The organism is Citrobacter enshiensis (genome assembly GCF_029338175.1).
GTDB lineage: Bacteria > Pseudomonadota > Gammaproteobacteria > Enterobacterales > Enterobacteriaceae > Citrobacter_D > Citrobacter_D enshiensis.
The window spans coordinates 172,268-287,610 of the sequence record NZ_CP119862.1; the positions used below are offsets into that span (position 1 = coordinate 172,268).

The 115,343-nt window shown below is 54.2% G+C and carries 101 protein-coding genes (1 of these 101 cut by a window edge); 58 read left to right on the forward strand and 43 right to left on the reverse strand.

What is annotated here, in order from left to right:
- The 4 genes from dppC to P2W74_RS00825 all read left to right on the forward strand — a co-directional run.
- A protein-coding gene (gene dppC, locus P2W74_RS00810) for a dipeptide ABC transporter permease DppC (protein ID WP_276293531.1) crosses the window boundary here: on the forward strand, positions 1-709 show its 3' portion. It extends 194 nt beyond the left edge of the window; the window shows 709 of its 903 coding nt (coding positions 195-903); its start codon lies off the left edge, out of view; its stop codon occupies positions 707-709.
- A 10-nt stretch (positions 710-719) separates the two neighbouring features.
- The gene (dppD, locus tag P2W74_RS00815; RefSeq protein WP_276293532.1) at positions 720-1,703 is read left to right on the forward strand and encodes a dipeptide ABC transporter ATP-binding protein; all 984 of its coding nucleotides are present in this window, start codon (positions 720-722) and stop codon (positions 1,701-1,703) included.
- Positions 1,700-2,704 (forward strand): dipeptide ABC transporter ATP-binding subunit DppF, encoded by a 1,005-nt coding sequence (gene dppF / locus P2W74_RS00820; RefSeq protein ID WP_276293533.1) that lies wholly within the window; start codon positions 1,700-1,702, stop codon positions 2,702-2,704. The genes dppD and dppF overlap by 4 nt, the downstream gene beginning before the upstream one ends.
- Positions 2,705-2,884: 180 nt before the next feature.
- Positions 2,885-4,099: a sigma-54 interaction domain-containing protein gene (locus tag P2W74_RS00825; RefSeq protein ID WP_276293534.1), complete on the forward strand. Its 1,215-nt coding sequence runs from the start codon at positions 2,885-2,887 to the stop codon at positions 4,097-4,099.
- A gap of 28 nt (positions 4,100-4,127) precedes the next feature.
- On the opposite strand, the gene P2W74_RS00830 is transcribed toward P2W74_RS00825, so the two are convergent.
- Positions 4,128-5,426 carry an aromatic amino acid transport family protein gene (locus tag P2W74_RS00830; RefSeq protein ID WP_276293535.1) on the reverse strand — a complete coding sequence of 433 codons (1,299 nt, stop codon included), beginning with the start codon at positions 5,424-5,426 and terminating at the stop codon, positions 4,128-4,130.
- Between the two features lie 129 nt (positions 5,427-5,555).
- A complete protein-coding gene (gene megL, locus P2W74_RS00835) occupies positions 5,556-6,752 on the reverse strand; it encodes a methionine gamma-lyase (RefSeq protein WP_276293536.1) in 1,197 nt (398 codons plus the stop codon).
- 436 nt (positions 6,753-7,188) lie between these two features.
- Here megL and P2W74_RS00840 point away from each other — a divergent pair, with 436 nt between their 5' ends.
- Positions 7,189-7,296 carry a type I toxin-antitoxin system toxin Ldr family protein gene (locus P2W74_RS00840; protein ID WP_192614163.1) on the forward strand — a complete coding sequence of 36 codons (108 nt, stop codon included), beginning with the start codon at positions 7,189-7,191 and terminating at the stop codon, positions 7,294-7,296.
- Between the two features lie 83 nt (positions 7,297-7,379).
- Here P2W74_RS00840 and bcsG read toward each other — a convergent pair whose 3' ends face one another.
- The 3 genes from bcsG to bcsE are packed head-to-tail and all read right to left on the reverse strand — an operon-like array spanning position 7,380 to position 10,803.
- Entirely contained in the window at positions 7,380-9,059 is a 1,680-nt protein-coding gene (gene bcsG / locus P2W74_RS00845; RefSeq protein ID WP_276293537.1) for a cellulose biosynthesis protein BcsG, read from the reverse strand.
- Positions 9,056-9,247 (reverse strand): cellulose biosynthesis protein BcsF, encoded by a 192-nt coding sequence (gene bcsF / locus P2W74_RS00850; protein WP_276293538.1) that lies wholly within the window; start codon positions 9,245-9,247, stop codon positions 9,056-9,058. Before bcsF ends, bcsG begins: the two co-directional genes overlap by 4 nt.
- Positions 9,244-10,803: a cellulose biosynthesis c-di-GMP-binding protein BcsE gene (gene bcsE / locus P2W74_RS00855; protein ID WP_276293539.1), complete on the reverse strand. Its 1,560-nt coding sequence runs from the start codon at positions 10,801-10,803 to the stop codon at positions 9,244-9,246. The genes bcsF and bcsE overlap by 4 nt, the downstream gene beginning before the upstream one ends.
- A 291-nt stretch (positions 10,804-11,094) precedes the next feature.
- On the opposite strand from bcsE, the gene bcsR reads away from it, so the two are divergent.
- The 9 genes from bcsR to P2W74_RS00900 all read left to right on the forward strand — a co-directional run bounded on the left by bcsR (position 11,095) and on the right by P2W74_RS00900 (position 26,852).
- Complete coding sequence (gene bcsR / locus P2W74_RS00860) at positions 11,095-11,283, forward strand: cellulose biosynthesis protein BcsR (RefSeq protein WP_162382606.1); 189 nt, start codon at positions 11,095-11,097, stop codon at positions 11,281-11,283.
- An 11-nt stretch (positions 11,284-11,294) separates the two neighbouring features.
- Positions 11,295-12,047, forward strand: coding sequence for a cellulose biosynthesis protein BcsQ (bcsQ, locus tag P2W74_RS00865; RefSeq protein WP_276293540.1), 753 nt, complete (start codon positions 11,295-11,297; stop codon positions 12,045-12,047).
- On the forward strand, positions 12,044-14,662 hold the full coding sequence (gene bcsA, locus P2W74_RS00870; RefSeq protein WP_276293541.1) for a UDP-forming cellulose synthase catalytic subunit: 2,619 nt from the start codon (positions 12,044-12,046) through the stop codon (positions 14,660-14,662). Before bcsQ ends, bcsA begins: the two co-directional genes overlap by 4 nt.
- A 10-nt stretch (positions 14,663-14,672) precedes the next feature.
- Positions 14,673-17,024 (forward strand): cellulose biosynthesis cyclic di-GMP-binding regulatory protein BcsB, encoded by a 2,352-nt coding sequence (gene bcsB / locus P2W74_RS00875; RefSeq protein ID WP_276293542.1) that lies wholly within the window; start codon positions 14,673-14,675, stop codon positions 17,022-17,024.
- Positions 17,025-17,030: 6 nt separating this feature from the next.
- The gene (gene bcsZ / locus P2W74_RS00880) at positions 17,031-18,137 is read left to right on the forward strand and encodes a cellulose synthase complex periplasmic endoglucanase BcsZ (protein ID WP_276293543.1); all 1,107 of its coding nucleotides are present in this window, start codon (positions 17,031-17,033) and stop codon (positions 18,135-18,137) included.
- Positions 18,119-21,601, forward strand: a complete 3,483-nt coding sequence (gene bcsC / locus P2W74_RS00885) for a cellulose synthase complex outer membrane protein BcsC (RefSeq protein ID WP_276293544.1) — start codon at positions 18,119-18,121, stop codon at positions 21,599-21,601. The genes bcsZ and bcsC overlap by 19 nt, the downstream gene beginning before the upstream one ends.
- Before the next feature lie 81 nt (positions 21,602-21,682).
- Positions 21,683-23,689, forward strand: a complete 2,007-nt coding sequence (hmsP, locus tag P2W74_RS00890) for a biofilm formation regulator HmsP (RefSeq protein WP_276293545.1) — start codon at positions 21,683-21,685, stop codon at positions 23,687-23,689.
- A 157-nt stretch (positions 23,690-23,846) separates the two neighbouring features.
- Complete coding sequence (locus tag P2W74_RS00895) at positions 23,847-25,133, forward strand: dicarboxylate/amino acid:cation symporter (protein WP_276293546.1); 1,287 nt, start codon at positions 23,847-23,849, stop codon at positions 25,131-25,133.
- 222 nt (positions 25,134-25,355) lie between these two features.
- A complete protein-coding gene (locus P2W74_RS00900; protein ID WP_276293547.1) occupies positions 25,356-26,852 on the forward strand; it encodes a M16 family metallopeptidase in 1,497 nt (498 codons plus the stop codon).
- 113 nt (positions 26,853-26,965) lie between these two features.
- Here the strand turns inward: P2W74_RS00900 and kdgK are convergent, their stop codons facing one another.
- Positions 26,966-27,895, reverse strand: coding sequence for a 2-dehydro-3-deoxygluconokinase (gene kdgK / locus P2W74_RS00905; protein WP_276293548.1), 930 nt, complete (start codon positions 27,893-27,895; stop codon positions 26,966-26,968).
- Positions 27,896-28,127: 232 nt separating this feature from the next.
- On the opposite strand from kdgK, the gene pdeH reads away from it, so the two are divergent.
- Together pdeH and P2W74_RS00915 are read left to right on the forward strand one after the other, a co-directional pair.
- Positions 28,128-28,895: a cyclic-guanylate-specific phosphodiesterase gene (pdeH, locus tag P2W74_RS00910; RefSeq protein WP_276293549.1), complete on the forward strand. Its 768-nt coding sequence runs from the start codon at positions 28,128-28,130 to the stop codon at positions 28,893-28,895.
- A gap of 121 nt (positions 28,896-29,016) precedes the next feature.
- Positions 29,017-31,065: an AsmA family protein gene (locus tag P2W74_RS00915; protein ID WP_276293550.1), complete on the forward strand. Its 2,049-nt coding sequence runs from the start codon at positions 29,017-29,019 to the stop codon at positions 31,063-31,065.
- A gap of 42 nt (positions 31,066-31,107) precedes the next feature.
- Here P2W74_RS00915 and P2W74_RS00920 read toward each other — a convergent pair whose 3' ends face one another.
- From P2W74_RS00920 to P2W74_RS00930, 3 genes are all read right to left on the reverse strand, one after another.
- The gene (locus tag P2W74_RS00920) at positions 31,108-32,430 is read right to left on the reverse strand and encodes an MFS transporter (protein WP_276293551.1); all 1,323 of its coding nucleotides are present in this window, start codon (positions 32,428-32,430) and stop codon (positions 31,108-31,110) included.
- A 273-nt stretch (positions 32,431-32,703) separates the two neighbouring features.
- Positions 32,704-33,732, reverse strand: a complete 1,029-nt coding sequence (gene yhjD / locus P2W74_RS00925) for an inner membrane protein YhjD (protein ID WP_276293552.1) — start codon at positions 33,730-33,732, stop codon at positions 32,704-32,706.
- Positions 33,733-33,812: 80 nt separating this feature from the next.
- Entirely contained in the window at positions 33,813-34,712 is a 900-nt protein-coding gene (locus P2W74_RS00930) for a LysR family transcriptional regulator (protein WP_276293553.1), read from the reverse strand.
- Between the two features lie 119 nt (positions 34,713-34,831).
- Between P2W74_RS00930 and P2W74_RS00935 the strand changes: the two genes are divergently transcribed.
- Complete coding sequence (locus tag P2W74_RS00935; protein WP_192614181.1) at positions 34,832-35,590, forward strand: SDR family NAD(P)-dependent oxidoreductase; 759 nt, start codon at positions 34,832-34,834, stop codon at positions 35,588-35,590.
- 63 nt (positions 35,591-35,653) lie between these two features.
- On the opposite strand, the gene P2W74_RS00940 is transcribed toward P2W74_RS00935, so the two are convergent.
- A complete protein-coding gene (locus P2W74_RS00940; RefSeq protein ID WP_276293555.1) occupies positions 35,654-36,181 on the reverse strand; it encodes a GNAT family N-acetyltransferase in 528 nt (175 codons plus the stop codon).
- 260 nt (positions 36,182-36,441) lie between these two features.
- On the opposite strand from P2W74_RS00940, the gene P2W74_RS00945 reads away from it, so the two are divergent.
- Complete coding sequence (locus tag P2W74_RS00945; RefSeq protein ID WP_276293556.1) at positions 36,442-38,028, forward strand: STY4199 family HEPN domain-containing protein; 1,587 nt, start codon at positions 36,442-36,444, stop codon at positions 38,026-38,028.
- A gap of 8 nt (positions 38,029-38,036) precedes the next feature.
- On the opposite strand, the gene P2W74_RS00950 is transcribed toward P2W74_RS00945, so the two are convergent.
- The 3 genes from P2W74_RS00950 to P2W74_RS00960 all read right to left on the reverse strand — a co-directional run bounded on the left by P2W74_RS00950 (position 38,037) and on the right by P2W74_RS00960 (position 42,230).
- Positions 38,037-39,686, reverse strand: a complete 1,650-nt coding sequence (locus tag P2W74_RS00950; RefSeq protein ID WP_276293557.1) for an alpha,alpha-trehalase — start codon at positions 39,684-39,686, stop codon at positions 38,037-38,039.
- A 277-nt stretch (positions 39,687-39,963) separates the two neighbouring features.
- Positions 39,964-41,316, reverse strand: a complete 1,353-nt coding sequence (gene gorA, locus P2W74_RS00955) for a glutathione-disulfide reductase (RefSeq protein WP_203359660.1) — start codon at positions 41,314-41,316, stop codon at positions 39,964-39,966.
- Between the two features lie 71 nt (positions 41,317-41,387).
- Positions 41,388-42,230 carry a 23S rRNA (adenine(2030)-N(6))-methyltransferase RlmJ gene (locus P2W74_RS00960; RefSeq protein ID WP_276293558.1) on the reverse strand — a complete coding sequence of 281 codons (843 nt, stop codon included), beginning with the start codon at positions 42,228-42,230 and terminating at the stop codon, positions 41,388-41,390.
- Between the two features lie 292 nt (positions 42,231-42,522).
- Between P2W74_RS00960 and prlC the strand changes: the two genes are divergently transcribed.
- Both prlC and rsmJ read left to right on the forward strand, forming a co-directional pair.
- Positions 42,523-44,565, forward strand: a complete 2,043-nt coding sequence (prlC, locus tag P2W74_RS00965; RefSeq protein WP_276293559.1) for an oligopeptidase A — start codon at positions 42,523-42,525, stop codon at positions 44,563-44,565.
- Positions 44,566-44,699: 134 nt separating this feature from the next.
- The gene (gene rsmJ, locus P2W74_RS00970; protein WP_203359663.1) at positions 44,700-45,452 is read left to right on the forward strand and encodes a 16S rRNA (guanine(1516)-N(2))-methyltransferase RsmJ; all 753 of its coding nucleotides are present in this window, start codon (positions 44,700-44,702) and stop codon (positions 45,450-45,452) included.
- Positions 45,453-45,607: 155 nt separating this feature from the next.
- Here the strand turns inward: rsmJ and P2W74_RS00975 are convergent, their stop codons facing one another.
- Complete coding sequence (locus tag P2W74_RS00975) at positions 45,608-46,810, reverse strand: NAD(P)/FAD-dependent oxidoreductase (protein ID WP_276293560.1); 1,203 nt, start codon at positions 46,808-46,810, stop codon at positions 45,608-45,610.
- Positions 46,811-47,029: 219 nt separating this feature from the next.
- Between P2W74_RS00975 and P2W74_RS00980 the strand changes: the two genes are divergently transcribed.
- The gene (locus P2W74_RS00980) at positions 47,030-47,533 is read left to right on the forward strand and encodes an RrF2 family transcriptional regulator (protein ID WP_276293561.1); all 504 of its coding nucleotides are present in this window, start codon (positions 47,030-47,032) and stop codon (positions 47,531-47,533) included.
- A gap of 35 nt (positions 47,534-47,568) precedes the next feature.
- Here P2W74_RS00980 and dtpB read toward each other — a convergent pair whose 3' ends face one another.
- Together dtpB and uspA are read right to left on the reverse strand one after the other, a co-directional pair.
- Positions 47,569-49,041 carry a dipeptide/tripeptide permease DtpB gene (gene dtpB, locus P2W74_RS00985; protein WP_276293562.1) on the reverse strand — a complete coding sequence of 491 codons (1,473 nt, stop codon included), beginning with the start codon at positions 49,039-49,041 and terminating at the stop codon, positions 47,569-47,571.
- A gap of 282 nt (positions 49,042-49,323) precedes the next feature.
- On the reverse strand, positions 49,324-49,758 hold the full coding sequence (uspA, locus tag P2W74_RS00990) for a universal stress protein UspA (protein ID WP_125400568.1): 435 nt from the start codon (positions 49,756-49,758) through the stop codon (positions 49,324-49,326).
- A gap of 391 nt (positions 49,759-50,149) precedes the next feature.
- Here uspA and uspB point away from each other — a divergent pair, with 391 nt between their 5' ends.
- Positions 50,150-50,485 (forward strand): universal stress protein UspB, encoded by a 336-nt coding sequence (uspB, locus tag P2W74_RS00995; protein WP_162383686.1) that lies wholly within the window; start codon positions 50,150-50,152, stop codon positions 50,483-50,485.
- A gap of 76 nt (positions 50,486-50,561) precedes the next feature.
- On the opposite strand, the gene pitA is transcribed toward uspB, so the two are convergent.
- A complete protein-coding gene (gene pitA / locus P2W74_RS01000) occupies positions 50,562-52,058 on the reverse strand; it encodes an inorganic phosphate transporter PitA (protein ID WP_276293563.1) in 1,497 nt (498 codons plus the stop codon).
- A 230-nt stretch (positions 52,059-52,288) separates the two neighbouring features.
- Here pitA and P2W74_RS01005 point away from each other — a divergent pair, with 230 nt between their 5' ends.
- Both P2W74_RS01005 and P2W74_RS01010 read left to right on the forward strand, forming a co-directional pair.
- A complete protein-coding gene (locus P2W74_RS01005; RefSeq protein WP_276293564.1) occupies positions 52,289-53,485 on the forward strand; it encodes a BaiN/RdsA family NAD(P)/FAD-dependent oxidoreductase in 1,197 nt (398 codons plus the stop codon).
- A gap of 139 nt (positions 53,486-53,624) precedes the next feature.
- Entirely contained in the window at positions 53,625-54,296 is a 672-nt protein-coding gene (locus tag P2W74_RS01010) for a FadR/GntR family transcriptional regulator (protein ID WP_276293565.1), read from the forward strand.
- A gap of 11 nt (positions 54,297-54,307) precedes the next feature.
- Here P2W74_RS01010 and P2W74_RS01015 read toward each other — a convergent pair whose 3' ends face one another.
- The 4 genes from P2W74_RS01015 to P2W74_RS01030 form a co-directional block, all read right to left on the reverse strand.
- Positions 54,308-55,780: a fructuronate reductase gene (locus P2W74_RS01015; protein WP_276293566.1), complete on the reverse strand. Its 1,473-nt coding sequence runs from the start codon at positions 55,778-55,780 to the stop codon at positions 54,308-54,310.
- A gap of 106 nt (positions 55,781-55,886) precedes the next feature.
- A complete protein-coding gene (gene uxuA / locus P2W74_RS01020; protein ID WP_276293567.1) occupies positions 55,887-57,071 on the reverse strand; it encodes a mannonate dehydratase in 1,185 nt (394 codons plus the stop codon).
- Between the two features lie 20 nt (positions 57,072-57,091).
- The gene (locus tag P2W74_RS01025) at positions 57,092-58,117 is read right to left on the reverse strand and encodes an alcohol dehydrogenase catalytic domain-containing protein (protein ID WP_276293568.1); all 1,026 of its coding nucleotides are present in this window, start codon (positions 58,115-58,117) and stop codon (positions 57,092-57,094) included.
- A complete protein-coding gene (locus P2W74_RS01030) occupies positions 58,089-59,378 on the reverse strand; it encodes an MFS transporter (protein ID WP_276293569.1) in 1,290 nt (429 codons plus the stop codon). The genes P2W74_RS01025 and P2W74_RS01030 overlap by 29 nt, the downstream gene beginning before the upstream one ends.
- A 740-nt stretch (positions 59,379-60,118) precedes the next feature.
- Between P2W74_RS01030 and P2W74_RS01035 the strand changes: the two genes are divergently transcribed.
- Genes P2W74_RS01035 through P2W74_RS01065 form a run of 7 tightly spaced genes read left to right on the forward strand, consistent with a single transcriptional unit; the run spans position 60,119 to position 68,294 of the window.
- Positions 60,119-61,417, forward strand: coding sequence for an MFS transporter (locus tag P2W74_RS01035; protein ID WP_276293570.1), 1,299 nt, complete (start codon positions 60,119-60,121; stop codon positions 61,415-61,417).
- Entirely contained in the window at positions 61,414-62,958 is a 1,545-nt protein-coding gene (locus tag P2W74_RS01040; protein WP_276293571.1) for an FGGY family carbohydrate kinase, read from the forward strand. Before P2W74_RS01035 ends, P2W74_RS01040 begins: the two co-directional genes overlap by 4 nt.
- Complete coding sequence (locus tag P2W74_RS01045; RefSeq protein WP_276293572.1) at positions 62,955-64,634, forward strand: glycerol-3-phosphate dehydrogenase/oxidase; 1,680 nt, start codon at positions 62,955-62,957, stop codon at positions 64,632-64,634. Before P2W74_RS01040 ends, P2W74_RS01045 begins: the two co-directional genes overlap by 4 nt.
- A complete protein-coding gene (locus tag P2W74_RS01050) occupies positions 64,631-66,187 on the forward strand; it encodes an FAD-binding oxidoreductase (RefSeq protein ID WP_276293573.1) in 1,557 nt (518 codons plus the stop codon). Before P2W74_RS01045 ends, P2W74_RS01050 begins: the two co-directional genes overlap by 4 nt.
- Complete coding sequence (locus tag P2W74_RS01055; protein WP_276293574.1) at positions 66,187-66,762, forward strand: glycerol-3-phosphate responsive antiterminator; 576 nt, start codon at positions 66,187-66,189, stop codon at positions 66,760-66,762. The genes P2W74_RS01050 and P2W74_RS01055 overlap by 1 nt, the downstream gene beginning before the upstream one ends.
- Positions 66,763-66,779: 17 nt before the next feature.
- On the forward strand, positions 66,780-67,094 hold the full coding sequence (locus P2W74_RS01060) for a putative quinol monooxygenase (protein WP_276293575.1): 315 nt from the start codon (positions 66,780-66,782) through the stop codon (positions 67,092-67,094).
- 33 nt (positions 67,095-67,127) lie between these two features.
- Positions 67,128-68,294, forward strand: a complete 1,167-nt coding sequence (locus P2W74_RS01065; protein ID WP_276293576.1) for an iron-containing alcohol dehydrogenase — start codon at positions 67,128-67,130, stop codon at positions 68,292-68,294.
- 40 nt (positions 68,295-68,334) lie between these two features.
- Here P2W74_RS01065 and nikR read toward each other — a convergent pair whose 3' ends face one another.
- The 8 genes from nikR to P2W74_RS01105 all read right to left on the reverse strand — a co-directional run bounded on the left by nikR (position 68,335) and on the right by P2W74_RS01105 (position 75,528).
- Positions 68,335-68,736, reverse strand: a complete 402-nt coding sequence (gene nikR, locus P2W74_RS01070) for a nickel-responsive transcriptional regulator NikR (RefSeq protein WP_276293577.1) — start codon at positions 68,734-68,736, stop codon at positions 68,335-68,337.
- A 15-nt stretch (positions 68,737-68,751) separates the two neighbouring features.
- Positions 68,752-69,549, reverse strand: a complete 798-nt coding sequence (gene nikE, locus P2W74_RS01075; RefSeq protein ID WP_276293578.1) for a nickel import ATP-binding protein NikE — start codon at positions 69,547-69,549, stop codon at positions 68,752-68,754.
- Positions 69,546-70,310 carry a nickel import ATP-binding protein NikD gene (gene nikD, locus P2W74_RS01080; RefSeq protein ID WP_276293579.1) on the reverse strand — a complete coding sequence of 255 codons (765 nt, stop codon included), beginning with the start codon at positions 70,308-70,310 and terminating at the stop codon, positions 69,546-69,548. The genes nikE and nikD overlap by 4 nt, the downstream gene beginning before the upstream one ends.
- Complete coding sequence (gene nikC, locus P2W74_RS01085) at positions 70,310-71,143, reverse strand: nickel ABC transporter permease subunit NikC (protein ID WP_276293580.1); 834 nt, start codon at positions 71,141-71,143, stop codon at positions 70,310-70,312. Before nikC ends, nikD begins: the two co-directional genes overlap by 1 nt.
- Positions 71,140-72,084, reverse strand: coding sequence for a nickel ABC transporter permease subunit NikB (gene nikB, locus P2W74_RS01090; RefSeq protein ID WP_276293581.1), 945 nt, complete (start codon positions 72,082-72,084; stop codon positions 71,140-71,142). The genes nikC and nikB overlap by 4 nt, the downstream gene beginning before the upstream one ends.
- A complete protein-coding gene (gene nikA, locus P2W74_RS01095; RefSeq protein ID WP_276295277.1) occupies positions 72,084-73,658 on the reverse strand; it encodes a nickel ABC transporter substrate-binding protein in 1,575 nt (524 codons plus the stop codon). The genes nikB and nikA overlap by 1 nt, the downstream gene beginning before the upstream one ends.
- A 178-nt stretch (positions 73,659-73,836) precedes the next feature.
- Positions 73,837-74,424 (reverse strand): 4'-phosphopantetheinyl transferase AcpT, encoded by a 588-nt coding sequence (acpT, locus tag P2W74_RS01100; protein ID WP_276293582.1) that lies wholly within the window; start codon positions 74,422-74,424, stop codon positions 73,837-73,839.
- A 54-nt stretch (positions 74,425-74,478) separates the two neighbouring features.
- Entirely contained in the window at positions 74,479-75,528 is a 1,050-nt protein-coding gene (locus tag P2W74_RS01105; RefSeq protein ID WP_276293583.1) for an AI-2E family transporter, read from the reverse strand.
- Positions 75,529-75,619: 91 nt separating this feature from the next.
- On the opposite strand from P2W74_RS01105, the gene P2W74_RS01110 reads away from it, so the two are divergent.
- Positions 75,620-76,879: an MFS transporter gene (locus tag P2W74_RS01110; protein WP_276293584.1), complete on the forward strand. Its 1,260-nt coding sequence runs from the start codon at positions 75,620-75,622 to the stop codon at positions 76,877-76,879.
- A 3-nt stretch (positions 76,880-76,882) separates the two neighbouring features.
- Here P2W74_RS01110 and P2W74_RS01115 read toward each other — a convergent pair whose 3' ends face one another.
- Both P2W74_RS01115 and P2W74_RS01120 read right to left on the reverse strand, forming a co-directional pair.
- Positions 76,883-77,440 carry a DcrB family lipoprotein gene (locus P2W74_RS01115; RefSeq protein WP_276293585.1) on the reverse strand — a complete coding sequence of 186 codons (558 nt, stop codon included), beginning with the start codon at positions 77,438-77,440 and terminating at the stop codon, positions 76,883-76,885.
- A gap of 72 nt (positions 77,441-77,512) precedes the next feature.
- On the reverse strand, positions 77,513-78,178 hold the full coding sequence (locus P2W74_RS01120; RefSeq protein WP_276293586.1) for a 7-cyano-7-deazaguanine/7-aminomethyl-7-deazaguanine transporter: 666 nt from the start codon (positions 78,176-78,178) through the stop codon (positions 77,513-77,515).
- 167 nt (positions 78,179-78,345) lie between these two features.
- Here P2W74_RS01120 and tusA point away from each other — a divergent pair, with 167 nt between their 5' ends.
- On the forward strand, positions 78,346-78,591 hold the full coding sequence (gene tusA, locus P2W74_RS01125) for a sulfurtransferase TusA (RefSeq protein WP_276293587.1): 246 nt from the start codon (positions 78,346-78,348) through the stop codon (positions 78,589-78,591).
- Between the two features lie 34 nt (positions 78,592-78,625).
- The gene (locus P2W74_RS01130) at positions 78,626-79,081 is read left to right on the forward strand and encodes a carboxypeptidase-like regulatory domain-containing protein (protein ID WP_276293588.1); all 456 of its coding nucleotides are present in this window, start codon (positions 78,626-78,628) and stop codon (positions 79,079-79,081) included.
- A gap of 95 nt (positions 79,082-79,176) precedes the next feature.
- On the opposite strand, the gene zntA is transcribed toward P2W74_RS01130, so the two are convergent.
- Both zntA and P2W74_RS01140 read right to left on the reverse strand, forming a co-directional pair.
- A complete protein-coding gene (zntA, locus tag P2W74_RS01135) occupies positions 79,177-81,375 on the reverse strand; it encodes a Zn(II)/Cd(II)/Pb(II) translocating P-type ATPase ZntA (RefSeq protein ID WP_276293589.1) in 2,199 nt (732 codons plus the stop codon).
- A 76-nt stretch (positions 81,376-81,451) separates the two neighbouring features.
- The gene (locus tag P2W74_RS01140) at positions 81,452-82,078 is read right to left on the reverse strand and encodes a lysoplasmalogenase (RefSeq protein WP_203359686.1); all 627 of its coding nucleotides are present in this window, start codon (positions 82,076-82,078) and stop codon (positions 81,452-81,454) included.
- A 141-nt stretch (positions 82,079-82,219) separates the two neighbouring features.
- On the opposite strand from P2W74_RS01140, the gene P2W74_RS01145 reads away from it, so the two are divergent.
- Positions 82,220-82,588 (forward strand): DUF2500 domain-containing protein, encoded by a 369-nt coding sequence (locus P2W74_RS01145; RefSeq protein WP_276293590.1) that lies wholly within the window; start codon positions 82,220-82,222, stop codon positions 82,586-82,588.
- Between the two features lie 24 nt (positions 82,589-82,612).
- Here the strand turns inward: P2W74_RS01145 and P2W74_RS01150 are convergent, their stop codons facing one another.
- Positions 82,613-82,888, reverse strand: coding sequence for a DUF1145 family protein (locus tag P2W74_RS01150; protein ID WP_276293591.1), 276 nt, complete (start codon positions 82,886-82,888; stop codon positions 82,613-82,615).
- The gene (rsmD, locus tag P2W74_RS01155) at positions 82,878-83,474 is read right to left on the reverse strand and encodes a 16S rRNA (guanine(966)-N(2))-methyltransferase (protein WP_276293592.1); all 597 of its coding nucleotides are present in this window, start codon (positions 83,472-83,474) and stop codon (positions 82,878-82,880) included. Before rsmD ends, P2W74_RS01150 begins: the two co-directional genes overlap by 11 nt.
- 150 nt (positions 83,475-83,624) lie before the next feature.
- Here rsmD and ftsY point away from each other — a divergent pair, with 150 nt between their 5' ends.
- The 6 genes from ftsY (at position 83,625) to livJ (ending at position 90,746) form a co-directional block, all read left to right on the forward strand.
- Positions 83,625-85,211 carry a signal recognition particle-docking protein FtsY gene (gene ftsY, locus P2W74_RS01160; RefSeq protein WP_276293593.1) on the forward strand — a complete coding sequence of 529 codons (1,587 nt, stop codon included), beginning with the start codon at positions 83,625-83,627 and terminating at the stop codon, positions 85,209-85,211.
- 2 nt (positions 85,212-85,213) lie between these two features.
- Positions 85,214-85,882: a cell division ATP-binding protein FtsE gene (gene ftsE, locus P2W74_RS01165; protein WP_192614228.1), complete on the forward strand. Its 669-nt coding sequence runs from the start codon at positions 85,214-85,216 to the stop codon at positions 85,880-85,882.
- Positions 85,875-86,933, forward strand: a complete 1,059-nt coding sequence (gene ftsX, locus P2W74_RS01170; RefSeq protein WP_276293594.1) for a permease-like cell division protein FtsX — start codon at positions 85,875-85,877, stop codon at positions 86,931-86,933. The genes ftsE and ftsX overlap by 8 nt, the downstream gene beginning before the upstream one ends.
- A gap of 252 nt (positions 86,934-87,185) precedes the next feature.
- Positions 87,186-88,040, forward strand: coding sequence for an RNA polymerase sigma factor RpoH (gene rpoH, locus P2W74_RS01175; RefSeq protein WP_045448525.1), 855 nt, complete (start codon positions 87,186-87,188; stop codon positions 88,038-88,040).
- A 130-nt stretch (positions 88,041-88,170) separates the two neighbouring features.
- Positions 88,171-89,436, forward strand: coding sequence for a 4-aminobutyrate--2-oxoglutarate transaminase (locus P2W74_RS01180; protein WP_276293595.1), 1,266 nt, complete (start codon positions 88,171-88,173; stop codon positions 89,434-89,436).
- A gap of 206 nt (positions 89,437-89,642) precedes the next feature.
- Positions 89,643-90,746, forward strand: coding sequence for a branched chain amino acid ABC transporter substrate-binding protein LivJ (gene livJ / locus P2W74_RS01185; RefSeq protein ID WP_276293596.1), 1,104 nt, complete (start codon positions 89,643-89,645; stop codon positions 90,744-90,746).
- A 108-nt stretch (positions 90,747-90,854) separates the two neighbouring features.
- Here livJ and P2W74_RS01190 read toward each other — a convergent pair whose 3' ends face one another.
- From P2W74_RS01190 to panM, 3 genes are all read right to left on the reverse strand, one after another.
- A complete protein-coding gene (locus tag P2W74_RS01190) occupies positions 90,855-91,271 on the reverse strand; it encodes a WapI family immunity protein (protein ID WP_276293597.1) in 417 nt (138 codons plus the stop codon).
- Positions 91,272-91,276: 5 nt separating this feature from the next.
- Positions 91,277-91,987, reverse strand: coding sequence for a hypothetical protein (locus P2W74_RS01195; protein ID WP_276293598.1), 711 nt, complete (start codon positions 91,985-91,987; stop codon positions 91,277-91,279).
- Between the two features lie 215 nt (positions 91,988-92,202).
- Positions 92,203-92,586: an aspartate 1-decarboxylase autocleavage activator PanM gene (gene panM / locus P2W74_RS01200; protein WP_276295278.1), complete on the reverse strand. Its 384-nt coding sequence runs from the start codon at positions 92,584-92,586 to the stop codon at positions 92,203-92,205.
- 422 nt (positions 92,587-93,008) lie between these two features.
- On the opposite strand from panM, the gene livK reads away from it, so the two are divergent.
- The 10 genes from livK to ugpQ all read left to right on the forward strand — a co-directional run bounded on the left by livK (position 93,009) and on the right by ugpQ (position 103,060).
- Positions 93,009-94,118 carry a high-affinity branched-chain amino acid ABC transporter substrate-binding protein LivK gene (livK, locus tag P2W74_RS01205; RefSeq protein WP_192614233.1) on the forward strand — a complete coding sequence of 370 codons (1,110 nt, stop codon included), beginning with the start codon at positions 93,009-93,011 and terminating at the stop codon, positions 94,116-94,118.
- A 47-nt stretch (positions 94,119-94,165) separates the two neighbouring features.
- A complete protein-coding gene (gene livH / locus P2W74_RS01210; RefSeq protein WP_192614234.1) occupies positions 94,166-95,092 on the forward strand; it encodes a high-affinity branched-chain amino acid ABC transporter permease LivH in 927 nt (308 codons plus the stop codon).
- Entirely contained in the window at positions 95,089-96,366 is a 1,278-nt protein-coding gene (livM, locus tag P2W74_RS01215; RefSeq protein WP_276293599.1) for a branched chain amino acid ABC transporter permease LivM, read from the forward strand. The genes livH and livM overlap by 4 nt, the downstream gene beginning before the upstream one ends.
- Complete coding sequence (livG, locus tag P2W74_RS01220) at positions 96,363-97,130, forward strand: high-affinity branched-chain amino acid ABC transporter ATP-binding protein LivG (RefSeq protein WP_276293600.1); 768 nt, start codon at positions 96,363-96,365, stop codon at positions 97,128-97,130. Before livM ends, livG begins: the two co-directional genes overlap by 4 nt.
- Position 97,131: 1 nt before the next feature.
- Positions 97,132-97,845: a high-affinity branched-chain amino acid ABC transporter ATP-binding protein LivF gene (livF, locus tag P2W74_RS01225; protein ID WP_192614237.1), complete on the forward strand. Its 714-nt coding sequence runs from the start codon at positions 97,132-97,134 to the stop codon at positions 97,843-97,845.
- A 248-nt stretch (positions 97,846-98,093) separates the two neighbouring features.
- Complete coding sequence (gene ugpB / locus P2W74_RS01230; RefSeq protein ID WP_276293601.1) at positions 98,094-99,410, forward strand: sn-glycerol-3-phosphate ABC transporter substrate-binding protein UgpB; 1,317 nt, start codon at positions 98,094-98,096, stop codon at positions 99,408-99,410.
- Between the two features lie 102 nt (positions 99,411-99,512).
- A complete protein-coding gene (gene ugpA, locus P2W74_RS01235; protein ID WP_203359696.1) occupies positions 99,513-100,400 on the forward strand; it encodes a sn-glycerol-3-phosphate ABC transporter permease UgpA in 888 nt (295 codons plus the stop codon).
- Positions 100,397-101,242 (forward strand): sn-glycerol-3-phosphate ABC transporter permease UgpE, encoded by an 846-nt coding sequence (gene ugpE, locus P2W74_RS01240; RefSeq protein ID WP_162380668.1) that lies wholly within the window; start codon positions 100,397-100,399, stop codon positions 101,240-101,242. The genes ugpA and ugpE overlap by 4 nt, the downstream gene beginning before the upstream one ends.
- A 1-nt stretch (position 101,243) precedes the next feature.
- Complete coding sequence (locus P2W74_RS01245) at positions 101,244-102,314, forward strand: sn-glycerol-3-phosphate import ATP-binding protein UgpC (RefSeq protein WP_276293602.1); 1,071 nt, start codon at positions 101,244-101,246, stop codon at positions 102,312-102,314.
- Complete coding sequence (gene ugpQ, locus P2W74_RS01250) at positions 102,311-103,060, forward strand: glycerophosphodiester phosphodiesterase (RefSeq protein ID WP_276293603.1); 750 nt, start codon at positions 102,311-102,313, stop codon at positions 103,058-103,060. The genes P2W74_RS01245 and ugpQ overlap by 4 nt, the downstream gene beginning before the upstream one ends.
- Here ugpQ and P2W74_RS01255 read toward each other — a convergent pair.
- On the reverse strand, positions 103,041-103,421 hold the full coding sequence (locus P2W74_RS01255) for a DUF2756 family protein (protein WP_276295279.1): 381 nt from the start codon (positions 103,419-103,421) through the stop codon (positions 103,041-103,043). The two genes, ugpQ and P2W74_RS01255, sit on opposite strands and share 20 nt — an antisense overlap.
- 121 nt (positions 103,422-103,542) lie before the next feature.
- On the opposite strand from P2W74_RS01255, the gene ggt reads away from it, so the two are divergent.
- A complete protein-coding gene (gene ggt / locus P2W74_RS01260) occupies positions 103,543-105,288 on the forward strand; it encodes a gamma-glutamyltransferase (protein WP_276293604.1) in 1,746 nt (581 codons plus the stop codon).
- 48 nt (positions 105,289-105,336) lie between these two features.
- Here ggt and P2W74_RS01265 read toward each other — a convergent pair whose 3' ends face one another.
- Positions 105,337-106,221 (reverse strand): hypothetical protein, encoded by an 885-nt coding sequence (locus P2W74_RS01265; protein WP_276293605.1) that lies wholly within the window; start codon positions 106,219-106,221, stop codon positions 105,337-105,339.
- 50 nt (positions 106,222-106,271) lie between these two features.
- Positions 106,272-106,760, reverse strand: coding sequence for an N-acetyltransferase (gene yhhY, locus P2W74_RS01270; RefSeq protein WP_276293606.1), 489 nt, complete (start codon positions 106,758-106,760; stop codon positions 106,272-106,274).
- A gap of 507 nt (positions 106,761-107,267) precedes the next feature.
- Between yhhY and P2W74_RS01275 the strand changes: the two genes are divergently transcribed.
- The 5 genes from P2W74_RS01275 to gntU all read left to right on the forward strand — a co-directional run bounded on the left by P2W74_RS01275 (position 107,268) and on the right by gntU (position 112,271).
- Positions 107,268-108,305, forward strand: coding sequence for an oxidoreductase (locus tag P2W74_RS01275; protein WP_276293607.1), 1,038 nt, complete (start codon positions 107,268-107,270; stop codon positions 108,303-108,305).
- A 123-nt stretch (positions 108,306-108,428) separates the two neighbouring features.
- Complete coding sequence (yhhW, locus tag P2W74_RS01280; RefSeq protein WP_276293608.1) at positions 108,429-109,130, forward strand: quercetin 2,3-dioxygenase; 702 nt, start codon at positions 108,429-108,431, stop codon at positions 109,128-109,130.
- Positions 109,131-109,265: 135 nt separating this feature from the next.
- The gene (gntR, locus tag P2W74_RS01285) at positions 109,266-110,261 is read left to right on the forward strand and encodes a gluconate operon transcriptional repressor GntR (protein WP_276293609.1); all 996 of its coding nucleotides are present in this window, start codon (positions 109,266-109,268) and stop codon (positions 110,259-110,261) included.
- A 139-nt stretch (positions 110,262-110,400) separates the two neighbouring features.
- Positions 110,401-110,931 carry a gluconokinase gene (gene gntK / locus P2W74_RS01290; protein WP_276293610.1) on the forward strand — a complete coding sequence of 177 codons (531 nt, stop codon included), beginning with the start codon at positions 110,401-110,403 and terminating at the stop codon, positions 110,929-110,931.
- Positions 110,931-112,271, forward strand: coding sequence for a gluconate transporter (gene gntU, locus P2W74_RS01295; protein ID WP_192614253.1), 1,341 nt, complete (start codon positions 110,931-110,933; stop codon positions 112,269-112,271). Before gntK ends, gntU begins: the two co-directional genes overlap by 1 nt.
- Before the next feature lie 94 nt (positions 112,272-112,365).
- Here the strand turns inward: gntU and P2W74_RS01300 are convergent, their stop codons facing one another.
- Together P2W74_RS01300 and yhgN are read right to left on the reverse strand one after the other, a co-directional pair.
- Positions 112,366-112,812, reverse strand: coding sequence for a hypothetical protein (locus tag P2W74_RS01300; protein ID WP_276293611.1), 447 nt, complete (start codon positions 112,810-112,812; stop codon positions 112,366-112,368).
- Positions 112,813-113,263: 451 nt separating this feature from the next.
- Entirely contained in the window at positions 113,264-113,857 is a 594-nt protein-coding gene (yhgN, locus tag P2W74_RS01305) for an NAAT family transporter YhgN (RefSeq protein WP_192614255.1), read from the reverse strand.
- A 191-nt stretch (positions 113,858-114,048) separates the two neighbouring features.
- Between yhgN and asd the strand changes: the two genes are divergently transcribed.
- Positions 114,049-115,155 carry an aspartate-semialdehyde dehydrogenase gene (asd, locus tag P2W74_RS01310; protein ID WP_276293612.1) on the forward strand — a complete coding sequence of 369 codons (1,107 nt, stop codon included), beginning with the start codon at positions 114,049-114,051 and terminating at the stop codon, positions 115,153-115,155.
- The last annotated feature ends 188 nt before the right edge of the window (positions 115,156-115,343 follow it).

A 115,343-nucleotide genomic window follows, 5' to 3' on the forward strand; every position in this document is an offset into this window, starting at 1 on the left:
GCTGGCGCCGCCTGCATGGCAGGAAGGCGGCACGATGGCGCACCTGCTGGGGACCGACGATGTGGGCCGTGATGTGCTGTCGCGTCTGATGTACGGCGCGCGTTTATCGCTGCTGGTCGGCTGTCTGGTGGTGGTGTTGTCGCTGATCATGGGTGTCGTGCTGGGACTGGTGGCGGGTTACTTCGGCGGTATCGTTGATAACATCATTATGCGCGTGGTCGACATCATGCTGGCCTTGCCAAGCCTGCTGCTGGCGTTGGTATTGGTGGCGATTTTTGGTCCCTCAATTGGTAACGCCGCACTGGCGCTGACGTTCGTGGCGCTGCCGCACTACGTTCGTTTAACGCGTGCCGCGGTGCTGGTCGAGGTGAGCCGCGATTACGTCACCGCTTCCCGCGTAGCGGGCGCTGGCGCGATGCGTCAGATGTTCGTCAATATTTTCCCTAACTGCCTTGCGCCGCTGATCGTTCAGGCGTCGCTCGGTTTTTCTAACGCCATTCTCGATATGGCCGCCCTTGGCTTCCTGGGTATGGGCGCGCAGCCGCCGACGCCGGAGTGGGGCACCATGCTCTCCGACGTGTTGCAGTTCGCGCAAAGTGCCTGGTGGGTCGTGACCTTCCCGGGTCTGGCGATCCTGCTGACGGTGCTGGCATTTAACCTGATGGGTGACGGTCTGCGTGACGCGCTCGATCCCAAACTGAAGCAGTAAGAGGTTCGAGATGGCGTTATTAAATGTAGACAAATTATCGGTGCACTTCGGAGACGTTGGCACTGAGTTTCGCGCCGTAGACCGTATCAGCTATAGCGTAAATCAGGGCGAAGTGGTCGGCATTGTGGGCGAATCCGGCTCGGGTAAATCGGTCAGCTCGCTGGCGATCATGGGACTGATTGATTATCCCGGTCGGGTGATGGCGGAAAAGCTGGAGTTTAATGGCCAGGATCTGAAGCGTATCTCTGAGAAAGAGCGCCGCAATCTGGTCGGCGCCGAAGTGGCGATGATTTTCCAGGACCCGATGACCAGCCTTAACCCTTGTTATACCGTGGGTTTCCAGATTATGGAGGCCATCAAGGTGCATCAGGGTGGCAACAAGAAAACCCGTATTCAGCGGGCCATTGACCTGCTGACGCTGGTGGGTATTCCCGATCCGGCCTCGCGTCTGGATGTCTATCCGCATCAGTTGTCTGGTGGGATGAGCCAGCGTGTGATGATTGCGATGGCCATCGCCTGTCGGCCGAAGCTGCTGATTGCCGATGAACCGACCACCGCGCTGGATGTGACTATCCAGGCGCAAATCATCGAACTGCTGCTGGAACTGCAGCAGAAAGAGAACATGGCGTTGGTATTGATTACCCATGACCTCGCGCTGGTGGCGGAGGCTGCGCACAAAATCATTGTGATGTATGCCGGTCAGGTGGTGGAAACGGGCAATGCGCATGATATCTTCCGCGCCCCGCGACATCCGTATACTCAGGCGCTGTTACGCGCGTTGCCTGAATTTGCGCAGGACAAGGCGCGGCTGGCCTCGCTGCCGGGCGTGGTGCCGGGGAAATATGACCGCCCGAACGGCTGTCTGCTGAATCCTCGCTGCCCGTATGCGACGGACAAATGCCGTAGCGAAGAGCCGGAACTGATGCAACTGGGTGAAGGTCGCCAGTCGAAATGCCACTACCCACTCGATGATGCCGGGAGGCCAACACTATGAGTACGCACGAGGCCACCTCGCAACACCCGCTGTTGCAGGCTATCGATCTGAAGAAATACTATCCGGTGAAAAAGGGGCTGTTTGCTCCTGAACGGCTGGTAAAAGCGCTGGATGGCGTTTCGTTTACGCTGGAGCGCGGTAAAACCCTGGCGGTGGTGGGAGAGTCTGGCTGTGGTAAATCCACGCTCGGCCGCCTGTTGACGATGATTGAAACCCCGACCGGTGGTGAGCTGTATTATCAGGGGCAGGATCTGCTTAAGCACGATCCGCAGGCGCAGAAACTGCGTCGGCAGAAAATCCAGATCGTGTTCCAGAACCCGTACGGTTCTCTGAACCCGCGTAAAAAGGTGGGACAGATTCTGGAAGAGCCGCTGCTCATCAATACCAGCTTAAACAAAGAGCAACGTCGTGAAAAAGCGCTGGCGATGATGGCGAAAGTCGGTCTAAAAACCGAACATTATGATCGCTATCCGCACATGTTCTCCGGTGGCCAGCGGCAGCGTATCGCCATCGCACGTGGACTGATGCTCGATCCGGATGTGGTGATTGCCGATGAACCGGTCTCCGCGCTGGACGTTTCCGTGCGCGCGCAGGTACTGAATCTGATGATGGATTTGCAGCAGGATTTGGGGCTCTCTTACGTCTTTATTTCGCACGACCTGTCGGTGGTGGAACACATTGCCGATGAAGTGATGGTGATGTATTTAGGTCGCTGCGTGGAGAAAGGGACGAAAGATCAGATCTTCAGCAATCCACGCCATCCGTACACGCAGGCTCTGCTTTCAGCAACGCCGCGTCTGAACCCGGACGATCGCCGCGAGCGCATCAAACTGACCGGCGAACTGCCAAGCCCGCTGAATCCGCCGCCGGGGTGTGCCTTCAATGCTCGCTGTCGTCGTCGCTTCGGTCCCTGCACCCAGTTGCAGCCGCAGCTTAAAGACTACCGTGGTCAACTGGTGGCCTGCTTCGCTGTTGATCAGGATGAAAATCCGCAGCAATAACTGCCGGGTATCCCCTAATAACCGGAGCCTTGTGCTCCGGTTTTTTTATATTTAATTTTTGAGTCCACAATGTGAGTCCATAGGCAGAAGATAATTCCGCGTAGGTTAGAATGTATGCAGATTTCGTAATGTCACAGAATTATCGGTTAAATCGCAGTTGCTGAATGAAATGGAGCAAACGTGGTCACGATACGTTGGGATATCAGAACAATCGATCGCCTGTCCATGGTTGAGGATGTCCTCAAGGAGTTCTCCTGCTGCGACATTAATATTATCTCGATGAAAGTAACGCCCGGCAGGATCCTGATTAAATCCTGGTGTCGCCACTTGCAGGATATTTCCAGCGTGCAGAAACGGTTATGCCAGCGCGCAGATATTATCAATGTTACCTACCTTTCCGAAGATATGACTGAGCGATCGTCGTCGGAACTGGCACGCCCGCGTTATTTCTCCGATATCATTTGCAGCAGCCCGAGCATGCAGTCGCTGATCGAAAAAGCGATAAAAATTGCCGACAGCAAATATACGGTGTTGATCCGTGGTGAAACCGGAACCGGTAAGGAACTGCTGGCGCGCGCTATTCATAATTCCGGGCAACGTCGTTTTTATCCTTTTATCCCCGTGAACTGTTCCACACTTCCTGAAACGCTGATGGAGAGTGAATTTTTCGGTTATGAGAAAGGGGCGTTCAGCGGTGCAGACAGCAAAGGGAAAAAAGGGCTTTTCGAGATGGCGGACCACGGTACGCTTTTTCTGGATGAGTTCGGTGAAATGCCGCTGAATCTACAGGTTAAATTACTGCGTGTGTTGCAGGATGGCGGTATTCGCCGGGTTGGCGGCGCGCACATTATCCCGGTTAATGCACGTATTATTGTCGCCACCAACGCCAACCTGGAAGAGATGGTTGAACTGCGTCAACTGCGCGCCGATCTTTACTATCGTATTAATGTCCTTTCGCTCACTATCCCTCCGCTGCGCGAGCGCCCGGAAGATATTACCTTGCTGATCCGCCACTTTGTAAATAAATACGCCAGGGAATTTCAGCGGCGGCTTATTCTGGACAGAGCGTGTTTTTCGTTTTTACTCCGTCATCGCTGGCCGGGTAATGTCAGAGAGCTGGAAAACGCCATCATCCGGCTGATGCTAATGTCTGAGTGTGATGTGATTACGATGGATGATTTACGCCTGGTGAGCCTGCCGGTTGAAGAATGCTCAAATATCAAGCGGGAGACAACATTCCCGTTTAAAGAGCAGGTTCAGCATGCGGAGCGCAAAATTATTGAGCAGATGGTCGGTGAGAACGTCTCGTCACGGGATATTGCAAAAGCGCTTGGCGTTTCGCATACCACTGTGCTGAATAAGATCCGTAGTTATCAACTCGAGGGTGTAAATTAAGCGCCGTCACTGACGGCGCTTAACCGAATTATTCAATCAGCTTCAATAGCGGTGAAAAGCACAGCAGGATCCCGTACAGCAAAATCAGCCAGGTTCGCAGGCCGCGCAGTTTTTCCAGTTGTTTGACTTTATAGATCAGGAAGAAAGGAATGATACAGGAAACAATACCATAGAGCGGGCTACCCAACTGGAAGAATACAAGTACCGAGACGCGGAACGAGACCCAAATAACCAGTGTGATGACAATAAAAGTACAAATACCCAAGGTGAGCGTCAGTGGGCTAATTTTCTCAACGTTAATTACGCGACTCAGTAAATTAAGAATAATGCCTTTCATCGCTTCATGAAAGCCGAGATAAATACCAAAAAAGGCCGTCAGCACTGCGAAGATATTTAATATCGTAGAGGTGATATGAATAATTTTCCCCGGAATCACCTGCGCCGCCAGTGCCAGTGCGGAGATATTTTGTTCAAAAGCGGAAACGGCTTCTTCGTGGCTAATCGAAAACGTAAACGAGAAGGAGAAGAATAAAATAACCGCAATCAGAGTGATGTAGCTAATACGGTGCGTACGGATCGCCATTCGGGTTGCCATAACCCTGTCGGCCTCGCGTTTGCGGTAGGCGATATTCATAGGGTTTAGCACCTGAATAAATACCGCAGAGAAAAAGCAAAAAGGAACCGTCAGCAAAACGTCGCGGAAGAAGACCGACGCCTGTGGAAATGCCGTTATGTTACTGAAATTCCAGTGTGGAACCATGGCGAAACCAAACACGACAATGATGCCGACTTTCACCACCACCATCGGTCCTGAGATTTTAAACAGTAATTTTTCACCGCCGGAGGCAATGGCGACAAGGAGAGCAAAGATCGCCACTTTGTAGAGGATGGATTGCGAGAGGTCTGCCTCTGTCAGACCAAATGTTTTAATATATGATGCGCTGTCAAATACAACGGATAACGAGTAGATAAAAATACCGTGGATAATCATCAGGAAGTAAATTACCCCCAAAAATACTCCCCAGTTTTTACCCAGATAGTGGCTGATAATATCGGTATAATCGTTACAGGTTTCACTTTCAGATAATGTCTTTAAATAAATATCCTGCACAATATAGGTTGCAGGATAGGCAATAATAAAGGCGACAATAAATACCCATATTCCAGTCAAACCGATTTGCACGGGCATCAGGACTGTTCCTGCGCCAATGGCCATACCGATGCATAATAACACCCAGCCAAAATCATATTTTGTAAACGGTAATTTTTTTGAGGATGGCGTAATGGTTGCTTTATTGTTACTTAATTGTAGTGTGTTGTCCTGCATAGAGCCCCCTGCCCAAAATACACATCATCCTCCGGGGTGCGTCATGGCGAAGGATGAGGCGTATAGCCAGGCTGTTTGTGCCTTGATTTCATCCCCCTGGACCGGTGATGTCGGTCCAGGGCGTCATGGTCAGAACGTTGCCTTTCTGATGGCGTTTTCAAGGTCGTTAATAATATCTTCTGGATCTTCAAGACCCACAGAAAGACGGATAAGTCCGTCGGTAATACCTGCTTTTAGCCGCTCCTCTGGTGCAACAGGCGAATGTGTCATAGACGCAGGATGCTGAATGAGGGTTTCGGTATCACCGAGACTGACCGCGAGGAGGCACAATTCTACAGAATTGATCATTCGTCTGCCAGCCTCGATTCCGCCTGCAATTTCAAAGCTAATAATGCCGCCCGGCAGGCTCATTTGCCGCTTGCCAAGTTCGTACTGCGGGTGCGATGGCAACCCGGGATAGTAAACGCGAGTGATTGCCGGGTGATTTTCCAGAAAACGGGCAATTTTTAGCGCGTTTTCGCAGTGGCGTTCCATGCGGATGCCCAGCGTTTTAATCCCGCGTAGCGTGAGCCAGGCGTTGAAGGGACTCATACAGCCGCCGGTGATGTCTTTAAGACCGACAAAACGGGCCTGGTCGATAAATGCCTGGCCACCGACGATAACGCCGCCAATGACATCGCCATGGCCGTTAATGTATTTCGTGACGCTGTGCACCACGATGTCCGCGCCCAGTTGCAGCGGTTTCTGGCAATACGGCGACATGAAGGTATTGTCCACGACCAGCAGCGCGCCATGCTGATGCACAATCCCGGCGACCGTTTCAATGTCGACCAGTGAGAGTGTCGGGTTCGCAGGCGTTTCGATATAGACAACCCGGGTTTCCGGGCGTATCGCTGCACGAATTTCGTCGGGATTGGCGGCGTCGACAAAACTCACATTGATGCCGAACTTCGGCATGCTGTGCGACAGGAAGGCATGGGTGCAGCCATAAATCGCGCTGGCGGAAACGATATGGTCGCCTTGTTGGCACAGTGTAAGCAGCGTGGTGGTGATCGCCGAAATACCAGAGGCCGTTGCCAGCGCCGCTTCGCCCCTTTCGAGTACCGCCAGCTTTTTCTCCAGCGCATCGGTTGTGGGGTTGCCAAGGCGGGTGTAAATGTACCCGGACTCTTCGAGGGCAAAGCGGGCGGCGCCTTGTTCGGCGCTGTCAAAAACAAATGTTGAGGTCTGGAAAATAGGTGTACTGAGCGCACCAGTGGAAGGATCGGGTTGTTGCCCCGCGTGAACGATCTGGGTGTTGAATCCGTAAGTACGACAGTCAGTCATGATATCTCCTTTGATTCGAAACAGAACAGCTCATACTCATATAGCAATCGCTGTGCCATGAAAGGAGTTCTTTAATATCAGTATATTAGGAAATTTTTTGTCGGGGCGGGTGTCAGGAAAGTTGCCAACTGGCAAGAATCTTTCCAGCGGTGGAGTGGCCGATCGTCATGAAAATCCTGTAAATGCGAGGCGTCACGCAGTGTGGGGGAGTGCGGGATGATAAGGAGTGGGGGTTGCCGTAGAATCCGCGATAAGCCGGGTTTACCCGGTGAGGCGCAATGTTGCGGGGGCTTGATCCCCGGCGGCATCGGTTGCTGGAAAGAGAAAACCCCCGCACGTTGTTCGGTATAAACCTGGCAACAAAACGGGGGCTAACTTGACTCCAGACAAGTTGAGAATAGCCGCGAACAGTTGCCATTGCAACACAGGCGGTTTTATGACGCTCATGCAACTTGGCACGGCCTTCTGGCACGATCTGGCGGCTCCGATCATCGCTGGCATTATTGTCAGCCTGATCGTGAACTGGCTACGTCACCGGAAGTAATGTGCCTTGTGGGCGTCTGCCTGCCGTGATGGCAACATGCGCCCGAACCAGGCCGCAGGGGAGACTCTGCGGCCTTTTTCGGTTTACTGTGGATAAGGTACCCAGTCGCCGCCGTTGAGGCGTACGTACGGTTTACCCTGATACTGAATCACCACTGCATTGGCGTTCTCGGAGACTGGCGCAGTCTGCGGCAGTCCACCCGTCAGCTGGTTCCAGTTAACGTTGTCTTCCGTAAACAGCTTCCCGTCAAGAGTGCGCACCACCAGTTCGGAGATAGCCAGGTAGCTGCTCGGCTGGTTTATATCGATCGGCGCACCCTGGTGAGGGGCTTTCATCCCGAAGAATTTCACCGCAGCCGGTACGTTGGTAATGGAAGGGCTGGGGATGTCACGCAGGCCGGAGACCTGCATTCTGTCGCCCTTCAGCGCACCGCCGTGTTCCGGCACCATCACTACCATCACTTTACGGCCAGATTTTTCCAGCTCTGTGAAGAAGGCATCCAGCTCATCAAACATTTTTTGGGCGCGAACTTTGTAATCCGCCGTTTTGCTGACGCCAGGGAAGTGGTTCCCGTCGTGCAGCGGCAGGGTGTTGTAGAAGGTCGCGCTTCGTGAGTTTTGATCTTTCTCGGTGGTTTCCAGCCAACGATCGAGAACTGCGGTATCGTCATAAACCGGGGAGCCATCAAAGCCCAGCAGCGTGACCGGCAGACCTTTCTGGTCCATAAGTTCACTCTGCATACCGCCATTCTCACGAACTTCTTTCAGGAAGCCGCCAAACTCGCCGTTATGCCCCATCATCAGGTGTTGTGTGAAACCCAGCTTCGACAAATTATCGAACAGGTAGCAGTCATTACCCGCGGGTTGATACAAGTTCGTATGCGATGGCTGACCGCAGCTGGCGCGCAGCAGGCGAATCGCCGCCGGGCCGCTATAGGAGGTCGCGGAGTTAAAGTGTTTAAACAGGATGTCGAAATGCGCCCACAGCGGATGCGACGCCAGGCCAGCGGCTTCAACATCAGACCAGGAGAGCGAACAGATGTTGATCACCAACAGTTCGAACGGTTGAGCATCTGCAGGAAGTGAGCCAGGGAACGGCGTTTTCCGCTTCGCTTCGGCATTGTAGAAGGTATTCAGCCAGGCACTCAGATTCGCGGTGGTTGGCGGTGCCGTCTGAGCCGGAATATCACCCACGACTGGCGTATCGCCTGCGGTTGCTACGGTCGCTGCCGCAGAGCCGCCGGTGGTCGTGACCGTACTGGTGGGTTGACCTGCCGGCCACAGAGAGAAATTGGGTCCCGCCAGCGTCAGCACGTTCAGCCAAACGAGGATCGCGACGACGAAAACCGTCACCCGAACCCACTGCGACAGGAACAGCCAGGCAACCAGCAGAACGAATATCGCGCCAATCATCTGCCAGTTGATAAAACGGGTCACCAGATCGAGCACATAGCCGGCGCTAAATCCGGCAACCTGCGAACCCTGGCTCATGATGCTTTCCGGACCCGGCAGCCAGGTATCATGCCAGAAAAGCGCAAAACCAATCGGAATCGCAATCCAGTGGCGAAGGCGATGCAAACTGTGCTTTGGTATTGGCATGAGCAAAAAGGCCATGAATACCAGGTTCAGTAAGGGGTGGAAATTAAGATAGCCGGCCCAAAGCAGACCGAATTTCACCAGAAAGTAAAAATTCCAGCCAGAAAGCCCACGCCAGTATTGCCATAACGGCGAAGGCATTGATGAGGATTGAGTATACTGAGTCATTTGTTGTCTACCTTGACTTTTGAAGCGCGGCGCAAGGTTCCGGCTGGTTTTACATAGCGAGGTTTGGCAAATAAAAGCCGGGCAGTGTCCCGGATACGGCGAAGCGAATGGCGTGCCAGATAGCCCAGCGGGAAGAAAATCAGTGCGCTGAAGACAATGATTTGAATGATATCATTGATATTCATCATGATGTTCGCTCCACGGTATCATCCTGCAGTCGCAATGGTTTCGGAATACGGCGCCAGACTCGCCCATCGTGTTCAGCATTCAGAACGGGGTTCGGTCCTTGTGTCAGCGGTAGCGGTTTGCCCCACATCTCTGGCGACAGTAAGCGCATTTGCACCAGTTCGGCGCTGATCAGGCTGTCTTCAAACCAGACCATACGGTTGGAGAAAATATCGCCTGTCGGCAGCGGGAAAATATGGTTCAACGCGGTGTCCAGATCGTTAACCCGGCAGAACGACAGAAACAGCACCAGACGATTGCCGCCAATGGTCATGATGTCGCCGGTACGGTTGGGACGGCATAATGTGAGCGCCTGCTCGACACGGATGCCGGGTACCGGTCGCAACGCCACCATGACGCCTTTCCCATCTGCGGGAAGCAGCGTATTGGCCATCATGTTATGCACCGCTTCGCAGAAGACATCCCATTTTTGAAAACCACGCAGTTTCAGCGGTTGCGTCATTGAGAGAAGCGTGGTGATGTCTTCAGGTACATAACGGCTAAATTGTTGCCCCTGAACGCTTTCAATTAACGTCAGGCAGCGGGAGAGCGGCGCGTTCCATGGAACGACCATGTTGGCGCCGCAGCCTAATAACAGACGTTCATCGGTGGCGCGCAAACTGGCGGTGTTTTCCCGCACAATGATTTTCAGCGCGCTGCCTCGCTGGCGACGCAGGGTATGGATGCTGCGCGCCATCGGTTCGATCTGGTTATTCTGGGCCAGAGAGAAAATGATCGTCGCCGCCTGAGCGGTACGCGCTTCGTTGAATAAGGTTTCGTTATTGTCGAAAAGCATCCAGTGCTCAGAGAGCGGAGGGGCGCCTTCGAGTACGACAACGTTGCTGAGGATCCGTTTTTCGTCGCTACGAGGCTGGATCTCCGCTTCTTCCTGCTGAGCGAGTTCCCAGCGATTATCCTGATGGCGCAAGGTGAGCTGCTGACGTGCGCTGACCCCTTTTTCATTGCACCAGAAGGCGATGTCGAACAGATGCTGATCGCCCTGAAAACGCAAACTGGCGAGACCGAAAAGTGTGCGATATTCTCCCATCAACAATGATGACTGTTTGTCATTGTTGTTCCCAGGGTTAATGACCAGCAGTGAACAGCGATGGAGTTGGGTCCATTTATTCATTTTTGCCAGCCACTGACGCAGTCGCTCGGAAGATATATTTTGCCACGCATTATTTGCGCAAATAAGGATAAAAAGATAATGAGTGGGCTGGAGGGAGCAAAGCAAATCGCGGGGCAGGGAGTATAGTCCTTTTTCAGAGTTCGGCATGGAAAATAACTGAATTTTTTCCGGGCCGTGAGCCTCATCTAATTTGACCGATTTTTCCAGATCGTTCCCCATGCAAATGACCGCGACTTTCGCGTTGCCCGTTTGAGATGCAATCGTTTGATTTACCATGCTGAGGGCGTCTTCATTGCGATCAGCGTTAAGCCACCAGACACCGCCGGTTGGCATATGACGCAGTTCATCCCATAATGATGAGATACCGATAGAAAATACGGGGTCCACAGTGTCCCTCTTGTCACTATTTTATCTGCTTATCAGTTTACTAGCGAAAGCACAGAAATAAACCTAACATTGAAATTAAAACGTATCAGATTTAGCATGTAAAACCATCCGTCAGGCAGGAAGCCTTGCGACATCAGTCTCTGAGTTTTCATTATCATTATAAATTGCGCAATAGATAGTTCAAAAAATGAACAATTCTTTGTGCTGAGAAGATTAACGATGAGAAGGGACGGAATGCTGCCAGAAAAATGTCTGAAGCGTGGCGAGTATATTCAAAAGGGATAAATCAGAATGTATAACAATGAACCAGGTACTCAGTCTGATTCAGCTTTGGGCTATACCTTCCAAAATGATTTTCTGGCCTTAAGTCAGGCATTTTCGCTGCCTGAAATAGATTACACCGATATTTCCCAACGCGAGCAGCTCTCTGCGGCGATTAAACGCTGGCCGTTGCTGGCTGAATTTGCGCAACAACAATAAGGGAGCCGTGGATGGCTATTCTGGGATTGCAGGGCGTGCGCGGTGGAGTGGGTACCACGTCGATCACTTCGGCACTCGCCTGGGCGTTGCAGATATTAGGGGAAAACGTACTTGTCGTGGATGCCAGTCCCGATAATTTGTTGCGCCTGTCATTCAACGTGGATTTTGTTCATCGCGAAGGGTGGGCGAGGGCGATACTGGATAACCGCGACTGGCGTGATGCCGGAATGCGCTACACCTCGCAACTTGATCTGTTGCCATTTGGTCAACTGAGTGCGCAAGAGCGTGAAAACCCTCAGGAGTGGCAGGATCGCCTGGGCGGTATTTTCGAGGGGATCTCCGCGCTGAAAGAGAGCGGACGTTATTCATGGATCCTGCTGGATCTTCCCTCTGACGCCTCACCAATCACCCGCCAGTGGGTGAATCTTTGCGATCACACGCTGGCCGTGGTGAAAGCAGACACGAACTGCCATATCCGTCTTCACCAGCAGGCGCTGCCCACTGGCGCACATATTCTGATTAATGACTTACGCATCGGCAGCCAGTTACAGGATGACCTGTACCAGATTTGGCTGCAAAGTCAGCGCCGCCTGCTGCCGATGATCATTCATCGGGATGAAGCGATGGCGGAGTGCATGGCGTCGAAGCAGCCGCTGGGAGAATATCGCAGTGATTCGCTGGCGGCAGAAGAGATCCTGACGCTGGCAAACTGGTGTCTGTTGCATTATGCCGATCATAAAACGTCTGTCGGGAGCCCATCATGAGTCTCCTGTCCCGGTGGTTGCTTATTCCGCCGGTTAGCGCGCGCCTGAGCGAGCGTTATCAGGGGTATCGTCGTCATGGCGCTTCGTGTTTCAGCGCGGCGATGGGCTGTTTTTGGGTGATTCTGGCATGGGTGTTCTTCCCGCTTGAACATCCGCGCTGGCAGCGTATTCGCGGCCAACATAAAGCGCTGTATCCGCATATTAACGCCGCCCGCCCGCGCCCGCTGGATCCTGCTCGCTACGCCATTCAAACGCTCTGGTTGATGGCAACCTCACAGCGAAAAGAAAATAAAGAACCGCGCTGGCGGTCCTTTGCCCGTTTGCAGGGCGTGCGTGGCCGCTATCATCAATGGATGGACGCGTTGCCTGAGCGCGTGAGTCAACGCACTCACCACCTGGACTCGCAAAAAGAGTTGGGGCATCTCAGTACTGGGGCGCGTCGACTCATTCTCGGCGTTATCGTGACGTTTTCGCTGATTTTAGCGGTGATTTGTATTACCCAGCCGTTTAACCCGCTGTCACAATTTATCTTCCTGATTCTGCTGTGGGGCGTGGCGTTGTGGGTACGCCGACTACCGGGACGTTTCTCCGCCCTGATGCTGATAGTGCTGTCGCTGACGGTGTCTTGCCGTTATATCTGGTGGCGCTACACCTCGACGCTAAACTGGGATGACCCGGTGAGTCTGGTTTGCGGTCTCGTTTTACTGTTTGCCGAAACCTATGCCTGGATCGTACTGGTGCTGGGTTACTTCCAGGTGATTTGGCCGCTTAATCGTCAACCTGTCCCGCTGCCAAAAGATATGGCGCAATGGCCGACCGTCGATATTTTTGTGCCCACGTACAACGAAGATCTCAGCGTCGTGAAAAACACCATTTATGCGTCGTTGGGTATCGACTGGCCAAAAGACAAGGTGACAATCTGGATTCTGGATGATGGCGGGCGAGAAGAGTTCCGCCAGTTTGCTCAGACCGTCGGGGTGCAATACATCGCCCGTACCACCCATGAACACGCGAAAGCCGGGAACATTAACAACGCGCTGAAGTATGCGAAGGGCGAGTTTGTGTCGATCTTTGACTGCGACCACGTGCCGACGCGCTCGTTCCTGCAAATGACGATGGGCTGGTTCCTCAAAGAAAAACAGCTCGCAATGATGCAGACGCCGCACCATTTCTTCTCGCCGGACCCGTTTGAACGCAACCTGGGGCGTTTTCGCAAAACGCCGAACGAAGGGACGCTGTTCTATGGGCTGGTGCAGGATGGCAACGATATGTGGGATGCCACTTTCTTCTGCGGTTCGTGTGCGGTGATCCGGCGTAAACCGTTAGATGAGATTGGCGGCATCGCCGTAGAAACCGTGACCGAAGACGCCCATACCTCGCTGCGCTTACACCGCCGTGGTTACACCTCCGCCTATATGCGTATTCCGCAGGCGGCAGGGTTGGCGACAGAAAGTCTGTCAGCGCATATCGGGCAGCGTATTCGCTGGGCGCGTGGGATGGTGCAAATCTTCCGTCTGGACAATCCGCTCACCGGCAAAGGCTTAAAACTGGCGCAGAGGTTGTGCTACGTGAACGCCATGTTCCACTTTTTGTCCGGTATTCCCCGGCTGATCTTCCTCACGGCGCCGCTGGCCTTCTTGCTGTTACACGCCTATATCATCTATGCCCCTGCGCTGATGATTGCGTTGTTCGTGTTACCGCACATGATCCACGCCAGCCTGACCAACTCGAAGATTCAGGGGAAATACCGCCACTCGTTCTGGAGTGAAATCTACGAAACGGTGCTGGCCTGGTATATCGCCCCGCCGACGATGGTGGCGCTGATCAACCCGCACAAAGGGAAGTTTAACGTGACGGCAAAAGGCGGGTTGGTCGAAGAAGAGTACGTGGACTGGGTCATTTCCCGGCCTTATATCTTCCTGGTCTTGCTCAACCTGTTGGGCGTGGCGGTGGGCGTCTGGCGTTACTACTACGGCCCTGAAAACGAAATACTCACCGTGATCGTCAGCCTGGTATGGGTTTTCTACAACCTGATTATTCTCGGTGGCGCGGTGGCCGTCTCCGTGGAGAGCAAACAGGTCAGACGGGCGCATCGTGTTGAGATCTCAATGCCTGCCGCTATTGCCCGTGAAGATGGTCATCTGTTCTCGTGCACCGTGCATGACTTCTCCGACGGCGGTCTGGGGATCAAGATCAACGGACAGGCGCAGGTGCTGGAAGGGCAGAAGGTGAATTTGTTGCTCAAACGCGGCCAGCAGGAATATGTCTTCCCGACGCAAGTCGTGCGCGTGCTGGGTAATGAAGTGGGGCTGCAACTGATGCCATTGACCACGAAACAACATATTGATTTTGTACAGTGCACGTTCGCCCGGGCAGATACCTGGGCGCTTTGGCAGGACAGCTTCCCGGAAGATAAACCTCTGGAAAGTCTGCTGGATATTCTGAAGCTGGGCTTCCGTGGTTATCGGCATCTCGCCGAGTTTGCCCCGTCTTCCGTCAAAGTAATTTTCCGGTCTCTGACGACGCTGGTTTCCTGGATTGTGTCGTTTATTCCACGTCGCCCGGAGCGGGGCGTGGCGGTGCAACAGCCGGATCAGGTTATGGCTCAACAATGATGATAACGCGATGAAAAGAAAACTTTCCTGGATTTGTGCAGTGGCAATAGGGATGAGCGCTTTCCCTGCTTTCATGACGCAGGCAACGCCTGCAATGCAACCACTGGTAAATGCTGAGCCAGCAGAGGCGCCAGCTGTGCCTGCGCCGGCAGATGAAAATCAGCCCGTCGGACAGGTGATGCCGGGTGTGGCGGGGGCAAACGCGCCGATTGTCGCGCAGAATGCGCCTTCCCGCGATGTGAAGCTCACCTTTGCGCAAATTGCGCCGCCGCCGGGCAGCATGGTTCTGCGTGGCGTCAATCCGAACGGCGGTATTGAGTTCGGTATGCGCAGCGATGAAGTGGTCTCGAAAGCGGTGTTGAACCTCGAGTACACCCCTTCGCCGTCGCTGTTGCCGATACAGTCGCAGCTAAAGGTTTACCTGAATGATGAATTGATGGGCGTATTGCCTGTCACCAAAGAGCAACTGGGCAAAAAAACGCTGGCCCAGATGCCGATCAACCCTTTGTTTATTACCGACTTTAACCGGGTGCGCCTGGAGTTTGTTGGGCACTACCGCGATGTCTGTGAAAACCCGGCCAGCAGCACATTGTGGCTGGATGTCGGCCGCAGTAGCGTACTGGACCTGACCTACCAGACACTGCCGGTAAACAACGATCTCTCGCACTTCCCGATCCCGTTCTTTGACCCGCGAGATAATCGTCCTGTTACCTTGCCGATGGTGTTCGCACAATCACCGGATAAGGCGCTGCAACAGGCGGCGTCGATCGTCTCCTCCTGGTTTGGTTCGCGTGCGGGCTGGCGCGGTCAGCACTTCCCGGTGATGTATAACAAATTGCCGGATCGTAATGCGATTGTGTTTGCCACTAACGACAAACGCCCAGACTTCCTGCGCGATCATCCGGCGGTGAACGCGCCGGTGATCGAGATGATTAACCATCCGGATAACCCGTATGTGAAACTGCTGGTGGTCTTTGGCCGTGATGACAAAGACCTGTTGCAGGCAGCGAAGGGGATTGCGCAGGGGAATATTCTGTTCCGTGGCAATAGCGTGGTGGTGAATGAAGTGAAACCGCTGCTGGCCCGTCAGCCCTATGACGCGCCGAACTGGGTGCGTACTGACCGCGCGGTGACCTTTGGCGAGCTGAAAACCTATGAAGAGCAGTTACAGTCAACAGGGCTGGAGCCTGCGCCGATCAACGTGTCGCTGAACCTGCCGCCGGATCTTTATTTGTTACGCAGTACCGGTATTGATATGAACCTCAACTACCGTTACACCACGCCGCCGCAGAAAGACAGTTCGCGGATGGATATCAGCCTGAATAACCAGTTCCTGCAAGCGTTTAGCCTGAACAGCGCGCAGGAAAGCAATCGCCTGTTGCTGCGTCTGCCTGTCCTGCAAGGGCTTCTGGACGGCAAAACAGATGTCGCGATCCCGGCGTTGAAACTGGGCGCGATGAACCAGCTGCGCTTTGACTTCCAGTATATGAACCCGATGCCGGGGGGATCGGTTGATAATTGCATCACTTTCCAACCGGTACAGAACCATGTCGTGATCAGCGACGATTCCACTATCGACTTCTCGAAGTATTACCACTTTATCGCGATGCCGGACCTGCGTGCTTTCGCGAATGCGGGTTTCCCGTTCAGCCGTATGGCTGACCTGTCCGAAACCATCATGGTCATGCCGAAAACCCCGAACGAAGCGCAGATGGAAACGCTGCTGGATGTGACCGGGACGATAGGGGCGCAAACCGGCTTCCCGTCAATTAACCTGAACATCACCGACGACAGCAGCCAGATTCAGGGCAAAGACGCTGACATCATGTTAATCGGCTCCATTCCCGATAAGCTGAAAGATGAGAAGCGAATCGATCTGCTGGTGCAGGCGACGCAGAGCTGGGTAAACACCCCGACGCGCCAGACCACATTCCCGAGCATTATGCCGGATATGGCCGATCGTGCGGCGGATGTGCGTACGACCCTGACCTCCTCTGGCCCCATGGCGGCCGTGGTGGGCTTCCAGTCGCCGTTTAACGATCAGCGAAGTGTGATTGCGCTGCTGGCCGACAGCCCGCGCGGTTATACGTTACTGAACGAAGCGATGAACGACAGCGGAAAACGGGCGGCAATGTTTGGTTCTGTTTCGGTAATTCGTGAATCCGGTGTTAACAGCCTGCGGGTCGGGGATGTTTACTACGTCGGGCATTTACCGTGGTTTGAACGTCTGTGGTATGCCCTGTCGAATCACCCGGTACTGCTGGCCATTCTGGCGGCGGTGAGCGTCGTGCTTCTGGCTTGGGTGCTGTGGCGTCTGCTGCGCATCATTAGTCGCCGCCGTCTTGATCCGGACAATGAGTAATTAGCGATGAACGCGCTTCGTGGATGGACGTTAACGGTGTTAATGGTGGCCGCCGTGAATGTGCAGGCAGCCTGCACATGGCCTGCCTGGACACAGTTCAAAAAAGATTACATCAGCCAGCAAGGGCGGGTAATCGATCCCAGCGACGCGCGTAAAATCACCACCTCGGAAGGGCAAAGTTACGCGATGTTCTTTGCCCTCGCCGCGAATGACCGCCCGGCGTTTGATCAACTGCTGGACTGGACGCAGAACAACCTCGCGCAGGGTTCTTTGCAGGAGCACCTGCCCGCCTGGCTCTGGGGGCAAAAAGATCCGAAAACGTGGAGCGTGCTGGACGCTAACTCTGCGTCTGACGCCGATGTCTGGATTGTCTGGTCTTTACTGGAAGCGGGAAGATTGTGGAAAGCGCCGCGCTATACCGACATCGGCACTGCGCTGTTAAAACGCATTGCCCGTGAGGAAGTGGTCACCGTGCCGGGGCTGGGTTCCATGCTGTTGCCGGGTAAAGTCGGTTTCGCGGAAACGGCAAGCTGGCGTTTTAATCCCAGTTATTTGCCGCCGCAACTGGCGCAGTACTTTACCCGTTTTGGCGCGCCGTGGACCACCCTGCGTGAAACCAATCTGCGCCTGCTGCTGGAAACGGCCCCGAAAGGTTTTTCGCCGGACTGGGTGCGTTATGAGAAAAATAAAGGCTGGCAGTTGAAGCCGGAAAAAACGCTGGTCAGCAGCTACGATGCCATTCGCGTTTATATGTGGGCGGGCATGCTGCATGATGGCGATCCGCAAAAAGCGCGTCTGCTCGCGCGATTTAAATCGATGGCTACCCTGACAACAAAAAACGGCCTTCCACCGGAGAAAGTGGACGTCGCCAGCGGCAAAGCACAGGGCAATGGCCCGGTGGGCTTCTCTGCCGCTATGCTGCCTTTCCTGCAAAACCGCGATGCGACAGCGGTGCAGCGACAGCGTGTGACCGACGACTTTCCTGGCAGCGATGCCTATTACAGCTACGTGCTGACCCTATTTGGACAAGGCTGGGATCAGCATCGTTTTCGCTTCACCCTTCGTGGTGAGTTACTACCTGACTGGGGCCAGGAATGCGCAAGTTCACACTAAGTTTACTCAGTATATCGCTCGGCCTGACGTTAATGCCGATGGTTCATGCTGCGCCTTCCGCGCAGCAGCAACTGCTGGAGCAGGTGCGGCTCGGCGAAGCCTCGCACCGTGAAGATCTGGTGCGCCAGTCTTTGTACCGTCTGGAACTGATGAACCCGAATAATCCGGACGTGATTGCCGCCCGTTTTCGCTATTTACTGCGTCAGGGCGATATCGCAGGGGCACAGAAACAGCTCGACCGACTCTCCCAGTTAGCGCCGAGCTCCACCGCGTATAAATCGTCCCGCACGACCATGTTGCTCTCCACGCCGGAGGGAAGACAGTCCTTGCAGGAGGCGCGTCTGCAGGCCACCACCGGGCATCCGGAAGAAGCGATTGCCGCTTACGATAAGCTGTTCAAGGGGAATCCGCCGGACGGTGAACTGGCCGTCGAATACTGGACGACGGTGGCGAAATTACCCGCGCGGCGCAATGACGCCATTAATCAGCTCAAAAAAATCAATGCCAGCAACCCGGGCAACAACGGTTTACAAAACTCACTGGCGCAGCTGCTGTTTGACAACGGGCGGCGCGAAGAAGGGTTTGCGGTATTAGAACAGATGGCGAAATCCAACAGCGGACGCAACGCAGCGGCGGATATCTGGTATAAGCAGATCAAAGACTTGCCAGCGAGTGAATCCAGCGTGCAGGCACTGCAAAAGTACCTGACGGTGTTCAGCGAAGGCGACAGCGTCAATGCGGCGCGCGGCAAGCTGAATGATCAACAAAAACAGCTGGCCGATCCCGCTTTCAGAGCAAGAGCCCAGGGGATGGCTGCGGTTGACGCCGGACAAGGCGGCAAAGCCGTGACGGAATTACAGCAGGCGGTCAGCGCAAACCATAACGACAGCGAAGCCGTTGGCGCGCTGGGTCAGGCCTATTCACAGCGTGGCGATCGCGCGCGCGCCGTGGTGCAATTTCAGAAAGCCCTTGAGATGGACCCGCAAAGCAGCAGCCGTGACAAGTGGGAAAGTCTGCTGAAAGTGAACCGTTACTGGCTGTCGATTCAGCAGGGTGACGCCGCCCTGAAAGCCAATAATCCGAACCAGGCAGAGCGTCTTTATCAGCAGGCGAGAAGCATTGATAACACCGACAGCTACGCTGTTCTGGGGCTGGGTGATGTGGCGATGGCGCGCAAAGATTACGCCGCCGCCGAACGGTACTATCAACAAACGCTGCGCATGGACAGCGGTAACAGCAACGCGGTGCGCGGGTTAGCGAATATTTATCGGCAGCAATCTCCGGAGAAAGCCTCGGCATTTATCGCCTCGCTCTCCGCCAGCCAGCGTCGCAGCATTGATGACATTGAGCGCAGCCTGGAAAACGATCGCCTGGCGCAGCAGGCAGAAGCGCTGGAAAATCAGGGAAGCTGGGCGCAGGCCGCTGAACTACACCGTCGCCGACTGGCAATGGATCCGGGGAGCGTCTGGGTCACTTATCGTTTGTCACGCGATTTGTGGAACGCCGGACAGCGCAGCCAGGCCGATGCGCAAATGAGCGCGCTGGCGCGCCAGAAACCCAATGATCCAGAACAGGTCTATGCCTACGGACTTTACCTCTCCGGTAACGATCAGGGTCGTGCGGCAATGGCGCATATTAACAGCCTGCCGCGCAGCCAGTGGAACAGCAACATTCAGGAACTGGCAGACCGGCTGCAAAGCAATCAGGTGCTGGAAACCGCTAACCGTCTGCGTGACAGCGGCAAAGAGCGGGAAGCGGAAGAGTTACTCCGACAGCAACCGGCCTCCACACGTATTGATTTAACGCTTGCCGACTGGGCGCAGCAGCGCCGGGAATACACGACCGCGCGCGCGGCGTATGAGGCGGTTCTGGCGCGCGAGCCGAATAACGTTGATGCCCATCTTGGTTTGACGGAAGTGTTTATCGCTCAAGGAGATAACGCGGCGGCACGCGCCGAACTGGCAAAATTGCCTGCTGCAGAAGCCGGAGAAACACCGTCTATCAACATGCAGCGTCGTATCGCGCTGGCGCAGATGCAGTTGGGCGACACCGCGAGCGCGCAGCAGACGTTCAATAAAATTGTGCCGCAGGCGAAATCGCAGCCGCCATCGATGGAAAATGCGATGGTACTGCGTGATGCCGCCGCGATTCAGGCGCAGGCAGGTGAACCAGAGCAGGCGCTCGACACCTACCAAGATGCGATGGTCGCTGCGGGGATCACGCCAACGCGTCCCGAGGATAACGATACATTTACCCGTTTGACGCGCAACGATGAGAAAGACGACTGGCTGAAACGCGGCGTACGTAGTGATGCGGCGGATTTATATCGTCAGCAGGATCTCAACGTCACCCTTGAGCATGATTACTGGGGATCGAGCGGCACCGGCGGGTATTCTGACCTGAAAGCGCACACCACCATGCTGCATGTGGATGCGCCGTATTCCGACGGGCGCATGTTCTTTCGTACCGACATGGTCAACATAAACGTTGGCAGCTTCTCTGATGATGCCAACGGGCAATACGATGACAACTGGGGGACTTGTACCTTGTCCGACTGTAGCGGCAGCCGCAGTCAGTCCGATCGCGGCGCCAGCGTCGCCGTTGGCTGGGCGAATGACACCTGGAGCTGGGATATTGGCACCACGCCAATGGGCTTCGAGGTTGTTGATGTCGTGGGGGGCGTGAGTTACAGCAACGATATCGGTCCGTTGGGCTACACCCTGAACGCGCACCGTCGTCCTATCTCCAGTTCGCTGCTGGCCTTTGGCGGGCAGAAAGATGCGCCGAGTAATACCAACAAAACATGGGGCGGCGTCCGTGCGGACGGAGGCGGAGTCAGCCTCAGCTATGACAAAGGCGAAGCGAACGGCGTCTGGGCGTCGCTGACCGGCGATCAGCTCACCGGGCAGAATGTGGAAGACAACTGGCGCGTGCGCTGGATGACCGGTTATTACTACAAGATCATTAACGAGAATAACCGTCGTGTCACCATCGGTCTGAACAACATGATTTGGCACTACGACAAAGACCTGAGCGGATACTCGCTGGGTCAGGGCGGTTACTACAGCCCGCAAGAGTATCTCTCATTCGCCGTACCGGTGATGTGGCGCCAACGCACAGAGCACTGGTCGTGGGAGCTGGGCGGTTCCGTGTCATGGTCGCATTCGCGCACCAAGACGATGCCGCGTTACCCACTGATCAATTTGATCCCAGAAGATTTTCAAGATGAAGCCCGCACCCAGACCAACGATGGCGGTAGCAGCCAGGGCTTTGGCTACACGGCGCGGGCGCTGATCGAACGTCGCGTCACCTCGAACTGGTTTATCGGAACGGCAGTAGATATTCAGGAGGCGAAGGACTACACCCCAAGCCATTTCTTGCTGTATGCGCGGTATTCTGCCGCAGGCTGGCAGGGCGATATGGATTTGCCGCCACAGCCGCTGGTGCCTTACGCCGACTGGTAAGTTTTCAGATACCGCCTCTCTTAATGCCGTCACGATCGGGTATACTCTGGCGGCTTTTAAAGATATCCCTGGAGAGTCAATTTGCGCGTCAGTCGCTCGTTAACAATTAAGCAGATGGCGATGGTTGCGGCCGTTGTCATGGTGTTCGTTTTTATATTTTGCACCGTTTTGCTGTTTCATCTGGTACAGCAGAACCGCTATAACACGGCTACGCAACTGGAAAGCATCGCTCGCTCTGTTCGGGAACCTTTATCTGCGGCAATTCTCAAGGCCGATATCCCTGAAGCGGAGTCCATTCTTGTCAGTATTAAACCTGCCGGGGTGGTCAGCCGCGCCGATGTCGTGTTGCCTAATCAGTTTCAGGCGCTGCGCATCAGCTTTATTCCCGAGCGCCCGGTGCCTGTCATGATCACGCGCCTGTTCGAGCTGCCGGTACAGATCTCGCTGCCGGTTTACTCGCTTGAACGTCCGGCTAACCCGCAGCCGCTGGCGTATCTGGTGCTACAGGCCGATTCGTTCCGCATGTATAAGTTCGTCATCAGCACCGTCTCCACGTTAGTGACCATTTACTTACTTTTGTCGCTGGTGCTCACGGTGGCCATCTCCTGGTGTGTGAACCGCCTGATTTTGCATCCGCTACGTAACATTGCGCGTGAGCTCAATGATGTTTCGCAAGAAGACCTGATCGGGCATCAGCTGACGCTGCCACGCCTGCATCAGGATGATGAAATTGGCATGCTGGTGCGCAGTTACAACCGGAACCAACAGATTTTGCTGCGTTACAACGAAGAACAAACGGACAACGCGATGCGTTTTCCGGTTTCAGAGTTGCCGAATAAAGCGTTCCTGATGGGAATGCTGGAGCAGGTGGTAGCGCGCCAACAGACAACGGCATTGATGATTGTGACGTGCGAAACACTGCGGGATACCGCTGGCGTTCTTAAAGAGACGCAGCGGGAAATCCTGCTGCTGACGCTGGTGGAAAAGTTGAAATCCGTGCTGGCGCCGAGAATGGTGCTCACCCAGGTCAGCGGTTACGACTTTGCGATCATCGCCCACGGCGTCAAAGAACCGTGGCATGCGATAACATTAGGTCAGCAAGTGCTCACTATTATTAATGAGCGGCTGCCGATCGAAAGCATACAACTGCGCCCCAGCTGCAGCATTGGCGTCGCGATGTTTTATGGCGATCTGAGCGCAGAACAGCTGTACGGTCGCGCGGTGTCCGCCGCCTTTACCGCGCGGCGAAAAGGCAAAAATCAAATTCAGTTCTTTGATCCGAAACAGATGGAACTGGCGCAGCAACGCCTGACTGAAGAGAGCGACATTCTTAGCGCGCTGGATAATCACCAGTTCTCCATTTGGTTACAGCCGCAGGTGGAGATGTCCAGCGGCAAGGTGCTGAGCGCAGAAGCGTTGTTGCGTATGCAGCAGCCGGATGGAACCTGGGAACTGCCTGAAGGGTTGATTGAACGCATTGAATCCTGTGGCCTGATGGTGACGGTCGGCCATTGGGTGCTGGAAGAGTCCTGCCGCCAGCTTTCGGCCTGGCAAGAGCGCGGTCAGATGATGCCGCTTTCCGTGAATCTCTCTGCGTTGCAGCTCATGCACCCGAGTATGGTGTCGGATCTGCTGGAGTTGTTAAACCGTTACCGCATTGAGCCGGGCACATTGATTCTGGAGGTGACAGAAAGCCGCCGGATTGACGATCCTCATGCTGCGGTGGCGATCTTGCGCCCATTACGCAACGCGGGCGTCCGTATTGCGCTGGACGATTTTGGCATGGGATACGCGGGGTTACGCCAGCTACAACACATGAAGTCGCTGCCGGTCGATGTGCTCAAAATCGATAAAATGTTTGTTGATGGGCTACCGGAAGATAACAGCATGGTCACCGCAATTATCCTGATGGCGCGTAGCCTCAATTTACAGATGATTGCAGAAGGCGTGGAGACGGAAGCGCAGCGTGACTGGCTGGCACAAGCGGGTGTCGAAGTGGCGCAGGGTTTCTTATTTGCTCGCCCTGTTCCTGCGGAAGTGTTTGAAGAGCGCTACCTGAAGGACGTATCGCCTGATTACAAAAGTTAAAAAAGGTCGGGCTTGTGCGAGCCAGTTCAAACTTTTTAACATTTTTGTTTCAATTATGATCCAGGTACATTTCTGTCATGTTGTCGGGGTGTTATTTTAAGGCCGCAGGTCAATCATAACCTTACAAGGCCTGTGGTTTTTACTTCAAGGACACCCTATGAAAACCTCTCTGTTCAAAAGCCTTTACTTTCAGGTCCTGACGGCAATCGCCATTGGTATACTCCTTGGCCATTACTACCCTGAATTAGGCGCTCAAATGAAACCGCTTGGCGACGCGTTCGTTAAGCTCATTAAGATGGTCATCGCTCCTGTCATCTTCTGTACTGTCGTGACCGGCATTGCAGGTATGGAAAGCATGAAAGCCGTTGGCCGCACAGGTGCGGTTGCGCTGCTGTACTTTGAAGTCGTCAGTACTATCGCGCTGATCATCGGCCTCATCATTGTTAACGTGGTGCAACCTGGCGCCGGGATGAACGTCGATCCGGCAACTCTGGATGCCAAAGCCGTCGCGATTTACGCTGAGCAGGCGAAGGACCAGGGGATCGTGGGCTTCCTGATGGATATCATCCCGGGCAGCGTTATCGGTGCATTTGCCAGTGGTAACATCCTGCAGGTCTTGCTGTTTGCCGTGATGTTCGGTTTTGCTCTCCATCGCCTGGGCAGCAAGGGGCAGATGATTTTCAACGTGATTGAAAGCTTCTCGCAGGTCATCTTCGGCATCATCAATATGATCATGCGTCTGGCGCCTATCGGTGCGTTTGGCGCGATGGCCTTTACCATCGGTAAATACGGCGTGGGGTCGCTGGTGCAGTTAGGGCAGTTGATCATCTGCTTCTATATCACCTGTATCCTGTTCGTGGTGGTGGTGCTGGGTGGGATCGCCCGCGCAACCGGCTTCAGCATTTTCAAATTTATTCGCTACATCCGTGAAGAACTGCTGATTGTACTGGGGACCTCTTCTTCCGAGTCTGCGTTGCCGCGTATGCTCGACAAGATGGAAAAACTGGGCTGTCGGAAGTCGGTCGTCGGGTTGGTTATTCCAACCGGCTATTCATTCAACCTGGATGGCACATCCATCTATCTGACCATGGCGGCGGTGTTTATCGCGCAGGCGACGAACAGCCATATGGATATTTTCCATCAGATAACGCTATTGGTGGTGTTGCTGCTCTCCTCGAAAGGGGCCGCCGGGGTTACCGGAAGTGGCTTTATCGTTCTGGCTGCCACCATCTCCGCCGTCGGGCATTTACCGGTTGCGGGTCTGGCGCTGATCCTCGGTATCGACCGCTTTATGTCTGAAGCCCGTGCGTTGACCAACCTGGTCGGTAACGGCGTGGCGACAGTCGTGGTTGCCAAATGGGTGAAAGAACTGGACCACAAAAAACTCGACGATGTGCTGAATAATCGTGCGTCGGAAGGCAAATCGCACGAAATATCCTCTTAATCTCACCACTAATGCCCGCAGTCCCTTCCAGGACTGCGGGTGTTTGCGCATAATTGACCCCTGCACCAGAATCGCCTTACCGGGCGCTTCGGTTTTTTTACACTTCATCCGTGACATTTCCATGTTTTTGCGGTCTAACACGAAGTGTTTTTAACGTCATATTCAGATAAGCCTTTTTCAGGATTGTCTTTTTATTACCAGGATTGTTGATCAGGGGTTCACATGCAGGGCACAAAAATTCGACTTTTAGCGGGCGGTTTGCTGATGATGGCCGCTGCCGGCTATGTGCAGGCTGATGCGCTCCAGCCCGATCCAGCATGGCAACAGGGGACGCTGGCAAATGGTTTACAGTGGCAAGTGTTAGCCACTCCGCAGCGCCCCAGCGACCGAATTGAGGTTCGCCTGCTGGTCAATACCGGTTCTCTCGCCGAGAGTACACAACAGAGCGGTTTCAGCCATGCCATCCCGCGCATTGCGCTGACACAAAGCGGCGGCCTGGAGGCCACGCAAGCACGTTCACTTTGGCAGCAGGGGTTTGATCCTAAACGCCCGATGCCACCGGTTATCGTTTCTTACGATTCCACGCTGTATAACCTCAGCTTGCCAAATAGCCGTAACGATCTGCTTAAAGAAGCACTCTCTTACCTGGCCAACGTCTCAGGTAAGCTGACGATCACGCCGGAAACGGTGAATCACGCGCTGAGCAGCGAAGATATGGTCACGACCTGGCCGATGGACACCAAAGAAGGTTGGTGGCGCTATCGTCTGAAAGGGTCGGCATTGTTAGGCCATGACCCCGCAGACCCGCTGAAACAGCCGGTCGATGCGGCGAAAATTGAAGATTTCTACCAGAAATGGTACACCCCGGACACGATGACGCTGATTATTGTTGGCAACGTTGATGCGCGTTCGGTTGCCGAGCAAATCAACAAAACCTTTGGCGAGTTAAAAGGTAAGCGTGAAACACCTGCGCCAGTATCGACCCTTTCGCCGCTGCGTGCGGAAGCGGTCAGTATTATGACGGATGCCGTACGCCAGGATCGTCTTTCCATTATGTGGGACGCGCCGTGGCAGCCTATCCGCGAGTCTGCCGCGTTGCTGCGTTACTGGCGTGCCGATTTAGCCCGTGAAGCGCTGTTCTGGCATATACAGCAGGCGCTGAGCAAGAACAACGCCAAAATTGGCCTCGGCTTCGACTGCCGGGTACTGTTCCTGCGCGCCCAGTGCGCGATCAACATCGAGTCAGCCAACGACAGGCTGAATGCGAATTTGGGGATGGTGGCGCGTGAGCTGGCGAAAGTTCGCAACGATGGCCTGCCGGAAGAGGAATTTAACGCGCTGGTGGCGCAAAAGAGTCTGGAATTGCAGAAGTTGTTTGCGACCTATGCGCGTACCGATACTGACATCCTGATTAGCCAGCGTATGCGTTCGCTGCAAAATCAGGTGGTGGATATCGCGCCTGAGCAGTATCAGAAGCTGCGTCAGGACTTCCTCAACAGCCTCACCGTTGAAATGCTGAACCAGGATCTCCGCCAGCAGTTATCGCAGGATATGGCACTGATTCTGCTGCAACCGAAAGGCGAGCCAGAGTTCAATATGAAGGATTTACAGGCAACATGGGATCAAATCATGGCGCCTGTCGCCTCAGCGGCAGCCACGACCAGCGTAGAAATGGATGAGTCGCATCCGGAAGTGACCGACATTCCGGCGGCACAGTAGACAGGGTAGACAGGTAGGCCGGATAAGGCGTTAACGCCTTATCCGGCGATGGTGTGATGCCTGATGGCGCTATACTTATCAGGCCTACGCTCTTGTAGGCCTGATAATGCGCATTACTGAGGCATCGCGTCGCGCGGGATGATTGCCCCGCGATGCTGGATAACGGTGCTGGCCGTCAGGTGCCCGCGTTTTGCCGCATCAACCGCAGTGCCGCCGGTCAAACGCACCGCCAGATAACCTGCGCTGAAGGAGTCGCCCGCAGCGGTAGTGTCAATCACCTTCTCTTTCGGCAGTTTCACCGCCGCGACGTCGATCAGTTCCTCACCCTGGATCGAGACCAGGCAAGAGTCCGCACCGCGTTTCACCACCACTTCTTGTACGCCCGCCGCATGGGTGCGTGCAAACACGTCCGCAACCGGTTTTTCGCCCCACAGCGCGTCTTCATCATCCAGCGTCAGGAAGGCGATGTCGGTGCATTCCAGCATCTGCTGGTACACCTGTTGCGTCTCTTCAATACTTGCCCACAGGCGAGGACGGTAGTTGTTGTCAAAAATGACTTTTCCGCCGTTGGCGCGACACTCGCTCAGCAGGGTCAATAACTTCTCGCGGCTGGTTGGACTCAGGATCGCAAGGCTGATGCCGCTCAGATACAGGTAATCGAATGTCGCCAGCTCCTCGCAGATCGCGGCAGACTGCTCGCTCTCCAGCCAGAATTTTGCCGCGGCTTCATTACGCCAGTAATAGAAGGTGCGCTCGCCGGTGCTGTCGGTCTCAATGTAGTAGAGGCCCGGCAGACGGTTCTCCATGCGTTGCGTCAGGGAGGTGTCGACGTTTTCACCCTGCCAGGATTCCAGCATTTGCTGGCTGAAATTATCAGTGCCCAGTGCCGTGACATAGTGAACGGATAATGCCGCAGAATCGACCTGGCGGGCGATATAAACGGATGTATTCAACGTGTCGCCACCGAATCCGCGCTGAACGTCTGCGCCTTTCTGTGACAGCTCAATCATGCATTCGCCAATCACGGCAATCTTTTTGGACATAGTCGTGAACCTGCTCTGAAAATAGTAGCGGTAGTGTGCGCTGTGGGTGTTTAGTGGTCAACTATATTAAAACAACGTTCCATTATTTTTTTGAGCCAACGCGTATTCTGTGCTGATTTTTTGGCGATCTGTTTTTTATTTTGCAAGGGACTGAACATAAAGTTCTCCGTTGAAGCGCCGATAACCTTTGACGAGTCCGGGCAGTCACACTCTCACACACAGGACATCTGAGATGATAAAGCAGGTTATCCAGCAGCTAAGCATTCCTGATGCAAGCATCGAAAGCTTGCAGGAGCGGCGCTTTTGGCTGCAGTGCGAGCGGGCTTATACCTATCAACCGATTTATCAGACCAGCGGACGATTGATGGCTGTCGAACTGCTGACGGTGGTGACTCACCCTGATAATCCCGCTCAACGTCTGGCCCCGGATCGCTATTTTGCCGAAGTGACGGTGCGACACCGTATCGATGTTGTAAAAGAGCAGCTCGCTCTGCTGGAAAAGAATGAACGCTTTTTCAGACAGCATGATTTACTGGCCTCGGTGAACGTCGACGGTCCGACGCTGATCGCCATGCGCCAACAAAGCGATATCCTGAAAACGATTGAACGCCTGCCCTGGCTGCGCTTCGAGCTGGTAGAGCACATCCGCCTGCCAAAAGATTCATCGTTCGCCTCAATGTGTGAGTTTGGCCCGCTCTGGCTGGATGACTTTGGGACCGGAATGGCAAACTTCTCCGCGCTCAGTGAAGTGCGTTACGACTACATCAAAGTCGCCAGGGATCTGTTTGTCATGCTGCGACAAACCCCAGAAGGGCGAAATCTGTTCACTTTGCTGCTGCAACTGATGAACCGTTATTGCCGTGGCGTCATTGTCGAAGGTGTTGAAACACTGGAAGAGTGGCGCGATGTGCAGAACTCGCCTGCGTTTGCCGCGCAAGGCTATTTCTTGTCGCGCCCGGTCGCGCTGGACACGCTCGAAGAGGTGATTTTGACGCTGTAATGATGGGCTGTTTCCCGTAATGTCGCGTGGTTGACGCGGCATTCCCGGACACTGCCTGCCTCCTTTTTCGCCTGCTGGACTATCTTTAGGACAGGCAAGGACAGAAGCGAGGACGTAAAGTATGACGAAAGCAGGCAAAATAACGGCTGCAATATCAGGGACTTTCTTGTTGTTGATCGCTGTGTTCATCATTCTGATCGCGACATTTGACTGGAATCGCCTCAAACCGACCATCAACCAGAAAGTCTCTACTGAACTCAATCGACCCTTCGCCATACGGGGCGACCTCGGGGTGGTGTGGGAACGCCAGCCGCAGGAAACGGGCTGGCGTAGCTGGGTTCCGTGGCCGCACGTCCACGCAGAAGACATTATTCTCGGTAATCCGCCGGATATCCCGGATATCACCATGGTGCACCTGCCGCGCGTTGAAGCCACGCTGGCGCCTTTAGCGTTATTGACCAAAACCGTCTGGCTTCCGTGGATCAAACTGGTGAAACCGGATGCACGCCTCATTCGCCTGTCTGAACAAAATAATAACTGGACGTTTAATGTGGCGGGCGACGATCGCAACGATCCGCCTGCGCCGCCGTCGGGCTGGTCTTTCCGGCTGGATAATATTCTGTTTGATCAAGGCCGTATCGCGATCAACGACCAGGTGAGCAAAGCTGACGTCGAGATCCTGGTCGATCCGCTGGGCAAACCGCTGCCCTTTAGCGAAGTGACGGGCGCGAAGGATAACAACAACACCGCCAGGGTTGAGGATTATGTTTTTGGCCTGAAGGTGCAGGGGCGCTACAACGGCGAGCCGCTTACCGGAACAGGCAAAATTGGCGGTATGCTGGCCTTACGCAGCGAAGGCACGCCGTTCCCGGTGCAAGCCGACTTTCGATCGGGCAACACCCGCGTGGCATTGGTAGGCGTAGTGAACGATCCCGGCAGGATGGGCGGGGTCGATCTGCAGCTCAAATTTTCCGGTGATTCGCTGGGTGAATTATACGACCTGACAGGCGTACTGCTGCCCGACACCCCGCCGTTTGAAACGGACGGGCGGCTGGTGGCGAAAATCGACACGGAGAAATCCTCTGTCTTTGATTATCGCAACTTTAACGGGCGGATTGGCGACAGCGATGTTCATGGCTCGCTGACGTATACCACTGGCAAGCCGCGACCAAAACTGGAAGGCGATGTGGAATCGCGCCAGCTTCGGCTGGCCGATCTCGGCCCGTTGATTGGCGTGGACTCCGGCAAGGGGAGCCGAACTGAACAACGCAAAGGTGAGAAAGACCTTCAGCCTGCGGGCAAAGTCCTGCCTTATGACCGTTTTGAAACCGATAAATGGGATGTGATGGATGCCGATGTGCGTTTTAAGGGGCGACGCATTGAGCACGGTAGCAGCCTGCCGATTCGCGATCTTTCCACACACATCATCCTGAAGAACGCCGATTTGCGCCTGCAGCCGCTGAAATTTGGTCTGGCGGGCGGCAGCATCGTTTCCAACATTCATCTGGAAGGGGACAAGAAACCCATGCGAGGGCGGGCGGAAATCCAGGCGCGTCGTCTCAAGCTCAAGGCATTGATGCCTGACGTGGAATTAATGCAAAAAACCCTCGGCGAGATGAACGGGGATGCCCAGATTCGTGGCAGCGGGAACTCCGTCGCGGCGCTGTTAGGCAACAGTAATGGCAATCTGAAACTGTTGATGAACGACGGTCTGGTCAGCCGGAATCTGATGGAAATTGTTGGATTGAACGTAGGTAACTTTATTGTTGGGCAAATATTTGGCGATGACGAAGTACGAGTGAATTGCGCGGCGGCGAATCTCGACATTACCAATGGTGTAGCACGCCCACAACTTTTTGCTTTTGATACAGAAAATGCGGTGATTAACGTCATCGGAACGGCCAGTTTTGCCTCTGAACAACTTGATTTAACCATCGATCCAGAGAGTAAAGGGATTCGTATCATTACCCTGCGTTCACCGCTGTACGTGCGTGGAACGTTCAAGAATCCACAGGCGGGCGTGAAGGCCGGTGCATTGATAGCACGAGGCGCGGTTGCCGCGGTGCTGGCGACCTTAGTGACCCCCGCTGCCGCGCTGCTGGCGCTGATTTCCCCGTCTGAAGGCGATGCTAACCAGTGCCGGACGATTCTGTCGCAGATGAAGAAGTAGCATTGTATGCCGGATAAACCTGCAGCTTATCCGGCAATCACATTACAGCGACTGGTGGCGCGTCTCATGCGTTAACAGGAGCGCTATCAGCGTCAGTCCCGCCATCGAGGCCAGGTAAATGCCCACCGCTGCCAGACCGTAGTTTGCCTGCAACCACGCAGCAATGTAGGGGGCGACAGAGGCACCGAGAATCGACGCGACGTTATAGGAGAACGACGCACCGGTGTAGCGTACCTCGGTCGGGAACAACTCCGGCAGCAGTGCGCCCATTGGGCCGAAGGTCAGCCCCATCAGACTCAACCCCAGCAGCAGGAAAGCGAATACCAACACCGAATTACCGGAGCCCAGCAGCGGTTTAAAGGCGAACAGCGCAAACAGAATGATCATCGTGGTGATAATGACCATGCTTTTACGACGGCCAAATGCATCTGCCAGCAGACCTGCCACCGGCACCATCACGCCGAATCCGATAACGGCCATCATCAGCATCCACAATACGTCGTTACGCGACATACCGAGGCCCACAGGGGCGGCAGCGGTACTGAAGGTCATGGAATAAACGGTCATGATATAAAACAGCGTATAGGTCGCCAGCATGATAAATGTGCCAAGCACCGTGACGCGCACATGTTTTGTCAGCAGGGTTCCCAGCGGAATTTTTACCTGTTTTTTGGCGGCGGCGACTTTCGCGAATACGGGCGTTTCGTGCAAAGAGACGCGCACATACAGACCAATAATCACCAGCACCGCAGAGAAAATAAACGGTACACGCCAGCCCCAGCTCATGAATTGCTCATCGGTCAGTAACCAGGAGAGCAACAGGAACGTACCGTTGGCAAAGAAGAAACCGATAGGCGCGCCCAACTGAGGGAAGGAGCCGTACAGCGCGCGTTTGCGCGGCGGCGCGTTTTCCGTCGCCAGCAGCGCCGCGCCGCCCCATTCACCGCCAAGTCCCAGCCCCTGGCCAAAACGCGCCAGCGCCAGCAACAGCGGGGCGAAAATACCGATCGTCGCGTAACCGGGCAGCAGGCCAATGATGACGGTGGAGATCCCCATTGTCAGCAGTGAAGCCACCAGCGTCACTTTGCGGCCAACGCGGTCGCCAAAATGGCCGAATACGGCGGAGCCAATCGGGCGTGCCACAAAGGCGATGGCGAAGGTGGCAAGCGACTGTAGTGTGGCGGCCGCAGGATCGCCCTGTGGGAAGAAAATATGGGGGAACACGATCACGGCGGCGGTCGCGTAAATGTAAAAGTCGAAAAACTCAATGGCGGTACCGATGAGTGATGCGATGACGACTTTATTACGCGAATTGACCGGCGTGTGTTCCTGCTCGTTGTCGAGTGTTGTGGCGGTTGCTTGCATAGTATTTTCTTATTTTTTGGCGAACGAATGGCCATATTACGCACAGCAAAAGAGACATTTCAATATGTAACAAAATGGGATTTTGCTCAGAAAAGCGGCAAAAAGGGGATAATTTTTAGGCCAGCGATTTCGCTTCTATGAAATGCTTCACAGAATTTTAAACTTAGATAATAAAACTGGTTTTTGGTTAAATAAAAGTTAAGGACTGGATTTATATTCTGAAATGGCGAGAGGGGCTGATATTTTTTATTTTTCATCAGCCCCATGAATGATTTAACGGTGTGTTTTGCCTGGCATCCGTGGATCGTCTTTGTATTGCGCGGTGGCAATCCAGGCCGCGCAGAAGAGCGTCAGGCGGGCGAAGAAATAGAAGAACGCCATCAGACCCAGCACTGAGCCAAATGCGGCGCCGGAAGGGGATTTCACCAGCGCGGGCAGCGTCCACGTCATGATGATTTTGATGACTTCAAAGCCGATGGCGGCAATAAATGTTCCACGGATCAGCGCTTTCTTGCGCGGGCGATGGCGCGGCAATCGCCAGAAAATCCAGAAGAACAACAGGTAGTTGGCAAAGATTGAAATGGCCAGTCCGATCAGCCGCCAGGCGGGTTTCAGCCATTCGATGCTGTCGAGATACAGCGCCGAAATGATCATCTGCTGGGCGGACCCGGCGATGGAGGTGATGGAGAGGGTGACGATCAACGCGACCAGCAGACCGATCAGGGAGATAAAGTCACGCAGGTATTTTATCCAGATTTTTTCCTGATCCTGCGGTGTGCGTTCCCACACGTCCCGCGACTGGGCGCGAATCGCTTCCCGCAGGTTTCCCATCCAGTTGATGCCGGAATAGAGCGCGATCCCCAGACCGACCAGACCGACGGTAGTACGCTGCTGAACGGCGGTATTGATCGTGCTTTTCAGCGTGGCGGCTAACGTGGGATCGCTGACGTTTTGCAGAATTTTTTCGAAGATATCCTGGAGCAGCGTGGGGTGCGACGCGAGAATAAAACCGGCGGCGGCGAATGACACCATCAGAATGGGGATCATCGACAGAAACGAGAAGTAGGTAATGGCCGCGCCGAACTGGTTTCCCAGTCGGTCATTAAAACGTTCTGCTGCACGGAGTAGATGGGCAATCACGGGCTGGCGTTGGAACTTTTGCGCTGTCGTGGTGACGGTTTTTAGCGTCTTGCGGGCTTTGCCGCTTTTCTCTGACGCTTCACGCGCGTCAGTCTCTACGGTTTGAATCGGGTCGTGCTCCAGTTCCTGATCCGGGCGTTTTACGTCATTTTCCTGCATCATCAGGTCGATAGTCCTTTTTTTGTCTGCTATCGGGTTAGTATAGCCTCTCTGGGCGGCTTCCCGAAAAGTACGGCCAGACGCTAATCCACATAGCCTTTCATCACGCCGGTTAACCACGCCATAAACAGATGTACCCGACGGGAAAGGTTGCGACGGTGTGGATACAGCAGTGAAACCGGCATGGCGTCGGCACGATATTGCGGTAACACTTCAATGAGCGTTCCTGCACGCAGCGCATCGCGCACCCCAACGCGCGGCACCTGAATGATGCCCAGACCCGCCAGGCAAGCCGCATGATAGGTCTCGGTGCTGTTCACCGTTAATATGCCGCCCGTTTTAATCCACTGCGTTCCATTGGCCGTTGCGACTTCGAAACCCTGCGGGCGTGTGCCCAGATTGAGTGAGTAGTGCACCACCGCATGGGAGGCCAGATCTTCCAGACTCTCCGGATAGCCAAAGCGCGCCAGATACTGGGGGCTGGCGCAGTTAATGACCGACAGCTTCCCCAGCGGGCGAGCGATCAATCCAGAATCTTTCAGCGTGCCAACGCGCACGACGCAGTCAAAGCCCTCGCGAATTAAATCGACCAGGCGGTCGCTGCTGCTGAGCTCCAGTTCAATCCCCGGATACTGATGCAAAAATTGCGGGAGCTGTGGCATGACCAGGTTTTTGGCGACGCCCACCGGCATATCCACCCGCAGTTTACCGCTGATGCTTTTTGGGTCGTGCTGAAACAGACCGTCCAGCTCATCAAGATTGCTCAGCAGATCTTTGGCGCGCTCGTAATAGACCATACCGTCCTGCGTGAGCTGAACGCGTCGCGTAGTCCGGTGCAGTAGCTGCGTCCCGAGCAGGTTCTCCAGCGCCTGAATCTGGCGAGATACGCTACCTTTAGGGAGGCCGGATGTCTCGGCGGCGCGCGAAAAACTCTCCAGTTCCGCGACGCGGATGAACAACTGCATTGCGTGAATTTTATCCATCCCGACCGCCTATTGTTGTTCTGTGTGAAACAGTGATGCGCATCTGGCTATATTTATTATTTTTCTATCACCTAATAAGCTCTTTCTCAATCTTCACAACAGCTGAAATGAGGTTTCTTATGACACAACGTATCGCATTAGTGACCGGCGGCAGCCGTGGACTGGGTAAAAACGCGGCGTTGAAGTTGGCAGACAAGGGAACGGATATTATTTTCACCTGGAATAGCCAGCAGCAGGCGGCGCTGGATGTTGTCGCTGAAATTGAGCGAAAAGGGAGGAAAGCGGTGGCAATACAGCTGAACGTCAGTGATATTGCCAGTTTTGCGACATTCACCCGCGACGTCAAAACACAACTGAAAAGTGTCTGGAATCGCGAGACGTTTGATTATTTAGTGAACAATGCCGGTATTGGCCTGTATGCGCCGTTTGCGGACACGCCGGAAGCCATGTTTGATGAATTATTGAGCATCCATTTTAAAGGCCCTTTCTTCCTGACCCAGCGCCTGTTACCGCTGATTAAAAATGGGGGACGGATCCTGAATGTCTCAACGGGGCTGGCCCGTTTTGCCCTGCCGGGGTACGCGGCCTACGCCTCAATGAAAGGGGCGATGGAAGTGCTGACACGCTATCAGGCCAAAGAGTTGGGCGAGCGCGGGATCACGGTGAACAGCATTGCGCCTGGTGCGATTGAGACTGATTTTGGCGGCGGCAGACTGCGAGACAACAAAGAACTGAATGCCTACGTTGCGTCGCAAACCGCGTTGGGACGCGCAGGCTTGCCGGGGGATATTGGTGATGCCATTGTCGCATTGCTCAGTGATGAACTGGGGTGGATGACTGCGCAGCGAATTGAAGTGTCAGGCGGCATGTTCCTGTAAGCGTGGGGTGGATGAGATCCGGCGGGCGAGGTTGTCCGCCGGAGTAGCATCGGCGAGCGAATATCAGCGCCACTCATGCTTTAACAGGCCAAAGAGCCAGTCATCCTGCCACCGTTGCTGCAACCAGTAGCTTTCGCGCAGCGTCCCTTCCAGCACAAATCCTGTTTTTTCCAGCAACTGGCGAGAAGCCTGATTGCCTGCGGTGACGCAGGCTGTCAGTCGCCGCAGACCGCCCGCGGAAAAAGCATAGTCGCAGACGGCGCGTAAAGACTCAGTCCCATAACCTTTTCCCTGAGCCTCGGGAGCCAGCAGGAACCCGACTTCGGCGCAATCTTTCCCGCGATGAATATAACCGTTGATGCCAAGCGGCTTGCCCGTTTCGTTGTCGCAAAGGATCAGACACAGCCAGTGAGGGCTTCTAGGCTGCCATTCGGGCAATCGGGAGTCGAAGGCCTCGCGAATGTCTGCTTCGCTACGCGCATCGTCCACATAGCGCATCACGTCAGGGTGTTGCTGTAGCGAAAGAAAAAAGGGCCAGTCGGCAGGCTCAATCGGGCGACAGGTCAGGCGAGAGGTTTTCAGTACGGGCACAAGCATACCTCCGAATAATTTTCTCAATGTTCACGTCGTGGTCACTGTTATATATGTTTAACTTGTTATATCTATAAAAACAGATAATTAAAATGAATATAACGAACTCCCCTGGAGGTAACACCGTTAGTTCCGAGATATCCGGGGCGACCACCGGGTTTGGCGTCCCTCCGGGAACCAAATCCCGGTGTTTCCCCTCATTCATTGGCTGAAGTGAACGGTGTTACCCCTGGTGGGCGTTATTTACATTAAGGATGATAATGACGATCAGCGTTTTACAGACGACAAGCACTACCTTTGAGCACTGTCTGGGTATTATCCGCCACGCATCGGTAGAAATTTTGCTGTTGTTAGGGGTCCATGCCTCCGAGGGGAAAGATCCGCGCTGGTTTCTGGAGCAACTGGATCAGGCCCGTTTGAACCTCGGCGGCTGGAATGCCATCGCAAAACGACTGCATATGAATGACGCGCAACTCAGCCAGTTTACCCTACGGTTGCGCCATCTCCAGCAATGCGTACCGCAATATGAAAACGGACAGGCCGTAAGTGAGAATCAGCTCATTGCCGCGCTGCGTTTCGTCACCGCGCTGGAACAGCTGCGCCAGTGCCAGCCGCTGCTGACGTATCTCACAGACGTAGACGCCAGCGATGAAAGCCAACAACGGCGTGCAGAGCGCCAGCTTCGTACGATTGAGCTGGTTTTAAAAGGACTGGTGGCGCAGGTCTGGCCGGACAGCCAGTCACTGAATGCGTATTTAAAACAGCATTTTGGTGCCGATCGCCTCAGGCACTGGATAAAGCAGGGTGACGACCAGGAGGCGCTCAGTGGAATGTGCTTTAGTGAGCTGGCGCTGATGGTGGTCGATAAAAAGAGCTTTGCCCGCCACTACGCCGGGGTGTTTGATGATACCTCCGTACTGACGCTGTTTGTTGAACCCCGTGCGACGCTAAGGCAATTTCTCGACGACTGTCGACAGGCGCGTAACGGCGTGATTGCCGGTGAACCACTTACGGCAGCGCAGTTGACGCTGCTTTCCTGCCAGTACCAGCAGATTACCCGCCCGGTACAGCGGGCGTTTGAGCGCGGGCGTGCGCGGGTGAATCCCGCCTCGTTGCTGATTGTCGATGACGCGCAACTGGAACAGTATTGGGAGCGCGCGCGGCACAAAAATCATCCGACGGGTGGCGATCTGCAGGAGATCGGTGAAACGATAGAACCCCCGCGCAAACGGCCGCAACGTACCGCTGAAGAGCGAGAACAGCTGATCTCCGGCACCCTGTGGGGCGCCGTTGGCGTAATGGTGCTGGCGATACTGGGGGGCGGAATTTGGTTATTCAGTTCGCAACAGCCGCCAGCCGCGCCGGGTGTTGAGATCGTGAAGAATGAGCCGAAACGGGAAGCCCCTTCCCCGCGGGAGAGCATCACGCAAAAGGGGATCACCTGGGATGCATTTAACATGCGGGCGGCTATCGACAGGAATGACACCCGTATCACAACGCTGTTTTTACAGGGCGGGATGAACTGGCAGTTAGCCTGGACCGAGCAGGCTTTTGCCCTGGGAAATACTGACGTGTTGCAGCTGTTGCTCCGTTATCCCTCGCAGATGGATGAGCCTAAACCCTGTCGACGGTTTATCAATACCCTGGGACACGCCATGTCGAACGGCGCGTCGCTGACCGCCGAACACGCCTTGTATCTGCAACGTTTTTGCACCGTGCCTGCGGTCGTGGCGAGCCAAAAACATGAGGCTGAGCAGGCGACATTACGCGCCCGCGCTGAACCCAGCGCGGACAACAAGAAATGGCTGAAGATTCAGACCGCCATTTATAAGGAGATTCGCGGATAGCGGGGGCGCTACGGCTCCCCGTACAATCCAATCAGGCGGCGCACCACACCGTTGGTCCAGCCGAACCCATCCTGCAGGGGATATTCGCCGCCGCCGCCTTCACGCGGCGTGCCGCCCGCGATATGGTATTTTTCAATAAGTTTATGATGATGCTGGTAAAAATGGTTCACCGTTTGTAGCCAGCTACGCGCGATCTCATCACCAAGGGCATCATCGCCATACATCTTGAACCCCTGAATAGCCATCCACTGTAGCGGCGCCCAGCCGTTGGGTTTATCCCACTGCTCGCCGGTTTCGTATTCGGTCGCCATAATCCCACCGGGCGTCAGTAAGCGGCTGCGGACCGCGCTGCTCAGGTGATCGGCCTGTTCATGCGTCGCCATGCCGACATACAGAGGCACAATGCTGGCGGCGGAGAACAGGGCCATCTGCTCGCGCCGCCAGTCGTAGTCCCGATAGCAGCCATTATCGTTATCCCACAGGTAACGGTTCACGGCGGCACGACGGCCGCTGGCCTTCTGGCGGAAAAGAGCCTCGGTGTCCCGGTCGCCTTTTAGCGCAGAAATATTGGCAATGGCGCTCTCCAGTTTGAACAAAAAGGCGTTGAGATCGACGGGGATAAACTGGGTGGTGCGAATACTTGCCAGTCGCGCTGTATCGCGCAGCCAGCGGGATGAGTAATCCCAGCCGGAAGCCGCACCGGCACGCAGATCGCGATACACCTCATTGGGAGGGCGACCGGAATGTTTGGCGGTTTCCACATCCTCCAGCCACGACTCGTCACGCGGGGTGTCGCGATCGTCCCAGTAACGGTTAAGCAGCGAACCGTCGGGCATCCGGACGACGTGACGATAGGCCTGATTGAGCACCAGGGATTCCGCGCCGTCCATCCAGAATGCGTACTCCATCTTCAGATGGTCGAGGTAACGCCGTGCGCCGCGTACGCCATCTTCTTCGAACAGTTCTACCATCAGGGCAAACACCGGCGGCTGTGAACGACTCAGATAGTAGGTACGGTTGCCGTTCGGAATATGGCCGTAGTTCTCAATCATCCAGGCGAAGTTGTCCGCCATACATTTCAGGAGATCTCCGCGACCACTTTCCGCCAGCCCCAGCATGGTGAAATAGGAGTCCCAGTAGTAGGTTTCGCTGAATCGCCCGCCAGGCACAATGTAGGACTGCGGTAACGCCAGCAGCGAAGACCACGGAATGTGATCCTGCGGCTCGCGCGTCAGCACGGGCCAGAGCTGGTCGATATGCTCTTTCAGCGAATTTTCCGGGTTAGAGACATATTCCGTGGAGCACACGTCCGGCAGCCAGAAGTGGTTTTCCACAAACTGTCGCAGGTTGAAATCACGGTGTCGTCTGACTTTACGGTAGCGGATCAGAATATCGAGCGGCTCCATCTTTGGCGCGCAGTCCGGGAAGGTTTTGCTGTCGGCAAAGATTCGGGCGGATTGCACATGTTCGAACAGTTCGAGGTAACGATCGGCTGGCGTAAGCGCGTCGGAGGCGGGAAGCCCCTCAATCATCTCGGGTTCCGGCTCTGCCTCGATCATTTCATCCAGCTTTAACTCGTGCGGATCCGTTTCATAAATCAGATCAACCTCGATCGTCATTTCGTCGGAAGGGACGTGTTGCAGTTTCTGGTTGAGCATAATGAGAAGGACCTCCGGATTGCGTCGTAAAAGATACGGGTGTTGCCCGGCTGTTTTTTAAGCGTAGACATTCGCTTCGGTGCGCGGGGTGCAAAGTGTGCGGTGGTTCACATTTATGGCTGAGGGGAACGAGTGCGTATATCTCGTGACTTGATGATTTATAAGCCGTTATCGCCAGAGTGATTTACAACAATAGCGGACAAAAAATCAGAGCATTCGGTTAAAAGCGACTGATGAAGGGTAAAAAAATGCCCCTCCGGGGAGGGGCATTCGAAACTTAACGCATCGTAACAAATTCTTCCGACGCGGTGGGATGGATGGCGACAGTGTTGTCGAAGTCTTTTTTGGTTGCGCCCATTTTCAGCGCTACCGCAAAGCCTTGCAGCATTTCATCCATACCGAAACCGATGCCGTGGATACCGACAATCTTCTCTTCCGGTCCTACGCAGACCAGCTTCATGCGGCACGGCTGACGGTGAGAGGTCACCGCCGTGTACATCGCGGTAAATGACGATTTGTACACTTTTACCTGATCGTCGCCATACTGCTCGCGCGCCTGGGGTTCGGTCAGTCCCACGGTGCCAATCGGCGGGTGGCTGAAGACCACGGTCGGAACGTTGCTGTAGTCCAGATGCTCGTTCGGTTTGTTGTTAAACAAACGCTCAGAGAGACGACGACCCGCTGCCACTGCCACTGGCGTCAGCTCTACCGCGCCGGTGTTATCGCCCACCGCGTAAATGCCATCTACATTCGTGTTCTGGAATTTATCGACGACGATGTAACCTTTTTCACTGGTTTTCACGCCCGTTGCCGCCAGATTGAAGTTATCGGTTGCCGGTTCGCGACCGATAGCCCAAATCAGGCAATCAACGGTTTCGCTGCGACCGTCTTCCAGTTGCAGCGTCAGGCTGCCGTCGGCGTTTTTAACCACTGCTTTCGGGATGGCGTTGGTGTGAAGCTGAGGGCCTTCGGCATTCATCACTTCGACCAGCGTTTCGGTGATCATCGGGTCAAAGTTGCGCAGCGGCGCGTGTTTACGCACGAACAGATGCGTTTTAGCGCCCAGACCGTTGATCACACCCGCCAGTTCGACAGCGATGTAACCGGCCCCGACGACCGCAACGCGTTCCGGCAGCGCGGGCAGTTCAAAGAAGCCGTCAGAGTCGATACCGTATTCCACGCCCGGAATGTCCGGGTGGCTCGGGCGACCGCCGGTGGCAATCAGAATATGGTCGGCAGTGATCGTTTCGCCATTCACTTCAATGGTTTTCGCATCAATGAAACGGGCGAAGCCTTTGATTACATCAACCTTATTTTTGCCCAGTACGTTATCGTATGAGGTGTGGATACGGTCGATGTAGGCGCTACGGCTGGCGATCAATGTGTTCCAGTTGAACGCGTTGATGGTGGTGTCAAAGCCGTAATCCGGGCCATACAGGTGGATCGCTTCACGAATCTGCGCGGCATGCCACATCACTTTCTTCGGTACGCAGCCGACGTTCACGCAGGTGCCGCCTAACTCTTTGGCTTCAATCAGCGCACATTTCTGGCCGTACATGGCCGCGCGGTTAATGGAGGCGATACCACCGCTGCCGCCGCCGATAGCGATGTAATCATAGTGTTTGGTCATGACTTTTGTCCTTAATCGTTGATTGCTGCGATTGTAGCGCGAGACTTAAAAGGTTCCACCGATGGCTGTGATTACTCTGGCACTACCCAGTTTACCGCGGTATGACCGGTGCCTGCCGGGACCAGCTTGCTGTGCAGCCATGGCAGTACGGCATTCATCTGCTGTTCCAGCTTCCACGGCGGGTTGATCACAATCATGCCGGATGCCGTCATACCCCGTTGATCGCTGTCCGGGCGGACTGCCAGCTCAATTTGCAGAATACGGCGAATACCGGTGGCTTCCAGTTCTTTGAGCATGCGTTTGATTTGCGCACGCAGGACGACCGGGTACCACAGCGCGTAGGTGCCAGTGGCAAAACGTTTATACCCTTCGTTGATCCCGCTGACGACGGCCTGATAGTCCGTTTTCATTTCATAAGGCGGATCGATGAGGATCAGACCGCGACGGGAAACCGGCGGTAATTTCGCTTTCAGCTGTTGATAGCCGTCGGCGCGCGCCACACGGGCGCGTTCATCTTTCTGAAACTCGGAGCGCAGCAGGGGGAAATCGCTCGGGTGCAGTTCGGTCAGTTGCAGACTGTCTTGCTCACGCAGCAACTGACGGGCAATCAGCGGCGAGCCAGGGTAATAACGCAGCTGACCGCTGCGGTTAAAATGCTGCACGACGGAGATGTACGGCTCCAGCTCAGTCGGTAAATCATCCTGCTGCCAGATGCGCGCGATGCCTTCCAGATACTCCCCGGTGCGCTCAGCATGCTCGCCACTCAGTAGATACCGGCCAGCGCCCGCATGGGTGTCCAGATAGAGAAACGGTTTTTCTTTCTCTTTGAGCGACTCGATGATCAGGCTCTGAACGGTGTGTTTAAGGACGTCGGCGTGGTTGCCAGCGTGATAGCTGTGGCGATAACTGAGCATGGGTAAAGGAGTTCCAGGTTAAAAGCGTAGGCACGATAAGCGAAGCGCCATCGGGCGAAAATAGAGCATATCGGCACAGTATACAGAAAAGTCGCCATCGCCGCGAAAGGACAACGCACAGCATTGAAATTCACTACACTTAACCCCATGCTACTGAGTATGACGCGCCGGGTGGCGGCTGACGCCTTATCCGGCCTACAAATGATGAAACCTGTAGTCCGGATAAGACGCTTCGCATCCGGCGAAAACGCGTGACGCGTTTCGTTCCCCCTTTTTAACCAGGACTGTGCATATGACGAATCCATTACTGACTCCCTTCGACCTGCCGCCGTTTTCCAAAATTCAGCCCGAGCATGTAGTTCCCGCCGTTACTCAGGCGCTGAATGACTGTCGCGAAAATGTGGAACGCGTGGTCGCGCAGGGCGCACCGTACACCTGGGAAAACTTATGCCAGCCGCTGGCAGAAGTGGATGACGTGCTGGGACGTATTTTCTCGCCGGTAAGCCACCTGAACTCGGTGAAAAACAGTCCGGAACTGCGTGAAGCGTATGAACAAACCCTGCCGCTGCTGTCTGAGTACAGCACCTGGGTTGGGCAGCACGAAGGGCTGTACCAGGCCTATCGCGACCTGCGCGACGGCGATCACTACGCCACGCTCTCCACCGCGCAGAAAAAAGCCGTGGATAACGCGCTGCGTGATTTTGAACTCTCTGGTATTGGTTTGCCGAAAGAAAAACAGCAGCGCTACGGTGAAATTGCCACCCGCCTGTCTGAACTCGGTAACCTGTACAGCAACAATGTCCTTGATGCCACGATGGGCTGGACGAAGTTAGTGACGGATGAGGCCACGCTTGCCGGGATGCCGGAAAGCGCGCTGGCAGCAGCCATTGCTCAGGCCGAAGCGAAAGAGCAGGAAGGGTATCTGCTGACGCTGGATATCCCGAGCTATCTGCCGGTGATGACCTACTGCGACAACCAGGCATTGCGTGAAGAGATGTATCGCGCCTATGTGACCCGCGCCTCCGATCAGGGGCCGAATGCGGGCAAATGGGATAACAGCCCGGTGATGGAGGAGATCCTCGCCCTGCGTCATGAGCTGGCGCAACTGCTGGGCTTTGAAAGCTTCGCCTTTAAATCGCTGGCCACCAAAATGGCGGAAAACCCGCAGCAGGTGCTCGATTTCTTAACCGATCTGGCGAAACGCGCCCGTCCGCAGGGTGAGAAAGAGCTGGCGCAACTGCGCGCTTTCGCAAAAGCGGAGTTTGGCGTTGACGAGCTACAGCCGTGGGATATCGCTTACTACAGCGAAAAACAGAAGCAGCATCTGTACAGCATCAGCGACGAGCAGCTGCGCCCATACTTCCCGGAAAACAAAGCGGTTAACGGCCTGTTTGAGGTCGTTCAACGTATTTATGGCATTACCGCGAAAGAGCGTACGGATGTGGACGTGTGGCATCCGGAAGTGCGCTTCTTCGAACTGTATGACGAAAACAACGAACTGCGCGGCAGTTTCTATCTCGACCTGTACGCCCGCGAAAACAAACGCGGCGGGGCATGGATGGATGACTGCGTGGGTCAGATGCGTAAAGCCGACGGCGCGCTGCAAAAACCGGTCGCTTACCTGACCTGTAACTTCAACCGTCCGGTCAACGGCAAACCGGCGCTGTTTACTCACGACGAAGTGATCACGCTGTTCCACGAGTTCGGCCACGGCCTGCATCATATGCTGACCCGCATTGAAACCGCCGGTGTTTCTGGCATCAACGGTGTGCCGTGGGATGCGGTCGAGTTGCCGAGCCAGTTCATGGAAAACTGGTGCTGGGAGCCGGATGCGCTGGCGTTCATCTCCGGTCACTATGAAACTGGCGAACCGTTGCCGAAAGAACTGCTGGATAAAATGCTGGCGGCGAAAAATTACCAGGCGGCACTGTTTATTCTGCGTCAGCTGGAGTTCGGTCTGTTCGACTTCCGCCTGCATGCCGAATTTAGTCCGGAACAGGGGGCGAAAATCCTCGATACGCTGGCAGAAATCAAGAAACAGGTTGCTGTGGTGCCGGGGCCGTCATGGGGTCGTTTCCCGCATGCCTTCAGCCACATCTTTGCCGGGGGTTATGCGGCGGGTTATTACAGCTATCTGTGGGCCGATGTCCTGGCGGCTGATGCCTTCTCCCGCTTCGAAGAAGAGGGGATTTTCAACCGCGATACCGGACAGTCGTTCCTCGACAATATCCTGACCCGTGGGGGTTCTGAAGAGCCGATGGAGCTGTTCAAACGCTTCCGTGGCCGTGAACCGCAGCTGGATGCGATGCTTGAGCATTACGGAATCAAAGGCTAATTTACCCGTCATACTTCAAGCTGCCTCTTCGGCAACTGCACTCATTCACCCTGGTCGCGTACTCATTGTACGTTCCCAGGGATTTATTCCCTTGTTGCCTTGATGCAACTCGAATTATTTAGGGTAAAGCGGAAGTGAAAATCTGCTTAATTGATGAAACGGGCGCCGGAGACGGCGCCTTATCTGTTCTTGCTGCCCGCTGGGGGCTGGAACACGATGAAGATAATTTGATGGCGCTGGCGCTGACCACGGAACATCTGGAGTTGCGTAAGCGCGATGAACCGAAGCTTGGCGGCATTTTCGTGGATTTTGTCGGTGGGGCGATGGCGCACCGCCGCAAATTTGGCGGTGGTCGTGGTGAGGCGGTCGCGAAAGCGGTCGGTATCAAAGGTGATTATTTGCCGGACGTGGTGGATGCCACGGCAGGGCTGGGGCGTGATGCCTTCGTGCTGGCGTCGGTGGGGTGTCGCGTGCGGATGCTGGAACGTAATCCGGTTGTGGCGGCGCTGCTTGATGACGGTCTGGCGCGTGGCTATGCCGACCCGGAAATCGGTCCGTGGCTGCAAGAACGGTTGCAGTTGATCCACGCCTCCAGCCTGACGGCGTTGACTGACATTACTCCGCGCCCGCAGGTTGTGTATCTCGACCCGATGTTTCCGCACAAACAGAAAAGCGCGCTGGTGAAGAAAGAGATGCGGGTGTTTCAGTCACTGGTGGGGCCAGATTTAGACGCCGACGGGCTGCTGGAACCCGCGCGACAGTTGGCGACGAAACGTGTGGTGGTGAAGCGCCCGGACTACGCGCCACCGCTTGCGGATGTCGCCACCCCCAACGCGGTGGTCACCAAAGGGCACCGGTTTGATATTTATGCGGGGACGGCGGAATAGATTTTTCGCCGCCGAACCGATCGCGCCGTTTTCTGTAGGCGGGATAAGGCGCTTGCGCCGCCATCCGGCAATGGTACAAAAATTGCCTGATGGCGCTACGCTTATCAGGCCTGGAGCACCGTGCTCGTTGTAGGCATGATAAGGCGTTGACTTAGCTACACAAACGGCGCGTACGGATCCGCCATCTCAAACGCCACCGCTCTCTCTGCCTTCGGCGGGTAAATCAGCTCGCGGGTAATCGACATCTTCAGCGTCTTGGCTTCTTCGCGCGTCAGTTTCACCTGCTGATCCCAGCCTTCGGTATAGACCGCGCCCCAGGCGCCGAGGTCCAGACAGGTGACATACATCTCCTGACGATACGGCGACGGTTCCGCATTCAGCAAGCTGGCTGCCGCGTTGTTCCCGGCGAATTTCCCCAACAGAATTGCATGCTGACAGGTCATCAGCGCGTGGTTGCCCTTATCATCCGTGGCGGCACAGGCGACGTCGCCGGTGGCGTAGATATCGTCATAGCCTTCCACCTGCAGATTCGCATTCACATGCAGACGGCCCTGACGATCGCGCGGGGCGTTAATCTGCGCCGTCAGGTCGCTTGCCTGAACACCCACGGTCCAGATAACCGTCGAAGAGGCGATTCTCTGTCCCTCTTTCAGCGTCACGCCCGAGGCATCAACCGATTCCACTTCCGCATTCACCAGCCACTCGACGCCCAGTTCGGCGGAGGCGTCGATGATGACATTGCGCAGTTCTTCGCTGTAGCGCGAACCAGGCTGTGGGCCGCGTTCAACTACGACTACTCTGGTCTTAGAATTTGAGCCGAGGATTTCGCGCAGGCGACCCGGCAGTTCCATCGCCATCTCAATACCCGTGAAGCCGCCGCCGCAAACCACGACCGTATTGCGCGCCTCACTTTCTGGTTGACTGGCCAGTGATTTCAGCTGTTTCTCTAAAATGGCGGCGCTTTCCAGTTGATCAAGGTCGAAAGCGTGCGCCTCTACACCCGAGACAAATGAACGGTTTACGTGGCTGCCGCTCGCCAGAATCAGGCGATCATAGTGGTGCTGATGGGTTTCGCCATGAGCATCTTTCCAGCTCACACTGTGTGAGTCAGGATGGATGTTTGATACGGAGCCGCGCAGGAATTTCACACCGGTGATGTCAAACAGCGGCTGTAACGGAGAGACCAGCGTTTCAACGTGATTCTCATAAAAACGTGGACGTACGCGAAGCTCCGGCTGTGGCGCAATCACTGTAATATCAATGGTCTGGTTATCATGTTTGTCTGCCAGACGTGCCGCGCTCAGGGCGGCCCACATGCCCGCAAAACCGGCACCTACGATCAGAATTTGTTTACGCATCGTTCTTTCACTCTGTTAACTCCGATTAATTGACTCGGATTTTATTGGTCGTAGTTTGGAAAAGCAATGCGAAAAGTGATGATGCGGAGTCTTTTGCCTTTATGGTATTGATTAATCGCTGTTTATTTATTAAATCGAGTCTGGCGTGAAGGAACTGTATGGCATGGCGAGGGTGAAATAGCTACAATAACTCAGAATTATTTTTGCTGAGATTAGAGAATGGCATTTTACAGTTCCGGGGTTGAGTACGGCATCCATAGCCTGATGTGTATGGTCGACAGCAAAGGTGATGCCCGCGATATGAGCGTACGGGAAATTGCCGCGCTGCAAAGCGTCCCCTATGACTACCTGGCCAAAATCTTTACGCGTCTGTCAAAGGCCGGACTGGTGCGCAGCATTGAAGGTAAGGGCGGTGGATTCCAACTGGCAAGGCCTGCTGAGCACATCACGGTACTTGATGTGGTCAACGCGATTGATGGTGACAAACGTATTTTTGAATGCCGTGAAATCCGCCAGCGACTGGCCGTGTTTGATGAGCAACCGCCAGAATGGGCGTGCGAGGGTATTTGCGGCGTACGGTCAGTGATGGATATGGCGCAACAGCGGATGGAAGAGGCACTCAGCCAGCATACGATCCTCGACCTTGCGCGCAAAATGTACCGCAAAGCGCCGGAGACGTTTGTGGTTGAAGTTCAGGAGTGGATTGCCGCGCGGAAAAGTTAACCTCAGCCAGCTTAGGCTGACTGAGGTTATTGCCGTTATTTGCTGCTATCCGGCGTATTGATCATCCGGTTCAGCCACGGCACCATAATTGCCATCAGTATCGTTACGGCCATCGTAACCAGCCCGATTTTACTGAACACGCCGGTGTAGATGGGCAGCGTCTGCAACGGATCGGTAATGTTCTCCGGTACGGCAGTGAATGTTGCCACATAACCCCCCATCAGGAACGCTGCAGCCTGCGTCAGGAACCACATCCCGAGGATAAAGCCCATCAGGTGTTGCGGTACCAGCGCGGCAACCATGGCCAGCCCCAGGGCGCTAATCAGCAACTCGCCCAGACTTTGGAACAGATAAACCACCACGATAAACCACGGTGACGTCAGCCCCTGCGCATCGGCAAACCACATCCCCGCCGCCGCCGCGGTCAGAAAGCCCAGCGCACACAGGAACATACCGAGCGTAAATTTCATCGGCATGGTCAGGTCTTTGCCTTTGTTCCCCAGACGTGTGTAGATGGCCGCCAGCACCGGACTGGCGAGCACCACCCAGAACGGGTTCAGCGCCTGGAAGCTGACAGGGTTAATGGTGATACCGAGGATTTCATGGTGTACGTTGTTGATAGCAAAGAAGTTGAGCGAGGTCGGCATCTGTGCGTAAAGAATATAAAACAGCACCGCTTCCAGCATCAGAATAAAGGCGACAAACATCTTGTTGCGCCCGGTTTTATCCAGTTTGAACGCTTCGCGGAAGAAGATAATCGTAACGACAAGCGACAACACGATCAGCACCAGGTTGGCGATTTTGACGTTGTGCATCAGCCAGGCGCACAGGAACACCATCACCACCGTACCAACTAACACACACAGCAGGTTACGCAGACTCAACGGCTTGTGGTCGGGCTCTGAACCGATATCTTTCACCATACCGCGGCAGGCTAAATAGACCAGCAGAGCGATGATCAGACCCGCACCGCACAGGTTGTAGGTGACGGCATAGCCAAATTTTTCGGCAATCACCGGCGCCAGTGACAGCGACAGCAGGGAACCGATGTTAATCGACATATAAAACAGGGTGAATGCGCCATCAAGACGGGCATCCTTCGGTGGATAGCATTTAGATAGCAGGCTTGCCGGGTTCGCCTTAAATAACCCGTTACCGACGGCAATGGTGCCAAGTGCAATAAAGATCAGATCGGGGTTGAGCAGTGACATCCCGGTCATGAAGTAACCCAGCGCCAGGACGATCGCGCCGAGCACCAGCGTACGTTTGGTTCCCAACAGGTGATCGCCAACGTAGCCACCAATAGAAATCAGGCCATAGACCAGTGCGGCAAACGCGCCAAAGGTAATGAACGCCTGTTCCTGAGAGAACCCAAGCTGTTTAACAAAAAAGACCGCCAGGATGCCCTGAACGCCGTAATAGCCAAATCGTTCCCATAATTCTACAAAAAAGATCATGAAGAACGGACGAGGTTGCTGCAGCAAACCCGTAGGTGCAGTTGTATTCATATTCCTTCGCCTTTCAATGCCATCCTGAAAAGTATGAACGCGTATGCTAAAACGCGCCGAAAAAGTCTGACTCTGTTATAGACTGCGGTCATTAACCGGATGGGTAGAGTATTATATTGAGTGATTTCGATCTAACTAGATGATCACACTATTTATGATTTATGGGCTGGAGTGATGTACTAACCATTTAAATAAACAGAAATAAAAACGCCCGCATAAGCGGGCGTAATGATATCGACGATTTATCGGATGAAGCGTCAGACGCTCTCCGGTGCAGAAGTCTTATTCTTCTTCGTCACGCAGTGGAACAATCAGCATGTCAACGTGAACGGTGTTGATTAACTGGCGTGCGGAAGACATCAGCTTGCTCCAGAAGTCCTGGTGGTGGCCGCAGACGACCAGATCCATGTCGTATTTCTTGATAGCATCAACCAGCACCTGACCCAGATCGCCGCTGCCGCTCAGTGTTTCGGTGATTGGGTAGCCCGCATTGCTGGACAGTTCAGTCAGCGCATGGTGGGTTTCTTCAGAAATGCGTTTCTGCATATCGCCGAGATTGACGTCGATTAGCCCGGTGTACAGGTCAGAGTAGTTCACGTCTACGTGGATGAGGGAGACTTTCGCGTTGTAAGGACGCGCCATAGAAACCGCTTTCTCTACCAGAACTTTGCTTTCCGGAGAAAGATCAACCGCGATAAGAATGTGTTTGTAAGCCATAGTGTTACTCCTTCCATAAAGTTGTCGATGACTAGCCAGCTAGCGTTTCTTTGCCGTCGCGTCACCCGCGTCCTGCGAACTATATGCGCGGGGCTAGCCCAGCCGTAAAGATGGATTGTTTAGACTATCATTACATTATAGCGACCAGGATAATCCGTCAATCCGCCTTGGTTGCCAACCAGTTAAACAAATTTTTCTGTTAAATGCATTGATAGTGGTTAACCTTCTGGCAAAAAAATTAACTGATCTCCTACAATATTTAAAGAGCCGTACGGATGCAGAGCATCCCTATCATGGCTTGGTAGGACTTTTTCACTGAACTGTCTGGCAGGGTATCGGGGAGCGGTTGTCCCGGAGAGGAGCTCCGTGGGCGGGTCGCCGGGGAGGTGGTATGATAAGCACCGTCGCACTATTCTGGGCTTTATGTGTCGTTTGCATTGTGAATATGGCGCGTTATTTCTCGTCATTACGTGCACTGTTAGTGGTACTTCGTGGTTGCGATCCATTGCTCTATCAATATGTAGATGGAGGTGGTTTTTTTACCTCGCATGGCCAACCCAACAAGCAAATGCGTCTGGTGTGGTATATCTATGCCCAACGCTATCGGGATCATCACGATGATGAGTTTATTCGCCGTTGTGAACGTGTTCGCGGCCAGTTCATCCTCACCAGCGCATTATGCGGTCTGGTGATTATCAGTATGGTAGGGTTGGTGATTTGGCATTGAGCCATTTGGACGTATCGCACAGGCAAAAAAAAGCGGGCCAGTTTCCTGGACCCGCTTTTTTTACAGACTGCCCGGCTTAGATCAGTTTCAGGGAGAGCCAGTACAGCCCCCCGGAAAGCAGAATTGCCGCAGGCAGCGTAAAGACCCAGGCCATCAGAATACTGGTGACCGTTTTACGCTGCAGACCGCCACCGTCAACGACCATCGTCCCCGCAACAGAGGAAGAGAGTACGTGGGTGGTGGAAACAGGCATACCGGTGTAACTCGCCAGACCGATAGACACAGCGGCAGTCATCTGCGCGGACATCCCTTGCGCATACGTCATGCCTTTCTTACCGATCTTCTCACCGATAGTGGTCGCCACGCGACGCCAGCCGATCATCGTACCAAGACCCAGCGCCAGTGCGACGGCCATGATAATCCAGACCGGTGCGTACTCAATGGTGCTCAGCATATCGGTTTTCAGTTTCTTCAGCAGACGCTTGTCGTCATTGCTTATACCAGGCAGCTTCACCACTTTATCGGTGGTGTCAGAGATACACAGCATAATGCGACGCAACTGACCACGTTGCTCAACGCTTAACTTGTCGTAAGTTTCCAGATTCGCCAGCATGCCTTTCGCGCGATCGAGCGCATTCAGGGTGTTTGCCGGGTGGCAGTGGAACTCCGTCGGTGTCGTTGTCGCAGCTTCCACAGACGGAATCTGCTGATCGACGCCGGTCACTTTTTTCAGCATATCAGGATGCTGCTGGAAGTAAGTTTCGACGTTGTTGATGGCGTCACGGGTACGGGTGATTTCATAGCCGGAAGCGTTCATATTGACCACGAAGCCCGCAGGCGCCACGCCAATCAGAACCAGCATCACCAGACCAATGCCTTTCTGTCCATCATTAGCGCCATGGGAGAATGCGACGCCGATAGCAGACAGAATAAGAGCGATACGCGTCCAGAATGGCGGCTTTTTCTTACCGTCTTTCTTTTCACGTTCCGCTGGGGTCAGGTGAATACGCGCCCGCTTTTTGGTGCCGCTCCAGTAGCGACGTAACAAAAAGATCAGACCGCCAGCAAACACCAGGCCGACAATGGGGGAAATAATCAAAGAACCGAAAATATTGATCACTTTCGGTATGTTAAGTGCATCCACCACCGATGTGCCGGTCATCAAAGCATTGGTTAAACCAATACCAATGATGGCGCCAATCAGTGTGTGAGAACTGGAAGCCGGAAGACCAAAGTACCAGGTACCCAGGTTCCAGATAATTGCCGCCAGAAGCATGGAGAACACCATGGCGAGGCCATGTGAAGAACCCATGTTAAGCAGCAGATCCGTTGGCAACATATGCACAATGGCATACGCTACGCTGAGACCGCCCAGCAAAACACCAAAAAAGTTGAAGACCGCCGCCATGATAACCGCGAGTTGCGAACGCATTGCGCGGGTATAAATCACGGTTGCGACTGCGTTTGCCGTATCATGGAAGCCGTTGATCGCTTCATAGAACAGCACAAAAGCCAGAGCAAGCAATAGTAAAAGCCCGGTATGCAAATCCAGGCCAGCAAACAAATGTAGCATAGGACGTTACGCCATTTTGAGGACATGAACGCGGCGCATTATCAGGGACTTTGGCGACGCGGGCAAAGTGAAATATAGACTTTTTTTGATTTGTCTCCTGAATTGTTTTTCCTCACTAAAGAATTATCTTATATATTTCAAATAAATACTTGTTTTTCACGATCTTGTCGCTGGTACGGTCACTGAGGAAACTTTACAATTCACGCCCAGATTTAAGAGAGGATCGCAAAGTGGAAAGGTTTGATACCGTTATTATAGGCGCTGGCGCGGCGGGTATGTTCTGCGCCGCACAGGCAGGGCAACGGGGTAACCGCGTGTTGCTCATTGATAATGGTAAAAAGCCGGGACGTAAAATCCTCATGTCCGGCGGGGGACGCTGTAACTTTACTAATCTTTATGTGGAACCCGCGGCGTATTTAAGCCAAAACCCTCATTTCTGTAAATCAGCGTTGGCGCGCTATACCCAGTGGGATTTTATCGATCTGGTTGGTAAACACGGAATTGCCTGGCATGAGAAAACGCTCGGTCAGCTTTTCTGCGACGATTCTGCCCAACAAATCGTCGACATGCTGGTGGCGGAATGCGAGAAGGGCGGCGTCACCCTGCGGTTGCGCAGTGAAGTGCTCAGCGTTACCCGTGATGATGAGGGCTACACCCTTGAGCTGAACGGCATGACCGTCAACGCGCCAAACCTGGTGATTGCCAGCGGCGGACTCTCCATGCCGGGCCTGGGGGCAACGCCGTTTGGTTATAAAATTGCCGAGCAGTTTGGCCTGAATGTGCTGCCGACGCGCGCGGGTCTCGTTCCTTTTACATTGCATAAACCGTTGCTGGAACAGCTCCAGGTGCTGTCAGGCGTTTCCGTTGCTTCTGTTATCACGGCGCAGGACGGCACGGTATTTCGTGAAAATCTGCTCTTTACACACCGCGGGCTTTCAGGTCCGGCCGTTTTGCAAATTTCGAGTTTTTGGCAGCCCGGAGAGTTTGTCAGCATTAATTTATTACCTGATATCGATCTGGATGCTTTCCTCAATGAGCAGCGTAGCGCGCACCCGAATCAGAGTCTGAAAAACACTCTGGCGATGCAGTTGCCGAAACGTCTGGTGGAATGTCTGCAAGCGTTAGGGCAAATCCCCGAGATCTCTTTGAAACAGCTCAATGTACGCGACCAACAACTGCTGGTGGAGACGTTAACGGAATGGCGCGTGCAGCCTAACGGCACGGAAGGATACCGTACGGCGGAAGTCACGCTGGGCGGCGTCGATACCAATGAGCTTTCCTCCCGCACGATGGAAGCGCGTAAGGTGCCAGGCCTCTACTTTATCGGCGAAGTGATGGACGTGACCGGCTGGCTGGGCGGGTATAATTTCCAGTGGGCGTGGTCGAGCGCCTGGGCCTGTGCGCAGGATTTGGTGTCTGGGGAGTGAAATCCTCTGCCTGTGCACAATTAGAAGAATATCAGCTTAATGAGTGATACAACGAACTGACCCCGGCGTGCGTTTCTTAACTCCAGGAATGATATGATAAACCAGTTAAAAATCGTACAGAGAGGGGAACGGGAGGCATATGGTTATTCCTGAGGTAAAACAAGAGCGGCTCTATCAAAAGATAGCCAATCTCATCATTAAGCTCATCAATGATGCTATCTTTCCGCCGGGAAGCTTCTTACCGCCCGAACGTGAACTGGCAAAACAACTCGGCGTAAGCCGTGCATCGCTCAGAGAAGCGCTGATTGTGCTGGAGATTTCAGGATGGATCACTATCCAGTCTGGTAACGGCGTCATAGTTGCAGATAAAAAACTTTCCGCCAGCGATTATACGATTGAAGAAATTCTCTATTCCCGTGAGCTGGTTGACAGTCATTGCGCGCGTCTTGCAGCACAAGCTGGGAAAGAAGATTTAATTAGCCAGCTTGAAGCGCTTTATCTCAGCATGGAAAATGCCATTAGCGAAGATAATGTCCATGGCTTTTATTCTCTCGATAAGCAATTCCATCTTGCGGTATCGGAAGCCAGTCAGAACCGCGTGTTGCTTGATATGTCTCGTATGTTATGGGAACAGCGCGTCAACATCCCTTATGCCGGACTGGACAAGCGTTCCGGCAACAGGGATGTATTAACTAGCATGAATAAGCAACATAAAGCGATTGTGGATGCGATCCGTCAGGCTGATGCTGATGCTGCCTATCAAAAATCGCTGGAGCATCTGGCTTATGTCAGACAGATCGTAGGCCTTTGATTAACTGCGATTTAATTACGCAGACTGGCTACCGCTGCACGTGCCCCCATCCTGTGCAATTGCTGACATGCAGCGGTTACGTGTTCTATAAAGTCTGAATTATCGCTCAGATCATGACCAAAAATGGTGTCGATTGCCAGCAGTGCCCGGACGCGTTCTTCAATTGACGGATACTGCTGATAAATAGCCTGATACTGTGCTGCCAGCGGGTCTACTACATCAATCGAGTTACCTTTTTCATCCACACCGCTCACATAGCGCATCCATCCGGCAATGCCCAGCGCCAGGTGGCGATAATTTTCCCCTTTAGCCAGATGTAGCCGAATAGGATCAAGCAAGCGCTGCGGTAATTTCTGGCTACCGTCCATCGCAATTTGCCAGGTTCGGTGCTTTAGTGATGGGTTTGTAAATCGCGCGATCAGTATTTCAGCATAACCGGTCAAATCAGTACCTTCAGGCATCGACAGCGTCGGCGCTTGTTCATCGAGCATCAGTGCCAGCGCGGCGTCGCGGTATGCTGGATTCTGCATAGTATCGGCAATCGTTTCATAACCGCCAAGATAGCCCAGGTATGCCAGGAAAGAGTGGCTACCATTGAGCATGCGCAGTTTCATCATTTCAAACGGTACAACATCTTTCACAAACTGTGCGCCAACCCGGTCCCAGTCCGGGCGACCATTGACAAAATTATCTTCGATAACCCATTGACGGAACTGTTCACAGGCAATGGCACAAGGATCCTCAACGCCAAGCTGGTCGGCGATTTGGGCTAATGTCTCTTCTGTTGCTGCCGGAACGATGCGATCCACCATAGTGCAAGGAAAAGTCACATGACTGGCAATCCACTCAGCTAGCTGCGGATCGCGCGCTATTGCAAGACCCAATACGGCGGTTTTCGCGACGTGACCGTTTTCTCGCACGTTGTCGCAGGACAAAACGGTAAATGCCTTCGATCCCTGTTGGCGGCGTAGCGCAAGGGCTTCGACTATGTAACCAATCGCTGATTTTGGCGACTGCGGATGAGCAATGTCATGCTGGATAAACGGATGATTCAGGTCCAGTTCGCCGCTGGCGGCATCCGTGCAATAACCTTTTTCGGTAATCGTCAGTGAAACAATCGCGGTTTCTGGACGCGCCATCGCACGAATAATGGCATCACAACTGTCAGACTCTGGATGTAGCGCTTCTTTCATCGAGCCAATAATTTTGAGTTCTGTGGTTTGTGCACTACGTTCGGCAACCGTGTACAGCAGATCCTGCGCCTTCAGATTTCTAATCAGTTTTTCATCGTTTCCGGGCATCAGGTTTACTTCGCAGATACCCCAGTCGCTGTCACTGCCCTCCAGCAAATGATGCGTATAGAGTGCCTGGTGTGCACGGTGAAATGCCCCGCAACCAAGATGTACGATACGGGAAACCAGGCGTGAACGGTTCCATTGTGGGCGAGGAACGGAAACCTGAGTGGTGACGATATTTTGTTCCATGACAAACTCCTGTCATTCATGGTCTTCTCTGATAACGCATCATGAAAGACCTGTCCTGACTGAATGTGAAAAACCGCATGGCAAGGGATACCATGCGGTGATGAGGTTAATGACTGAAGAAGGCGCGCTGAATAGCCAGCTCAACGCCGCGTACTTCCGCCAGACCTTTGAGTCGACCAATAGCGGAATAGCCCGGGTTGGTTTTCTTTTTCAGGTCATCAAGCATCTGATGCCCATGATCCGGTCGCATTGGGATAAGGGAGATGTTCCCTTCAGCTTTACGACGTTGCTCTTCTTCTACAATCGCTTTCACAACGCTGTACATATCGACATCACCGGACAGATGTGCTGCTTCGTGGAAGGTTTTGGGATTATCTTCGCGCTGTGTGGAACGCAGGTGCGTAAAGTAAATACGCGGGCCAAACTGCTTAATCATATCAACCAGATCGTTGTCTGCGCGTACGCCATAAGACCCCGTACACATCGTAAAGCCGTTCGCCTTACTGTTTACGGTATCTACCATCCATTGCATATCTTCAATGGTGGAGACAATGCGAGGCAGACCAAGAATGGGGCGCGGAGGATCATCCGGGTGGACGGCCATGCGGACACCGATCTCTTCCGCAACCGGGATAATGGCATGCAGAAAGTAGGCAAAGTGTTTGCGCAGGGTCGCTTTATCGATATCTTTATAGGTCGCAAGATGACGACGGAATTGGTCCAGCGTATATCCTTCCTCTGCTCCAGGCAGACCTGCAATAATATTCCGGGTTAACCGTGCTTTGTCTTCTTCGCTCATATCCGTAAAACGCTGGCGAGCCTGCGTGACTTCCTCGGCGCTGTAATCAGCTTCAGCGCCCGGACGATTGAGGATATAGAGTTCAAAGGCCGCGAATTCTATTTGGTCAAAACGCAGTGCTTTTGATCCATCCGGTAATACATATTCCAGGTCGGTACGGGTCCAGTCCAGAACTGGCATGAAGTTGTAACATACGGTATAGACGCCGCATTGGGCGAGATTACGCAGCGTCTGCTGGTAATTGTTGATCCACAGATCGTACTGGCCTGTGTGGGTCTTGATGTCTTCATGGATAGGCACACTCTCCACTACGGACCAGATCAGACCCGCTTTCTCTACCATTTCCTTGCGCTTAAGAATTTCATCCGTAGACCAGACTTCGCCGTTTGGAATATGGTGTAGTGCAGTCACAACACCGGTTGCTCCGGCCTGACGAACATCGGACAACGACACAGGATCATTCGGGCCATACCAACGCCAGGTTTGTTCCATTGTTTTATCTCCAGGAAAAATTAATGAAAGGTCGCATTGATCTTCAGATAGCGCTCAGGGTATTGAGCGAGTTCTTTAACGGCGGCAGGAACATCATCAATACTCACCACTTTGCTGACGACATCCGCAGGATTGATGTTCAGCGTGGCCAACATCTGTAACGCTTCTTCAAATTCGCCTGCGCTGGTACGGGATCCACACAAATCCAGCTCTTTGAACGTGATTAGGTTTGTTGGTAACGATGTCTCTTGCTTTGGCCAGCCAGTGAACGCAATACGGCCTGCAAAAGAGGCAAGATCCAACGTTTCGCGAATAGCGCTGTTGGCACCAGACGCCTCGACAACGACCTGTGCCATCGTTCCCTGTGTAATATCTCTTATTGCTTCAACAACCTGCGATTTTGATGGATTGATGGTGTATGGGACGCCCAGCGATTTGGCGTACTGGAGTCGTTCTTCAACGATATCGATCAGAATTGGCGTCGCGTTATAGCGTAATGCGCTAAGTGCCGCCATCAGACCAATAGCACCCGCCCCAATAATGGCGACGTGCTCCCCGTCTTTTAGTTTTGCCCGATGCAAAGCATGCAATGCGATGGTTAGTGGTTCAGCCAGCGGAGCCATCTCTGGGGCGACCCCATCAGGGATTTTGTGAATTAAATGCGCGGGATGAGTAACGACCTCCTGCATTGCGCCATCAATATGCACGCCAATCACTTTTAGATTTTCGCAGCAATTTGTTCTACCTACGGAACAGGGGTAACAATGGCCACAATAAATATAAGGGTCAACAATAACGTGATCCCCTTCTTTAATATTTTTTGGCATGCCATTGCCTTCCTTAATAACAATACCAGTAACTTCATGTCCAATAATACGTGGATAAGTTACCAATGGATTTGTTCCGCGGAATGCACCAATATCTGAACCGCATATTCCTGCAGCATCAACTTTAATCAGTACTTCATTTTCTTTTTTGTCAGGATAATCAACCCAACGGGTTTCAATTTCACCAGGCTTATTGATGTAAACAGCTTTGACTTTCATTAGATTTTAATCCTTTGTTTTTGACAAATACGAATACCAGGCAGCTGGCAATGATTGCGATAGCGCCAGCCAGATAGAATGCGTAATCATATTTACCGCTGAACTGAACGATGAATCCGGTAACCAGAGGACCTATAATTCCAGAGATATTTGCCAGCCCATGCATGGCTCCTCCTACGCTACCCACTTTATCTTTATGAACAACGTCCTGAATAACAGCCCAATAAATTGGCCCGGTCAGATAAAGCAGAAACAGTGAAACTGACATCAGTGATACAGCGCTACCGATGGTGGTGACCGTACCGGAAACCGCAACACATATTGCCGCCCCCGCCAGGCACAAGCCGAGAATGAGGCGACGAGAGAGAAGCGCATTTCCCGTGACCCGATAGATAAAGTCAGAGCAAACTCCGCCTAAAACCATCCCGATTGCGCCAATGACCCATGGGATCACTGTTGCAATACTAATTTCTTTAATATCAAGATGTAATGAGTGGTTAAGATAGCTTGGGAACCAGGTCAGAAAGAAAAAGAGGATATAGTTATAGCTGAAGAATGCCAGCGTAGTTGCCCAAACCATCGGCTGCTTCATGTAGTAGCCAAGAGAAGGCATTGCTTTGCCGTCATCCGCTAAAATAATGTCGTCATGGTTTTCAAAATCGATACGCTCCTCAGGCGCGAGGTGCTTACTCTTCGAGGGCTTATCACTGGCCGTGAAGTACCAGAGTATTACCCAGACTAAACCAAACAGGAAGATAATACCGAATGCCGGACGCCAACCTAATGAAAGTGCAAGCAGGCCCACTACCGGACCGGATATTGCGCCACCTAATGGTGAACCTGCGCTAAAAATACCAATAGCGGTGGCAGATTCTTTACGCGAAATCCAGTTGTTGATGATTTTATTTCCTGCCGCACTCACCGGTCCTTCGGCCATGCCGAATAATACGCGTACGGCAAGCATTGTCCATAAGCCGGTAACAAGACTGGTCATTCCACAAAATATCGACCAAAGTAATGCGGCGACAAGAAATACAGTCTTGGGGCCAAACCTATCACTGGCCCATCCACCGATAAAATTAAACAGTGCATAACCAACAAAGAATGCGCTGAATATCATACCCATTTCAGCAGCATTAAATCCTAATTCCTTTTCAATGAGTGGAGCGGTGATCGACAATGCTGAACGATCCATATAGTTAAGCATGTAAACTATAAAAAGAAGAAAAACGATAAGCCATCCCATTGTTTTTCTTTTCATGAAATATCCCCTTATTGTGGTCTAGCGGCCTGACCACAATATTTAAAACCTATTTTAAGATCACCACCATTTTGGTGATAATGTGATCAGCATATCGAAAAAATGCCCCTTTAAATAATGATCCTCAAATCAGACAGAGCCTAATCATATGAATTTAAATAATTTATTAGTGATTGTATGAATCTGAGATAAAAAACGTGGCGACAATAAACAGCTACTTATTCTGATTTTGGATCAATGATGCGCAGTGCGATCAATGCATGGTTACTGCAAGCCTGTGCGTCAGCGCCACTGCAACGTAGGGTAGCAGCGGCACACCAACCTGCAGTAAATCGGAAAGCGTCTCTGTGATACTTTGTTTATGAAATATTTCATTAACAAATGTGCTACATATCACAAAATAACGTTCCAGCTGAAAAGTCGCTTTGACACACTTTTCCTTCCCTTCTAGAGTGAAACCTACAGATTTTAGATAAGAGACTATCTGTGCTATTAAGATGGTCTCTTATTGCTTTTTTCTAGCTATTGGCGACCTTCTTCCAAATATTATGAAGGGGAGCGCCATGTCCGCATGCTCATTCTCACATCCTGTAAAAATCCGTGGTGTTGATGATATTATTAATTTCATCGATGCCAGGACGCATATTGCCGGCAAAGCCAGTGTTATTTGGTGGTTAGCATTAGGTGGCCTTTTTCTTGATGCGTTTTCAAATTCGGCACTCAGTGCTGGATTAAACCCGATGACACGTAATTTAAATCTCAGTGCAACCGAAGTTGCGCTGTTGACCTCTTTTTCATCCTGGGTCGCTATCTTATTTAATCCGATTGGCGGCTGGATTGCCGATCGGTGGGGTCGGGTTCCTCCGCTGATCATCGCCAAGCTGATGGCCGTGATCGGTGCACTGCTGGTGATGTTCTCTTCTGATTTTGGCACGATAATACTGGGGCGCTTCTTCGTTGGCGTCTCGTATGGAATGGATTTTGCCGTCGCCATGGCGATGCTGGCCGAGTTCACCCCCGCGAAACTCAAGAGCCGATTAAATACCTGGCAAGGAGTCTGGTATGTCGCCGTGTGTTTAAATCTGGCACTGGCCTTAATGTTTTATTCATGGAATGTCGGTGATGCTATCTGGCGTTATTCTATTGCCGTAACCGCATTGTGTGGATTAATTATCCTGTTTTTCCAGTTCCGCTATTTGGTTGAAAGTCCGGTATGGTTAGCAAGAAAATCACGCCTTTCTGAAGCAACGGTAGCTATGAATAAAATATACGGCGATCAATTTATTCTGGCGCCAAAGGCAGAACAAAAACCTGTTATTGGGCAGGCGCAGAAGGGTGTTAAAAATGTTCTGCTGATTTTTCGTGGTGTTTATTTACCCCGTACGATTCTGGCCTCTACGGTACAAGTGTGTCAGTCGATACAATATTTTGGTGTCGGTTGGTATTTACCCGTGATCAGCGCGGCGATGTTTGGTAAAAACTTTGTCTACGCAACCTTATGTTCACTATTTTTTAACGTATTCGGGATTGTCGGGGGATTTCTGTCACCCGTGATTGGCCGTCGTCTTGGTTTGCGTCGGGCCTCTGCAATGGGTTTCGCCGTCGCGTTCCTCGTCCTGCTCACGCTGGGGCTATTCAGTGACAGCATGCCGCTGTGGGCCTCTTTATTGGTACCCGCGTTATTTATCCTTTGCCACTCGGGCGGTCCCGGCGCGAACGGGAAGAGCCTGTCATCGCTGTCGTTTCGTAGCGAATTACGCGCTGGCGCAAACGGTGTGGTCGGGGCTCTGGGGGCCATTGGCGCGGCGCTGGGGCTGTTTATCTTCCCCGTATTCCGCGAGCTGTATGGCCTGCAAACGACGTTCTTAATCATGTCGGTCGTCCCTCTTTTTGCCAGTGTTGTCTGCTTTGTCATCCAGTGGGACCCAACGCGTACCGCTATTCAACCTGATAACGAGCCGGGCGCGCCGCAATTTGAATCGCGCACCTCTCCCTATCCTGAGTCAATGGCACCGGAGTCCAGCAGGAGTTCTAAATGACAGAATATAAAGAGGTAATTTTGGCGATTGATGAGGGAACGTCGGGCACGCGTGCTGCGGTAGTTACTCAGAACAGTCAGGTTCACTGCCTGGAATATCAAACGCTACAGGTGAGTAGCCCACGGCATGGCGTTGTTGAACAAGATGCTGATGAAATTCTGTGCGCGACTGTTGCCGTTTGTCGCAAAGCGATTGCCCGCGCGCAACAGCAGAATATGCGTATCGTTGCGCTGGCGATTGCCACCCAGCGTTCAACGGCGGTGCTCTGGGATGCGCAAACAGGAAAAGCGCTAACCCCTGCGATGGTCTGGCAAGATTCGCGTTTTACGGATGTTCTTGCCGAACTGGCCCCGGAGTGGGATGCGAAACTGATCCCGCAGATTGGCCGCCCGGTGGGGATTCGTTCACCTTATCTGTGGGCAGCGCACCATATTGCGAATACGCCCGCGGTGGCGAAGGCGCATCAGGCGGGAACATTAGTTTTTGGCACTGTCGACAGCTGGCTGCTGTGGCATCTGGCGGAAGAAAAAAAATGCGTCACGACGCCAACGAATGCGACGTCAGCAGGCGCTTATCGTCTCAAAGACCACCAGTACCACGCTGAATGGCTCCAGGCCCTTAATTTCCCAGCCTTACTGCTGCCTGAGCTTCGCGATGATGCCGATAATTTTGGCGCAACGAGTCAAAAAATTCTGGGCATTCACGTCCCTATCCTTGCCTGCGCGGGCGATCAGTTTGCCGGTGCGATTGGGCTCGGTTGTACAGAGCGTGGACACGCTTTCTGTATGCATGGCACCGGCAGTTTCGTCGATCTGATGGTGGGGCCGCAGGTTCCGGCGCTGAACCCTGTCTGTGAAAGTACGCTCACAATGACCGCGCGCCGGCAGAAGGGTCTTTCGCATTACTCCGTCGAAACCTTTGTGCCAACCACCGGTTCGGCGCTGAACTGGGTGTGCGACAAGCTGCACTGGTTTGACTCGCCGGAACAGATCAGCGAACTGGCGTCGCAGGTGACAGACTCCGGCGGCGTCAGTTTCATTCCGGCGTTAACCGGGCTGCGGGTGCCGCATCTCCAGCCGCAGGCGCGCGCATCGCTTAACGGTATCTCAATTTCAACGACACGTTCGCAGGTGGCGTACGCCGTCCTGGAAGGCATCGCGCATTCGGTGGCGGCCTGTATGCGGGCCAATGAAGCGGCGACCGGGATAGCGGTAAAAGAGCTGGTGGTCGGGGGAGGGCTCTCCAACAGCGACACATTGCTGCAAATTCAGGCCGACCTGAGCGGGGTTCCTGTTCGCCGGATGGCGGAAACCGCCAGGGCCAGTCTTCGCGGCGCTGCTTTTTTGGCGGGCTCTGCGGGTCTGCTATGGGATTCGCTGTCCGATGCCTGCGCCACGCTGAAAACGGCGCAACTGTTTGAACCCCGCATTGACGATCGCTGCCGCGAACAGAAGCTCGCCCACTGGGAGTCCCGCATTGCGCTCGAAATGGAGACGGCTTCCCGTCACACCTCTGCTACTCAGGAGTCCACCCGCTCATGAAGTTTTTCCCCTCGCGAAAGCCAAATAAATCCCGCAGTGAAATGTACGGCGCACAACCGCTGCGTCTTCACCGCGCTGAACAACTGAGCATGCTGGAGAGCGACACCTTCGACATTCTGATTGTTGGCGGTGGCGTGACCGGTGCTTACGCCGCGCTCGATGCCAGTTTGCGCGGCTATCGGGTGGCGTTGGTCGAAAAGAGCGACTTTGCCTCCGGTACGTCGTCGAAGTCATCAAAAATGGTCCACGGCGGGTTGCGTTACATCGAACAAGGGAACCTGGGGTTGGTACGCCATTCTCTTCTTGAACGCCAGCGTATGCGCCGGAACGCGCGCCACCTGGTGCAACGGCTTCCATTTTTGTTTCCCGTGCTCGACAAAAACGGCGTCTTTGATAAGCGGCTGTCTTCGGCGTTCGAAAGTCTGCTCTGGACCTACGATCTCGCAGGCGGATGGCGTGAAGGCATCCTGCATCAAAAATTAACGCCAGCGGAGGTGCTTTCGCACTGCCCGACGCTGAAAGAGGAGCAGTTGTCCGGCGGGTTTATGTATTTCGATGCCCGCGTGGACGATGCCAGGCTGACGCTCGCGTTGATCCGTACGGCGGCTTTTCATGGCGCGGTGGTGACTAACCATGCCGAGGTGATCGCCACCACGCGCGACCCGCATGGCAAGGTGAACGGGGCCGTGATACATGCCGATCGCAGGGAGATTCATGTCAAGGCACGGGTGGTCATTATGGCCACCGGCGTCTGGCTGCGCGACTGGAATGGGCTGAAGAAAGGCGAAGCGTCGTCGCTGCATATCCGTCCTGCAAAGGGGGTTCACGTCGCGATTCCGTGGATGAAGATTCGCAACGATTGCACGGTGACGATCCCGGTCGCCGGGCGCAGTCGCCGCGCCACCATCACCCGCTGGGGCAACGTTTCTTATCTGGGAACGACGGATGAAGATTACCAGGGCGATCTCAATGATGTGCACTGCAATCGTTCTGAACTGGACTTTCTGTTAGAGGGGGCAAATTCGGCGCTGAAAACAGATCTTCGCCCCGAGGACGTGGTGGGGAGCATTGCCGGTTGTCGCCCTCTGGTAGGCACGGCTGGCGGGAAGACGGTGGAGATGAAACGTAACCATGAAATTACCGTCTCTCCGGATGGGCTGATCACGATTGTTGGCGGCAAGCTCACGACATCGCGTCATATGGCGGAAGAGACGATTGATGTGGCCAGCAAGATCCTGGGGCGTAAAAAAGCCTGTTCAACGAAAACGGCGTACCTGTTAGGTGCCGCAGGGTACGACTCGCAGGCCATTCTGGCATCCGGCGGGCTTTCGGCACATTTGGGAGAGCGCTATGGCACGGAGGCCCATTTCGTGAGCGACATTATCCAGAGCGATCCCCGTTTGCTCACTCCTATCGTTGAAGGGCTTCCGTATACCGAAGCTGAGGTGGTGTATGCCGTGCGTCACGAGCTTGCCAGCACCGTGGATGATGTGCTGTCGCGCCGAATTCGCGCGCGGTTAATGGCCCGGGATGCGTCGGCCAGCGCCGCCGGGCGTGTCGGTGAAATTCTGCAAAAAGAACTCAAACTGCAACCGGAACAGGTCGCAGAACAGGTCGCCAGCTATCGGGCGGCAATTAAACATGAAAAATCCGAACTGATGGGGACATCTGAATGATCAGCAAAGAAGCGATAAAACGAGGCTATAACCGGGGCAATTACACCGTTGGCGCACATACGCGTCCGGGATGGGCAACCGAAATCGACAGCAGCAACGGCGCAAAAGGGATGCAGATTGATCCCATCGTCATGAGCGAGGCGGTCATTGACCGGCTGCGGGTGATTGCCGATGAGGTGATGACGGCAGAAGCCGATGTTATCACCTGGACCCGCGACTGGTGGGCGGGCTCCATGATTGCGGAAACGCAAGGCGCGCCCGCCACGCCAAAAGGGGCGATTGTTCGCGTCTCGACGGTGGAACAGATTCAGGACGTGATGCGCCTTGCGAGCGAATCTGCCATTCCGGTCACGGTGTCGGCAGGGCGTAGTAATGTCACGGGGGCGGCTCTGCCGTTGCGCGGCGGGATCGTGCTGGATGTGTGCGAACTCAATAAATTGATCGGTTTTGACAAGGAAAGCCAGATTGTTGAGGTCGAAGCGGGCATGTTTGGCGATATTTTCGAGCAAACGATCCAACAAGAGTATGGCATGACCCTTGGACACTGGCCGTCATCCTTCGGGATCAGCACCGTGGGAGGATGGGCAGCCTGTCGCGGCGCAGGCCAGCTTTCCACTCGCTACGGCAAAATCGAAGATATGGTGTTTGGCATGGATGTTGTGCTCGCGGATGGGCGCTTAATCACCGTCGGCGGTTATGCGCGAAGTGCGACGGGGCCGGATTTACAACAGATGTTTATCGGCTCGGAAGGCACGCTGGGCGTGATTGTTCGCCTGCGCTTGAAACTGCACCGCCTGCCCGATTATGGCCGTGCCATTGCCTGGGGTTTCTCCAGTTTTGCCAGTGGGTTAGACGCCTGTCGCGAAATCCTACAGCATGGCGCGAACCCTGCCGCGCTTCGCCTGTACGATAATCTGGAAAGCGGCGTACAGTTTGGCCTGCCTGACACCAATGTCCTGTTAATTGCGGATGAAGGCGAACCGGAAATTGTTGATGCCGTGCTGGCGATCAGCGAGCGCGTTTGCCAGCGTAGCGGGCAAAAACTTGATGGCGATACGTTGTTCGAGCGTTGGCTGGACACCCGGTATCTGACCGGAAAAAGTGCCGAAGGCTTCAAGAAAAGCCCAGGGCTGGTGGCGGATACGCTGGAGATGGTAGGACCCTGGCGCGATCTCAGTATCGTCTATGATGATGTGGTGGCGGCGATTAACGCGGTACCGGGGACGCTGGCCGGTTCTGCGCACCAGTCCCACGCTTATGTCGATGGCGCCTGTCTCTATTTTTCATTACGTGGGGATGTTGCCGTCGAACAGCGTGCTGCCTGGTATCGTGCGGCGTGGGATGCGGCGAATGCCGTATTAATTCAGCACAACACGTCGCTCAGTCATCATCATGGCGTGGGATTGCTGCGCTCACCCTATATGCAGGCATCGTTGGGCGACACGCTCATGGTTCTGGCTGATATTAAGAAGGCGCTCGATCCGCAAAATATCCTTAATCCAGGAAAACTGGGGCTGAGAGCCACACTTTCACCCCATCAGGCAGGTGAGTAATGATCAAAAATCTTGGCGCGCTTCTGGCGCGCCAGCCCGTCATCATGGCGATTTACGGTATTGAGCAGTTGAAAACTGCGCTCTCCAGTACGGCCGAAGTGTGCATTATCGCCAATATTGACCTCATTAAGCTGCAACCTGTCATCGAAGTGCTCTCGAAGGCGGGGAAGTACGTCATCGTGAATATCGACAGTTGCAACGGCTTGTCGCAGGACAAAGGCGGCATTGATTATGTCGCTGAAACCGGCGCGATGGGGCTGCTCTCAACGCGTTTGCAAACGGTGCAGCGGGCGAAGAAATGCGGGCTGGTCACGATGCAAAAAATCTTTGTGACTGACCGTTCTGCATGGTCACGAAGTCTGCATGCGGTTGAGCAAAGCGAACCGGATTATGTGCAACTGATGCCGGCGCAGATGTTGCCGCTCCTGTCACAAACCGATCGCAATGTACTGCCGCCGATTGTGGCCTCCGGGTTTGTCTCTAATCAGGAACATGCCCGAACCGCCTTACAACACGGGGCTGTCGCTGTTTCAAGCAGTGACAGCGCGTTGTGGAATCTGAATATTCAACGTTAGAACAGCGGGAGTCAGGAATGGGGAACACGCATCTACAGGTGATTGCCTGGTATTTTGTCCGTGAATCAATGGGCGATAAGGTTGATGAGGCGCTCAGGGCGCTTGCTGACGCAACACGCCGGGAGCCAGAAAACCTCTCGTATGAGTTTTTCCGCTCGACGGAAGACCGCGATCGCTTTGTCATTCTGGAAACCTACCGCAGCGCCGACGGACTTGAACGTCACCGACAAACGGACCACTTCCAGCGGATTGGCGTTGGGGCCATCACGCCACTTCTGCTGCGTAAAGAGGTGAAAAGTTTTCTCGTCAATGCCGACGATCCGCGAGGTTAAAAAACGCACATTGTGCAAGCAAGGAATACCTGAATGAATAATGTCATTAAGCCTTTTGAATTTGCGACCGTGGCGGAAATCATTGTTGAATGGGCGGGCGCGGAGCGACTCGGAGAGATACTGCAAACGCGTTTGCGTGCCCGCAATGCGCTGTTAGTGACCGATCCCGGCCTGGTGAAAGCGGGGGTTCTCCCACCGGTTCTGTTTAGCCTGCGGGAAGCCGGTTTTCAGGTCACCCTTTATGACCAGGTTCAGGCCGATCCTCAGGAGTGTATTGTCCGCAAGGCGACGCGTGTGGCGCGGGAGCATCACTGCGACATGGTGATTGGCCTGGGCGGCGGCTCCTCCCTGGATGTGGCTAAACTGGCGGCGGTATTAATCCCTTCAGAACAAGAAGTGCAGGACCTGTATGGCATTGGGAAAGTGAGCGGGCAGCGTCTGCCGCTGGTGCAGATCCCGACCACCGCAGGTACCGGTTCTGAGGTCACCAATATTGCGATTCTCACCACCGGTGAAAACAGCAAAATGGGGGTTGTCGACAGACAGCTCTATTGCGATCTGGTACTGCTGGATGCGCAACTGACGCTGGGTTTACCCCGCGTTCATACGGCTGCCGCGGGAATCGATGCCATGGTGCACGCCATTGAGGCGTATACCGGTAAGCACAAGAAAAACCCGATTTCGGATGCGCTTTCCCGTGAGGCGTTACGCTTGATAAGCCGCCATCTGGTCACCGCGTGCCATGACGGACAAAACCGTGAAGCGAGGGAGAGTGTCCTGTTGGGCGCGTTGCTGGCGGGTCAGGCTTTTGCGAACTCGCCCGTTGCCGCCGTGCATGCCTTAGCCTATCCGCTGGGCGGGCGGCATCACATCCCTCACGGCCTCTCGAATGCGCTCATGCTGGTTCCTGTGCTGCGGTTTAATGCTGCGGTGGCGGCGCCGCTCTATGCGGAACTGGCCGCGGTGGTTGGGGTCGGGGGAACCGGTAATGTCGAACAGGATGCGCAGGCGTTTATCGGCGAGATGCAACGGATTATCGTGGCAAGCGGCGCGCCGCAGCGGCTTCGTGATGTCGATATTCAGCAGGGGGATCTGCCTGTGCTGGCGCATGACGCGATGCAGCAAACTCGCTTACTGGTGAATAATCCGCTGAAACTGAGTGAAGATGACGCTCTGCAGCTTTATCAGCAGGCATTCTGAGACGAAAACACGCCCGACGATTCACCTGTCGGGCGGGATGTCACTCTTCCTTCGGCAGACACTGCAAATGACCGTGACGCACGCCGCGCTGGGAGATGACGTCATCGGCAAAATGTTGGACGTCGCCCATGTCGCCTTTCAGGACGGCAATCTCCAGACAGTCGTCGTGATTGATATGTACATGCAAGGTGGCAACAGACAAATCATGGTGGTGGTGCTGGGTTGAGACAATGCGGCTGGCTAAATCGCGCTTCTCGTGCTCATAAACATATGAAAGTACCGCGAAACCCTGGGTGCCGTGCTCTTGCGTCGTCTCCTGCGACAGCGCGCCGCGCAGAATATCGCGGATCGCTTCCGAGCGGTTATTGTAGCCACGGCGCTGACTCAGGCTGTCCAGCGTTTCCAGTAAATCGTCGTCGAGGGTGATGGTGACACGTTGCATCTGAGTTAAACCTTATTATTTCCGGCTGCGGCGCACGGGGAATGCGGGAAGTACCGCATTTTGTAGCACACGTCCGGCATCCGTGGAAAACGTTAATGCGTCGCCCACATCCTGCGTTTCAACAATTTTGCCGTCTTCCATCACCATCACACGATGGCAAAAGCGCTCTACCAGACGTAAGTCGTGCGTGATAAACAGACAGGCAGTGCCGAACTGCTGCTGCAATTTTTTGAGCAAGCGGATCACGCCCGCCTGCAATACCAGGTCGAGGTTAGAAACCGCCTCATCAAGAATCAGCAGTTTGGGTTCAACCGTCAGCGCCCGCGCCAGGCAAACACGCTGGAGCTGTCCGCCGCTGAGCTGCGGTGGTCGCTTGTCGAGTACGCTGTCGTCCAGATCCACCGCGTTGAGCATTTCACTGGCGCGGGCCATTTGCTCAGACTTGCTCAGCGACAGCAGATGACGCATCGGTTCGCGCAGGATCTCACGGACGGTTTTGCGTGGATTTACCGCGCTGATGGAGTCCTGAAACACCATCTGAATATCACGGCGAAACGCTTTTTGCGCCGCGCGGTTAAGCTGGGATAACGGTTTTCCCTGCCAGCACACCTCACCCTGCGTCGGGGATTCTAAACCGACCAGCAGACGCGCGAGGGTACTTTTGCCACAGCCGCTGCGGCCAAGCAATGCCACGGTTTCGCCCTTTTTCAGGTGCAATGACACCTCTTTCAACACCGCCTGATGCTGATGTTTGCCGCTCAGGTTTGAGTGCGCATACTGGTGCGAAAGGTCAGAGACGGTGAGTAATGTCATGATGCCAGCTCCATACCGTACAGGGCGAGATGCGCCGACACCAGATTCCGAGTGATGCTGTGCTTTGGCGCGTTGAACACGGTTTCGACGTCACCCTGTTCCACAATATTCCCGTTGTCCATGACCGCCACATCATCCGCCAGCCGCGCGACGACGCCCATATCATGGGTGACCAGCAGCATACCGGGTGCCCGGCGTTGCATAATGCTCTCCAGCAGGTCGAGAATGCGCGCCTGCGCGACAACGTCCAGGTCGGTGGTCGGTTCGTCGGCGACAATAAACGGCGCGTCGCACAGCACCGCCATCGCGATCATCATGCGTTGTAACATCCCGCCGCTCATCTCGAACGGATACAGCTTCAGGACGCGTTCCGCGTTCTCCAGCCCCACGGCCTCCAGCGTCTGGATAAGCGTGGCGTCGTCAGCGGGTTTACCTAATGCCAGACCGGTTTCCCGCGCGTGGGCCGCCATGGTGTGCAGTGGATTAAACGCGCTGCGCGGGTTCTGCATAATGGTGGCGATTTTGACGCCGCGCAGGTCGCAGGGGGAAATGTGTTTACCATCCGCCAACAGGGTTCCTGCCGTTTGACGTACGCCCGGAGGCAGAATGCCCAGCGCCGCCGCGCAGGTCAGCGATTTTCCGCTGCCGCTGCCGCCTACCAGCGCCAGTACCCGCCCGCGTTTGAGCGACAGTGAAACGCCATGCACCAGCGGTCTGTCCGCTGCCAGGGTAATATTTTGTAATTCAATCTGTTGCGGCATCAGTGAGCATGCTCCGTGTCCAGATGGGGATCGAGATGATCGCGCAGTGCGTCACCCACCAGGTTAAAGGCCATCACGCTGATAAACAGCGCCAGACCCGGCCAGAACATTTGTAATGGCTGAGTCCAGATATACTGGCGGGCATCGTTAATCATCACGCCCCATTCCGGGGTTGGCGCGGTGACGCCGAGGCCGAGGAATGACATCCCGGCAACGTGCAGCATCATGTGGCCAATATCCAGCGTCGCCAGCACCAGCAAAGAGGGGATCACCGCCCCGGCCAGATGGTCGACAAACACCCGCACATGACCGGCACCGGAAAGGCGCGATGCGAGCACAAATTCGCGCTGGCGCAGAGAGATGACCAGACTGCGCACCATGCGGGCGTACCATGCCCAGTGTGAGAGCGCGATGGCAATGATGACGTTGGTCAGTCCCGTCCCCAACACGCCCACCATAAAAAAGGAGAGGATCGAGGTAGGGAAGGTCATAAACATATCCGCGATGCGCATGGTGATTTGATCGACACGGCCACCGATCAACCCGGCGCTGCCGCCAACGGCAAGCCCCAGCGCCAGCACCAACAGCAGGCAGGCCATCACCGAACCCAGCGATACCCGCGTTGCTGCCAGCAGACGAGAAAAAATATCACGACCCAGATGATCGGTGCCCAGCCAATGCTGGCTATCCGGGGAGAGCAGACGCGACGATAAATTAATGGCCTGCGGATCGTACGGCAGCCACCACTGGCTGGTGATCGCAATGATCGCCAGCAGGGCGATAATGATCATTGCCAGGCGCACCGACCAGCGCGAAGAGAGGAAAAAGTTCACGAATGCGCTCCTTCATGGCGGCGAATGCGCGGGTCCAGCGCGGCGTTCAGTAAATCCACGATCAGATTACAGACCACAAAAACCACCACCATCATCAGCGTAAAGCACTGAATAACAGGGTAGTCCCGGTTAAAAATCGCCGAAACTGCATAGCGTCCGACGCCAGGCCAGGCAAAGATGTTTTCGATAATCATGGTGCCGCCAATCAGCTCGCCAATGTGCATGCCCACCGCCGTAATCATCGGCAGCGACGCGTTACGCAAAATATGACGGCGTTCCGTTTGCTTCTCATTCAGGCCACGCAGACGCGCCCAGGTGACGTGCCGTTGTCCGGCAACTTCCAGCATGCTGGCGCGCAGCAGACGGGCGTTGATCGCCAGCGACATAAAGGCTATCGACACGGCGGGCAAAACGATGTGCTGCCAGCCGCCGTAACCCATCGCGGGTAGCCATTGCAAATAGACGGAGAAGAACATCACCAGCAGAAAGGCGAGCCAGAAGTTAGGCATCGACACGCCGAGAAAGGCGATGAAACGCACGGCAAAATCCGGCAGACGGTCGCGGTGACGCGCCGCCCAGATACCGAGCGGTACGGAGGTGAGCAGGATCAGCACCAGCGCCGCGCCCGCCAGTTGCAGTGTGGCGGGCAGGAAGTTGAGTACGTCATCCAGCACCGGACGCTGAGTGGCGAACGAGATGCCGAAATCCAGATGCAGCGCTTTCCACAGCCAGGTTCCGTACTGGACGGCCAGTGGCTGATCCAGTCCCAGCATGACCCGCGTAGAGGCAACCATTTCCGGCGTCGGCGGCAGGTTAGAGAGACGCAAATAGTCGAGCGCCGGGTCGCCAGTCCCCAGGCGCAGCATCAGAAAGATAATCACCGAGGCGGCGAAAACCATTGGGATAAGCAGCAAAATACGCCGCAAAACATAACGTAACATCAGGGTTTCACCGCGCTTATCTGTTCAAATGGGATTTCAGTGGCGATAGGGGCATAAGGGATGGTTCCCAGTGCCGGTTTCGCGACCACCATCATGGAGATGTAGCTGATCGGCAGATAGACCGCGTCGTTGTGCAGGCGGGTCAGAATGTCGCGGTACAACGCCTGGCGCTTGTTCTCGTCAGTGGTGGAAAGCACCTCGCCAATCTCTTTATCAATCAGCGGTTTGTCTGCTAGTCCTTGCTGTGCCTGAAAATCAGCATGCGAGGGAACGCGCATTGAACTCATAAAGGCATGCGGATCGTACGGCGCGCCCCAGGTGCGGTTGAAAACCATGCCGAAGCGTCCGTCGCGCTGGCGGGCGTAGATACTGCTCTCTTCTTCGCCGACCAGTGCCACATCGACGCCAACCTGACGCATATCAGCCTGAATGATTTCGGCCATCGATTTGCTCAGCGCATCGGTGCCGATAAACGACAGTTCAATGCGCAGCGGCTGGCCGTTTTTCTCGCGGATCTCTTTCCCTGCGGGCAGAACCCAACCGGCTTTTTCCAGCACGGATTTGGCCTGCTGCGGGTCATATTCGCGTGGTTTCAGACCAATGTCGGCGTAAGGCACAGAGGGCGAAAACAGCGTATTTGCCACCTGTTGTGTGCCGTACAGCGCATTGTCGATGAGGGATTTTTTGTTCACGGCATGATTCAGCGCTTCGCGCACCGCCAGTTCGTTGGTGGGGGCTTTAGCAGAGTTGAGCGCCAGCATCACGGTTTCAATCGGTTGTGAAAGCTGGGTGTGGTAAGCCGGTGTCTGGCTAAACCGGGCGAACGTGTCGAGGGGCAGCAATCCTTCGTTACCGTAAAGCAGATCGATATCACCGGTTTCAAAGGCCACGGCGCGGGTGGTCGGGTCCGGAATCACCTTGACGGTGATCTGGCGAATCTGTGGTTTTTCTCCCCAGTAATGGTCGTTACGTACCAGCACGTCGTACTGATTGAGCTTCGATTCTTTCAGTACCCACGGACCGGTGCCGATGGGCGCTTTAATACCGTTCATCGTTTCGTTGTTTTTAAATTGCGATGGGGCGATAAAGCGGAAAGGACGCGGCAGGGCAAGCTCCTGCAAGAAGGGGTAGTACGCGCTTTTCAGCGTGATTTGCAGTTCGGTTTTGCTCAACGCCTGGACGTCGGTTATCTGATTGGTCAACTCCAGCCAGCTGTGGCGTTGGCGGTTATCTAACACCGCGCGGAAATTCTCCGCTGCGGCGTGCGCATCGAAGACTTCGCCATTCGAGAATGTGACGTCATCGCGCAGGGTAAACACCCAGGTTTTGCCGTCTGCCGAGAGGGTCCAGCTTTTTGCCAGCCACGGTTTCACGGAACCGTCTGCCTGATATTTCACCAACGGTTCATACACCATGCTCTGGGCGAACATTTGATTAGGCGTGTAAAGGTGTGGGTTGAGTGGCCCCACATTTACCGGCCATGCGGTGGTTATCTCGTCAGGTGCGGCAGCATGTGCGAGGAATGACGCACAGGCCAGCAGCGCAAATACAGTGCGGCGTAATCTGGTCAAAATGGTGGTCCCGGATGATGAATAGAAGTACGACTAAATGAGTATGACGATTTTAGTGATTCATCATACTTTTGACGTGTTCTGGATCAATAGATGGGCAACCAGGAGGGGAATGTATACGAAAATCGTATATTAAATAGGGAGAAACGGGTGTGGATGCCCGCGTTTCTCAGGCGTTGTCTCAGGCAACCGCGTCCAGTCGCTGCACCGATGCGGCGGTTATCTGAAACGGCGTAGGGGTGCATACGGCCAGGCTCAGTGCGTCAAGCTGGCAGTGGCTGACCGACAGGGCAGAAGCGAGTGTGCTGTCGACGCTGACGATTTGCCAGGCGGTGCCGCCGCGCTGTTTCACCATGGCTTCTTTGCGCGTCCAGATGCGCCAGAACGCGGCCAGCTGTTGGTCCGGGTGTTCGGCTTCCATTTCGGCATGTTCCCCGAGGCTGAATACCGCATTGGCCAGCGCCTGCCAGTTATGGTGTGGGCGGATGATTTCGATGTCGCAGCCCACTTCGCCTTCGTCGCTCAGCAGCAGGGCGATGTCATCGCCGCTGTGGCTCAGGTTGAACCACAACGAGGCCGGGGCTGAAAACGCCGGTTTTCCCTGTTCGCCGTAAACAATCTCGGGCAAGGGTGAAAGCGCGTGGGACAGCAGCACGCGGCCCGCCAGCCAGCGGGCTCGGCGCTTGCCTTGTGGGGCTTGAGCGTACAGCGAAGAAGGCAGTGCGCCTTTGCTCAGTGTCGACACTTTTCCCAGAACGATCCGGTACATATCAGGACCAACGCTTAATAATAATGGAAGTTGTACAGTGTATCATTTGTCACCTTATCCCGGTAATCGACTCTTGGGGCGCCCAGGCCCCAGTAATATCGCCAGTTTGCTGCCGCCTTTGGTGGTTTCCATCCAAATTTTGCACACGCTGGTTAAGGGAACAGAAAGTAACATACCTACCGGACCTAATAACCATCCCCATACCAGTAATGAGAGAAATACCACGAGAGTGGACATTCCCAGGCGATGCCCCATGATGCGCGGCTCCAGAATATTACCAATGACCATATGGACCACTAAAAAGAGCGCACCCACCAGGATACACTCATAAAACCCGTTAAATAACAGGGCCTGGATCATGGGCGGTACGGCCGAAATAACCGAACCAATATTGGGGACATAGTTCAGCAGGAAGGCGAGCACGCCCCACATGAGCGCAAACTGAATCCCCATCAGCGCAAGCCCCAGCCAGATAATGGCGCCGGTCCATAAACTCAGCAGCGTTTTCAGCGCCAGATAGTGAGAAACGCCTTTTAACGCCCGATGCAGACCGGCAATGTGGATCTGCGGATTGTTCAGCGCAAAACGCAGCTTGTAGGGGACGTGGCGGACTTCAAACAGCATGAAAACGACGGTCATCACCAGCAGAATAATACTGGCCATCGCGCCTGACAGCCCGGTCATCAGCGCAGTGGTGAGGGTCATCAGCTTGTCGGAATCGAGGCGTTGCAGCATACGCTCTGGCGACAAATGGAGATTGAGAAACGGCACCATCTCTTGCAGATGCAGGAGTTTGCGCGTCAGTTCTTTGTTGTATTTCGGCAGCATGGAAATGAATTCATTCACCGAGGAGGCCAGCACGCCGATCACTGCGGTGAGAACGATGAGCATCACCACGACCACCAGCGTGATCGCCAGCGGACGATGCAAACCCCGACGGATGAACCAGGTGACCAGCGGATTCAGGACAATGGCGAAAAAGAGCGCCAGTAAGAGTTGCACAATGATATCTGCTGCGGCATGAATCCCGGCCAGAATGACCACTAACGCCGCCAGTTTTAGCAGAATGTGCAAACCCGTTTTGTCAGGCTGAGGGGTTGTCATGTCAACGTCCTTCTTGTGTTCCGTTTGCTAAGTGTAGCGGCTGGCTTGACGCTGCTAATCTGAATCTTGCTGCTGATTTTCGTGGCCGGGCATGATAGAAATGAAACACTGTTGTAAGAACGTGGTGGATCCCATGCCAGAACCCGTCGCTGAACCGGCGCTCAATGGATTACGTCTTAATCTACGCATCGTCTCGGTTGTCATTTTTAACTTCGCCAGCTATCTGACCATCGGCCTGCCGCTCGCGGTACTGCCTGGCTATGTTCATGATGTGATGGGATTTAGCGCCTTCTGGGCGGGGCTGGTCATCAGTCTGCAATACTTTGCTACCCTCCTGAGTCGGCCCCATGCCGGACGATTCGCCGATCTCCTGGGGCCGAAAAAAATCGTGGTATTCGGTCTGTGCGGCTGTTTTTTAAGTGGCCTGAGTTATTTTTTTGCTGGTGCCACTAGCGGTTGGCCGATAGCGAGCTTACTGCTGTTGTGTCTGGGACGGCTGATCTTAGGCATCGGCCAAAGCTTTGCGGGCACTGGCTCCACGCTGTGGGGCGTAGGGGTAGTGGGATCGTTGCACATTGGGCGGGTGATTTCGTGGAACGGGATTGTCACCTATGGGGCAATGGCAATGGGGGCGCCGCTCGGCGTGCTGTTCTATGCCTGGGGTGGTTTGCAAGGGCTGGCGCTGACGATTATGGGCGTCGCCTTGCTGGCGGTGCTGTTTGCGCTCCCACGTCCCGCCGTGAAAGCCAGTAAAGGCAAACCTTTGCCGTTTCGCGCCGTTCTCGGACGGGTCTGGCTGTACGGCCTGGCGTTGTCGCTGGCGTCTGCCGGATTCGGTGTGATCGCCACCTTCATCACACTGTTTTATGACGCCAAAGGCTGGGATGGCGCGGCGTTCGCTCTCACGCTGTTTAGCTGCGCGTTTGTCGGCACGCGTCTGTTGTTCCCCAATGGCATCAATCGGATCGGCGGTTTAAATGTGGCGATGATCTGTTTTGCGGTGGAGGTCGTTGGGCTGCTGCTGGTGGGGATGGCGGTAATGCCGTGGATGGCGAAAATCGGCGTATTGCTGGCAGGGGCTGGGTTCTCGCTGGTCTTCCCGGCACTGGGCGTAGTGGCGGTGAAAGCGGTGCCGCAGCAAAACCAGGGCGCTGCGTTGGCAACCTATACGGTGTTTATGGATTTATCGTTGGGCGTCACCGGGCCGCTGGCCGGGCTGGTCATGACATGGGCGGGTGTTCCGGTTATCTATCTGGCGGCGGCAGGACTGGTGGCGGTTGCCTTTTTACTGACCTGGCAGTTAAAAAAACGGCCCCCGGCAGCGTTGCAGGAGGCCGTGTCATCGTCTTAACCGTTACTGAATGACCAGCGTGTTAATGATGTTTTCAGCGGCAGTTTGCGCTTTTTGCTGGTCGTCCGCAGGCAGCGTGATCTGCAGGGTCAGCAGTTGGCTGCCCACTTTACCCAACACGACGGAAGAGTAAGCGGTCTGGCCTTTTGCCGAGATAATGCTGTCTAACTGCTGAAGCGTGTGGCCTTTCAGCTCGATAGATTTGTTGGTCACGACCTGCAATTGCGGGTCACGGCTACGCTGTTGCTCTTCCAGACGTTTTGCCAGCACGGCCAGCTCTTCATTGGTGTCGTCGCCCACAATCACAATCACGGCTTTCTGGCCGGTGGCGTCAGAATAGACGTGCATATTGTTGGCCTGAGTCCCCAGCTTGCCGCTCTGGTCGGTCATATCTGCCGGCAGTGAGAAGCTGAGTTTGCCATCCATCAGGCTGACAGGTTGTCCGGTTGCGTTACTTTCCGCCGCGGCACCCTCTGCCGGAGCTTTCGTATCGCTGTTATCACAGGCCGCAAGCCCCATAACCAGCAGGCCAATACCGACATATTTAACCAGATTGCGCATTGACTTCTTCCTTTCGATAAACGGCCATAACGGCTCATTCACCCATCTTATCACAACTCGGAAAACGAACCTTTAACTCGTCTGCAATGCCGAGATTTCAGATTTATCTGCCAGCCTTTTCAGCAACATATTCAGCAATACGCCATACATCGGCAGGAAGAAGACGAGGCTGATCAGCACTTTGAACGCGTAGTCGACGAGGGCGATTTCCATCCAGTGCTCGGCCATAAACGCGTCCGGGCTACGCCAGAAGGCGATAAAGAAGAAGGCGAGCGTATCACTGACGTTACCAAACAGCGTCGATGCTGTCGGCGCCAGCCACCAGCGACGATTCTGGCGCAGGCGGTTAAAGACATGCACATCCAGAATCTGCCCCAGCGCGTAAGCCATAAAACTGGCGGCGGCGATACGGGCGACAAACAGGTTGAAGTGCAACAGCGCGCCAAATCCCTGCCAGGAGCCCATATAGAACAGCGACGAGATGACATAGGAGATCAGCAGGGCCGGGATCATCACGGCAAAGATGATTCGGCGTGCCAGCGGCGCGCCAAAAATACGCACGGTCAGATCGGTGGCGAGAAAAATAAAGGGAAAGCTGAACGCGCCCCACGTGGTGTGGAAACCGAAAATGGAAATCGGGAGCTGCACCAGATAGTTACTGGAGGTGATCACCAGCAAATGGAATAACGATAGCCAGAACAACGCATTTACGCGCTGCATTTGAGTGAACTGCATCATATTGTACCTTTTTAGCGATGGGGTGAGGGAACCCAATAAAAAACCGCCGAATGATACTGCGTTCTGTGCGCTTTGCAACGGTTAATTTTCACGCAACCGTTAACCTGCCTTGCGTCATAAAAAAGTGCGCGTAAACTAGAGCGGTTTTTTGACTGACTGAGTAAATCATGAGCGATCTCTTTTCTGCCGCCAAACATACACTTGATGCACAAGGACTGCGCTGCCCGGAGCCGGTAATGATGGTGCGTAAAACTGTGCGCACGATGCCTGTGGGTGAAACGTTGCTGATTATCGCCGACGATCCTGCGACCACCCGCGATATTCCTGGCTTCTGCCGCTTTATGGAACACGAGCTGATTGCCCTGCAGACCGAAAATCTGCCTTATCAATATTTGATTCGTAAGAACCACTAAAGGCGTAATAAAGATTCAGGGAGAAAGAATCTATATGGTGATTATCAGGATGATGATGCTTGTTGTGGTCACCGCGACCTGCTTTCTTAGCGGCTGTGTCTGGCATGATTACAACAGCCCTAAAATTGAGGGCGTTGTAATCCATCAGGGCCAGGCATTGGCTGGCGTAAAGGTTGCTTTGGATGATGGCAGTCGCGAGAGTGTCACTGCGACGACAGACGAGCAGGGGCATTTTTCACTTAATCCGCAGGGCGAATGGAGTGTCTTTATTCCGATTGGCCCTCAGGATCGCTTTCTCCATTGGTCAGTCATTATTTATCCGACCGGAACGGAAGGGATCACCGGGTATGAAGGTGGGGGTATAGGAGGCTTTTTCTCAGGATATTCATCCAGCGATCGTGTAAACCTGCTGTGTGATGTAGCCCTGGTCAATGAACGCGCCGATAAACCACAACGAAATTGGATTTGCCGGGCAGTGCCCGCAAATTGATCTCGCCCGGTGGCACTACGCGGGGACGTACTTACGGACACCCATGCGAAACGCAGGTCGGGTAAGGCGGTGGTAGCCGCCACCCGACAATGACGTTATTTCTTTAACAGCCGAAGCGCGTTCGCGGTCACCAGCACCGTCGCCCCCGTATCTGCCAGCACCGCCAGCCAAAGGCCGGTTATCCCCAGCAGCGTGGTGACGAGGAAAATCCCTTTTAATCCCAGCGCAATGGCGATGTTCTGCCGAATATTGGCGTGGGTTGCGCGCGCTAGCTGAATCATCTGCACCAGCCCGCGCAGGCGGTTATGGGTCAGGGCGGCATCGGCGGTTTCCAGCGCGACGTCCGTACCGCTTCCCATCGCGATACCGATCGTGGCCGCTTTCATGGCGGGCGCGTCGTTAATACCGTCGCCAACCATCGCCAGCGGCGACTGCTGGTTCAGGGCGAAGACGGCCTTGACCTTATCTTCCGGCAGCAGCCCGGCTTTAAATTCCAGCCCAAGCTCACTGGCAATCGCCGCCGCGGCACGCGGGTTATCGCCGGTCAGGATCACGCCATTCACCCCTAACGTTTTGAGCTCGCTAACGGCGGCGTGGGCATCCTCACGCAACGTATCCTGCAGGGCAATCACCCCGAGTACCGTCTCGTTACGCAGCACCAGCACCACCGTTTGTCCGGCGTTTTCCAGCTCGCCGATCTGCCCGGCAAAGGCGTCGGCAGGTTGTTTACCCGCCGCACAAATCAGTACGCGCTCGCCGTTGACCAATGCTTCAATGCCGGAACCGACCAGCGCACGTTGAGACTGCGCAGCGGGAATACTCAGCTTGCGTGTTTGGGCTTCAGCGACGATGGCCTGCGCCAGCGGGTGCGTCGACCCTTGTTCCACCGCAGCCGCCAGCGCCAGCAGGTCAGATTCGCTGATTGCTGCAGCCGGATGGATAGCCGTAACACGGGGTTTTCCGACGGTCAGCGTACCGGTTTTATCAAATGCGACATGGGTGACTCTGCCCAGTTGTTCCAGCGCCGCACCTCCTTTGATCAGCGCGCCACGGCGTGCTGCCGCTGCCAGCCCGGAGGTAATGGCGGCGGGTGTTGAGATAACCAGAGCACACGGGCAGCCAATCAGCAGCAGCGTCAGGCCTTTATAAATCCACTCCTGCCATGAGGCGGCGAACAGCAGCGGCGGAACGAGGGTGACCAGCAGCGCGATGGCCATGATCGCCGGGGTATAAATTCGGCTGAAGCGATCGATAAAACGTTCGATCGGCGCGCGGCGTTCTTCGGCCTCTTCAATCAGCTTCAGAATGCGGTCAATCGCGCTGGCACCCGGTTCAGAAAGCACTTCGAGCGTGACGAGGCGGTCAACGCTGGTGGCGCCCGCGGGTACCTTTTCGCCTGTTGCGCGCTCAACCGGGATGGATTCTCCCGTCAGCGCGCTCTCATCAAAACTGGCGAAACCGGAAACCAGTTTACCGTCGGCAGGCAAGCGGCCGCCGGCGGCAACTTCAATCGTATCCCCCGGTTGCAGGGTAGCGATCGCCACCTCTTCACGCTGTCCGTTACGGATGCGCGTGGCGGTTTCTGGTTTGAGCGCCATCAGCGCGCTGACCCCTTTACGGGCGCGGCTGGCGGCCCAACCTTCCAGGCGTTCGCCAATCAGAAACAGCAACAGCACCATTGCCGCCTCTGCGGTTGCGCCAATAAACAGCGCGCCAATGGCGGCGACGCTCATCAGCGTTTCAATAGCGAAGTAGCTGCCGGTTTTCATCAGGCGCAGCGCCTGGCGGGCAATCGGGTAGAGACCGACCAGCGTGGTGGCGATAAACGCGAACTGACCAAAAGGATGGTTGAACTGCTCCAGCCCCCAGCTGATAGCCATCATGATAATCAGCGTAATCAATGGCAGGTTTTCTTTAAACCGGGACTCAGCGGTGTCTTCCGGTGCCTGTTCGTCGCGCAGGGTGTAGCCCGCGTTTTGGACGGCGCTTTCAATTTGCTGACGCAGATCGGGGCCTGCGTCTACCACCAGTTTTTCCGTGGCGAACAGCACCTGAACCTGATTGACGCCGCTCACCTGGCGTACGGCATTCTCGACTTTTCGCGCGCAGGCGGCGCAATCCATACCCGCGACTTTCCAGGTATAACGAGTGCCTTCAACGGCGTCGGAAACAAGAGGGGCAGAGGCGCTACACGTCCCTTCACAGCAGCAGTCATCTGACTTCTGTGGTGCAGGAGCAAGCGTAAAGGATGAAAATGGTGGGGCCTTTTTGCCATCAGTTTCGGGTGTCGACATGGCATCCTCCGGTCGATGATAATTTTCTCATTAACCGGAGGATACACTCTGGAGTCGACTCCAGAGTCAAGCATTATTAGAGATAAAGCGAGCGAACAATCAGGAAGTGCCCCGCGAAGTAGCAGGCGGCGGCAATCGCGTTATCCGCACGGAAGCGATAGCGATAATGGCTCCCCAGCCAGACAATATTGCCAATGAACAGCAATGCCGCCCCCATAAACGCAGAAAATGCCGGAGCGGTGGGGCGGAAGAACCACAGTTCACCGGCCAGCCAGACCATCACCAGCGTCATCGCGATAAACGTACACACCGGTAAGCGTAGCTCTTCCAGACGTGTCCAGATGACCGCGATCAGCAGCGCGCCCAGCACCAGCAGTACCAGCGGCAGCGGCCAGAAGAAGGAGAGCGTCATCTGGCTGGCGAAGTAGATGGTGTACAGCAGGTGCGACAGGAAGAACGCGCCTATGGCATATAGCAGACGCTGGCGAGGCAGCAGTGTCAGCGCGTCGCCCACCAGTGTGGCACACAGCCCCGCGAGGACCAGATAGCTGACGGCACTGAACATCGGCGCTTGCCAGGCCAGTAACAGCAGGAGTAATAGAGTGACGGGTTTAAAGACCCAACGTTGCCACGCAGGCCCACGATAAGAAGCATCCACAAATAACCATGCGGAAAGACAGACAGCGATAAACGACCAAAGCATCTTAGTTCCTTGAATTCGTTATTTTTTCGCAAGCGATATGCTCACGGCCATAGTGTCCAGTGTAGAGGCGGGTACAGGCGGATGACAACACCATAACAGGCAAGGTATGCTTATTTCCGTATTTTCTGATGGGTTAAAAACATGAGTAAGCCACCTCTTTTTTTCATTGTTATCATTGGGTTGATTGTCGTTGCTGCGTCGTTTCGCTTTGTTCAACAGCGGCGCGAAAAAGCGGATAACGAGAGCGCGCCGTTACTGCAAAAGGCGGTGGTGGTCAGTAATAAACGCGAAAAACCGATCGATGACCGACGCTCGCGCCAGCAGCAGGTCACTCCGGCGGGCACGAGTATGCGTTATGAGGCGAGCTTTAAACCGCAGAGCGGCGGTCTGGAACACACCTTCCGTCTTGATGCGCAGCAATATCATGCGCTGACCGTGGGAGACAAAGGCATGCTGAGCTACAAAGGAACGCGCTTTGTCGATTTTGTGGGTCAGACAGAGGCCCGGTAACCGTGGCGCCACCGGGCAAAAAAATCACTTCTTCATCTGTGACTTCAGTTTCTTCTGCCAGACCAGCAGTTCAAACACACCGAACAGGAAAATGCGGATTTTCTCGCCGTTAGTCATTTGCGGGCCCTCTTTTGGCAAGGTGCTTTTCAGCAACGCGAGCTGCATACCGTGCATCAACACCATAAAGATCAGCGCGACGTTCACGAAGATATTGAGTGGCCGTGGGAAAGGTTGTACTACGTTAAGCAACAAAAATGCCCAGACGCAGAGCATCAACAACCGTCCCAGATTAATCAGCATTACGTTCTCCTTGTTTTTCTCTTTGATATAAACGGTATGCGACTTGCCCGGCCACTTTTTCGCGATACAGCGACCAGTTTTCCGGGACAGGCGGCAGACCGTTTTCGACTTCGCTTTCGATATAAATATAGGCTTCATCAGCCAGCCAGCCGTGCGTTTCCAGTAACGTCAGCGTCTCTTCCAGCAGTCCCTTACGAAAGGGCGGATCGACGAAGACTACGTTGTGCGGCGTCCCGGTTTGGGCAAGGTGCGCCAGGGTGTTGGCGTTGATGACCCGGGCATTGCTGGCTTTCAGCGTCGCCAGATTTTTTTGCAACTGTTGCGATACAGCGCGATCCATCTCCAGTAGCGTCGCGCCTGCCGCATAGCGGGACAGTGCCTCCAGCCCCAGTGCGCCGCTGCCCGCAAAACAGTCCAGACAGTGGGCGTCGACCATGACGGGCGCCAGCCAGTTGAACAGCGTTTCGCGGACCCGGTCAGTCGTCGGGCGCAGACCCGGGCTGTCCGGCACCGGGAGTTTACGACCCCGCCATTGTCCGCCAATAATCCGGATTTGACCGCTGCCTGAGTGATTCGGTTTTTTCATGTCAATAATGGTCCAATCCGCGGCTGATACGTAATACCAGGCGGTGATGTGAATTAAGTTAAGTGATAGACTATTTCATCATTTTTATAGCTGCTATGTACATAGCGTTGACGCTGTGCCATGAAGCAACAGCGGGGAGTATGGTCGCAAATGGCAAAAGAGAAAAAACGTGGCTTTTTTTCCTGGCTGGGCTTTGGTCAAAAAGAGCAGGCACCGGAAAACGAGACAGAACTAAAAAGCGAAGAACAACAACAGGTTACTGATGAGGTTGTTGCGACTGAAGAGCAGCAGCACGCCCCGGAACCGCACAAAGACGCTGAATCGGAAGCCTTTGCCGCTGAGGTGGTGGAAGTCACTGAGCAGGTTGCCGAAAGTGAAAAACCGCAGCCGGAGCCTGCCATTGTTGACGCAGCGCCGGTCGAATCCGACGTTGAACCACAGCCAGAGGTCGTAGAAACGCTCGCTGCGATCGTCGAAGAACCGGTTGTTGAAACACCCGCCCCGGCCGTTGCTGTCGCTGATGTTATCGAACATGAAGTGCTGCCGTTGCCGGAAGAGGTGCAAGCCGAAGACATTTCACCGCAGGAGTGGCAAGCCGAAGCGGAAACCGTCGAAATCATTGAGGCGGTCGAGGAAGAAGCGGAAAACGAACCCGAATTAACCGACGAAGAGCTGGAAGCGCAGGCGCTGGCCGCCGACGCGGAAGAAGAAGCGGCAGAAGAAGTCGAAGAGACAGAAGAGCCGGTTGTTGACGCCGAAGAAGCACAAGAAGAGACACCGGTTGAAGAGAGCGTGCAGGAACAGGAAAAACCGACCAAAGAAGGTTTCTTTGCGCGCCTGAAACGCAGTCTGCTGAAAACCAAAGAAAACCTCGGTTCCGGATTTATCAGTCTGTTCCGTGGAAAGAAAATCGACGATGATCTCTTCGAAGAGCTGGAAGAGCAGTTGCTGATCGCCGACGTCGGGGTGGAAACCACCCGCAAGATTATTGCTAATCTGACCGATGGCGCCAGCCGTAAGCAACTGCGCGACGCCGAAGCGCTCTACGGATTGCTCAAAGATGAAATGGGCGAGATTCTGGCGAAAGTCGAAGAACCATTGAATGTTGATGGCAAAACCCCGTTTGTTATTTTAATGGTTGGCGTGAACGGCGTGGGTAAAACCACCACTATCGGTAAGCTGGCGCGTCAATTTGAACAGCAGGGCAAATCCGTGATGCTGGCGGCAGGGGACACCTTCCGTGCCGCGGCGGTAGAGCAGTTGCAGGTTTGGGGGCAACGTAACAACATTCCGGTGATTGCTCAGCACACGGGCGCAGATTCCGCTTCCGTGATCTTTGATGCGATTCAGGCGGCGAAGGCGCGTAACGTTGACGTGCTGATCGCCGATACGGCAGGTCGTCTGCAGAACAAAGCGCACCTGATGGAAGAATTGAAAAAAATCGTTCGCGTCATGAAGAAGCTGGATGAAGACGCGCCGCATGAAGTTATGCTGACTATCGATGCCAGCACCGGGCAGAATGCGATAAGCCAGGCCAAACTGTTCCACGAAGCGGTGGGGTTGACCGGTATCACTCTGACCAAGCTGGACGGAACGGCGAAAGGGGGAGTTATCTTCTCGGTTGCCGATCAGTTTGGCATTCCTATCCGCTATATTGGTGTGGGCGAACGTATCGAGGATTTACGTCCGTTTAAAGCGGGCGATTTTATAGAGGCACTTTTTGCCCGAGAGGATTAACAATGATTCGCTTTGAACATGTCAGCAAGGCCTATCTCGGTGGAAGACAAGCGCTGCAAGGGGTCACATTCCACATGCAGCCTGGCGAGATGGCGTTCCTGACCGGTCACTCTGGTGCGGGGAAAAGTACCCTGCTGAAGCTGATCTGTGGGATTGAGCGGCCAAGCGCCGGGAAAATCTACTTCAGTGGGCATGACATCACGCGTTTGAAAAACCGTGAAGTGCCGTTTCTGCGCCGTCAGATCGGGATGATTTTCCAGGATCACCACCTGTTGATGGATCGTACGGTCTTCGACAACGTGGCGATCCCGTTGATTATTGCGGGCGCCAGCGGAGACGACATTCGTCGTCGCGTGTCGGCAGCACTGGATAAAGTTGGCCTGTTGGACAAAGCGAAGAACTTCCCGATTCAACTCTCCGGCGGTGAACAGCAACGTGTGGGCATCGCCCGGGCCGTGGTGAACAAACCGGCTGTATTGCTGGCGGATGAACCGACCGGGAACCTGGATGATGCGCTGTCGGAAGGGATCTTACGTCTGTTCGAAGAGTTTAACCGCGTCGGGGTGACGGTACTGATGGCAACGCACGACATTGGGCTTATTTCCCGTCGTTCGTATCGGATGCTGACCCTGAGCGATGGACATTTGCATGGAGGCGAGGCCCGTGAATAAGCGCGACGCGATTAATCAAATCAGGCAATTCGGTGGTCGACTGGACCGCTTCCGTAAATCTGGCGGTGCGCCGGGAGACGGTGGCCGCAATGCGCCAAAGCGTGCGAAGTCTGCGCCAAAACCCAATTCGCGTAAAACCAACGTCTTTAACGAACAGGTTCGCTACGCGTTCCAGGGGGCGTTACAGGATCTGAAAAGCAAACCGTTGGCGACGTTTCTGACGGTGATGGTTATCGCGATCTCCCTGACCCTGCCAAGCGTGTGCTACATGGTTTACAAAAACGTGAACCATGCGGCGACGCAATATTACCCTTCTCCGCAGATCACCGTATATCTGCAAAAAACGCTGGATGATGACGCAGCGGCAGGGGTGGTGGCGCAGTTACAGGGCGAGCAGGGCGTGGAAAAAGTGAATTACCTGTCGCGAGATGACGCGCTGGGCGAGTTCCGTAACTGGTCCGGATTCGGCGGCGCGCTGGACATGCTGGAAGAGAATCCGCTGCCGGCAGTGGCGGTGGTGGTGCCGAAACTCGACTTTCAGGGAACGGACTCGTTGAATACGTTGCGCGATCGGATTTCGCAAATTAACGGTATCGACGAAGTGCGCATGGATGATAGCTGGTTTGCCCGTCTCGCCGCGCTGACTGGTCTGGTTGGCCGGGTATCGGCGATGATCGGCGTACTGATGGTGGCGGCGGTATTCCTCGTCATCGGCAACAGCGTGCGCCTGAGCATTTTTGCCCGTCGCGATACCATTAATGTGCAGAAACTGATCGGGGCGACAGACGGTTTTATTCTGCGTCCGTTCCTGTATGGCGGTGCGCTGCTGGGCTTCTCTGGCGCATTTCTCTCTCTGATTTTGTCAGAAATTTTGGTGATGCGACTGTCGTCTGCCGTGACGGAAGTGGCGCAGGTTTTCGGAACGAAATTTGATATCAACGGGTTATCGTTCGACGAGTGTCTGCTGTTGTTGCTGGTGTGCTCAATGATTGGCTGGGTGGCAGCCTGGCTTGCCACGGTACAACATTTACGTCACTTTACTCCTGACTAAAAAAACCGTGATATAATCTTTCCCTGCAATGAATTCCCGTTCGCAGGGAAAGAGCTTCAAAAAAATCTCCTGTCCCTGCCCGCGTATTTTTCAAAACGGTGTCACATTTTGTGCGTAGTTTATTCACAGCGTTGCATTGAACTTGTGGATAGAATCACTGTCTGATAAAAATGTGAATGATATTCTCGTTGCTCATAAGCTCTGGCATGATTGTTGTTGTAACGCCGGAAGATAAAGATTGAGAGGATTTGAATGACCAAAGAAATGCAAAATTTAGCTTTAGCCCCTGTTGGTAACCTGGAGTCTTACATCCGGGCTGCAAACGCGTGGCCGATGTTGTCGGCTGACGAGGAGCGGGCACTTGCTGAAAAGCTGCATTACCAGGGCGATCTGGAGGCAGCGAAGACGCTGATTCTGTCTCACCTGCGCTTTGTTGTTCATGTTGCTCGTAACTATGCGGGCTATGGCCTGCCGCAGGCGGATCTGATTCAGGAAGGTAACATCGGCCTGATGAAAGCCGTGCGCCGTTTTAACCCGGAAGTGGGTGTGCGCCTGGTCTCCTTCGCCGTGCACTGGATCAAAGCTGAGATCCACGAATATGTTCTGCGTAACTGGCGTATCGTCAAAGTGGCGACCACCAAAGCGCAGCGTAAGCTGTTCTTCAACCTGCGTAAAACCAAGCAGCGTCTGGGCTGGTTTAATCAGGATGAAGTCGAAATGGTGGCGCGCGAGCTGGGTGTTTCCAGCAAAGACGTCCGCGAAATGGAATCCCGTATGGCGGCCCAGGACATGACGTTTGATATGTCCTCGGATGATGAGTCCGACAGCCAGCCGATGGCGCCAGTACTCTATCTGCAGGACAAATCGTCTAACTTTGCCGACGGCATTGAAGACGATAACTGGGAAGAACAGGCGGCAAACCGTCTGACCGACGCCATGCAGGGGCTGGACGAGCGTAGCCAGGACATCATTCGTGCGCGTTGGCTGGATGAAGACAACAAGTCTACCTTGCAGGAACTGGCCGATCGCTACGGCGTTTCCGCAGAACGTGTGCGCCAGCTTGAAAAGAACGCCATGAAAAAACTTCGCGCCGCTATCGAAGCGTAATTCCCGCGAAGTTCCCGATAAACCCTCGAATGCAAATTCGGGGGTTTTGTTTTTTTAACGCCTGCTCTGGCGAATTTTCTCCCCCTGGCAAACACTTACCGATGGGTTTTGCGCATCTTAGGGGATCAAAATGAAAAATAACGAACTGAATGAACGGCGTTTACAAGCGACGCCGCGCGGTATCGGCGTGATGTGCGATTTTTATGCCGACAGAGCAGAGAACGCCACGCTGTGGGACGTGGAAGGCAATGAGGTGATTGATTTTGCCGCCGGTATTGCGGTGCTTAACACCGGCCATCGACACCCAAAAATTATCGCTGCCATTGAGAAGCAGCTTCAGTCATTCACCCATACGGCTTATCAAATCGTTCCTTATGAAAGCTACGTCCGGCTTGCGGAACGCATCAACGAACGTGTCCCCATCAACGGTCCGGTAAAAACCGCCTTTTTCTCTACCGGAGCGGAAGCGGTAGAGAACGCGGTGAAGATTGCCCGTGCCTACACCAAACGACCTGGACTGATTACCTTCGGCGGCGCATTCCATGGGCGAACCTTTATGACCATGGCGCTGACCGGAAAGGTCGCTCCCTACAAAATTGGCTTTGGACCGTTCCCCGGGTCGGTGTATCACGCCCAGTATCCTAATGCGGTGCACGGGGTCAGCACGGCAGACGCGCTGCAAAGCCTGGAGCGAATTTTCAAAGCGGATATCGCGCCCGATCAGGTAGCGGCAATCATCCTTGAGCCGGTACAGGGTGAAGGGGGATTTAACGTCGCACCCGGTGAATTTATGCACGCGCTGCGCGCGTTGTGCGATACCCACGGTATTCTCTTGATTGCCGATGAGGTACAGACCGGTTTCGCCCGTACGGGAAAACTGTTTGCGATGGAGCATTACAGCGTACAACCCGATCTCATCACGATGGCGAAAAGTCTGGCTGGCGGGATGCCGCTGTCGGCGGTTGCCGGACGCGCCGACATTATGGATGCGCCAGCGCCAGGAGGACTCGGGGGCACCTACGCCGGGAATCCGCTGGCCGTTGCCGCCGCGCATGCCGTACTGGATGTGATTGATGAAGAGAAGCTGTGCGCGCGTGCCGCCGCGTTAGGCCAACATCTGGTTGAGGCGCTTAACACGGCCAAAGCGAATTGTCCGCATATTGCGGATATTCGCGCGCAGGGCTCCATGGTGGCGGTGGAGTTTAACGATCCGTCATCCGGCCAGCCGTCGCCTGAATTTACCCGCCAGGTACAGAGTAAAGCGCTGGCGCAAGGACTCTTGCTGCTCAGCTGTGGCGTTTACGGCAATGTGATCCGCTTCCTCTACCCGCTGACTATCCCCGACGCACAATTTCGCAAAGCGCTGGAGATTATTACGCACTCGCTGACACGATAAACCTGCGCCGCCCATTGCGGCGGCCACTTTTTTTGTCATTAACTTGTTATCTGACTGTCAAATTAGCTATTCCAAAATCTTAAAAATCGGGTATGTTTTAGCAGAGTGTGCTGAAAAAGCGTGAACTGCACACCTATAATTGAAATAAAACGCTAAACAACAACATCACAACACACGTAATAACCACAATAATGGGGATTCTCAGGATGAATATGAAGGGTAAAGCGTTATTGGCAGGATGTATCGCCCTGTCTTTGAGCAATATGGCGTTTGCTAAGGATATTAAAGTCGCAGTCGTCGGCGCAATGTCGGGTCCGGTCGCGCAGTATGGCGATCAGGAGTTTACGGGTGCGGAGCAGGCGATTGCCGATATCAACGCGAAAGGCGGCATTAAAGGCGACAAACTGGTCATCGTGAAATATGACGATGCCTGTGACCCGAAACAAGCGGTCGCGGTCGCCAACAAAGTGGTTAACGACGGCATTAAGTACGTTATTGGTCACCTGTGCTCTTCATCCACCCAGCCTGCGTCTGACATCTATGAAGACGAAGGCATTCTGATGATCACGCCAGCGGCAACCGCGCCGGAACTGACCGCACGTGGCTATAAATTGCTTCTGCGTACCACCGGTCTGGACTCTGACCAGGGACCTACGGCGGCGAAATACATTCTGGATAGCGTGAAACCGAAGCGCATCGCGATCATTCACGATAAACAGCAATACGGTGAAGGTCTGGCGCGTGCCGTTCAGGACGACCTGAAAAAAGGTAATGCCGACGTCGTATTCTTTGACGGTATTACGGCTGGCGAGAAAGATTTCTCCACGCTGGTGGCGCGTCTGAAGAAAGAAAACATCGACTTCGTCTACTACGGCGGTTACCACCCGGAGATGGGACAGATCCTGCGTCAGGCTCGCGCGGCGGGTCTGAAAACGCAGTTTATGGGACCTGAAGGGGTGGCGAACGTCTCCCTGTCTAACATTGCCGGTGAATCCGCCGAAGGGATGTTGGTAACGAAGCCGAAGAACTACGATCAGGTTCCGGCGAACAAACCGATTGTGGATGCCATCAAGGCGAAGAAGCAGGATCCCAGCGGTGCGTTCGTATGGACCACCTATGCGGCGCTGCAATCTTTACAGGCTGGCTTGAATCAGTCTGAAGATCCGGCTGAGATCGCCAACTACCTGAAAGCGAACACCGTAGAAACCGTGATGGGGCCGCTCTCCTGGGATGAGAAAGGTGACCTGAAGGGCTTCGAATTCGGCGTCTTTGACTGGCACGCCAACGGAACCGCGACTGACGCGAAATAATATCAATAACCCTCTCCCTCTAAGGGAGAGGGATCTCTGATAATGATTCACAGATTCATGGCCTTTTTGAGAAAGAATTGTTCGATATCTAGACGCTGATTAGGGGAGTCAGAAATTGATCAACTGACGAACCCCATGAATAATTTCATGGATATAGGTTTGATCCATTCCGATAATGCCCTCAACAAAAATATCAGAGCGCACTTCTGTTGATAGTTTGAATTTTAAATAATAACTTTCATTGGACTGCATATTTTTACCCACAGTTAGTGTAATCATTCCTTCCATTGGGCTGAAGGTGATTTCTTTTTCAACCATATTGTCTCGCAATTCTATTAATTGTGCATGAAATTCCTCAAGCTCACCGACATAGCAATCCCATATGGCGTCCAGACTTATTCCTTTAGATTTGAACTCGACATACATATTTAAACATTCATGATAAAATCCTTTTTCGGGCGTGTTAGTTATTTTCTCGTAAGGCGTTATCGCTAAAGTGACTTCATTATGAATAATCTGCAACATATTAATTACCTCAATGGTTTGTATGCAAAATGCGTTATGGTCCAGGTTCTCTCATTGACAATAACTTCAAGAGTATAATCTTTGTTCTCGTAGCTTCCTAAATGTTTATTGTACCTTGAGCGACGAATGCCTATTTCATAGCGAGCCGTTTTGAGGTTCGATTTTCGAAGTAGATCAGGCATTCTTCTTCCATAGCGGAGCGCTTTTTCTTGAATATAAACGGGAACGTATCTGGCAGGTTCTTTCATGTGTTCCGCTGCTTTTGGTGTGAATTTTAATGCTTCAGGAGACAAGCCCACTTTGATCCTTCCTCGAAGGATATTCATGATGCCGTCACCGAGTAAGGATTCAAACTCGACAAATAACCCACGTTGGGTTAATACCTTAAATGAGAACGAGCCAAATCGAAATGCTTTGTAAATTAAAGCTCCAGCAAATATAAAATCCAAAGGATCTAGCCATGGATGTTCTAATGGCAGTTCCATCCTCATAACATACTGACCATTGTAATCATAAACATCATAAAGGTCTGACATGCCATTATTGAGATAACCTATACACAATCCATTTTCTTCATCAATAATGGGAGAGTAGGATTCTGGGATGTTTCTTTCAGGGATGAGAGAAAAGAAAACGTCGTCTTCTAGTGGGGAAGTGAAATTATAATGAATTCCATAATGCACATCATTTAAATACTCGTAGTTTATATCACTCATGAATGAATTCTGCCGATTTATTAAATTCAGCTAACAATAATTTTTTCATTTGAAAAATAAAAGATGAATACGTGCTTTATATCGGTATTACCTGAATATTTCGCAGCAGGGATGTGAGCAGGACTTACCAGAAAAGTACGACTGGGTGGAAACTCCCCCATCGGCGATAAGATTCAGGGGGACTAGCCTTAGAGATTAAAGTAATCGCATTGAAGCTAACGCCGCTCCCACCCACTTTCCCGCTCCACAAACCCCAACGCCTGCATAAACGCCGCCATCACAACCCGGTCCTCAACGCCGACATCCGCCATCCACCAGGAGACGACGTTCGGGTTATCGCGCAGCACTTCTTCGACTAAATATTGCCCCACGCCACGGCGTCGTGTGACTTCGCGTATACGCAATGAATCCAGCGCGCCTTGCGTTGTACCGAGCGTGACCCGAACGGCTCCCAGTAGACGCTCGTTAAAGCGCGCGGCGTAGATCCGGTGCGTTTCATCAAGTGTTAAGGAGGAGGCTGAATATTCCGGCCAAATTTTGCCCAGATCGATGCGATCCTGGGCGCTGAAGTTTTCTAAACGAATGATGGTCAGCTTCATCAACAGCATGTCCAAATCTCAAAAGATGGGGACAGTTTACCGAAATAATTTCCCCGGAGGCTTTCTCTTTTTTCTATCATTTGTTAGGTGATTAATGTTTTGACAGCGAAAAGTACAGTTTGAAACATTAGAGAATGAAAATTAGGCAGAATAATTCCCTGAAAGGCAGTGTTTTATTCCGCCCTTTGTATCGTTATTTTATGCTGACAACGGCGCTTTTTTTTGTTTATCTATAGTGAAAAGCAGAATATTATCTTTTCTTAATCGACTGAAAAATAGAGATTTTAATCTGTATTTGCTTAAAAGGCATCGCTAAACCATTAATGGGATTGATAAAAGTAGCGAAGTTCAAAAAAAGCACAGACTGCTTTTTGACCATATAAATACAAACTATAAATCACATCACAAATGGGGTTCTCAGAATGAAACGGAATGCGAAAACGGTCATCGCAGGGGTCATTGCATTAGCGATATCGCATGCAGCAATGGCTGAGGATATTAAAGTGGCGGTCGTGGGGGCGATGTCCGGCCCGGTGGCGCAATGGGGAGACATGGAATTTAATGGTGCGCGTCAGGCCATTAAAGACATCAACGCCAAAGGCGGCATCAAAGGCGACAAGCTGGTTGGCGTTGAGTATGACGATGCCTGCGATCCAAAACAGGCCGTGGCGGTGGCGAACAAGATCGTCAACGACGGCATTCAGTATGTTATTGGCCACCTGTGTTCTTCTTCCACCCAGCCTGCATCTGACATCTATGAAGAAGAAGGCATTCTGATGATCACCCCGGGGGCGACGAACCCGGAGCTGACGCAGCGTGGCTATGAACACATCATGCGTACGGCGGGCCTGGACTCTTCTCAGGGACCGACCGCCGCCAAATACATTCTTGAAACCGTGAAGCCGCAGCGTATTGCCATCATTCACGATAAGCAGCAATACGGCGAAGGGCTGGCGCGTTCGGTGCAGGACGGCCTGAAAGCAGGCAACGCCAATATCGTCTTCTTTGATGGGATCACGGCCGGAGAGAAAGATTTCTCTGCGCTGATCGCGCGTCTGCAAAAAGACAACATCGACTTCGTCTATTACGGCGGCTACTACCCGGAAATGGGCCAGATGCTGCGCCAGGCGCGTGCTGTCAGCCTGAAAACGCAGTTTATGGGACCGGAAGGCGTGGGTAATGCGTCATTGTCGAACATCGCGGGCGAGGCGGGCGAAGGCATGCTGGTGACGATGCCGAAACGCTATGACCAGGATCCGGCAAACAAAGCCATCGTGGATGAGTTGAAAGCAGAGAAAAAAGATCCGAGCGGTCCGTACGTGTGGATCACCTACGCTGCGGTGCAGTCGCTGGCGACGGCCCTGGAACGTAGCGGCAGCAAAGCGCCGCTGGATTTGGTGAAAGATCTGAAAGCACACGGGGCTGATACCGTGATTGGGCCGCTGAAATGGGATGAAAAAGGCGATCTAAAGGGATTTGAATTTGGTGTCTTCCAGTGGCACGCCGACGGTTCTTCCTCGGTAGCCAAATAATCATCCCACCGCCCGGTGTTACCGGGCGGAATGAGAAAGGTAGTCTTATGTCCGAGCAGTTTCTCTATTTTCTGCAGCAGATGTTTAACGGCGTCACGCTGGGAAGCACCTACGCGCTGATCGCCATCGGTTACACGATGGTGTACGGCATTATCGGCATGATCAACTTCGCCCACGGCGAGGTGTATATGATCGGCAGCTATGTCTCTTTTATGATCATTGCCGCGCTAATGATGATGGGCATTGATACCGGCTGGCTGCTGGTGGCCGCCGGGTTTGTTGGCGCGATTGTGATTGCCAGCGCCTATGGCTGGAGTATCGAGCGGGTAGCCTACCGGCCCGTACGCAGCTCCAAGCGCCTGATTGCGCTGATCTCCGCCATCGGGATGTCCATCTTCCTGCAAAACTACGTCAGCCTGACCGAAGGGTCGCGCGACGTAGCGCTGCCAAGCCTGTTCAACGGCCAGTGGGTTGTCGGGTCCAGCGAGAACTTCTCTGCCAGCATCACCACCATGCAGCTGGTTATCTGGATTGTCACCTTCGTGGCGATGCTGGCGTTGACGCTGTTCATCCGTTATTCCCGTATGGGCCGCGCTTGTCGCGCCTGTGCAGAAGACCTGAAAATGGCGAGTCTGCTGGGGATCAATACCGACCGTGTGATTGCGCTGACCTTTGTGATCGGCGCGGCAATGGCGGCGGTGGCGGGTGTGCTGCTCGGACAATTTTACGGCGTCATCAACCCGTACATCGGCTTTATGGCCGGGATGAAAGCCTTCACCGCGGCGGTACTGGGCGGTATCGGCAGCATTCCAGGTGCCATGATCGGCGGCCTGATCCTCGGCGTTGCCGAGGCGCTCTCCTCTGCCTACCTGAGTACAGAATACAAAGATGTGGTGTCGTTTGCCCTGCTGATTCTGGTGCTGTTGGTGATGCCGACCGGTATTCTGGGTCGTCCGGAGGTAGAGAAAGTATGAAACCGATGCATTTTGCGATGGCGCTGCTCTCTGCCGCGATGTTCTTCGTGCTGGCGAGCGTTTTTATGGGCGTCCAGTTAGAGCTGGATGGCACTAAACTGGTGGTCGACACTGCGGGCGACATCCGCTGGCAGTGGGTGTTTATCGGCACGGCGGTGGTCTTTATCTTCCAGATGCTGCGCCCGACCTTACAGAAGGGGCTGAAGAGCGTTTCCGGGCCGAAATTTATTCTGCCGGCAATTGACGGTTCAACCGCCAAACAGAAGCTGTTCCTCGTGGCATTGCTGGTTATCGCCGTGGCGTGGCCGTTTATGGTGTCGCGCGGGACGGTGGATATCGCCACCCTGACCATGATTTACATCATCCTCGGTCTCGGGCTGAACGTGGTGGTAGGGCTTTCTGGCCTGCTGGTGCTGGGTTATGGCGGTTTTTACGCTATTGGCGCTTACACCTTCGCGCTGCTGAACCACTATTACGGCCTCGGCTTCTGGACCTGTTTGCCGCTGGCGGGGCTGGTTTCTGCGGCGGCGGGCTTCATGCTCGGTTTCCCTGTGCTGCGTCTGCGCGGCGACTATCTGGCGATTGTCACCCTGGGCTTTGGTGAAATCGTCCGTATTCTGCTGCTCAACAACACCGAGGTGACCGGCGGCCCGAACGGCATCAGCCAGATCCCGAAACCGACCTTTTTTGGTCTGGAGTTCAGTCGCACCGCCCGTGAAGGCGGTTGGGACACCTTCAGTAACTTCTTCGGCATGAAGTATGACCCGTCCGACCGCGTGATTTGGCTTTATCTGGTGGCGCTGTTGCTGGTGGTGTTCTCACTGTTCGTGATTAACCGTCTGCTGCGTATGCCGCTGGGCCGCGCATGGGAAGCGCTGCGTGAAGATGAAATCGCCTGCCGTTCACTGGGCTTAAACCCGACGCGCATCAAGCTGACGGCCTTTACCATCAGCGCCGCGTTTGCCGGTTTTGCCGGAACGCTGTTCGCCGCGCGCCAGGGCTTTGTCAGTCCGGAGTCGTTCACGTTTGCCGAATCGGCGTTTGTGCTGGCGATTGTGGTTCTGGGCGGTATGGGGTCGCAGTTTGCGGTGATTCTGGCGGCTATCCTGCTGGTGGTTTCGCGCGAGCTGATGCGTGACTTCAACGAATACAGCATGTTGATGCTGGGTGGCTTGATGGTACTGATGATGATCTGGCGTCCGCAGGGCTTGCTGCCGATGACCCGTCCACAGTTGAAACTGAAAAACGGGCAACCGAAAGGAGAGCAGGCATGAGTCAGCCATTATTATCTGTTAACGGCCTGATGATGCGCTTCGGCGGTTTGCTGGCGGTGAATAACGTCAACCTGGAGCTGCACCCGCAGGAAATTGTCTCCCTGATTGGTCCGAACGGTGCGGGCAAAACCACGGTTTTTAACTGTCTGACTGGTTTTTATAAACCCACGGGCGGCACCATCACGTTACGTGACCAGCATCTGGAAGGGCTGCCGGGCCAGCAAATTGCCCGTATGGGCGTGGTGCGTACCTTCCAGCATGTGCGTCTGTTCCGTGAAATGACGGTGATTGAAAACCTGCTGGTAGCACAACATCAACAGCTGAAAACCGGCGTCTTTTCGGGGTTGTTCAAAACGCCATCCTTCCGCCGCACCCAGAGCGAAGCGCTGGACCGCGCGGCGAGCTGGCTGGAGCGTATTGGTTTGCTGGAGCACGCGAACCGTCAGGCCAGTAACCTGGCGTATGGCGATCAGCGCCGTCTGGAGATCGCCCGCTGCATGGTAACGCAACCGGAGATCCTGATGCTTGACGAACCGGCAGCGGGTCTGAACCCGAAAGAGACCAAAGAGCTGGATGAGCTGATTGCCGAACTGCGTAACCATCACAACACCACGATTTTGCTGATTGAACATGATATGAAGCTGGTGATGGGCATCTCTGATCGCATTTATGTGGTGAATCAGGGAACGCCGCTGGCGCACGGGACGCCGGAGCAAATTCGTAACAACCCGGACGTGATCCGCGCATACCTTGGTGAGGCATAAGATGGAAAAAGTCATGTTGTCTTTTGACAAAGTCAGCGCCCACTACGGCAAAATTCAGGCGTTGCACGAGGTGAGCCTGCACATTAATCAGGGTGAAATCGTCACCCTGATTGGCGCGAACGGTGCAGGGAAAACCACCTTGCTGGGGACGCTGTGCGGCGATCCGCGTGCGACCAGCGGCCGCGTTGTGTTTGACGGCAAAGATATTACCGACTGGCAGACGGCGAAAATCATGCGTGAAGCGGTGGCTATTGTCCCGGAAGGGCGTCGCGTCTTCTCACGCATGACCGTAGAAGAGAACCTGGCGATGGGCGGCTTCTTTGCCGAACGCGACCAGTTCCAGCAGCGCATCAAGTGGGTGTACGAACTGTTCCCTCGTTTGCATGAGCGCCGCATTCAGCGTGCGGGCACCATGTCCGGCGGTGAACAGCAGATGCTGGCGATTGGTCGTGCGCTGATGAGCAACCCGCGCCTGCTGCTGCTGGACGAACCCTCGCTGGGCCTTGCGCCGATCATCATTCAGCAGATTTTCGACACCATCGAACAACTGCGCGAGCAGGGGATGACCATCTTCCTCGTTGAGCAGAATGCCAACCAGGCGCTGAAGCTTGCCGATCGCGGCTATGTGCTCGAAAACGGTCATGTGGTGCTCTCTGATACCGGCGACGCGCTGCTGGCGAATGAAGCGGTAAGAAGCGCCTATCTGGGCGGGTAGTATCGCGATGTCCTGAATCCCAGGCCGGGTAAGGTGATGCCACCACCCGGCTTTTTATTTGGCTTATACGTGCCTCAGCTCCCATTTTCCTGTCACCGTGCCTTCATCGTCTTGCCATCCCACTGACGCCTTACTATCTTTTTTTTGTAATCAAAACGTTATTTTTTTGTAATTCGAGCATGGCATGTTACTTCCGCGAACATAAAACGCGTGAAATCGCGCATTCGAAACAACAAGAGAGATAATCAATGAAACCGTTACGACATACAGCCTTAGGACTGGCGCTCAGCCTGGCATTGGCTGGCCAGGCACTGGCAGTGACCTCTATTCCATTCTGGCACTCAATGGAAGGGGAGTTAGGTAAAGAAGTTGATTCTCTGGCGCAACGTTTCAATGCTGCCAACCCGGATTACAAAGTGGTGCCCGTCTACAAGGGCAACTACGAGCAAAACCTCAGTGCAGGTATTGCGGCATTCCGTACCGGTAACGCCCCGGCGATTTTGCAGGTTTATGAAGTCGGCACCGCCACCATGATGGCGTCGAAGGCGATTAAACCGGTCTATGAAGTGTTTAAAGATGCGGGCATCAGCTTTGATGAATCGCAGTTTGTGCCGACGGTTTCCGGTTACTACACCGATGGTAAAAGTGGGCACCTCCTTTCACAGCCGTTCAACAGTTCGACTCCGGTGCTCTACTACAACAAAGATGCCTTCAAAAAAGCGGGCTTAGATCCGGAGCAGCCGCCGAAAACCTGGCAGGATCTGGCGGCCTATACCGAGAAGCTGAAAGCGGCTGGCATGAAGTGCGGTTACGCCAGTGGCTGGCAGGGCTGGATCCAACTGGAAAACTTCAGCGCCTGGAACGGCCTGCCCTTTGCGACCAAAAACAATGGCTTTGACGGCGCGGACGCGGTGCTGGAGTTCAACAAGCCGGAGCAGGTGAAACATATTGCGCTGCTGCAGGAGATGAACAAGAAGGGCGATTTCAGCTACGTGGGCCGCAAAGATGAGTCTACCGAGAAGTTCTACAACGGGGATTGCGCGATTACAACGGCCTCCTCCGGATCGCTTGCCAACATTCGTCAATATGCCAAATTCAATTACGGTGTCGGCATGATGCCATACGATGGCGACGTGAAAGGTGCGCCGCAAAACGCCATCATTGGCGGGGCGAGCCTGTGGGTGATGCAGGGTAAAGACAAAGAGACTTACGCTGGTGTGGCGAAATTCCTCAACTTCCTGGCGCAGCCGGAAAATGCGGCTGAGTGGCACCAGAAGACCGGCTATCTGCCGATCACCACCGCAGCGTATGACCTGACCCGCGAACAGGGATACTACGATAAGAACCCCGGCTCAGATATCGCGACGCGTCAGATGCTGAACAAACCGCCGTTGCCGTACACCAAAGGGTTGCGTCTGGGCAATATGCCGCAGATCCGCACCATTGTGGATGAAGAGCTGGAAAGCGTGTGGACCGGCAAGAAGACCCCTCAGCAGGCGCTGGACTCCGCCGTTGAGCGCGGAAATCAGCTGTTGCGTCGTTTTGAACAGTCAACGAAATCCTAATGAGTGAAATGCCGGGTGGCGGCTTCGCCTTACCCGGCCTACACGAACCTGTAGGCCGGATAAGCGTAGCGTCATCCGGCGTTGTTCAGGAATCAACCCCTTATGTCCTCATCCCGTCCGGTGTTCCGCTCGCGGTGGTTACCCTACTTGCTGGTCGCTCCGCAGTTGGTTATCACCCTTATTTTCTTTATCTGGCCTGCGGGTGAAGCGCTGTGGTATTCCCTGCAAAGCGTCGATCCGTTTGGTTTCTCCAGCCGGTTCGTTGGGCTGGAGAACTTCGTCGCGCTGTTTCATGACAGCTACTATCTCGACTCTTTCTGGACGACGATAAAATTTAGCACCCTGGTCACCGTCAGCGGCCTGCTGGTCTCGCTGTTCTTCGCTGCGCTGGTGGAGTATATCGTGCGCGGTAGCCGTATCTATCAAACCTTGATGTTGCTGCCCTACGCCGTTGCGCCAGCGGTGGCCGCCGTGCTGTGGATCTTCCTGTTTAACCCCGGTCGCGGGCTGATCACCCATTTTCTCGCTGAGTTTGGCTATGACTGGAACCACGCGCAATACAGCGGTCAGGCGATGTTCCTCGTGGTGTTCGCTTCTGTCTGGAAGCAGATTAGTTACAACTTCCTTTTCTTCTATGCCGCGCTGCAATCCATTCCTCGATCGCTTATCGAAGCGGCGGCCATTGATGGCGCAGGCCCGATTCGCCGCTTCTTTAAGCTCGCCCTGCCGCTGATTGCGCCGGTGAGTTTCTTTCTGCTGGTGGTCAATCTGGTGTACGCCTTCTTCGACACCTTCCCGGTGATCGATGCGGCTACCGCCGGGGGGCCAGTACAGGCGACGACGACGCTTATCTATAAGATCTACCGTGAAGGTTTTACCGGGCTGGATCTCTCAGCTTCCGCCGCGCAGTCGGTGGTACTGATGTTCCTTGTCATTGTGCTGACGGTGGTGCAGTTCCGCTATGTCGAAAGTAAGGTGCGCTACCAATGATTGAGAACCGTCCGTGGCTGACAATATTCAGCCATACCATGTTGATTTTGGGGATCGCGGTGATTCTCTTCCCGCTGTACGTCGCGTTTGTGGCGGCGACGCTGGATGACCAGGCGGTGTTTGCCGCGCCGATGACGCTGATCCCCGGCACGCATCTGCTGGAAAATATGCACACCATCTGGATCAACGGCGTCGGCGTGAACAGCGCGCCTTTCTGGCGGATGATGCTCAACAGCTTTGTGATGGCGTTCAGCATCACGGTAGGCAAAATCACGGTCTCGATGCTCTCGGCGTTCGCTATCGTCTGGTTCCGTTTTCCGCTGCGTAACCTGTTCTTCTGGATGATCTTTATCACCCTGATGCTGCCGGTTGAAGTCCGTATTTTCCCGACGGTAGAAGTGATCGCCAACCTGAAAATGCTCGACAGCTACGCCGGTCTGACGCTGCCGCTGATGGCGTCGGCCACCGCCACGTTCCTGTTCCGCCAGTTCTTTATGACGCTGCCGGATGAGCTGGTGGAAGCGGCGCGCATCGACGGCGCTTCGCCGATGCGCTTCTTTCGCGACATTGTCTTCCCGTTGTCGAAAACCAACCTCGCGGCGCTGTTCGTGATCACCTTTATCTATGGCTGGAACCAGTATCTGTGGCCGCTGCTGATTATCACCGATGTTGATCTTGGCACTGCCGTTGCGGGCATTAAGGGGATGATCGCCACCGGCGAAGGCACGACCCAGTGGAACCATGTGATGGCGGCGATGTTGTTAACGCTTATCCCACCGGTGGTGGTTGTTTTAGTGATGCAGCGTGCCTTCGTACGCGGTTTAGTGGACAGTGAGAAATAAGATGGCGGGATTAACATTACAGGCAGTAACCAAAAGCTGGGATGGCAAAACCCAGGTCATTAAACCGCTGACGCTGGAAGTGGCAGACGGTGAATTTATCGTGATGGTGGGTCCCTCCGGCTGTGGAAAATCGACGCTGCTGCGGATGGTCGCCGGGCTGGAGCGGGCGACCAGCGGGGAGATCTGGATCGACGGCCAGTGTGTGACCGAACTGGAGCCGAAAGATCGCGGCATTGCGATGGTGTTCCAGAACTACGCACTCTATCCACACATGAGCGTGGAGGAGAACATGGCGTGGGGGCTGAAGATCCGCGGAATGGACAAAGTTCAGATTGCTGAACGCGTTAAAGAGGCCGCGCGAATTCTGGAACTGGACGGTTTGCTCAAGCGTCGCCCGCGCGAGCTTTCTGGCGGTCAGCGCCAGCGCGTGGCGATGGGGCGTGCTATCGTGCGCGACCCGGCGGTGTTCCTGTTCGATGAGCCGCTCTCTAACCTCGATGCCAAACTGCGCGTGCAGATGCGTCTAGAACTGCAACAACTGCACCGCCGCCTGAAAACCACCTCGCTGTACGTCACCCATGATCAGGTGGAAGCGATGACCCTCGCCCAGCGGGTGATGGTGATGAACAACGGTGTTGCCGAACAGATCGGTACGCCGGTGGAAGTCTACGAAAAACCCGCCAGTCTGTTTGTGGCGAGCTTTATCGGCAGCCCGGCGATGAATCTGCTGGCGGGGCGACTCAACGGTGAAGGGACTCACTTTGAACTGGAAGGCGGCCTCGCACTGCCGCTTAACGGCGCGCATCGCCAACATGCCGGGCGTAAAATGACCCTCGGTATCCGCCCGGAGCATATTGCGCTAAGCTCGCAGGCTGAAGGCGGCGTGCCGCTGGTGGTGGAGACGCTGGAGATGCTGGGCGCGGATAATCTCGCGCACGGGCGCTGGGGCGAGCAGAAGCTGGTGGTGCGCCTCGCGCATCAGGAGCGCCCAACCGCAGGCAACACGCTGTGGCTCCATCTGCCGGACAATCATTTGCATCTTTTTGATGGTGAAACAGGACAACGACTATGAGTAACTGGCCTTACCCCCACGTTGCAGCCCATCGCGGCGGCGGCAAACTGGCTCCGGAAAACACCCTGGCGGCCATTGACGTGGGGGCGCGTTATGGGCACACCATGATCGAATTTGACGTTAAATTGTCGAAAGACGGCGAAATCTTCCTGCTGCATGATGACAATCTCGAGCGCACCAGCAACGGCTGGGGCGTGGCGGGGGAGCTGGCGTGGCAGGACCTCTTGCGCGTGGACGCAGGCGGCTGGTTCAGCGGCGAGTTCAAAGGCGAACCGCTGCCGTTGCTTGCGCAGGTGGCGGAGCGCTGTCGGAAATACGACATGATGGCCAATATCGAAATTAAACCCACCACCGGCACCGGGCCGTTGACGGGAAAAGTGGTGGCGCTGGCAGCGCGCGCGCTGTGGGCGGATATGACGCCACCGCTACTCTCTTCGTTTGAAATTGATGCGCTGGAAGCCGCACAGCAGGCTGCGCCGGAATTACCGCGTGGGCTGTTGCTGGATGAGTGGCGTGATGACTGGCGTGAGCTGACCACGCGACTGGAGTGCGTCTCCATTCATCTTAATCATCATCTGTTGAATGAAGCGCGGGTCGAAAGCCTGCGCGAGGCGGGGCTGAAGATTCTGGTCTACACCGTCAACAAACCCCAGCGCGCTGCACAATTGCTGCGCTGGGGGGTGAACTGCATCTGCACCGATGCGATCGACGTTATTGGTCCAGACTTTACCGCTGCGAATTATTAAGCATATCGCCATTCTGACGCTGCGGCAGCATATGCTGCTGACCGCTGTCCTGAACTGTTCCGCCGTTCAGCATACCGCCGTTGGTATTCGGTAATGGTTGTTCGCGTACCTGACCTTGCTGGACTCGCTGGGTGTTATTGTTCATCTGCGTTTGCAGATGCTGCTGCTGAACTTGAGTTTGTGTTTTCAATTGTTGGTTGAGCATCCCTTTCTGCTGGATTTGCTGCGACTGCATTTGCGTCTGCATGCGTTGCTGACTGGGTATCTGATAACCTTGCTGGTTCGGGTTATTCATGGTGTTGATGGGCTGTGCAAAAACAGCAAACGGCAGCAGCGCCGTTAAAATAAAGAACCGTTTCATCATCTTTCCTCCTCTGGGGGGATCTCTTAAGTTTACTCCTTTCTTACCGTAACGATGGTTATTTCAGAGTTATGCACCAGGATTAGTGGGGGGCTGACCCCGGAACTTCTGGAGAATCATAATGATGAAACCGACGTTTTTTCGCCGGGTAGCGCTTGCTGCTCTGCTGTCAGGAAGCTGCTTTAGTGTTGTTGCTGCGCCGCCAGCGCCATCTCCGGTGTCATACGGCGTTGAAGAGGATGTGTTCCATCCTGTGCGGGCGACGCAGGGGATGGTGGCCTCAGTGGATGCGATGGCCACCCAGGTGGGGGTCGATATTCTTAAGCAGGGCGGTAACGCCGTGGATGCCGCAGTGGCGGTGGGTTACGCGCTGGCGGTCACCCATCCCCAGGCAGGAAATTTAGGCGGCGGCGGGTTTATGCTGCTGCGCACCAAAGACGGTAATACCACGGCGATCGATTTTCGTGAAATGGCGCCCGCCGGTGCTACCCGCGACATGTTCCTCGACGATCAGGGCAATCCCGACAGTAAAAAATCGCTGACCTCGCACCTGGCTTCCGGTACGCCGGGGACTGTCGCGGGCTTCTCGCTGGCGCTGGAGAAATACGGCACGATGCCGCTTAACAAAGTGGTGCGCCCGGCGATGAAACTGGCGGAAGAAGGGTTTATCGTTAACGATGCGCTGGCCGACGATCTGAAAACCTACGGCAGCGAAGTGATCCCCAACCATGAGAACAGTAAAGCGATTTTCTGGAAAGACGGCGAGCCGCTGAAAAAGGGTGACAGACTGGTACAGAAGGATCTGGCCAAAAGCCTGGAACTGATTGCGGAAAACGGCCCGGATGCCTTCTATAAAGGGGCGATAGCAGACCAGATTGCACAAGAGATGCAGAAGAACGGCGGGTTGATGACCAAAGACGATCTGGCGGCCTATAAAGCGATGGAACGCACACCTATTAGTGGCGACTATCGTGGCTATCAGGTCTTCTCCATGCCGCCACCGTCCTCCGGCGGGATTCATATCGTGCAGATCCTTAATATCCTTGAAAACTTCGATATGAAGAAATACGGATTCGGCAGCGCGGACGCCATGCAAGTGATGGCGGAAGCTGAGAAACATGCCTATGCCGATCGCTCGGAATATCTCGGCGATCCGGATTTTGTGAAGGTGCCGTGGCAGGCGTTGACGAATAAAGAATATGCAAAATCCATTGCTGACCAGATAGATATCAACAAAGCCAAACCGTCCAGCGAAATAAAACCGGGTAAACTTGCACCGTACGAAAGTAATCAGACCACCCACTTCTCAGTAGTGGATAAAGACGGTAACGCCGTGGCGGTGACTTACACCCTGAACACCACGTTTGGCACCGGGATTGTGGCCGGAAACAGCGGGATTTTGCTCAATAACCAGATGGATGACTTTTCTGCCAAACCGGGTGTGCCAAACGTCTACGGTCTGGTGGGCGGCGATGCCAATGCGGTGGGGCCGAAGAAACGCCCGCTGTCGTCCATGTCGCCAACTATCGTGGTGAAAGAGGGCAAAACCTGGCTGGTGACAGGCAGCCCTGGCGGTAGTCGAATTATCACGACTGTGCTGCAAATGGTGGTGAACAGTGTTGATTTTGGAATGAACGTCGCTGAAGCAACCAATGCGCCGCGTTTCCATCATCAGTGGTTACCGGATGAGTTGCGCGTGGAGAAAGGGTTCAGCCCGGATACCCTCAAACTGCTGGAACAAAAGGGGCAGAAAGTCGCGCTGAAAGAGGCGATGGGTAGCACCCAGAGCATTATGGTGGGACCGGACGGCGCGCTGTATGGTGCGTCAGACCCACGTTCAGTCGATGATTTAACGGCAGGATACTAAGGTGAAAGGCCTACATCGTTTTAAATCGTTGTAGGCCTTATCAGTGGGTTATGGGACATACTGTTGCAGTGATTCGGACCAACGAAATATGTGACTGCTTTTATCCTGCAGGTTAACGCGCTCTAAATCATAAAACCCTTTGGTCTTTGCTGAGCGCAGTTTCAGGATGTATTTACTTTCGCTGATGTCGTGCTGTCGCGTGCCGTCTTGATTCCAGTCTCCGGCGATGTCCTCATATTGATAAACAAGGTCGGAAAACACGTTGATTATCTTATTGTCTTTAATCATGTAGAGTTCCAGGACTTCATAAAATGCGCCACCGCCGGAATACGCATTTGAGTACCCGCCTCGAACCCCGAACGCCAGGGTATCCGGTGCTATCCGGTAGGGCGCCAGATCCAGTTTTGTATAATACGCCAGGGGCCTGATTGACTCGTCATCGCTCTCTTTTTCGGCGTTTTTATTCCATGCTGAAAGTTGATCCAGCGGTTTTTCCGAACGTGCGATCGGCTGCAATTGTTGGTTCTGCCAGGAAAAAACACCGAGATATAATTTATTGACGCGTCCGCTGTTATTATTTTCCGGGCATTCTTTGTTTGCGTATTTCTTTGCTTGTTCGGCATCCGCCGGATTATCGGCAAAACAGGCGACACCAATATATTTCCCGTCTTTACCCCAGGGTTTGGCGCCAGTCAGGATCAGATTCTTAGGGTCTTCATTTGGTGCAACCCAGGCAATCCACGGGTTCTCATCTAATCCTTGTGGCAGTTCGCCAAACCCGTTGGCGGGTGTTGCACCCATCATTTGTTCGGCGAAAATCTGCTTGCCTTCCGGATGTTGAATGGCGCTGGGTACGGAATCCAGATTTTGTACGGTCGTGGCGTAACCGGGGGAAATCATTGCCAGCAGAACCAGCGAAAAATATTTTTTCACGATGCATCCTTTCAATAAATAAAATAGGGCGATATGACTCGCCCAAAAAATTACTTCACCCGCGCCATAAAATACGCATCCACATACTCACCATTGCGCAGACCGTATTTCTTCCCGGTGCCTTCAATCTCAAAACCCTGCTTTTTGTACACCGCGATCGCCGGGGCGTTATCAACAAACACCGTTAACTCGATGCGATCCACCCGCAGCCAGTTGTCGCACATGTCGATCATGGTGCGGATCAACGCACTGGCGACGCCACGGTTGTGCCACTGTGCGCCGACGCAAATGCCAAAATCGGCGACATGGCTACGGCGTGGGCGCTGGGCAACTTCAATGGTGAGATGCCCCACGACAATATCATCAATGCAGGCAACCAGTTGTTTGATGCCGGGGCGATCAGCAAGCCGCTCCTGCCACATCTCCATGGAAGGATGAGGAACCTGTAGCGTGTTGTGATACACCTCTGGCTGGGCGTGGATTTGACGGATGGCGTCGTAATCTCTCGGTTCTGCATGGCGTATCACAATGTCACTCATTCCTTCGTCCTCTGTGGGGTAAATGTCCTTTTAAACATCATTGACTTTGAAATTTGAGTCAACCGTCTTTTTTTTGCAAAAAGTATTGGACAAGTGCGAATGATAATGATTATTATTGCCGTGCGTTCAGGGAAACCCATGCGGAGAACCTGAAAGCACGACATTGCTCACATTGCTTCCAGTATTATTTTAGCCAGCCTTGCGCTGGCTTTTTTTTTGAGTGTGTTTCGGGCTAGTTTGCTTGCCAGATTAATCCCGGGCTGTGCTCGCACAAAACGCATTGCGTTTTGAACGCACTTTAGTGCGGCCCCGAAGGGGGGAGCGAAGCGAATAATCCTCACGTACTCTATGTACGCTCCGGTTGCTGCGCGCAGGCCGTGAATAATCTGCCTGCGCCACTGACGCCCGAGGCGCGGGCATTTGTGAAAGTGGTGTGTGGGCATCTGTGTTTTGTCTCTCTCCGCTTTGCGCTATGGTGTATGCAATCACCTTCAAAAGGACGCTTTCATGACCTTACACTGCGCATTCATCGGGTTCGGTAAAAGTACCACTCGCTACCACTTACCGTATGTCCTCCATCGTAAAGACAGCTGGCACGTTGCGCATATCTATCGTCGCAGCGCGAAGCCGGAGGAGCAGCATCCGCAGTACTCCCACATCCATTTCACCAGCGACCTCAATGACGTGTTCAACGATCCGCAGGTGACATTGGTGGTCGTATGTACCCACGCTGACAGCCACTTCGATTACGCCAGGCGCGCGCTGGAAGCCGGGAAAAACGTACTGGTTGAAAAACCGTTTACCCCGACGCTGGCGCAAGCGAAAGTGCTGTTTGAACTGGCGAAAAGCAAAGGGCTGACCGTTACGCCGTACCAGAATCGTCGCTTTGATTCTTGTTTCCTGACCGCTAAAAAAGCGATCGAAAGCGGCAAGCTGGGCGACATCGTGGAAGTCGAAAGTCACTTTGACTATTACCGCCCGGTGGCGGAAACCAAACCCGGTTTACCGCAGGATGGCGCCTTTTACGGTCTTGGCGTGCATACCCTGGACCAAATCATCTCGCTGTTTGGCCGACCAAATCATGTGGCCTACGACATCCGTAGCGTGCGCAACTGCGCTAACCCGGATGACACCTTTGAAGCGCAGCTCTTTTACGGCAACCTCAAAGCCATCGTTAAAACCAGTCATCTGGTGAAAATCGAGTATCCGAAGTTTATCGTCCACGGGACGAAAGGCTCGTTTGTGAAATATGGTATCGACCAGCAGGAAACCAGCCTGAAGGCCAATATCATGCCCGGCGACCCCGGATTTGCGGCTGACGATTCGGTTGGTCAACTGGAGTATATGAACGAGGACGGCGTCACCGTCAAAGAAGAGATGACACCTGAGTTCGGTGACTACGGACGCGTCTATGATGCGTTGTATGAGACGTTAACCACCGGCAAACCGAACTACGTCAAGGAATCTGAAGTTCTCACCAACCTGGAAATCCTGGAGCGCGCCTTCGAACAGGCTTCCCCGGCGACGATTACCCTCGCCAGATAAGTAAAATCGGCTCCTCTGTATTTGTTCATAATTTTTGAACAGAGGAGTCAATTTTCACCCTCTATGATCGCAGAAGGATTGAGTCCACACTGAGTCCATCGAAAACATCCGGGGGTGAATACAATGATCTACTTACGTAAAGCAAACGACCGTGGCCACGCCAATCATGGTTGGCTGGATTCCTGGCATACCTTCTCGTTTGCCAACTATTACGACGCGAACTTTATGGGATTCTCGGCGCTGCGTGTCATCAACGATGACGTGATTGAAGCCGGTCAGGGCTTTGGCACCCACCCCCATAAAGACATGGAAATCCTGACGTATGTTCTGGAAGGCGCGGTTGAGCATCAGGACAGTATGGGCAATAAAGAGCAGGTTCCGGCGGGTGAATTTCAGATAATGAGCGCCGGGACGGGGATCCGCCACTCTGAATACAACCCGAGCGACACTGAGAAGCTGCATCTGTATCAGATCTGGATCATGCCGCAGGAAAACGGGATTACGCCCCGTTACGAACAGCGTCGTTTTGATGCCGTACAGGGCAAGCAACTGGTGCTGTCGCCGGATGCGCGTGACGGTTCGCTGAAGGTGTATCAGGATATGGAGCTGTATCGCTGGGCGTTGCTGAAAGATGAGCAGTCAGTGCATCAGATCTCCGCTGAGCGCCGCGTCTGGATCCAGGTGGTGAAAGGCAATGTCACCATTAATGGCACTCAGGCGTCGACCAGTGACGGTCTGGCAATCTGGGATGAGCAGGCGATCTCTATTCATGCCGACAGCGACAGCGACAGCGAAGTGTTGTTGTTTGATCTACCGCCAGTATAAAAATACACGTCATCACTTTCCCTGGGCCGGATAAGACGCGCGAGCGTTGCCATCCGGCCTTCATCGTTTGTCATTAATTTTGCAAGTCCGTGATAAACTCGGGGGAATGATCCCCTTTTTGTACCTTTCAGGACGATGAAAAAGAAAAGACCCGTACTTCAGGATGTAGCCGACCGCGTGGGCGTGACCAAAATGACGGTCAGCCGTTTTTTGCGTAATCCAGAGCAGGTCTCTGTTGCGCTGCGCGGCAAGATTGCAGCTGCACTTGATGAACTGGGTTATATTCCCAATCGTGCTCCTGATATCCTTTCTAACGCCACCAGTCGTGCGATCGGCGTGCTGTTACCCTCTCTCACCAACCAGGTTTTTGCCGAAGTATTACGCGGCATTGAGGCCGTCACCGACGCCCACGGTTATCAGACGATGCTGGCGCACTATGGCTATAAGCCAGAAATGGAACAGGAACGTCTGGAATCGATGCTGTCGTGGAACATCGATGGCCTGATCCTCACTGAACGTACCCACACGGCGCGCACCCTGAAGATGATTGAGGTCGCGGGTATTCCGGTTGTTGAACTGATGGACAGCCAGTCTCCGTGTCTGGACATTGCAGTGGGTTTTGACAACTATGAAGCCGCTCGTCAGATGACTGCCGCGATTATCGCGCGCGGCCATCGCCATATCGCCTATCTGGGGGCGCGTCTCGACGAACGTACTATCATCAAGCAGAAGGGCTACGAACAGGCGATGCTGGATGCCGGTCTGGTGCCTTACAGCGTGATGGTGGAACAGTCTTCCTCTTACTCTGCCGGTATTGAGCTGATTCGTCAGGCAAGACGCGAATATCCGCAGCTGGATGGCGTGTTCTGTACCAACGATGACCTGGCTGTCGGTGCGGCGTTTGAGTGCCAGCGTTTAGGCCTCAAAATTCCTGATGATATAGCGATCGCCGGTTTCCACGGACATGATATCGGACAGGTGATGGAACCCCGTCTGGCCAGCGTACTCACGCCACGTGAGCGAATGGGCAGCATTGGTGCAGAACGCCTGCTGGCGCGCATTCGTGGCGAAACAGTGACACCTAAAATGTTAGATTTAGGTTTCACCTTGTCACCGGGCGGATCTATTTAACCCAACAAGTTTGAAGTAGCTCACACTTATTCACTTCTGGCACGAATGGATATTGCTTCTCTATTTGTCCGGCCGGACAATGTTACCGATAACAGTTACCCGTAACAATTCTCTGAACCTTGTACTGTGGGGGCCCACTTTGAGCACGACTAACCATGATCACCACGTTTACGTTCTGATGGGCGTATCAGGCAGCGGCAAATCCGCTGTCGCCAGCGAAGTGGCGCATCAACTGAATGCCGCGTTTCTTGATGGCGATTTTCTCCATCCGCGCTGCAACATCACGAAAATGGCGTCCGGCGAGCCGCTGAATGACGACGACCGCAAACCGTGGTTACAGGCGCTGAATGATGCCGCGTTCGCGATGCAGCGCACCAACAAGGTTTCGCTGATCGTCTGTTCCGCCTTGAAAAAACACTACCGTGACCTGCTGCGCGACGGTAACCCGAACCTCTCTTTCATCTATCTGAAAGGGGACTTTGACGTGATCGAAAACCGCCTGAAGGCGCGTAAAGGCCACTTCTTTAAAACGCAGATGTTGGTGACCCAGTTTGAAACACTGGAAGAACCGGGCGCTGACGAGAGCGATGTCCTGGTGGTGAATATCGATCAGCCACTGGAAGGTGTTGTCGCCAGCACCGTTGAGGTTATTAACAAAGGCAGTAAGTAGTGAGTACATTAACGCTTGTTTTAACAGCAGTAGGGTCTGTTTTACTGCTGTTGTTTTTAGTGATGAAGGCGCGTATGCACGCCTTCGTTGCTTTGATGGTGGTGTCTATTGGTGCAGGTCTCTTTTCCGGAATGCCGCTCGACAAAATCGCAGCGACGATGGAAAAGGGAATGGGGGGAACCCTGGGATTCCTGGCGATTGTGGTCGCGCTGGGAGCCATGTTCGGCAAGATTTTGCATGAGACGGGGGCAGTCGATCAGATCGCCGTCAAAATGCTCAAATCTTTCGGCCACAGCCGGGCGCACTATGCGATTGGTCTGGCGGGTCTGATTTGCGCGCTGCCGCTATTCTTTGAGGTGGCGATCGTCCTGCTGATTAGCGTCGCGTTCTCTATGGCGCGTCACACCGGCACCAACCTCGTGAAGCTGGTGATCCCGCTGTTTGCGGGTGTGGCTGCCGCCGCCGCATTTCTGTTGCCGGGGCCTGCGCCGATGCTGCTGGCCTCCCAAATGCACGCCGATTTTGGCTGGATGATCCTGATTGGCCTGTGCGCGGCAATCCCCGGCATGATTATCGCCGGGCCGCTGTGGGGCAATTTCATCAGCCGTTATGTCGAGCTGAATATTCCTGACGATATTACCGAACCGCATCTGGGCGAGGGCAAAATGCCGTCCTTCGGCTTTAGCCTGTCGCTGATCCTGCTGCCGCTGGTGCTGGTTGGGTTTAAAACTATCGCGGCACGCTTTGTGCCGGTCGGGTCTGACGCTTACCAATGGTTTGAATTTATTGGTCATCCGTTCACCGCGATTCTGGTGGCGTGTCTGGTGGCGATTTATGGCCTGGCAATGCGTCAGGGCATGCCGAAAGACAAAGTGATGGAAATTTGCGGCCATGCGCTGCAACCGGCGGGGATTATTCTGCTGGTGATCGGGGCCGGTGGCGTGTTCAAACAGGTACTGGTCGATTCCGGCGTGGGCCCTGCTTTGGGCGAAGCGTTGACCGGTATGGGCTTACCGATTGCCATTACCTGCTTCGTGCTGGCGGCGGCGGTCCGTATCATTCAGGGTTCTGCGACGGTCGCGTGCTTAACGGCGGTCGGTCTGGTGATGCCGGTGATTGAACAACTGAACTTCTCCGGCGCGCAGATGGCGGCACTGTCCATCTGCATCGCGGGTGGTTCAATCGTGGTCAGTCACGTTAACGACGCCGGTTTTTGGTTGTTCGGTAAGTTTACCGGCGCGACCGAAGCACAAACGTTGAAGACCTGGACGATGATGGAAACCATCCTCGGCACCGTTGGCGCGATTGTCGGTATGATTGCGTTCCAGCTTTTGAGCTGAGTCCGATGCCCGGTGGCGCGTGCGCTTACCGGGCCTGGATTCACGCACATATTCAGACCGTAAGCCGGGTAAGCGCGAGCGCCACCCGGCTTTTTTACAGCATCACCACACCATCCTCGGTTTTCAACCAACGCGGCGCTTTCAGCGTATCGGCGAAATATCCCACCAGATCCTGTAGCAAATCACCCGCAATCCGTTCCATATCATCAGAAAGCGTTTTGCTCATCAGTAAGAGTGTTAATAACTGGCAGTAACGCCCCATTTGATCGGGTTCAGGCTCGAAGAGGGGAGAACGGGTCGGTAATGTTTCCACCGTCAGGCTGGCTTGCAGGTGTTGCGGTACGGGTTCCGCCAGCGTCGGTTGCAATAACGCGAGACAGGCCGACAGACGCGCGCAAATCGCCAGTTTTTCAACCGGGTCATGACATTCAACAAGCCCTTCGACAAAACGCTCGCAGTTATCTGCCAGCTCGGTGAAATCCGTGGCATGGCTAAAGGGCAGGGTAAATAAAGCGTGTGAAAAGAGAGGGGTAGTCGCCATAAGGCAGCCTCCGATGAGTGATTTTCATCCGCCACTGGAGAGGCTAATCTCCATGGGTGGCAGAACCGGGCAGGGTTAGCCTTACCGGCCTCATCGGATACCGGCGCGTCTTACGACGCCCCCGCCCGGCCCACCATTGAAGTGTAGCTAAGCGTGCGACACAAAAATACTTGCGTCACCGATGAGGATTTTCAGAAGGCTAATTCTGGCACCTGATTTTGCAGGCGCAGCGAGAAGATAATGCTTATCCGCGAGGCTGACAAGAGGGCATTCCGGAAGGCGCTTCGCAGAAATGAAAATACGTTTTTTCAGCGACTTAAATGCTTGAGGTGTTTCTTAAAAACACATTCATGGTGTTGATTGCCCGGTGGCGCTTGCGCTTACCGGGCCTACACACGAGCACATATCGACACCGTAGGCCGGGTAAGCGCAAGCGCCACCCGGCACAACGTCACCCCTTCATCCACATCCGAACGCCATCCAGGAACATCTGGGTCGCCATCATCACCAGAATCAGCCCCATCAGACGCTCCAGCGCGTTAACCCCTTTCTCGCCCAGCAGGCGTAAAAACAGCGACGATTGCAGCAAAATCACAAAGGTACCGCCCCAGGCGATCAGCAACGCAATCACCAAATGCCCCATCTGATTCGGGTACTGATGCGATAACAGCATCAACGATGCGAGGATTGTCGGGCCTGCAACCAGCGGGATCGCCAGCGGTACGATAAACGGCTCTTCACCCGCCGGAAGCCCGGCGCTATTCCCGGTGGCGCTGGGGAAAATCATCTTGATGGCGATCAGGAACAGAATGATACCGCCGGAGATCGACACGGTTTCTGCGCGCAGGTTAAGAAATGCCAGAATTTTCTCGCCTGCAAACAGAAATATCAGCATCACCAACAGCGCAATGAACAGCTCACGAACCATAATCGCGCGACGGCGTTTGGGTTCGGTATGTTTCAGTACGGACATAAAAATGGGCAGATTTCCGAGCGGATCCATAATCAAGATCAACAAAACTGCCGCCGAAATGATTTCATTCATAAGTCAAATTCCCAGATAATCAATACGGACTTTCTGCTTGTTTGCGCAGCGGGATAAGTCGCATTACTGATGGCTTCGCTATCATTGATTAATTTCACTTGCGACTTTGGCTGCTTTTTGTATGGTGAAGGATAGGCCAGTAGGATACTGGTTAGCATACACAGCACACATCTCTGCAGGAAAAAAACGCTATGAAAAATGTTGGTTTTATCGGCTGGCGCGGTATGGTCGGTTCTGTTCTCATGCAACGCATGGTTGAAGAGCGCGACTTCGACGCCATTCGCCCTGTTTTCTTTTCTACTTCCCAGCTCGGGCAGGCGGCACCGACGTTTGGTGCGACCTCCACCGGCATGCTTCAGGACGCGTTTGATCTGGAAGCGCTGAAGGCGCTCGATATCATCGTGACCTGTCAGGGCGGCGATTATACCAACGAAATCTATCCAAAGCTTCGTGAAAGCGGTTGGCAGGGTTACTGGATTGATGCCGCTTCCTCACTGCGTATGAAAGACGACGCCATCATCATTCTCGACCCGGTTAACCAGGATGTCATCACCGACGGCTTAAACAAAGGCATTAAGACCTTCGTCGGCGGTAACTGCACCGTGAGTCTGATGCTGATGTCGCTTGGCGGCCTGTTCGCCAACGATCTGGTGGACTGGGTGTCTGTCGCGACCTACCAAGCCGCTTCCGGCGGCGGCGCACGCCATATGCGCGAACTGCTGAGCCAGATGGGCCATTTGTATGGTCATGTGGCCGAGGAACTGGCGACCCCGTCTTCTGCGATCCTCGATATCGAACGTAAAGTCACCACCCTGAGCCGTAGCGGCGATCTGCCGGTTGATAACTTTGGCGTACCGCTGGCGGGCAGCCTGATCCCGTGGATCGACAAACAGCTTGATAACGGCCAGAGCCGTGAAGAGTGGAAGGGACAAGCGGAAACCAACAAGATCCTCAACACCGCCTCCGTGATCCCGGTCGATGGCCTGTGCGTGCGCGTGGGCGCGCTGCGCTGCCACAGCCAGGCGTTCACCATCAAACTTAAAAAAGATGTGTCTATTCCGACCGTGGAAGAACTGCTGGCGGCCCATAACCCGTGGGCGAAAGTCGTACCCAACGATCGTGAAATCACGATGCGTGAGTTAACCCCGGCGGCCGTTACCGGCACGCTAACCACGCCAGTAGGGCGTCTGCGTAAGCTGAATATGGGACCCGAGTTCCTGTCAGCGTTTACCGTCGGCGATCAACTGCTGTGGGGCGCTGCAGAACCGCTACGCAGAATGCTGCGTCAGTTGGCCTAACAGTGTGTTAAATATACAGGGGTGCTGAGTCACCCCTTTATTGCGTAATACAGGAGTAAACGCGATGTTTCATTATTTACCAGGAGTTAGATAAAGCATTGGCTATTCTTTAAGGGTGGCTAAATACGGTGCGTATTTAGACCTTGCCTGGAGGTAGGACGGAGCAGAAAGGATGCACAGTGTGCTGC

What these genes read in the sequence shown, in the direction of transcription:
- P2W74_RS01195 (WP_276293598.1), bottom strand. Translation starts at nt 91,987, where the DNA reads ATGAGTGATATAAACTACGAGTATTTAAATGATGTGCATTATGGAATT.
- P2W74_RS01115 (WP_276293585.1), bottom strand. Translation starts at nt 77,440, where the DNA reads ATGCGCAATCTGGTTAAATATGTCGGTATTGGCCTGCTGGTTATGGGG.
- bcsC (WP_276293544.1), top strand. Translation starts at nt 18,119, where the DNA reads ATGCGCAAGTTCACACTAAGTTTACTCAGTATATCGCTCGGCCTGACG.
- dppD (WP_276293532.1), top strand. Translation starts at nt 720, where the DNA reads ATGGCGTTATTAAATGTAGACAAATTATCGGTGCACTTCGGAGACGTT.
- tusA (WP_276293587.1), top strand. Translation starts at nt 78,346, where the DNA reads ATGAGCGATCTCTTTTCTGCCGCCAAACATACACTTGATGCACAAGGA.
- P2W74_RS01275 (WP_276293607.1), top strand. Translation starts at nt 107,268, where the DNA reads ATGACCTTACACTGCGCATTCATCGGGTTCGGTAAAAGTACCACTCGC.
- ftsE (WP_192614228.1), top strand. Translation starts at nt 85,214, where the DNA reads ATGATTCGCTTTGAACATGTCAGCAAGGCCTATCTCGGTGGAAGACAA.
- uspA (WP_125400568.1), bottom strand. Translation starts at nt 49,758, where the DNA reads ATGGCTTACAAACACATTCTTATCGCGGTTGATCTTTCTCCGGAAAGC.
- P2W74_RS00950 (WP_276293557.1), bottom strand. Translation starts at nt 39,686, where the DNA reads ATGCTCAACCAGAAACTGCAACACGTCCCTTCCGACGAAATGACGATC.
- nikD (WP_276293579.1), bottom strand. Translation starts at nt 70,310, where the DNA reads ATGCCGCAACAGATTGAATTACAAAATATTACCCTGGCAGCGGACAGA.
- P2W74_RS01105 (WP_276293583.1), bottom strand. Translation starts at nt 75,528, where the DNA reads ATGACAACCCCTCAGCCTGACAAAACGGGTTTGCACATTCTGCTAAAA.
- P2W74_RS00840 (WP_192614163.1), top strand. Translation starts at nt 7,189, where the DNA reads ATGACGCTCATGCAACTTGGCACGGCCTTCTGGCACGATCTGGCGGCT.
- P2W74_RS01255 (WP_276295279.1), bottom strand. Translation starts at nt 103,421, where the DNA reads ATGAAACGGTTCTTTATTTTAACGGCGCTGCTGCCGTTTGCTGTTTTT.
- P2W74_RS01065 (WP_276293576.1), top strand. Translation starts at nt 67,128, where the DNA reads ATGAATAATGTCATTAAGCCTTTTGAATTTGCGACCGTGGCGGAAATC.
- P2W74_RS01190 (WP_276293597.1), bottom strand. Translation starts at nt 91,271, where the DNA reads ATGTTGCAGATTATTCATAATGAAGTCACTTTAGCGATAACGCCTTAC.
- livG (WP_276293600.1), top strand. Translation starts at nt 96,363, where the DNA reads ATGAGTCAGCCATTATTATCTGTTAACGGCCTGATGATGCGCTTCGGC.
- P2W74_RS01050 (WP_276293573.1), top strand. Translation starts at nt 64,631, where the DNA reads ATGATCAGCAAAGAAGCGATAAAACGAGGCTATAACCGGGGCAATTAC.
- P2W74_RS00915 (WP_276293550.1), top strand. Translation starts at nt 29,017, where the DNA reads ATGACGAAAGCAGGCAAAATAACGGCTGCAATATCAGGGACTTTCTTG.
- bcsQ (WP_276293540.1), top strand. Translation starts at nt 11,295, where the DNA reads ATGGCTATTCTGGGATTGCAGGGCGTGCGCGGTGGAGTGGGTACCACG.
- P2W74_RS00830 (WP_276293535.1), bottom strand. Translation starts at nt 5,426, where the DNA reads ATGCAGGACAACACACTACAATTAAGTAACAATAAAGCAACCATTACG.
- ftsY (WP_276293593.1), top strand. Translation starts at nt 83,625, where the DNA reads ATGGCAAAAGAGAAAAAACGTGGCTTTTTTTCCTGGCTGGGCTTTGGT.
- livM (WP_276293599.1), top strand. Translation starts at nt 95,089, where the DNA reads ATGAAACCGATGCATTTTGCGATGGCGCTGCTCTCTGCCGCGATGTTC.
- rsmD (WP_276293592.1), bottom strand. Translation starts at nt 83,474, where the DNA reads ATGAAAAAACCGAATCACTCAGGCAGCGGTCAAATCCGGATTATTGGC.
- bcsG (WP_276293537.1), bottom strand. Translation starts at nt 9,059, where the DNA reads ATGACTCAGTATACTCAATCCTCATCAATGCCTTCGCCGTTATGGCAA.
- P2W74_RS00895 (WP_276293546.1), top strand. Translation starts at nt 23,847, where the DNA reads ATGAAAACCTCTCTGTTCAAAAGCCTTTACTTTCAGGTCCTGACGGCA.
- yhhY (WP_276293606.1), bottom strand. Translation starts at nt 106,760, where the DNA reads ATGAGTGACATTGTGATACGCCATGCAGAACCGAGAGATTACGACGCC.
- gorA (WP_203359660.1), bottom strand. Translation starts at nt 41,316, where the DNA reads ATGACCAAACACTATGATTACATCGCTATCGGCGGCGGCAGCGGTGGT.
- P2W74_RS01300 (WP_276293611.1), bottom strand. Translation starts at nt 112,812, where the DNA reads ATGGCGACTACCCCTCTCTTTTCACACGCTTTATTTACCCTGCCCTTT.
- ugpB (WP_276293601.1), top strand. Translation starts at nt 98,094, where the DNA reads ATGAAACCGTTACGACATACAGCCTTAGGACTGGCGCTCAGCCTGGCA.
- P2W74_RS00900 (WP_276293547.1), top strand. Translation starts at nt 25,356, where the DNA reads ATGCAGGGCACAAAAATTCGACTTTTAGCGGGCGGTTTGCTGATGATG.
- P2W74_RS01060 (WP_276293575.1), top strand. Translation starts at nt 66,780, where the DNA reads ATGGGGAACACGCATCTACAGGTGATTGCCTGGTATTTTGTCCGTGAA.
- P2W74_RS01245 (WP_276293602.1), top strand. Translation starts at nt 101,244, where the DNA reads ATGGCGGGATTAACATTACAGGCAGTAACCAAAAGCTGGGATGGCAAA.
- P2W74_RS00975 (WP_276293560.1), bottom strand. Translation starts at nt 46,810, where the DNA reads ATGCGTAAACAAATTCTGATCGTAGGTGCCGGTTTTGCGGGCATGTGG.
- megL (WP_276293536.1), bottom strand. Translation starts at nt 6,752, where the DNA reads ATGACTGACTGTCGTACTTACGGATTCAACACCCAGATCGTTCACGCG.
- pitA (WP_276293563.1), bottom strand. Translation starts at nt 52,058, where the DNA reads ATGCTACATTTGTTTGCTGGCCTGGATTTGCATACCGGGCTTTTACTA.
- dppF (WP_276293533.1), top strand. Translation starts at nt 1,700, where the DNA reads ATGAGTACGCACGAGGCCACCTCGCAACACCCGCTGTTGCAGGCTATC.
- yhhW (WP_276293608.1), top strand. Translation starts at nt 108,429, where the DNA reads ATGATCTACTTACGTAAAGCAAACGACCGTGGCCACGCCAATCATGGT.
- P2W74_RS01015 (WP_276293566.1), bottom strand. Translation starts at nt 55,780, where the DNA reads ATGGAACAAAATATCGTCACCACTCAGGTTTCCGTTCCTCGCCCACAA.
- acpT (WP_276293582.1), bottom strand. Translation starts at nt 74,424, where the DNA reads ATGTACCGGATCGTTCTGGGAAAAGTGTCGACACTGAGCAAAGGCGCA.
- bcsR (WP_162382606.1), top strand. Translation starts at nt 11,095, where the DNA reads ATGTATAACAATGAACCAGGTACTCAGTCTGATTCAGCTTTGGGCTAT.
- panM (WP_276295278.1), bottom strand. Translation starts at nt 92,586, where the DNA reads ATGAAGCTGACCATCATTCGTTTAGAAAACTTCAGCGCCCAGGATCGC.
- bcsA (WP_276293541.1), top strand. Translation starts at nt 12,044, where the DNA reads ATGAGTCTCCTGTCCCGGTGGTTGCTTATTCCGCCGGTTAGCGCGCGC.
- asd (WP_276293612.1), top strand. Translation starts at nt 114,049, where the DNA reads ATGAAAAATGTTGGTTTTATCGGCTGGCGCGGTATGGTCGGTTCTGTT.
- zntA (WP_276293589.1), bottom strand. Translation starts at nt 81,375, where the DNA reads ATGTCGACACCCGAAACTGATGGCAAAAAGGCCCCACCATTTTCATCC.
- P2W74_RS00935 (WP_192614181.1), top strand. Translation starts at nt 34,832, where the DNA reads ATGACACAACGTATCGCATTAGTGACCGGCGGCAGCCGTGGACTGGGT.
- P2W74_RS01035 (WP_276293570.1), top strand. Translation starts at nt 60,119, where the DNA reads ATGACACGTAATTTAAATCTCAGTGCAACCGAAGTTGCGCTGTTGACC.
- ugpA (WP_203359696.1), top strand. Translation starts at nt 99,513, where the DNA reads ATGTCCTCATCCCGTCCGGTGTTCCGCTCGCGGTGGTTACCCTACTTG.
- yhjD (WP_276293552.1), bottom strand. Translation starts at nt 33,732, where the DNA reads ATGATGCAGGAAAATGACGTAAAACGCCCGGATCAGGAACTGGAGCAC.
- nikB (WP_276293581.1), bottom strand. Translation starts at nt 72,084, where the DNA reads ATGTTACGTTATGTTTTGCGGCGTATTTTGCTGCTTATCCCAATGGTT.
- P2W74_RS00920 (WP_276293551.1), bottom strand. Translation starts at nt 32,430, where the DNA reads ATGCAAGCAACCGCCACAACACTCGACAACGAGCAGGAACACACGCCG.
- bcsF (WP_276293538.1), bottom strand. Translation starts at nt 9,247, where the DNA reads ATGATGAATATCAATGATATCATTCAAATCATTGTCTTCAGCGCACTG.
- P2W74_RS01130 (WP_276293588.1), top strand. Translation starts at nt 78,626, where the DNA reads ATGGTGATTATCAGGATGATGATGCTTGTTGTGGTCACCGCGACCTGC.
- P2W74_RS01030 (WP_276293569.1), bottom strand. Translation starts at nt 59,378, where the DNA reads ATGAAAAGAAAAACAATGGGATGGCTTATCGTTTTTCTTCTTTTTATA.
- P2W74_RS00980 (WP_276293561.1), top strand. Translation starts at nt 47,030, where the DNA reads ATGGCATTTTACAGTTCCGGGGTTGAGTACGGCATCCATAGCCTGATG.
- ugpE (WP_162380668.1), top strand. Translation starts at nt 100,397, where the DNA reads ATGATTGAGAACCGTCCGTGGCTGACAATATTCAGCCATACCATGTTG.
- P2W74_RS01145 (WP_276293590.1), top strand. Translation starts at nt 82,220, where the DNA reads ATGAGTAAGCCACCTCTTTTTTTCATTGTTATCATTGGGTTGATTGTC.
- livF (WP_192614237.1), top strand. Translation starts at nt 97,132, where the DNA reads ATGGAAAAAGTCATGTTGTCTTTTGACAAAGTCAGCGCCCACTACGGC.
- P2W74_RS01180 (WP_276293595.1), top strand. Translation starts at nt 88,171, where the DNA reads ATGAAAAATAACGAACTGAATGAACGGCGTTTACAAGCGACGCCGCGC.
- P2W74_RS01120 (WP_276293586.1), bottom strand. Translation starts at nt 78,178, where the DNA reads ATGATGCAGTTCACTCAAATGCAGCGCGTAAATGCGTTGTTCTGGCTA.
- pdeH (WP_276293549.1), top strand. Translation starts at nt 28,128, where the DNA reads ATGATAAAGCAGGTTATCCAGCAGCTAAGCATTCCTGATGCAAGCATC.
- livK (WP_192614233.1), top strand. Translation starts at nt 93,009, where the DNA reads ATGAAACGGAATGCGAAAACGGTCATCGCAGGGGTCATTGCATTAGCG.
- P2W74_RS01140 (WP_203359686.1), bottom strand. Translation starts at nt 82,078, where the DNA reads ATGCTTTGGTCGTTTATCGCTGTCTGTCTTTCCGCATGGTTATTTGTG.
- P2W74_RS01040 (WP_276293571.1), top strand. Translation starts at nt 61,414, where the DNA reads ATGACAGAATATAAAGAGGTAATTTTGGCGATTGATGAGGGAACGTCG.
- kdgK (WP_276293548.1), bottom strand. Translation starts at nt 27,895, where the DNA reads ATGTCCAAAAAGATTGCCGTGATTGGCGAATGCATGATTGAGCTGTCA.
- livJ (WP_276293596.1), top strand. Translation starts at nt 89,643, where the DNA reads ATGAATATGAAGGGTAAAGCGTTATTGGCAGGATGTATCGCCCTGTCT.
- yhgN (WP_192614255.1), bottom strand. Translation starts at nt 113,857, where the DNA reads ATGAATGAAATCATTTCGGCGGCAGTTTTGTTGATCTTGATTATGGAT.
- P2W74_RS01010 (WP_276293565.1), top strand. Translation starts at nt 53,625, where the DNA reads ATGGTTATTCCTGAGGTAAAACAAGAGCGGCTCTATCAAAAGATAGCC.
- bcsZ (WP_276293543.1), top strand. Translation starts at nt 17,031, where the DNA reads ATGAACGCGCTTCGTGGATGGACGTTAACGGTGTTAATGGTGGCCGCC.
- P2W74_RS00945 (WP_276293556.1), top strand. Translation starts at nt 36,442, where the DNA reads ATGACGATCAGCGTTTTACAGACGACAAGCACTACCTTTGAGCACTGT.
- nikE (WP_276293578.1), bottom strand. Translation starts at nt 69,549, where the DNA reads ATGACATTACTCACCGTCTCTGACCTTTCGCACCAGTATGCGCACTCA.
- P2W74_RS00960 (WP_276293558.1), bottom strand. Translation starts at nt 42,230, where the DNA reads ATGCTCAGTTATCGCCACAGCTATCACGCTGGCAACCACGCCGACGTC.
- nikR (WP_276293577.1), bottom strand. Translation starts at nt 68,736, where the DNA reads ATGCAACGTGTCACCATCACCCTCGACGACGATTTACTGGAAACGCTG.
- P2W74_RS01055 (WP_276293574.1), top strand. Translation starts at nt 66,187, where the DNA reads ATGATCAAAAATCTTGGCGCGCTTCTGGCGCGCCAGCCCGTCATCATG.
- ugpQ (WP_276293603.1), top strand. Translation starts at nt 102,311, where the DNA reads ATGAGTAACTGGCCTTACCCCCACGTTGCAGCCCATCGCGGCGGCGGC.
- uspB (WP_162383686.1), top strand. Translation starts at nt 50,150, where the DNA reads ATGATAAGCACCGTCGCACTATTCTGGGCTTTATGTGTCGTTTGCATT.
- ggt (WP_276293604.1), top strand. Translation starts at nt 103,543, where the DNA reads ATGATGAAACCGACGTTTTTTCGCCGGGTAGCGCTTGCTGCTCTGCTG.
- P2W74_RS01110 (WP_276293584.1), top strand. Translation starts at nt 75,620, where the DNA reads ATGATAGAAATGAAACACTGTTGTAAGAACGTGGTGGATCCCATGCCA.
- prlC (WP_276293559.1), top strand. Translation starts at nt 42,523, where the DNA reads ATGACGAATCCATTACTGACTCCCTTCGACCTGCCGCCGTTTTCCAAA.
- P2W74_RS01045 (WP_276293572.1), top strand. Translation starts at nt 62,955, where the DNA reads ATGAAGTTTTTCCCCTCGCGAAAGCCAAATAAATCCCGCAGTGAAATG.
- livH (WP_192614234.1), top strand. Translation starts at nt 94,166, where the DNA reads ATGTCCGAGCAGTTTCTCTATTTTCTGCAGCAGATGTTTAACGGCGTC.
- P2W74_RS00930 (WP_276293553.1), bottom strand. Translation starts at nt 34,712, where the DNA reads ATGGATAAAATTCACGCAATGCAGTTGTTCATCCGCGTCGCGGAACTG.
- dtpB (WP_276293562.1), bottom strand. Translation starts at nt 49,041, where the DNA reads ATGAATACAACTGCACCTACGGGTTTGCTGCAGCAACCTCGTCCGTTC.
- bcsB (WP_276293542.1), top strand. Translation starts at nt 14,673, where the DNA reads ATGAAAAGAAAACTTTCCTGGATTTGTGCAGTGGCAATAGGGATGAGC.
- gntR (WP_276293609.1), top strand. Translation starts at nt 109,266, where the DNA reads ATGAAAAAGAAAAGACCCGTACTTCAGGATGTAGCCGACCGCGTGGGC.
- P2W74_RS01150 (WP_276293591.1), bottom strand. Translation starts at nt 82,888, where the DNA reads ATGCTGATTAATCTGGGACGGTTGTTGATGCTCTGCGTCTGGGCATTT.
- uxuA (WP_276293567.1), bottom strand. Translation starts at nt 57,071, where the DNA reads ATGGAACAAACCTGGCGTTGGTATGGCCCGAATGATCCTGTGTCGTTG.
- rpoH (WP_045448525.1), top strand. Translation starts at nt 87,186, where the DNA reads ATGACCAAAGAAATGCAAAATTTAGCTTTAGCCCCTGTTGGTAACCTG.
- P2W74_RS01025 (WP_276293568.1), bottom strand. Translation starts at nt 58,117, where the DNA reads ATGAAAGTCAAAGCTGTTTACATCAATAAGCCTGGTGAAATTGAAACC.